The sequence below is a fragment of the Nostoc sp. genome (assembly GCF_036917435.1).
In the GTDB taxonomy this organism is placed as follows: Bacteria; Cyanobacteriota; Cyanobacteriia; order Cyanobacteriales; family Nostocaceae; genus Nostoc.
The window spans coordinates 57672-170507 of record NZ_JBALDM010000045.1 but is presented as its reverse complement, the minus strand read 5'-3'; the positions used below and the strand labels follow the sequence as shown (position 1 = coordinate 170507).

At 41.0% G+C, this 112836-nt stretch carries 125 protein-coding genes, 1 tRNA gene and 3 pseudogenes (1 of these 129 cut by a window edge); 58 read left to right on the top strand and 71 right to left on the bottom strand.

What is annotated here, in order from left to right:
- From V7K98_RS22510 to V7K98_RS28960, 5 genes are all read right to left on the bottom strand, one after another.
- Positions 1–188, bottom strand: the 5' portion of a protein-coding gene (locus V7K98_RS22510; RefSeq protein WP_335025844.1) for a hypothetical protein. It extends 289 nt beyond the left edge of the window; 188 of the gene's 477 nt are visible here — the first part of the coding sequence; its start codon is at positions 186–188; its stop codon lies off the left edge, out of view.
- Positions 189–437: 249 nt separating this feature from the next.
- A complete protein-coding gene (locus V7K98_RS22505) occupies positions 438–878 on the bottom strand; it encodes an HNH endonuclease (protein WP_335025843.1) in 441 nt (146 codons plus the stop codon).
- Between the two features lie 9 nt (positions 879–887).
- On the bottom strand, positions 888–1142 hold the full coding sequence (locus tag V7K98_RS22500) for a hypothetical protein (protein WP_335025841.1): 255 nt from the start codon (positions 1140–1142) through the stop codon (positions 888–890).
- Between the two features lie 140 nt (positions 1143–1282).
- Positions 1283–1528 (bottom strand): DUF6887 family protein, encoded by a 246-nt coding sequence (locus V7K98_RS22495; protein WP_335025839.1) that lies wholly within the window; start codon positions 1526–1528, stop codon positions 1283–1285.
- The gene (locus tag V7K98_RS28960; RefSeq protein ID WP_442940433.1) at positions 1512–1703 is read right to left on the bottom strand and encodes a DUF6888 family protein; all 192 of its coding nucleotides are present in this window, start codon (positions 1701–1703) and stop codon (positions 1512–1514) included. Before V7K98_RS28960 ends, V7K98_RS22495 begins: the two co-directional genes overlap by 17 nt.
- Positions 1704–1868: 165 nt before the next feature.
- Between V7K98_RS28960 and V7K98_RS22490 the strand changes: the two genes are divergently transcribed.
- Positions 1869–3575 (top strand): tetratricopeptide repeat protein, encoded by a 1707-nt coding sequence (locus tag V7K98_RS22490; RefSeq protein WP_335025837.1) that lies wholly within the window; start codon positions 1869–1871, stop codon positions 3573–3575.
- Positions 3576–3681: 106 nt separating this feature from the next.
- Here the strand turns inward: V7K98_RS22490 and V7K98_RS22485 are convergent, their stop codons facing one another.
- Positions 3682–4632 carry an NAD(P)-dependent alcohol dehydrogenase gene (locus V7K98_RS22485; RefSeq protein WP_335025835.1) on the bottom strand — a complete coding sequence of 317 codons (951 nt, stop codon included), beginning with the start codon at positions 4630–4632 and terminating at the stop codon, positions 3682–3684.
- 115 nt (positions 4633–4747) lie between these two features.
- On the opposite strand from V7K98_RS22485, the gene V7K98_RS22480 reads away from it, so the two are divergent.
- Positions 4748–5170, top strand: coding sequence for an element excision factor XisH family protein (locus tag V7K98_RS22480; protein WP_335025833.1), 423 nt, complete (start codon positions 4748–4750; stop codon positions 5168–5170).
- The gene (locus V7K98_RS22475) at positions 5152–5493 is read left to right on the top strand and encodes a XisI protein (protein ID WP_335025831.1); all 342 of its coding nucleotides are present in this window, start codon (positions 5152–5154) and stop codon (positions 5491–5493) included. The genes V7K98_RS22480 and V7K98_RS22475 overlap by 19 nt, the downstream gene beginning before the upstream one ends.
- Before the next feature lie 37 nt (positions 5494–5530).
- Here V7K98_RS22475 and V7K98_RS22470 read toward each other — a convergent pair whose 3' ends face one another.
- Complete coding sequence (locus tag V7K98_RS22470; protein WP_335025829.1) at positions 5531–6109, bottom strand: Uma2 family endonuclease; 579 nt, start codon at positions 6107–6109, stop codon at positions 5531–5533.
- A gap of 1052 nt (positions 6110–7161) precedes the next feature.
- On the opposite strand from V7K98_RS22470, the gene nifB reads away from it, so the two are divergent.
- From nifB to nifD, 8 genes are all read left to right on the top strand, one after another.
- Positions 7162–8613 (top strand): nitrogenase cofactor biosynthesis protein NifB, encoded by a 1452-nt coding sequence (nifB, locus tag V7K98_RS22465; protein ID WP_335026071.1) that lies wholly within the window; start codon positions 7162–7164, stop codon positions 8611–8613.
- Positions 8614–8658: 45 nt separating this feature from the next.
- Complete coding sequence (locus tag V7K98_RS22460) at positions 8659–8802, top strand: hypothetical protein (protein ID WP_335025827.1); 144 nt, start codon at positions 8659–8661, stop codon at positions 8800–8802.
- A complete protein-coding gene (locus tag V7K98_RS22455; RefSeq protein ID WP_335025825.1) occupies positions 8780–9136 on the top strand; it encodes an indolepyruvate ferredoxin oxidoreductase subunit alpha in 357 nt (118 codons plus the stop codon). The genes V7K98_RS22460 and V7K98_RS22455 overlap by 23 nt, the downstream gene beginning before the upstream one ends.
- A 30-nt stretch (positions 9137–9166) precedes the next feature.
- On the top strand, positions 9167–10375 hold the full coding sequence (nifS, locus tag V7K98_RS22450; RefSeq protein ID WP_335025823.1) for a cysteine desulfurase NifS: 1209 nt from the start codon (positions 9167–9169) through the stop codon (positions 10373–10375).
- Positions 10376–10466: 91 nt separating this feature from the next.
- Positions 10467–11366, top strand: coding sequence for a Fe-S cluster assembly protein NifU (gene nifU / locus V7K98_RS22445; RefSeq protein ID WP_335025821.1), 900 nt, complete (start codon positions 10467–10469; stop codon positions 11364–11366).
- 317 nt (positions 11367–11683) lie between these two features.
- Positions 11684–12040 carry a globin domain-containing protein gene (locus tag V7K98_RS22440; protein WP_335025819.1) on the top strand — a complete coding sequence of 119 codons (357 nt, stop codon included), beginning with the start codon at positions 11684–11686 and terminating at the stop codon, positions 12038–12040.
- Between the two features lie 340 nt (positions 12041–12380).
- On the top strand, positions 12381–13274 hold the full coding sequence (nifH, locus tag V7K98_RS22435) for a nitrogenase iron protein (protein ID WP_292824782.1): 894 nt from the start codon (positions 12381–12383) through the stop codon (positions 13272–13274).
- A gap of 150 nt (positions 13275–13424) precedes the next feature.
- Positions 13425–14885, top strand: a complete 1461-nt coding sequence (gene nifD / locus V7K98_RS22430) for a nitrogenase molybdenum-iron protein alpha chain (RefSeq protein ID WP_335025817.1) — start codon at positions 13425–13427, stop codon at positions 14883–14885.
- A 355-nt stretch (positions 14886–15240) separates the two neighbouring features.
- Here nifD and V7K98_RS22425 read toward each other — a convergent pair whose 3' ends face one another.
- The 12 genes from V7K98_RS22425 to V7K98_RS22370 form a co-directional block, all read right to left on the bottom strand.
- On the bottom strand, positions 15241–15660 hold the full coding sequence (locus V7K98_RS22425; protein WP_335025815.1) for a hypothetical protein: 420 nt from the start codon (positions 15658–15660) through the stop codon (positions 15241–15243).
- A 607-nt stretch (positions 15661–16267) separates the two neighbouring features.
- Complete coding sequence (locus tag V7K98_RS22420) at positions 16268–16468, bottom strand: hypothetical protein (protein WP_335025813.1); 201 nt, start codon at positions 16466–16468, stop codon at positions 16268–16270.
- The gene (locus tag V7K98_RS22415; protein ID WP_335025811.1) at positions 16455–16940 is read right to left on the bottom strand and encodes a type II toxin-antitoxin system VapC family toxin; all 486 of its coding nucleotides are present in this window, start codon (positions 16938–16940) and stop codon (positions 16455–16457) included. Before V7K98_RS22415 ends, V7K98_RS22420 begins: the two co-directional genes overlap by 14 nt.
- Before the next feature lie 279 nt (positions 16941–17219).
- A complete protein-coding gene (locus V7K98_RS22410; protein ID WP_335025809.1) occupies positions 17220–17453 on the bottom strand; it encodes a hypothetical protein in 234 nt (77 codons plus the stop codon).
- Positions 17453–17740, bottom strand: a complete 288-nt coding sequence (locus V7K98_RS22405) for a type II toxin-antitoxin system HigB family toxin (RefSeq protein WP_335025807.1) — start codon at positions 17738–17740, stop codon at positions 17453–17455. The genes V7K98_RS22410 and V7K98_RS22405 overlap by 1 nt, the downstream gene beginning before the upstream one ends.
- A 130-nt stretch (positions 17741–17870) precedes the next feature.
- On the bottom strand, positions 17871–18470 hold the full coding sequence (locus V7K98_RS22400) for a hypothetical protein (RefSeq protein ID WP_335025806.1): 600 nt from the start codon (positions 18468–18470) through the stop codon (positions 17871–17873).
- Positions 18471–18757: 287 nt separating this feature from the next.
- On the bottom strand, positions 18758–19057 hold the full coding sequence (locus V7K98_RS22395; RefSeq protein ID WP_335025804.1) for a hypothetical protein: 300 nt from the start codon (positions 19055–19057) through the stop codon (positions 18758–18760).
- Between the two features lie 98 nt (positions 19058–19155).
- Positions 19156–20109 carry a polyphosphate kinase 2 gene (gene ppk2, locus V7K98_RS22390; RefSeq protein WP_335025802.1) on the bottom strand — a complete coding sequence of 318 codons (954 nt, stop codon included), beginning with the start codon at positions 20107–20109 and terminating at the stop codon, positions 19156–19158.
- Between the two features lie 43 nt (positions 20110–20152).
- The gene (locus V7K98_RS22385) at positions 20153–24100 is read right to left on the bottom strand and encodes a DUF4011 domain-containing protein (RefSeq protein ID WP_335025800.1); all 3948 of its coding nucleotides are present in this window, start codon (positions 24098–24100) and stop codon (positions 20153–20155) included.
- A gap of 68 nt (positions 24101–24168) precedes the next feature.
- Entirely contained in the window at positions 24169–25695 is a 1527-nt protein-coding gene (locus V7K98_RS22380) for a slipin family protein (protein WP_335026069.1), read from the bottom strand.
- A gap of 654 nt (positions 25696–26349) precedes the next feature.
- Positions 26350–26424: transfer RNA gene (locus tag V7K98_RS22375), tRNA-Met, on the bottom strand.
- 356 nt (positions 26425–26780) lie between these two features.
- Positions 26781–27359 carry a hypothetical protein gene (locus V7K98_RS22370; protein ID WP_335025798.1) on the bottom strand — a complete coding sequence of 193 codons (579 nt, stop codon included), beginning with the start codon at positions 27357–27359 and terminating at the stop codon, positions 26781–26783.
- A 947-nt stretch (positions 27360–28306) separates the two neighbouring features.
- On the opposite strand from V7K98_RS22370, the gene V7K98_RS22365 reads away from it, so the two are divergent.
- From V7K98_RS22365 to V7K98_RS22355, 3 genes are all read left to right on the top strand, one after another.
- Entirely contained in the window at positions 28307–29266 is a 960-nt protein-coding gene (locus V7K98_RS22365) for an orange carotenoid protein N-terminal domain-containing protein (protein WP_335025796.1), read from the top strand.
- Positions 29267–29808: 542 nt separating this feature from the next.
- Positions 29809–30234: a hypothetical protein gene (locus tag V7K98_RS22360; protein ID WP_335025794.1), complete on the top strand. Its 426-nt coding sequence runs from the start codon at positions 29809–29811 to the stop codon at positions 30232–30234.
- Between the two features lie 495 nt (positions 30235–30729).
- On the top strand, positions 30730–31122 hold the full coding sequence (locus V7K98_RS22355) for a hypothetical protein (RefSeq protein ID WP_335025793.1): 393 nt from the start codon (positions 30730–30732) through the stop codon (positions 31120–31122).
- A gap of 131 nt (positions 31123–31253) precedes the next feature.
- Here V7K98_RS22355 and V7K98_RS22350 read toward each other — a convergent pair whose 3' ends face one another.
- Positions 31254–32051, bottom strand: coding sequence for a dienelactone hydrolase family protein (locus tag V7K98_RS22350; RefSeq protein ID WP_335025791.1), 798 nt, complete (start codon positions 32049–32051; stop codon positions 31254–31256).
- Between the two features lie 177 nt (positions 32052–32228).
- Positions 32229–32417, bottom strand: coding sequence for an element excision factor XisH family protein (locus V7K98_RS22345; RefSeq protein ID WP_335025789.1), 189 nt, complete (start codon positions 32415–32417; stop codon positions 32229–32231).
- A 46-nt stretch (positions 32418–32463) separates the two neighbouring features.
- Here V7K98_RS22345 and V7K98_RS22340 point away from each other — a divergent pair, with 46 nt between their 5' ends.
- Positions 32464–32586: a hypothetical protein gene (locus tag V7K98_RS22340; protein ID WP_335025787.1), complete on the top strand. Its 123-nt coding sequence runs from the start codon at positions 32464–32466 to the stop codon at positions 32584–32586.
- A gap of 122 nt (positions 32587–32708) precedes the next feature.
- Here V7K98_RS22340 and V7K98_RS22335 read toward each other — a convergent pair whose 3' ends face one another.
- The 5 genes and pseudogenes from V7K98_RS22335 to V7K98_RS22315 all read right to left on the bottom strand — a co-directional run.
- Positions 32709–33482: a hypothetical protein gene (locus tag V7K98_RS22335; protein WP_335025785.1), complete on the bottom strand. Its 774-nt coding sequence runs from the start codon at positions 33480–33482 to the stop codon at positions 32709–32711.
- Positions 33475–34608 (bottom strand): AAA family ATPase, encoded by a 1134-nt coding sequence (locus tag V7K98_RS22330; protein ID WP_335025783.1) that lies wholly within the window; start codon positions 34606–34608, stop codon positions 33475–33477. The genes V7K98_RS22335 and V7K98_RS22330 overlap by 8 nt, the downstream gene beginning before the upstream one ends.
- Before the next feature lie 39 nt (positions 34609–34647).
- The gene (locus V7K98_RS22325) at positions 34648–34785 is read right to left on the bottom strand and encodes a hypothetical protein (protein ID WP_335025781.1); all 138 of its coding nucleotides are present in this window, start codon (positions 34783–34785) and stop codon (positions 34648–34650) included.
- Positions 34786–34797: 12 nt separating this feature from the next.
- Positions 34798–34932: a DUF433 domain-containing protein gene (locus tag V7K98_RS22320; RefSeq protein ID WP_335025779.1), complete on the bottom strand. Its 135-nt coding sequence runs from the start codon at positions 34930–34932 to the stop codon at positions 34798–34800.
- 85 nt (positions 34933–35017) lie between these two features.
- Positions 35018–36361, bottom strand: a pseudogene (locus tag V7K98_RS22315) (site-specific integrase); the annotation flags it as partial.
- 178 nt (positions 36362–36539) lie between these two features.
- Between V7K98_RS22315 and V7K98_RS28955 the strand changes: the two are divergent.
- The 14 genes and pseudogenes from V7K98_RS28955 to V7K98_RS22250 form a co-directional block, all read left to right on the top strand.
- A pseudogene (locus V7K98_RS28955) lies at positions 36540–36707 on the top strand (nitrogenase molybdenum-iron protein alpha chain); the annotation flags it as partial.
- A 198-nt stretch (positions 36708–36905) separates the two neighbouring features.
- Positions 36906–38441, top strand: coding sequence for a nitrogenase molybdenum-iron protein subunit beta (gene nifK / locus V7K98_RS22310; RefSeq protein WP_335025777.1), 1536 nt, complete (start codon positions 36906–36908; stop codon positions 38439–38441).
- 159 nt (positions 38442–38600) lie between these two features.
- Complete coding sequence (locus tag V7K98_RS22305) at positions 38601–38948, top strand: Mo-dependent nitrogenase C-terminal domain-containing protein (protein ID WP_335025775.1); 348 nt, start codon at positions 38601–38603, stop codon at positions 38946–38948.
- Between the two features lie 134 nt (positions 38949–39082).
- Positions 39083–40465, top strand: coding sequence for a nitrogenase iron-molybdenum cofactor biosynthesis protein NifE (gene nifE, locus V7K98_RS22300; RefSeq protein ID WP_335025773.1), 1383 nt, complete (start codon positions 39083–39085; stop codon positions 40463–40465).
- Complete coding sequence (locus V7K98_RS22295; protein ID WP_335025771.1) at positions 40465–40635, top strand: hypothetical protein; 171 nt, start codon at positions 40465–40467, stop codon at positions 40633–40635. Before nifE ends, V7K98_RS22295 begins: the two co-directional genes overlap by 1 nt.
- A complete protein-coding gene (gene nifN, locus V7K98_RS22290; RefSeq protein WP_335025769.1) occupies positions 40635–41972 on the top strand; it encodes a nitrogenase iron-molybdenum cofactor biosynthesis protein NifN in 1338 nt (445 codons plus the stop codon). Before V7K98_RS22295 ends, nifN begins: the two co-directional genes overlap by 1 nt.
- A 304-nt stretch (positions 41973–42276) precedes the next feature.
- Positions 42277–42690: a nitrogen fixation protein NifX gene (gene nifX / locus V7K98_RS22285; RefSeq protein WP_335025767.1), complete on the top strand. Its 414-nt coding sequence runs from the start codon at positions 42277–42279 to the stop codon at positions 42688–42690.
- On the top strand, positions 42687–43163 hold the full coding sequence (locus V7K98_RS22280) for a NifX-associated nitrogen fixation protein (RefSeq protein WP_335025765.1): 477 nt from the start codon (positions 42687–42689) through the stop codon (positions 43161–43163). The genes nifX and V7K98_RS22280 overlap by 4 nt, the downstream gene beginning before the upstream one ends.
- A 77-nt stretch (positions 43164–43240) precedes the next feature.
- Positions 43241–43441 carry a CCE_0567 family metalloprotein gene (locus V7K98_RS22275; RefSeq protein WP_334849593.1) on the top strand — a complete coding sequence of 67 codons (201 nt, stop codon included), beginning with the start codon at positions 43241–43243 and terminating at the stop codon, positions 43439–43441.
- A complete protein-coding gene (gene nifW / locus V7K98_RS22270; RefSeq protein ID WP_335025763.1) occupies positions 43438–43755 on the top strand; it encodes a nitrogenase-stabilizing/protective protein NifW in 318 nt (105 codons plus the stop codon). The genes V7K98_RS22275 and nifW overlap by 4 nt, the downstream gene beginning before the upstream one ends.
- Positions 43756–43765: 10 nt before the next feature.
- Complete coding sequence (locus V7K98_RS22265; RefSeq protein WP_335025761.1) at positions 43766–44563, top strand: HesA/MoeB/ThiF family protein; 798 nt, start codon at positions 43766–43768, stop codon at positions 44561–44563.
- A gap of 108 nt (positions 44564–44671) precedes the next feature.
- Complete coding sequence (locus tag V7K98_RS22260) at positions 44672–45043, top strand: HesB/IscA family protein (protein ID WP_335026067.1); 372 nt, start codon at positions 44672–44674, stop codon at positions 45041–45043.
- Positions 45044–45249: 206 nt separating this feature from the next.
- A complete protein-coding gene (locus V7K98_RS22255; protein WP_094339973.1) occupies positions 45250–45549 on the top strand; it encodes a 2Fe-2S iron-sulfur cluster-binding protein in 300 nt (99 codons plus the stop codon).
- A gap of 104 nt (positions 45550–45653) precedes the next feature.
- Positions 45654–45905 (top strand): FeoA family protein, encoded by a 252-nt coding sequence (locus V7K98_RS22250; protein WP_335025758.1) that lies wholly within the window; start codon positions 45654–45656, stop codon positions 45903–45905.
- Positions 45906–46131: 226 nt separating this feature from the next.
- Here the strand turns inward: V7K98_RS22250 and V7K98_RS22245 are convergent, their stop codons facing one another.
- On the bottom strand, positions 46132–46341 hold the full coding sequence (locus V7K98_RS22245) for a TOBE domain-containing protein (RefSeq protein ID WP_335025756.1): 210 nt from the start codon (positions 46339–46341) through the stop codon (positions 46132–46134).
- A 753-nt stretch (positions 46342–47094) separates the two neighbouring features.
- Here V7K98_RS22245 and V7K98_RS22240 point away from each other — a divergent pair.
- Genes V7K98_RS22240 through V7K98_RS22230 form a run of 3 tightly spaced genes read left to right on the top strand, consistent with a single transcriptional unit; the run spans position 47095 to position 49225 of the window.
- Positions 47095–47571 carry an ankyrin repeat domain-containing protein gene (locus V7K98_RS22240; protein WP_335025754.1) on the top strand — a complete coding sequence of 159 codons (477 nt, stop codon included), beginning with the start codon at positions 47095–47097 and terminating at the stop codon, positions 47569–47571.
- A complete protein-coding gene (locus tag V7K98_RS22235) occupies positions 47546–48832 on the top strand; it encodes a SagB/ThcOx family dehydrogenase (protein WP_335025752.1) in 1287 nt (428 codons plus the stop codon). The genes V7K98_RS22240 and V7K98_RS22235 overlap by 26 nt, the downstream gene beginning before the upstream one ends.
- A gap of 18 nt (positions 48833–48850) precedes the next feature.
- Entirely contained in the window at positions 48851–49225 is a 375-nt protein-coding gene (locus V7K98_RS22230) for a hypothetical protein (RefSeq protein ID WP_335025750.1), read from the top strand.
- 19 nt (positions 49226–49244) lie between these two features.
- On the opposite strand, the gene V7K98_RS22225 is transcribed toward V7K98_RS22230, so the two are convergent.
- From V7K98_RS22225 to V7K98_RS22210, 4 genes and pseudogenes are all read right to left on the bottom strand, one after another.
- Positions 49245–49715, bottom strand: coding sequence for a hydrogenase maturation protease (locus V7K98_RS22225; protein WP_335025748.1), 471 nt, complete (start codon positions 49713–49715; stop codon positions 49245–49247).
- Between the two features lie 49 nt (positions 49716–49764).
- Positions 49765–50013, bottom strand: a pseudogene (locus V7K98_RS22220) (DUF5615 family PIN-like protein); the annotation flags it as partial.
- Between the two features lie 113 nt (positions 50014–50126).
- Positions 50127–50351, bottom strand: a complete 225-nt coding sequence (locus tag V7K98_RS22215) for a DUF433 domain-containing protein (protein ID WP_335025746.1) — start codon at positions 50349–50351, stop codon at positions 50127–50129.
- A 345-nt stretch (positions 50352–50696) separates the two neighbouring features.
- Positions 50697–51119 carry a hypothetical protein gene (locus V7K98_RS22210; protein WP_335025743.1) on the bottom strand — a complete coding sequence of 141 codons (423 nt, stop codon included), beginning with the start codon at positions 51117–51119 and terminating at the stop codon, positions 50697–50699.
- Between the two features lie 114 nt (positions 51120–51233).
- Between V7K98_RS22210 and V7K98_RS22205 the strand changes: the two genes are divergently transcribed.
- From V7K98_RS22205 to V7K98_RS22195, 3 genes are all read left to right on the top strand, one after another.
- Complete coding sequence (locus V7K98_RS22205; RefSeq protein ID WP_335025741.1) at positions 51234–51632, top strand: hypothetical protein; 399 nt, start codon at positions 51234–51236, stop codon at positions 51630–51632.
- An 18-nt stretch (positions 51633–51650) separates the two neighbouring features.
- The gene (locus V7K98_RS22200) at positions 51651–52301 is read left to right on the top strand and encodes a hypothetical protein (protein WP_335025739.1); all 651 of its coding nucleotides are present in this window, start codon (positions 51651–51653) and stop codon (positions 52299–52301) included.
- 97 nt (positions 52302–52398) lie between these two features.
- Positions 52399–52908 (top strand): hypothetical protein, encoded by a 510-nt coding sequence (locus V7K98_RS22195; RefSeq protein WP_335025737.1) that lies wholly within the window; start codon positions 52399–52401, stop codon positions 52906–52908.
- A gap of 51 nt (positions 52909–52959) precedes the next feature.
- Here V7K98_RS22195 and V7K98_RS22190 read toward each other — a convergent pair whose 3' ends face one another.
- From V7K98_RS22190 to V7K98_RS22175, 4 genes are all read right to left on the bottom strand, one after another.
- Positions 52960–54555, bottom strand: a complete 1596-nt coding sequence (locus V7K98_RS22190; RefSeq protein WP_335025735.1) for a nickel-dependent hydrogenase large subunit — start codon at positions 54553–54555, stop codon at positions 52960–52962.
- An 87-nt stretch (positions 54556–54642) separates the two neighbouring features.
- On the bottom strand, positions 54643–55605 hold the full coding sequence (locus tag V7K98_RS22185; RefSeq protein WP_335025733.1) for a hydrogenase small subunit: 963 nt from the start codon (positions 55603–55605) through the stop codon (positions 54643–54645).
- Positions 55606–56051: 446 nt separating this feature from the next.
- A complete protein-coding gene (locus V7K98_RS22180; RefSeq protein WP_335025730.1) occupies positions 56052–56285 on the bottom strand; it encodes a hypothetical protein in 234 nt (77 codons plus the stop codon).
- A 93-nt stretch (positions 56286–56378) separates the two neighbouring features.
- Entirely contained in the window at positions 56379–57266 is an 888-nt protein-coding gene (locus V7K98_RS22175; RefSeq protein WP_335025728.1) for an Rpn family recombination-promoting nuclease/putative transposase, read from the bottom strand.
- 422 nt (positions 57267–57688) lie between these two features.
- Here V7K98_RS22175 and V7K98_RS22170 point away from each other — a divergent pair, with 422 nt between their 5' ends.
- Genes V7K98_RS22170 through V7K98_RS22155 form a run of 4 tightly spaced genes read left to right on the top strand, consistent with a single transcriptional unit; the run spans position 57689 to position 60068 of the window.
- Entirely contained in the window at positions 57689–58660 is a 972-nt protein-coding gene (locus V7K98_RS22170; RefSeq protein WP_335026065.1) for a hypothetical protein, read from the top strand.
- A gap of 27 nt (positions 58661–58687) precedes the next feature.
- Entirely contained in the window at positions 58688–58954 is a 267-nt protein-coding gene (locus V7K98_RS22165) for a hypothetical protein (RefSeq protein ID WP_335025726.1), read from the top strand.
- 8 nt (positions 58955–58962) lie between these two features.
- Positions 58963–59187 carry a hypothetical protein gene (locus tag V7K98_RS22160; RefSeq protein WP_334854964.1) on the top strand — a complete coding sequence of 75 codons (225 nt, stop codon included), beginning with the start codon at positions 58963–58965 and terminating at the stop codon, positions 59185–59187.
- A 35-nt stretch (positions 59188–59222) separates the two neighbouring features.
- A complete protein-coding gene (locus tag V7K98_RS22155; protein ID WP_335025723.1) occupies positions 59223–60068 on the top strand; it encodes a NifU family protein in 846 nt (281 codons plus the stop codon).
- Positions 60069–60148: 80 nt separating this feature from the next.
- Here the strand turns inward: V7K98_RS22155 and V7K98_RS22150 are convergent, their stop codons facing one another.
- Together V7K98_RS22150 and V7K98_RS22145 are read right to left on the bottom strand one after the other, a co-directional pair.
- The gene (locus tag V7K98_RS22150) at positions 60149–60460 is read right to left on the bottom strand and encodes a helix-turn-helix domain-containing protein (RefSeq protein WP_265270184.1); all 312 of its coding nucleotides are present in this window, start codon (positions 60458–60460) and stop codon (positions 60149–60151) included.
- Complete coding sequence (locus V7K98_RS22145; RefSeq protein ID WP_335025720.1) at positions 60447–60845, bottom strand: type II toxin-antitoxin system RelE/ParE family toxin; 399 nt, start codon at positions 60843–60845, stop codon at positions 60447–60449. The genes V7K98_RS22150 and V7K98_RS22145 overlap by 14 nt, the downstream gene beginning before the upstream one ends.
- Before the next feature lie 432 nt (positions 60846–61277).
- Between V7K98_RS22145 and V7K98_RS22140 the strand changes: the two genes are divergently transcribed.
- From V7K98_RS22140 to V7K98_RS22095, 10 genes are all read left to right on the top strand, one after another.
- Positions 61278–62492: a hypothetical protein gene (locus V7K98_RS22140; RefSeq protein ID WP_335025718.1), complete on the top strand. Its 1215-nt coding sequence runs from the start codon at positions 61278–61280 to the stop codon at positions 62490–62492.
- A gap of 133 nt (positions 62493–62625) precedes the next feature.
- Positions 62626–65025 (top strand): carbamoyltransferase HypF, encoded by a 2400-nt coding sequence (hypF, locus tag V7K98_RS22135; protein WP_335025716.1) that lies wholly within the window; start codon positions 62626–62628, stop codon positions 65023–65025.
- A 77-nt stretch (positions 65026–65102) separates the two neighbouring features.
- Positions 65103–65363, top strand: a complete 261-nt coding sequence (locus V7K98_RS22130) for a HypC/HybG/HupF family hydrogenase formation chaperone (RefSeq protein ID WP_335025714.1) — start codon at positions 65103–65105, stop codon at positions 65361–65363.
- Between the two features lie 84 nt (positions 65364–65447).
- On the top strand, positions 65448–66626 hold the full coding sequence (gene hypD, locus V7K98_RS22125; protein ID WP_335025711.1) for a hydrogenase formation protein HypD: 1179 nt from the start codon (positions 65448–65450) through the stop codon (positions 66624–66626).
- A gap of 61 nt (positions 66627–66687) precedes the next feature.
- On the top strand, positions 66688–67791 hold the full coding sequence (gene hypE, locus V7K98_RS22120) for a hydrogenase expression/formation protein HypE (protein WP_335025709.1): 1104 nt from the start codon (positions 66688–66690) through the stop codon (positions 67789–67791).
- 113 nt (positions 67792–67904) lie between these two features.
- Entirely contained in the window at positions 67905–68246 is a 342-nt protein-coding gene (gene hypA, locus V7K98_RS22115) for a hydrogenase maturation nickel metallochaperone HypA (protein ID WP_335025707.1), read from the top strand.
- Positions 68237–69052 carry a hydrogenase nickel incorporation protein HypB gene (gene hypB / locus V7K98_RS22110; RefSeq protein ID WP_335025705.1) on the top strand — a complete coding sequence of 272 codons (816 nt, stop codon included), beginning with the start codon at positions 68237–68239 and terminating at the stop codon, positions 69050–69052. The genes hypA and hypB overlap by 10 nt, the downstream gene beginning before the upstream one ends.
- A gap of 371 nt (positions 69053–69423) precedes the next feature.
- Positions 69424–70992 carry an alpha-amylase family glycosyl hydrolase gene (locus V7K98_RS22105; RefSeq protein ID WP_335025703.1) on the top strand — a complete coding sequence of 523 codons (1569 nt, stop codon included), beginning with the start codon at positions 69424–69426 and terminating at the stop codon, positions 70990–70992.
- 387 nt (positions 70993–71379) lie between these two features.
- A complete protein-coding gene (locus V7K98_RS22100) occupies positions 71380–71646 on the top strand; it encodes a prevent-host-death family protein (RefSeq protein ID WP_335025701.1) in 267 nt (88 codons plus the stop codon).
- The gene (locus V7K98_RS22095; protein WP_335025699.1) at positions 71643–71960 is read left to right on the top strand and encodes a type II toxin-antitoxin system RelE/ParE family toxin; all 318 of its coding nucleotides are present in this window, start codon (positions 71643–71645) and stop codon (positions 71958–71960) included. Before V7K98_RS22100 ends, V7K98_RS22095 begins: the two co-directional genes overlap by 4 nt.
- Positions 71961–72319: 359 nt before the next feature.
- Here V7K98_RS22095 and V7K98_RS22090 read toward each other — a convergent pair whose 3' ends face one another.
- The 6 genes from V7K98_RS22090 to V7K98_RS22065 all read right to left on the bottom strand — a co-directional run bounded on the left by V7K98_RS22090 (position 72320) and on the right by V7K98_RS22065 (position 75528).
- Entirely contained in the window at positions 72320–72694 is a 375-nt protein-coding gene (locus tag V7K98_RS22090; protein WP_335025697.1) for a hypothetical protein, read from the bottom strand.
- On the bottom strand, positions 72684–73691 hold the full coding sequence (locus tag V7K98_RS22085; protein WP_335025694.1) for an LLM class flavin-dependent oxidoreductase: 1008 nt from the start codon (positions 73689–73691) through the stop codon (positions 72684–72686). Before V7K98_RS22085 ends, V7K98_RS22090 begins: the two co-directional genes overlap by 11 nt.
- A gap of 125 nt (positions 73692–73816) precedes the next feature.
- The gene (locus tag V7K98_RS22080) at positions 73817–74152 is read right to left on the bottom strand and encodes a hypothetical protein (protein WP_335026063.1); all 336 of its coding nucleotides are present in this window, start codon (positions 74150–74152) and stop codon (positions 73817–73819) included.
- Positions 74153–74470: 318 nt separating this feature from the next.
- Positions 74471–74782, bottom strand: a complete 312-nt coding sequence (locus V7K98_RS22075; protein WP_335025692.1) for a hypothetical protein — start codon at positions 74780–74782, stop codon at positions 74471–74473.
- A 2-nt stretch (positions 74783–74784) separates the two neighbouring features.
- Positions 74785–75066, bottom strand: a complete 282-nt coding sequence (locus tag V7K98_RS22070) for a hypothetical protein (RefSeq protein WP_335025690.1) — start codon at positions 75064–75066, stop codon at positions 74785–74787.
- Positions 75067–75105: 39 nt separating this feature from the next.
- Positions 75106–75528, bottom strand: coding sequence for a hypothetical protein (locus tag V7K98_RS22065; RefSeq protein WP_335025688.1), 423 nt, complete (start codon positions 75526–75528; stop codon positions 75106–75108).
- A gap of 1123 nt (positions 75529–76651) precedes the next feature.
- Between V7K98_RS22065 and cysK the strand changes: the two genes are divergently transcribed.
- The 3 genes from cysK (at position 76652) to V7K98_RS22050 (ending at position 80565) form a co-directional block, all read left to right on the top strand.
- Positions 76652–77611: a cysteine synthase A gene (gene cysK, locus V7K98_RS22060; protein WP_335025686.1), complete on the top strand. Its 960-nt coding sequence runs from the start codon at positions 76652–76654 to the stop codon at positions 77609–77611.
- A gap of 614 nt (positions 77612–78225) precedes the next feature.
- Positions 78226–79449, top strand: coding sequence for a vanadium-dependent haloperoxidase (locus V7K98_RS22055; RefSeq protein WP_335025684.1), 1224 nt, complete (start codon positions 78226–78228; stop codon positions 79447–79449).
- Positions 79450–79671: 222 nt separating this feature from the next.
- On the top strand, positions 79672–80565 hold the full coding sequence (locus tag V7K98_RS22050) for a hypothetical protein (RefSeq protein ID WP_335025682.1): 894 nt from the start codon (positions 79672–79674) through the stop codon (positions 80563–80565).
- Between the two features lie 67 nt (positions 80566–80632).
- Here V7K98_RS22050 and V7K98_RS22045 read toward each other — a convergent pair whose 3' ends face one another.
- The 9 genes from V7K98_RS22045 to fdxB form a co-directional block, all read right to left on the bottom strand.
- Positions 80633–81103 (bottom strand): ArsC/Spx/MgsR family protein, encoded by a 471-nt coding sequence (locus tag V7K98_RS22045; protein ID WP_335025680.1) that lies wholly within the window; start codon positions 81101–81103, stop codon positions 80633–80635.
- A gap of 56 nt (positions 81104–81159) precedes the next feature.
- Positions 81160–81771 carry a cupin gene (locus tag V7K98_RS22040; protein WP_335025678.1) on the bottom strand — a complete coding sequence of 204 codons (612 nt, stop codon included), beginning with the start codon at positions 81769–81771 and terminating at the stop codon, positions 81160–81162.
- Positions 81772–81915: 144 nt separating this feature from the next.
- Positions 81916–82098, bottom strand: a complete 183-nt coding sequence (locus V7K98_RS22035) for a histidine kinase (protein WP_335025676.1) — start codon at positions 82096–82098, stop codon at positions 81916–81918.
- A complete protein-coding gene (locus V7K98_RS22030) occupies positions 82088–82573 on the bottom strand; it encodes a hypothetical protein (protein WP_335025674.1) in 486 nt (161 codons plus the stop codon). Before V7K98_RS22030 ends, V7K98_RS22035 begins: the two co-directional genes overlap by 11 nt.
- Before the next feature lie 111 nt (positions 82574–82684).
- On the bottom strand, positions 82685–83284 hold the full coding sequence (locus V7K98_RS22025) for a cytochrome c oxidase subunit 3 (protein WP_335025672.1): 600 nt from the start codon (positions 83282–83284) through the stop codon (positions 82685–82687).
- A 134-nt stretch (positions 83285–83418) separates the two neighbouring features.
- The gene (ctaD, locus tag V7K98_RS22020; RefSeq protein ID WP_335025670.1) at positions 83419–85095 is read right to left on the bottom strand and encodes a cytochrome c oxidase subunit I; all 1677 of its coding nucleotides are present in this window, start codon (positions 85093–85095) and stop codon (positions 83419–83421) included.
- 126 nt (positions 85096–85221) lie between these two features.
- A complete protein-coding gene (locus tag V7K98_RS22015; protein ID WP_335025668.1) occupies positions 85222–86211 on the bottom strand; it encodes a cytochrome c oxidase subunit II in 990 nt (329 codons plus the stop codon).
- Positions 86212–86216: 5 nt separating this feature from the next.
- A complete protein-coding gene (locus tag V7K98_RS22010; RefSeq protein ID WP_335025666.1) occupies positions 86217–86384 on the bottom strand; it encodes an alpha/beta hydrolase in 168 nt (55 codons plus the stop codon).
- 389 nt (positions 86385–86773) lie between these two features.
- Positions 86774–87067: a ferredoxin III, nif-specific gene (gene fdxB / locus V7K98_RS22005; RefSeq protein ID WP_335025664.1), complete on the bottom strand. Its 294-nt coding sequence runs from the start codon at positions 87065–87067 to the stop codon at positions 86774–86776.
- 1166 nt (positions 87068–88233) lie between these two features.
- Between fdxB and V7K98_RS22000 the strand changes: the two genes are divergently transcribed.
- Positions 88234–89829: a helix-turn-helix domain-containing protein gene (locus tag V7K98_RS22000; protein ID WP_335025662.1), complete on the top strand. Its 1596-nt coding sequence runs from the start codon at positions 88234–88236 to the stop codon at positions 89827–89829.
- Positions 89830–90254: 425 nt separating this feature from the next.
- Here V7K98_RS22000 and V7K98_RS21995 read toward each other — a convergent pair whose 3' ends face one another.
- Positions 90255–90923: a cadmium resistance transporter gene (locus V7K98_RS21995; RefSeq protein ID WP_335025660.1), complete on the bottom strand. Its 669-nt coding sequence runs from the start codon at positions 90921–90923 to the stop codon at positions 90255–90257.
- 61 nt (positions 90924–90984) lie between these two features.
- Positions 90985–91143, bottom strand: a complete 159-nt coding sequence (locus tag V7K98_RS21990; RefSeq protein ID WP_335025658.1) for a hypothetical protein — start codon at positions 91141–91143, stop codon at positions 90985–90987.
- 179 nt (positions 91144–91322) lie between these two features.
- Here V7K98_RS21990 and V7K98_RS21985 point away from each other — a divergent pair, with 179 nt between their 5' ends.
- Positions 91323–92564 (top strand): aliphatic sulfonate ABC transporter substrate-binding protein, encoded by a 1242-nt coding sequence (locus V7K98_RS21985; protein ID WP_335025656.1) that lies wholly within the window; start codon positions 91323–91325, stop codon positions 92562–92564.
- 58 nt (positions 92565–92622) lie between these two features.
- On the opposite strand, the gene V7K98_RS21980 is transcribed toward V7K98_RS21985, so the two are convergent.
- Complete coding sequence (locus V7K98_RS21980; protein ID WP_335025653.1) at positions 92623–93600, bottom strand: sucrase ferredoxin; 978 nt, start codon at positions 93598–93600, stop codon at positions 92623–92625.
- 1130 nt (positions 93601–94730) lie between these two features.
- Here V7K98_RS21980 and V7K98_RS21975 point away from each other — a divergent pair.
- Positions 94731–95696: an ROK family protein gene (locus V7K98_RS21975; protein ID WP_335025651.1), complete on the top strand. Its 966-nt coding sequence runs from the start codon at positions 94731–94733 to the stop codon at positions 95694–95696.
- 171 nt (positions 95697–95867) lie between these two features.
- Here V7K98_RS21975 and V7K98_RS21970 read toward each other — a convergent pair whose 3' ends face one another.
- From V7K98_RS21970 to V7K98_RS21960, 3 genes are all read right to left on the bottom strand, one after another.
- A complete protein-coding gene (locus V7K98_RS21970; RefSeq protein ID WP_335025649.1) occupies positions 95868–96452 on the bottom strand; it encodes a Uma2 family endonuclease in 585 nt (194 codons plus the stop codon).
- A gap of 52 nt (positions 96453–96504) precedes the next feature.
- Positions 96505–97614 (bottom strand): glutamate 5-kinase, encoded by a 1110-nt coding sequence (gene proB / locus V7K98_RS21965; protein ID WP_335025647.1) that lies wholly within the window; start codon positions 97612–97614, stop codon positions 96505–96507.
- Between the two features lie 257 nt (positions 97615–97871).
- Positions 97872–98411, bottom strand: a complete 540-nt coding sequence (locus V7K98_RS21960) for a YqeG family HAD IIIA-type phosphatase (protein ID WP_292700133.1) — start codon at positions 98409–98411, stop codon at positions 97872–97874.
- Positions 98412–98648: 237 nt separating this feature from the next.
- Here V7K98_RS21960 and V7K98_RS21955 point away from each other — a divergent pair, with 237 nt between their 5' ends.
- Positions 98649–99449: an RMD1 family protein gene (locus V7K98_RS21955; protein WP_335025644.1), complete on the top strand. Its 801-nt coding sequence runs from the start codon at positions 98649–98651 to the stop codon at positions 99447–99449.
- 238 nt (positions 99450–99687) lie between these two features.
- Here the strand turns inward: V7K98_RS21955 and V7K98_RS21950 are convergent, their stop codons facing one another.
- The 7 genes from V7K98_RS21950 to V7K98_RS21920 all read right to left on the bottom strand — a co-directional run bounded on the left by V7K98_RS21950 (position 99688) and on the right by V7K98_RS21920 (position 105963).
- On the bottom strand, positions 99688–100260 hold the full coding sequence (locus V7K98_RS21950; protein ID WP_335025642.1) for a DUF3727 domain-containing protein: 573 nt from the start codon (positions 100258–100260) through the stop codon (positions 99688–99690).
- A 149-nt stretch (positions 100261–100409) separates the two neighbouring features.
- Positions 100410–100886 carry a Holliday junction resolvase RuvX gene (gene ruvX, locus V7K98_RS21945; protein WP_335025640.1) on the bottom strand — a complete coding sequence of 159 codons (477 nt, stop codon included), beginning with the start codon at positions 100884–100886 and terminating at the stop codon, positions 100410–100412.
- The gene (locus V7K98_RS21940) at positions 100886–102124 is read right to left on the bottom strand and encodes a GNAT family N-acetyltransferase (protein WP_335025638.1); all 1239 of its coding nucleotides are present in this window, start codon (positions 102122–102124) and stop codon (positions 100886–100888) included. Before V7K98_RS21940 ends, ruvX begins: the two co-directional genes overlap by 1 nt.
- Before the next feature lie 224 nt (positions 102125–102348).
- Positions 102349–102555, bottom strand: coding sequence for a hypothetical protein (locus V7K98_RS21935; RefSeq protein ID WP_012407131.1), 207 nt, complete (start codon positions 102553–102555; stop codon positions 102349–102351).
- 133 nt (positions 102556–102688) lie between these two features.
- Positions 102689–103180, bottom strand: a complete 492-nt coding sequence (locus tag V7K98_RS21930) for a hypothetical protein (protein ID WP_335026060.1) — start codon at positions 103178–103180, stop codon at positions 102689–102691.
- 99 nt (positions 103181–103279) lie between these two features.
- The gene (locus tag V7K98_RS21925; RefSeq protein WP_335025636.1) at positions 103280–105436 is read right to left on the bottom strand and encodes a pentapeptide repeat-containing protein; all 2157 of its coding nucleotides are present in this window, start codon (positions 105434–105436) and stop codon (positions 103280–103282) included.
- A gap of 182 nt (positions 105437–105618) precedes the next feature.
- Positions 105619–105963 (bottom strand): hypothetical protein, encoded by a 345-nt coding sequence (locus V7K98_RS21920; RefSeq protein ID WP_335025634.1) that lies wholly within the window; start codon positions 105961–105963, stop codon positions 105619–105621.
- 553 nt (positions 105964–106516) lie between these two features.
- Between V7K98_RS21920 and V7K98_RS21915 the strand changes: the two genes are divergently transcribed.
- Entirely contained in the window at positions 106517–106948 is a 432-nt protein-coding gene (locus V7K98_RS21915) for a hypothetical protein (RefSeq protein WP_335025632.1), read from the top strand.
- A gap of 49 nt (positions 106949–106997) precedes the next feature.
- On the opposite strand, the gene V7K98_RS21910 is transcribed toward V7K98_RS21915, so the two are convergent.
- From V7K98_RS21910 to V7K98_RS21895, 4 genes are all read right to left on the bottom strand, one after another.
- Positions 106998–107369 carry a hypothetical protein gene (locus V7K98_RS21910; RefSeq protein ID WP_335025630.1) on the bottom strand — a complete coding sequence of 124 codons (372 nt, stop codon included), beginning with the start codon at positions 107367–107369 and terminating at the stop codon, positions 106998–107000.
- 65 nt (positions 107370–107434) lie between these two features.
- Positions 107435–108616, bottom strand: a complete 1182-nt coding sequence (locus V7K98_RS21905) for a glycosyltransferase family 4 protein (protein ID WP_335025628.1) — start codon at positions 108614–108616, stop codon at positions 107435–107437.
- 178 nt (positions 108617–108794) lie between these two features.
- A complete protein-coding gene (locus V7K98_RS21900) occupies positions 108795–109784 on the bottom strand; it encodes a GDP-mannose 4,6-dehydratase (protein ID WP_335025625.1) in 990 nt (329 codons plus the stop codon).
- A gap of 339 nt (positions 109785–110123) precedes the next feature.
- Positions 110124–110567, bottom strand: coding sequence for an ATP-binding protein (locus V7K98_RS21895; RefSeq protein ID WP_335025623.1), 444 nt, complete (start codon positions 110565–110567; stop codon positions 110124–110126).
- 262 nt (positions 110568–110829) lie between these two features.
- Between V7K98_RS21895 and V7K98_RS21890 the strand changes: the two genes are divergently transcribed.
- Positions 110830–111027 (top strand): hypothetical protein, encoded by a 198-nt coding sequence (locus V7K98_RS21890; protein ID WP_335025621.1) that lies wholly within the window; start codon positions 110830–110832, stop codon positions 111025–111027.
- A gap of 231 nt (positions 111028–111258) precedes the next feature.
- On the opposite strand, the gene petD is transcribed toward V7K98_RS21890, so the two are convergent.
- Positions 111259–111741, bottom strand: a complete 483-nt coding sequence (gene petD, locus V7K98_RS21885) for a cytochrome b6-f complex subunit IV (RefSeq protein WP_335025619.1) — start codon at positions 111739–111741, stop codon at positions 111259–111261.
- A gap of 252 nt (positions 111742–111993) precedes the next feature.
- Positions 111994–112641: a cytochrome b6 gene (petB, locus tag V7K98_RS21880; RefSeq protein WP_094332660.1), complete on the bottom strand. Its 648-nt coding sequence runs from the start codon at positions 112639–112641 to the stop codon at positions 111994–111996.
- Positions 112642–112836 lie beyond the last annotated feature (195 nt).

Here is a 112836-nt window from a genome sequence, read left to right as displayed (position 1 = left end):
GACTGAGCAGCAGTGACGCTATTGTTTACAAAAGCTAGACTTTTATCGCCCATTTTTAGCAACTTTCGCCGTTCTTCAGTGCTGAGAGTAATCAGAAAGGGCATCTTTTTTTGAACTGTCTGTAACGCAGCTTTAATTTCTTGGATATCTTGTGCAGAAAGGGACGCTGTAATATTTTGATAGGCCATCGTATATTTACCTTGGGATTTCTAGTAGTAAAGTAGCAACTGCTGCTAAGTATATAATTCCCATTGGTGGATGCGATCGCACATCATAACCTATTTATTTATCTGTTTTAAAAAATTTGTAGAAAATTTGTAGGTTGGGTTGAACGAAGTGAAACCCAACAAAACCCGAAAATGTTGGGTTTCGTTCCTCAACCCAACCTACACCGAAGCGATTTTTTAGGCAAAACCTACGCAGCATTACATCATAACCTATTTATTTATCTGTTTTAGCGCCGATGCTAATGGATACTGACCAGATGCAATCAAAGCTTGTCGTTCTACAATGCGATCGTCGCTGTTCAAATCTAGAATGCGTGCTGTGACTTCTCCAATCTCCGTTTGATGTTGAATTACAGCCTCATCTAGTCGAAAATGTTCACCCCAAAAGTCTCTGCGTGGGTTAAAAAATCGCACAAGTTCGCCAGTTTGCCAATTAATTGACCCTAAATCCGTCCCTTTTTGCAGGTTACAGAAAATACAGGCATAGCAGAGATTATTTGCTGTTGTAGCGCCGCCGTGTTTGATGCTGATTATATGGTCAACTTGAAAGCTTAAGCCGTCTCCTTCTGGATATAAACAATACTCGCATAGAACTGCGGCGCGATCGCTAACTAAACGCCGCAGTTCTGCATTAATATATAGACGAGACATTTTGAATACTTACTTAGGGTTAACGTACTGATTAGCTCTTGCTTTTGCTAACCTCATAATATGCTCTAGCGTGAGGAAATGATCTAACTCTCGCTGGTCACTTTCAGTAAGACTTTCAGTTTTTGCTCGATAAACCAGATCCTCTAAACGGTCTTTGGCTGCATCTGAGAGTTGAAAATCGATAACACTTTGGGGAGTGGTGCCAGCAGCAATAAACTCTATAATTTCGTCATAGACTTTGGTAGTATTTACAGATGTAGTCATGAAATTACCTCTTTTTATCTAATTTTACTGATTTACAACGCTACTTTTAACGACTTTCCTAGTCTTAAGTAGGGTGCGTTAGGCGCTTTGATCCACGGTGTCCAGATCCCCGACTTCTCAAAGAAGTCGGGGATCTAACCTTAACTTTGAAAATCTTCCTTTATTTTATTTGTCTGCTCAATACGCTGCCTAATTGCTTCTTCTGCAATGCGAATATTTTCTTCTATTGGCGTACCGTCTTCAGTTACCATTGGCCCGTACCATATTGCTTCCGAGTCAGGAGTGCGGCGGCCATACAAAACACGCAAAGGCTCTACATCTTCCCGGTGTGCAAGTGCGTAAGCTATTAGTTCTTTGTTAGTCATTGCTTCAAAATTCGGTCGCATTTAAAAACCTCCAGTTTCCATTAGCGGGTACAATGATTTGGAGTTCTTCATTGACAAAAATAAATACAACTCCTGTTTGGTCATCAAAGCGAAATAGCTCAATACTCCGATAAGTGTTTGACAACATCTGACAGACACGTAGAGAGGCTATAGCTTGTGCGTATGTTGGGTAAATCGTCTGTTCCTCAATTGTGACATGGATAATATAAACCTAGATGGCGACTGCTTTACAACCTACTTGCTGCGAATAACTCAATTTATCTACTATTTTGCGATTTCTGAGATGAATAGCTTATAGTGAAGCGATAATAATTACATTTTGCCAATAAAAGCACAGTTTATGACCTGCTGCCTGAATCCAGCTTGCCACAATCCGCCCAATAGCGATCGCACAATGTTTTGCTTCAACTGCGGTGTAGGACTGGTAGTGTTGAGAAACCGCTATCGCCCGATTAAAACATTAGGTGGTGGGGGATTTGGTAAAACTTATTTAGCAGAAGATATAGACAAACTCAATGAGCCTTGTCTCATCAAACAATTTGCACCCCAAGTACAGGGAACAGCATCACTCAACAAAGCTACAGAACTATTTGATCAAGAAGCAAGGCGACTGCAACAGTTAGGCAAACATCCCCAAATTCCCACACTGTTGGCGTATTTTAATGAAGATAATCGCCTGTATTTAGTGCAGGAGTTTATCGACGGGCAGAATTTATTAGCTGAATTACAACAGCAGGGAATTTTCAACGAGCAAAAAGTCAGAGAATTATTGCTTGATTTATTAGATATTCTCAAAATAGTTCATCAACAGAAAGTCATTCACCGCGATATTAAACCAGAGAATATTATTCGTCGTGGTGATGGGAAGTTGGTACTAATTGACTTTGGGGCATCCAAGCAACTGACAGCAACGGTGATCACGCAAGTAGGAACAGCGATCGGTTCTTTTGGTTATGCGCCACTAGAACAGATGCAGGGGGGTGAAGCTTACCCAGCCAGTGATTTATATAGTATCGGTGTAACTTGCTTTCACCTGTTGAGTGGAATTAACCCTTGGGAACTGTGGAAACGACAAGGTTATGGTTGGGTTAGTAGTTGGAGAAAGCATTTACAGCAACCAGTGAGTAAAGAATTTGGGCGAATGCAGGATAAGTTGCTGCAAGAAGAACACCAACAGCGTTATCAATCGGCTGAGGAAGTTTTAAAAGCGTTAAATTCACAGTCTGTTTATTTGCTAGGACAGAGAAATCCAGTAAAACTAAAACAGAAAAGTGTTGATACTTACTATAAAGAAGGATTAGAAAAATACAACAACAAAGATTTTCGCGGTGCAATTGAAGATTACACACAAGCCATAAAAATTAATCCCAACTATGTAGACGCTTACAAAAACCGAGGTAATGCCTGCTTTGCTTTAGGAGATAAGCAAGCAGCAATTGAAGATTACACTCAAGCCATAAAAATTAATCCCAACTATGCAGATGCCTACAGCAACCGGGGTAATACTCGCTTTGCTTTAGGAGAGAAGCAAGCAGCAATTGAAGATTTCACTCAAGCCATAAAAATTAATCCCAACTATGCAAATGGTTATATGGGTCGGGGTTTAGCTCACTATGAATTAGGAGATAAGGAAGCAGCAATTCAAGATTACAACCAAGCCATCAACATTAATCCCAACTATCCATCATATGCTTATATCTGCCGAGGTGCAGCTCACTATGAATTAGGAGATAAGCAAGCAGCAATTGCAGATTACACCCAAGCTATCAATATTAATCCCAATGATGCACTAGCTTACAAAAACCGGGGTAATGCTCGCTCTGGTTTAGGAGATAAGCGAGCAGCAATTGAAGATTACACTCAAGCCATCAATATTAATCCCAACTATGCAGATGCTTACATCAGCCGGGGTAATGCTCACTCTGCTTTAGGACATAAGCAAGCTGCAATTGAAGATTTTCGTAAAGCTGCCGATTTGTATAAGCAACAAGGAAGAGAAAGCAACTATCAAGATGCTCTAAACCGCATTAAACAGCTTGAGAAATAACCAGATCGCCAAGTTGTTCAAAAAGTCAGTAATATTATTCACAAAATGGAAAAATTATGACGATCATAGATTAATCAAGATTATCTGGATCTATGCCGAGCGATGTCTAACGATTGGCAGTTACGGCGATCGCAATTTTACCCACAGCCCGCCCAGTTTCGCTATAATTATGAGCCGCCGCTAGTTCTTGTAAGGGATATGTGCGATCAATCACCACGCGAATTTTACCCCCTTCAATCAATTCTTTGAGAAAAAGCAAGTCTTTGGTGTTAGGTTTTTCAAAGAGAAATTTAGCTTTTTGACCAGGAAGAAACGCTGTTAAGACGCTCTCTAAGAATACTTCGGGGCTGGGTACTGTTGTGATATAAATTCCGTTGGGTTTGAGGACTCTTTTGGTTTGTGAGAGCGATCGCTTACCCACTGCATCAAAGATAATGTCATACTGCACTGTATCTTCGACAAAATCTTGCTGCGTATAATCAATCACGCGGTCTGCTCCCAAAGATTTCACCAAATCCAAGTTTTTGGTACTGCAAACTCCCGTCACCACTGCCCCTAAAGCCTTAGCAATTTGCACCGCAAAAATCCCTACACCACCCGCAGCGCCATTAATTAAGACAGTTTGCCCTGTTTGAATATTTCCCTGATCTCGCAGTGCTTGCAAAGCCGTAAGTGCTGCTAAAGGCACAGCCGCAGCTTCTTCATAAGATAGATTCGTTGGTTTGAGCGCCGCCAAGTTTTCTGGGATGGCTGCAAATTCCGCGTAACCTCCTCCAGGGAAGTTAGTACTGCCATAAATACTATCTCCTGGTTTAAAGCGCGTGACTTGGGAGCCAACCTCTACAACTTCTCCCGCCACATCAAATCCCAGAATCTTCGGGAATTTGCTGCCAGTAATCAAACTCAACATCCCTTGGCGAATTTTCCAATCAATAGGATTAACGCTACTAGCACGAACTTTCACAAGTAACTGTGTTGACTCAATTTTTGGCTGTTCCACATCTTCATACTGCAACACCTCAGCCGCGCCATACCGACGGATAACCATTGCTTTCATCGAATTTCTCCTGCTACCCTGTTTTTGTGAATGAACTTAGAGAGCCTGTTTTTTCTGATAAATCTAGTGTAGCGATTTCCTAAAATAGAAATAATCAGTCTAAAACTACACCTGTATGCCAGCTAGAGACTTATATCACGATAATGTTAAAAATGCTTTAATTAAAGACAAATGGATAATTACTCATGACCCACTGACACTAAAATTTGGTAAAAAAGATTTGTATATTGATTTAGGTGCTAAACAGATGTTGGCGGCGCAAAAAGCAGAATCTAAAATTGCAGTTGAAATTAAAAGTTTTACTGGAAGATCGGATGTTGATGATTTAGAAAAAGCATTGGGTCAGTATATTTTATATCAAGATGTATTAACTGAATTAGAGCCAGAACGGGTGTTATATCTTGCAGTACCTAACAGTGTTTTTAATGATTTATTTGAAGAACCTATCGGCAAACTATTACTAAAAAATCATCGTTTTAAGCTGATTACCTTTGATCCAAAACAGGAGGTCATTAAACAATGGATTATACCAAATTAGACCACTATCGCCAGGTGATTGAAACTATCCTCAGTGAATATGCTTCACTACCCTATTCTTATGCCAACATTCAATCAGAAGTGGTGTTTGATCAAAGCCGCGATCGCTATTTGTGGATGGATATAGGTTGGGATGGCGATCGCCGCATTCATGGCTGTCTGGTTCATATTGACCTGATAGATGGCAAAATCTGGATTCAACGGGATGGTACAGAAGAAGGCATCGCCGCCGATTTAGAACGGGCTGGAATTCCTAAAGAACATATAGTACTTGGCTTTCGTTCACCGGAGTTAAGACCCTATACAGGTTATGCAGTTGCTTAAGGTGCGACACCGAACAGCCCGTCGTAGACATCGCTTTTCATTCTTCAGTGCTAAATACAACACCTTCATACAGCAGTTCAATCGAGCATTCAAATTCAATGCTCGATAAAGTGACGATATCTCCAGCCGTGTAGGGATAGTAAAGCCACATTCTACCCTCTCCCCGACAGTAACGCTCAACGGAGATTTTTTCCGAGTCAATCAAGATATACTCTTGCAAACTGGGGATTTTGAGATAATAAGTAAATTTTTCACCCCGATCTTTCGCGCTTGTACCTGGCGAAAGAACTTCAGCAATCAGCTTGGGATGTTGAATAAATTTCCGGGCATTGAGGTCTTGAGGGTCGCAACTGACAATAACATCAGGATAATAGTAGCGACTCTGGGGAGTCAGTTGCACTTTCACCCCTGACACATTCGCTCGACAACCTTTAGAACGCAGATGAGGATGTAAGGCAGTGTACAAGTTAAGCGCAATGTCGTTATGGGGAATTGTACTGCCTGTCATGGCAAATACTTCGCCATTGGCATATTCATAGCGAACGTCTTGCTGAGGTTCCCATTCCAGATATTTCTCAACGGTCATTTTTGGCGGCTGCTGGAGGATGGTTATCATAAACTCAGATTTTTTCACGTTTGGCTTGATTGTAGCTGCTTAGGGGGTGGGGTTTTTTGCTAAGGTTTGTATTGAGCAATTCAGAAAATTCATTGCGATCGCACAATCATGTTAGATTATAGTTTGTTGTTTCTCTTAAACACAAAATCCGAGAGTTTTCTACCCATCTCCTGATTGTGGGAATGAAAAAAAAGGAGTTAAAAGTTAAGTTTTTTGAAAATTATGTGCAGTAACACATCTATTTCCATTACCTCACATCGCTTATCAGACAAGACTTAGAACCACAATTGAATATCATTGTCAAAGCAAAAATTAAATAAATATGAATTGCATTTTTACCCTCAAAAAAATGATATGTTAGATACAGAATTGAATTTCGCACGTTTCTGGAGTAGAACGATATAGACTACTCCAGTTTTTCACCCTCAAACCCTTGGCATTTATTGCTTCTGACGGAAATTGAGGGCAACATGAGTACACATTTAAATAACCCAAACCCAGTTACAAGTAGATTAAATTCCTTGCGGGGATTGGGTTTTGGCTGAGTACAAAGAAATCCTGAACCCCTATCTATAAACACTAGAACCCCAACCAAAAAATACTAGAACCCCTACCCGAAAAAAACTTTTTTAATTCTTGTAATGCTTGAAGAATTAGGGTCTTTAGTATTTGAGTACAAAAGTAATAAATCCAATAAATTCTATCCTAGATAAACATATCGCCTAGCTTCAAGACGGCTGATATAAATCTTTTATCGCCAATCACTTAACGCTCTGAAACAAAACAAAGCGAAAAGTGAGTGGAGGGATGACATAGCACCATGCCTGAAGAGAAGTCGCGGCTGTAAGCACCAATTCTACCCAAGAACCGAACGTTGACACACACCAGCCGAACATCAGATATCTATTGCCTGCCTGACTTGAAAACAAGTCGCCCTCACCCAAGGGTTTGCAGGCAGTGTGAAAGACGCGACTTCAATTCTGGGCATGAAAGAGTGGCAACAGCATCTCCCACAGTGGCAGCCGAGTCCACCGACCTTTTTGCTAAATTCAATGACATCATCGTCTACACGACTCCTCAACTCTAACGCTACGGAATCGCCAACCCAAGCAAAATCCGGTGATTGCGGCTGCGACAGCAACAGCAGCGCCACCGTGGAAAGAGACGAAAAGCTCCAAGAACGCATTGCTAAACATCCCTGCTACAGCGAAGACGCTCATCACCACTACGCCCGGATGCACGTTGCAGTTGCACCAGCTTGCAACATTCAATGCAACTATTGCAACCGCAAATATGATTGCGCTAACGAAAGCCGTCCTGGAGTAGTTAGCGAATTGCTAACACCAGAAGAAGCAGCACACAAAGCTTTAGTCATTGGTGGTAAGATTCCTCAAATGACAGTTGTGGGAATTGCTGGTCCTGGCGACCCTTTAGCGAACCCAGAAAAAACCTTCCGCACATTTGAGTTGATTGCAGCCCAAGCACCAGACATCAAGCTGTGTTTATCAACCAATGGTTTAATGCTGCCCGATTACATCGATCGCATTAAACAATTAAATATAGATCACGTGACGATCACCATTAACATGGTAGATCCAGAGATCGGTGCATTGATTTATCCTTGGGTTCACTACAGACGCAAGCGTTATAGAGGTATTGAAGGCGCAAGAATCCTCCACGAAAGACAGATGGAAGGATTGCAAGCCCTGAAAGATGCTGACATCTTGTGCAAAGTTAACTCCGTGATGATTCCCGGAATTAATGACCATCACTTAGTTGAAGTGAATCGAGTCATTCGTGAGAAAGGTGCATTCTTGCACAACATCATGCCGTTGATTTCTGCACCAGAACATGGCACACACTTCGGTTTAATCGGTCAACGCGGCCCCACACCTAAAGAACTTAAAGAAGTTCAAGACAACTGCTCTGGTAACATGAAAATGATGCGTCACTGTCGCCAGTGCCGTGCCGATGCAGTCGGATTACTGGGAGAAGACCGCAGTCAGGAGTTTTCCAAAGAGAAATTCTTGGAAATGGCTCCCGAATATGACATGGAACAACGCGCTACTGTTCACGAAGGAATTGAGAAGTTTAAAGAAGAACTTAAAGTAGCGAAAGATAAGGCGCTAGCTGGCAAGAAAATTGCCAATAGTCCGAAAGTTTTAGTTGCAGTAGCAACCAAAGGCGGCGGATTAGTTAACCAACACTTCGGTCATGCGAAAGAATTCCAAATTTACGAAGTGGGTGGGAATGAAGTTCGCTTTATCGGTCATCGCAAAATTGACCAATACTGCCAAGGTGGATACGGCGAAGAAGCTTCTTTTGAGCATATTATGAAAGCGATCGCAGATTGCAAAGCAGTTTTAGTTTCCAAGATTGGTAACTGTCCTCAAGAAAAATTGCAAGAAGCTGGAATCAAGACTGTTGAAGCTTACGACGTAATTGAAAAGGTTGCTTTAGAGTTCTACGAGCAATACGTTAAGGAATTAGGGAATAACGAATAGGGCATGGGGCATAGGGCATGGGGCATGGGATAAGAATTATCCTCAATGCCCTCGCCTAAACCCAATCCTCAATGCCCAATGCCCAATGACGGCAGTTACTCCACTTGGGGAGACCCCAAGACCGTACTGCCTCCCCAATGCCCCATTCCCAAAAGGAGAATAAATCATGGCTTACAAAATTCTTACTAGCCAGTGTATTTCCTGCAATCTCTGTCTAACGATATGTCCCACAAATGCAGTAAAAGTGGTTGACGGACAGCACTGGATTGACCCCGAACTTTGTACAAATTGTATTGGTAGTATTCATACCATGCCTCAGTGTAAAGCTGGTTGTCCCACCTGCGACGCTTGCGTTAAGCAGCCTAGCGATTATTGGGAAGGCTGGTTTGCCAATTACAACCGCGTAGTTGCTAAATTAACAAATAAACAAGATTACTGGGAACGTTGGTTTGAAAGCTATTCCCAGAAATACTCGGAACAGTTGCAAAAGCGCCAATCCCAAACAATGGCAGCAGAAGCTTAAATAATTCGTAATTCTTAATTGAAGACAACAATGCAAAATAACTGCATCTATCTCGATAATAATGCAACCACTAAGGTAGACTCAGAAGTTATAGAGGTAATGCTACCTTACCTAACAGATTATTACGGCAACCCCTCCAGTATGCATACCTTTGGTGGGCAAGTCGGTAAAGCAGTGAGAACAGCAAGAGAACAACTTGCAGCCATCCTGGGAGCCGATGAGTCTGAAATTGTCTACACAAGTTGCGGTACTGAGGGAGATAACGCGGCGATTCGAGCCGCACTGTTAGCGCAACCAGAAAAGCGACACATCGTCACCACCCAAGTTGAACATCCAGCAGTACTCAATGTCTGCAAACAATTAGAAACCCAAGGTTATAGTGTTACCTATCTATCAGTAAATCATCAAGGGCAGCTGGATTTAGATGAACTAGAAGCTTCCTTGACGGGTAACACCGCCTTGGTGACAATTATGTATGCTAATAATGAAACCGGCACGATTTTCCCGATTGAACAAATTGGGTTGCGTGTAAAAGCTTCTGGCGCTATCTTCCATGTAGATGCGGTGCAAGTAGTGGGAAAAATCCCCCTCAATATGAAGACTAGCACCATCGATATGTTAACCCTGTCTGGTCACAAGCTGCACGGGCCGAAAGGAATTGGTGCTTTATATATCCGGCGCGGGGTTCGGTTCCGTCCTTTCATGATTGGGGGACACCAAGAACGCGGACGTAGGGCGGGAACTGAGAATGTACCAGCAATTATTGCCTTGGGCAAAGCTGCGGAACTGGAACTGTTACACTTAGAAGAAGCCACCAAAAGAGAAAGAAGACTGCGCGATCGCCTAGAACAAACTTTACTAGCTACAATTCCCGATTGTGTAGTCAATGGTGATGTTACGCAGAGATTGCCCAACACGACGAATATCGGCTTCAAGTATATTGAAGGTGAAGCTATCTTACTATCCTTGAATAAATACGGTATCTGTGCATCATCCGGTTCTGCTTGTACCTCCGGTTCACTGGAACCTTCCCACGTCCTGCGGGCAATGGGTTTACCCTATACAACTTTGCACGGTTCCATTCGCTTCAGTCTTTGTCGCTACACCACAGAAGCCGAAATCGATCGAGTCATAGAGGTAATGCCCAGTATTGTAGAACGTTTACGCGCCCTCTCACCCTTCAAAAATGATGATGCAGGTTGGCTGCAAGAACAAGAACAAGCACTAGCGCACCGTTAATTAGGGAATAGGGAATAGGGAATAGGGAATGAAGAATTTACCACTCCCCACTCATTACTCATTACTCAGCACTCATTACTCATAACTTAATATGTGGGACTACACCGATAAAGTATTAGAACTGTTTTACGATCCCAAAAATCAGGGAGCAATTGAAGAAACGAGCGAACCTGGGGTTAAGGTTGCAATGGGCGAAATCGGTAGCATTGCTTGCGGCGATGCTCTGAGATTGCACCTGAAAGTGGAAGTAGAATCTGATAAGATTCTAGATGCTCGCTTTCAAACCTTTGGCTGTACTAGTGCGATCGCATCTTCTAGTGCATTAACCGAAATGATCAAGGGTTTAACCTTAGATGAAGCTTTGAAAGTGTCCAACAGAGACATTGCAGATTACCTTGGTGGTTTACCAGAAGCAAAGATGCATTGCTCTGTAATGGGACAAGAAGCCCTAGAAGCCGCTATCTACAATTATCGTGGCATTCCTCTAGCTACCCACGATGATGATGATGAAGGTGCATTAATTTGCAGTTGCTTTGGCATCAGCGAATCCAAAATTCGTCGCGTGATTCTAGAAAATCATCTCACGGATGCTGAACAAGTAACAAATTATGTAAAAGCTGGTGGCGGATGCGGTTCCTGTTTGGCGAACATTGATGATATTATTAGATCAGTTCAACAGGAATACGCCTCACCTGCTCTCAACGATTACGGCGTAAAAGTTGCCACAGAAATTGTTACGTCAAAGCAGCGATCGCTAACTAACGTCCAAAAGATTGCTCTAATTCAAAAAGTTCTCGATGAAGAAGTCAGACCCGTACTGATTGCAGACGGGGGAGATGTAGAACTCTATGATGTAGAAGGCGATCGCGTTAAAGTTGTCCTGCAAGGTGCTTGCGGTTCCTGTTCAAGTAGTACAGCAACTCTCAAAATTGCGATCGAAGCCAGATTACAAGATCGTGTCAGCAAGAGCCTTGTAGTCGAAGCAGTTTAAGAATTGCTGTAGGACTTAACGGACTCTACAAATACGCCCTAATATGCATTCAGCCAAGAACAGAAAATAGGATTTGAACCGAATCATTGTCTCCACTCAATGCTTCATGCCAATTCGTCAAAAGAAAGTCACAGATTCAAACTTAACTTTCTTAATTAAAAATTACGTAGACATCCAAAGGATTGCTCTCCTAAAGGTATTACGAATTACGAATTGGTATCAATCCTACCACTATGACGGCTAACAGCATATAGGCTTCATAGATTAAGCGCCTACTTGCGAATTTCATCATCTAACTCGCTTCAAAGGAACAGAATATGAGTACATTGTACGACAACATTGGCGGACAACCAGCTATTGAGAAAACAGTAGATGAACTCCACAAACGCATTGCCGCAGACAGCACCCTCAACACATTTTTTGCTGGTAAAGATATGGTCAAGCAACGTAATCATCTAGTTGCTTTCTTATCTCAGATATTTGAGGGGCCAAAGCAATACGCCGGTCGTCCAATGGACAAAACCCACACTGGAATGAATTTACAGCAACAACACTTCGATGCGATCGCTAAACATCTCGGCGAAGCAATGGCTGTGGGTGGGGTATCAGCAGAAAACAGCAAAGCTGCACTAGAGCGTGTCACAAACATGAAGGGCGCTATTTTAAACAAGTAATAGGATTTACACATTGATTGTTGACAAATAGCAAAGTCAAGTCCTATTGAGTCTTGCAAGCTAAAGCACATTATGACGTATTTGTAAATCGCGTAACTTTCTTTGTTCTTTGTCAGAACAAATGACAAAGGGCAAAGAACAAAAAGAAAAAAATTTAACCACGAAATATATGTACCTACTTTCGATCATTTTAGCTGTGGAGCGATCGCCCCCAGCAGGCATTTATGCCAACTGTACCAACGATGCTCTACACGCGCTCACTACTGTCGCTCAACTGGCGTGAACGCAACTGACAAACGCGCATACCCACCAACCAACCAATTGCAGGGAAACACGAATCATGACAGAAGAAAAGATCAGACAGATAGCTTTCTACGGTAAGGGCGGTATTGGTAAATCTACCACTTCCCAAAACACCTTAGCAGCTATGGCAGAAATGGGTCAACGCATCCTCATCGTCGGTTGCGACCCTAAAGCTGACTCCACCCGTTTGATGCTGCACAGCAAAGCTCAAACAACCGTTCTTCACCTCGCCGCAGAACGTGGTGCAGTAGAAGATATCGAACTCGAAGAAGTAATGCTAACCGGTTTCCGTGACGTTCGTTGCGTAGAATCTGGTGGGCCAGAACCCGGTGTAGGTTGCGCCGGTCGTGGTATCATTACCGCCATCAACTTCTTAGAAGAAAATGGTGCTTACCAAAACCTAGACTTCGTATCTTACGACGTATTAGGTGACGTTGTATGCGGTGGTTTCGCAATGCCAATCCGCGAAGGCAAGGCACAAGAAATCTACATCGTGACATCAGGTGAAATGATGGCGATGTATGCTGCTAACAACATCGCTCGTGGTGTTCTTAAGTATGCTCACACAGGTGGCGTGCGTTTGGGTGGTTTGATTTGTAACAGCCGTAACACAGACCGAGAAATCGACTTGATCGAAACCTTGGCAAAACGGTTGAACACCCAAATGATTCACTACGTACCCCGTGACAACATCGTTCAACACGCAGAATTGCGCCGGATGACTGTTAACGAGTACGCACCAGAAAGCAACCAAGCTAACGAATACCGCACATTGGCTCAGAAAATTATCGACAACAAGAATCTATCTATTCCTACACCCATCGAAATGGAAGAACTAGAAGAATTGTTGATTGAATTCGGTATCCTCGAAAGCGACGAAAATACCGCAATGCTAGTTGGCAAAAGTGCTGCTGAAGCTCCTGTAGTATAAATCGCTGCTAAGAAATAACGCTTTAGCACAAGGAAAAAGGAAAGATATCAATCTTCCCTTTGACCTTTCATCCTCTCGCTTCTCCCCCCTAATCTTAGAGGGGACTCCTAGTCCCCCTATCCCGATCCTTACGAGTCACAGAGGCTAAGTATGACACCTCCAGAAAATCAAAACATCATCGAAGAAAGAAAAGAACTAATTAAAGAAGTTCTCAGTGCTTACCCAGAAAAAGCTGCTAAAAAGCGCGAAAAGCATTTAAACGTATACGAAGAAGGTAAGTCCGATTGCGGCGTTAAGTCTAACGTTAAATCCCTTCCTGGGGTAATGACCGCTCGTGGTTGTGCTTACGCCGGTTCTAAAGGTGTGGTTTGGGGCCCTATTAAGGACATGATCCACATCAGCCACGGGCCTGTAGGTTGCGGTTACTGGTCTTGGTCTGGTCGTCGTAACTACTACATCGGCACCACAGGTATTGATACCTTTGGTACCATGCACTTCACCTCCGACTTCCAAGAAAGAGATATCGTTTTCGGTGGTGACAAGAAACTTACCAAGCTCATCCAAGAACTTGATGTACTTTTCCCCCTCAACCGTGGTGTTTCCATTCAATCTGAATGTCCCATCGGTCTAATCGGGGATGACATCGAAGCTGTTGCTCGGAAGACATCCAAAGAAATTGGTAAGCCAGTAGTACCCGTTCGTTGCGAAGGCTTCCGGGGTGTTTCTCAATCTTTAGGACACCACATTGCTAACGACATGGTTCGTGACTGGGTTTTCACCAGAGCAGACCAAGCTAAGAAAGACGGTACACTCAAGTTTGAAGGTACCCCTTATGATGTAGCCGTCATTGGTGACTACAACATCGGTGGTGATGCTTGGGCTAGCCGCATCCTGTTAGAAGAAATCGGCTTGCGCGTAGTCGCTCAGTGGTCTGGTGATGGCACCATCAACGAAATGTTGATGACCCCCAATGTGAAGATGAACCTCATTCACTGTTACCGCTCGATGAACTACATCAGCCGTCACATGGAAGAAGCTTATGGTATACCCTGGTTAGAATACAACTTCTTCGGCCCCACCAAGATTGCTGAATCTTTACGGGAAATTGCTTCTAAGTTTGACGAGACAATCCAAGCAAACGCTGAGAAAGTTATCGCCAAGTATCAGCCAACAATGGATGCGGTAGTCGGTAAGTACCGCCCCCGCTTAGAAGGTAAGACTGTTGCCATCATGGTTGGTGGTCTACGTCCTCGCCACGTTGTCCCAGCCTTCCTAGACTTGGGCATGAAGATGATAGGTACTGGTTATGAGTTCGCTCATAACGATGACTACAAACGTACTGCTGGCTACATCGAGAACGGCACCATCGTTTATGACGACGTTACCGCTTACGAATTCGAGGAATTTATCAAAGCGCTGAAGCCTGACCTAGTTGCTTCTGGTGTGAAAGAGAAGTATGTCTTCCAAAAGATGGGTCTTCCTTTCCGTCAAATGCACTCTTGGGATTACTCCGAACCTAGCGATGCCTCCGGCGGGCTACGCGCCAACGCTCTTACAATTGATATAATGCAAGGTTTTTTAGCGGCCGGAGAAAAAAGAGCCTATTTCTAGCCTAAATGCAAGTTACAGTGTTATGTACTAACAATTTATTTTGATGCTTTAGAAAGTATAACTCTTATGGAGTAAGATTTTTAGGATTTGCTTGCATTTTGCTCAAAGAAAAACTGTAAAATGAAAGACTATTTTAAATGACGATTTTTTAGATTAAATGGTGCGATCGCTTTGAAGGGGAGACAAGGTAGGCGATCGTGAATAGGGCGATGGGGGAGATGCGATAACCTCGCTTTGCGGGAGCAATAGCACTAACTACCTAACTTGTGGCAAGTAACTTCTTGCATCATTAGAATTAATCACCTGTCTGGTGTAGTATGTATTATGAAGTGAAAAACAGATTCAAGGTCAAAATTTAGTAACGTGGATCGTAATCATCTCTCCAATCCCCACCCAGATATAGACCGCCATACTCTAATGAGTCGCCATAATTCGTTACTGAAGACATTTCATTAGAAAATGTAAATCCAAGCTTCTCTCGCCATTCTTCAAGCACTGTATATTCCATCTTTCCATCAAAGTACAATACCTTAGCTGCTTCAAGAAAAGAATCTATAAGTTGCTTATTAGTTGCTAACGATATTTCTTCTGGGCGGTTCAATAAGTGAAGTATAGTGTCTGGAACTTGTATCAGTTTGTTAAACTGTGGCTGATTTAGCCTAAATACTTGACTGTTTATTTTTAATTCATATTCATTATTTAAAATAGTAATTAACTCTCCTATCACCCCTGTATTTGGAGATGCAAAAAAGTTGCCAATTTTAACCGAATTCATAAGATTTGCTTGACCACTGAGAGTTATGAAGATACTAGGGCTAAAAAAAGTGGCATTTATATAAAAGCTGCGTCAAATATGAAATTTAGTTGCTTTTGAAGTTCTATCACTTTTTGGTATTTCAGTATCGTTTAGCAAATGTATCCTTATAAAGAGAATACCCAAAACCACTACTTTTAAATCACCTAATTATACTGAATTTTCCTAGATAGATAACAGTATTAGCAACTAGGTTAAATTAAGGCTTTTGGGCTTTTTGATGATACCAGTAATTTTTTATATTACCAATATCTTGCTATTTACAAAATTTTGGACAATAAGTAGACCGTTTTAGCGATGTCTACGACGGGCTACGCCTAAGCATTCACTCGACAACCAGGTTGCGATCGCTTGATGAGAGGATGCGATGTCTATGACGGACTACATCTACGCATTAAACCGTCCAATCCTCAATTAACAATCTGGGTACTTTGCCCAAATCTCGATGATTGCGCGTTAATAAAACTAATTTACGAGATAGTGCGATGCCAAATAGCCCATTGAAGACATCGCAGTAACATTCCCTATCATCCTACGCAGATAACTTTGCAGACTTAATTGATCGCTTCTATGCTTCGGCTTCAATACCTTGTTGTGATGCGGATTCTAAAACTTTTGTATGCTGCTCTTTGTACTGAATAAGGTGGGGATATTGCTTCTGAAGTTCAATGTAGTAATTCACAAACTTATCAGGGTTATGTCCATTTTCCTGAGATATTATGTGGCGAATTTTACGTATTTGGTTGATTGCTTCATCATTCTTCGTCATTTTGCGCTCCTATTAACTCTAATGGCGTAACTAGCGTTGGAACGTATAACCCCAGCATAACGTTCAGCCGTCGAATATGCCCAAACTTGTTGGCATTTGCCAAGTGACGACAATTCCAAGTCAATAGAAAATCACATTTATGATATGAAGCCAGGGCAAGATGTAGTGCATCTCCAAGCGGATCGCTGGGCATCAGGTGTTGCTGGATATACACTTCGACGATTTCCGCGATCGCAGATTCAATTGGGATAAACAACAAGCTACTAATAAGTTCTATTGCCTCGCTTTTTCCAGGAAAGTTACCTCGATTAAGTTCATCCAGCACCGCAAGACTAGTTACAAGCACATAGTTGTCACTTGCATAACTCCACCATTCCCGTGTCCAGTCCCGTCGCGCCACCATATCAGGTTCAGTACGTGCTTCGTAATAAAAACTGGGAATAGAGGTTTCAATGTAAACTTTTGGCTTCATTGCGGTAAGGAGCTACATAAATAAACAGCTTGACTATCTTTGGTAATGCCTGATACTCCAATATTACCGTCTTTAATTTAGCACCTAAGCGACACCAAATAGCCCCTCGTAGACATCGCCTTCACTCGACAACATTTAGAGATTATCTGTGGATTCATAAGAATTAGACTGTTGGTGCGATCGCCTTTAAAGATTATCCGTGAGATGCATAAGAAGTAGACTGTTGGTGCGATCGCGCCAATTCGACAACACGCCACTGCATATTCATACTGGGTGAAGTTAAGCGATCGCCTCTAACTCAGGAATATGTTCAGTTTCGTAGTTTTCAATTAAAACACCGATAACTTCCATTAGAGACGCAAGCGGATGGATTTCGTCTTCACCAACTTGATCGATGAGACAATCGAGGATCTCAACCAAGCGTTCATATTCCTCTTCAGTGTGTGGAACAAAGACGTTTTCGCCAATGGATGACCAAGCAGTGATGGTTTGATCTAGGTTAAAGCTTTGCATTATTCCTTCCACTTTCCTTCATCATATTGTGAATGCGTTAATACAGCGCGAATGTAGACTTTTTGGCGGTTGTAATGAATTGCGGCAATGAGTCGAACTTTATTACCACCAATATTAAACACTGTCAATTTACCGACTTGATCTGCTGATGGAAACATTTCACGGAGTTCCACAAATGAGGCAAACTCTTTTCCCTTAACCAATTGATACCACTGAGCCAAGGCGTTATTTGTATCTGGATGAAGTTTAGCAAATTCATTCAGGCGTTTACGAGTAATAACGTGCATCTCAAAACCCTAATGTCTTAATAACTCTGTCATCCATATAGCTCACCTGCGATCGCTAATCTTATATTCTAATCATCGCTCCAACTCAAAAGTAGATTCATCCACTTATGAGAACAAAATATTACACAAATCAACTACTGAATTGCTGAACAATTGTCTGTACAATTGCCAAAATTGCACCTACGTTATCCAGGTAATATCTTTGCCGATCAAGCAAAGCCACTTTTTGTGAAAGTAGAATAAATTGCCATACTTCTCCTGTTGTCACGCATCCATACACGGGTATTTCTGCTTGTCCAGATGAACGATTGAATAAATCCGCCGCCACCATTTGCGCGATGCATTGTCCTAACCCAGCTTCAACATCATTTTTCTTCGCTTCTACAACAGTGATAATTGGGCTACGCAACGGTGGTAAAGGTGGAGCCATTGCTAAAATAAAATCACATTCCCCAATCAAGCCCTGTGCAGGATCAACATCAAGTCTTTGTCCAGAGAAAATAGCCAAACTATCTTGGCTCAGATCCCGACAGGCTAGTAAAATTGGTACAATAATAAATTCGCTTCGAGCCTTTTCACTAATCAGAGCTAATTGGGTTCGCTTTCCCAAAGTTTCATTCAACCACGAAGGAATAGAAAGAGCTACAAGCTTGGGAAACAGATCGGCTTCTTGGGTGGTGATTCCCAAAACAGCCGAAACTTTTTCTAAAGTAAAGTCACTGTACGCCATAGTTTTGCACTGCTTTGAGTATATGACGTTTTCAATAAAAGGGAATTGCTTCTATTTTACCCTGTTGTAGAGTTGTCTAAGGATTCTGTGTGAAATGCTCCCGAAGTAGCCCGTCGTAGACATTGCTTTGAGGCTTGGAAAATAAATCAAACGAAAAATGCTGATTTTTCGTTGGTTCTTAACCTTGGTTGTGATCAAGAGTAATTTGATGCGTTTGCCCTGTAAATTATCATAGGTATATTCTGTACAAGTACCAAAGATATCAATCTTCGCTTTAATGCGATTGGCTAGGGGATATTCGATCTGATACTTGAAAAGTCAACATTTTGGACAAGGAAATTCCGAACATTGGAAATGAAATCATCAAAGTAATTGTATTCTTCCCCTCTATACACAATCACAGTATAACTAGCTTTTATTTCATCAAAAAAAGCTGTCACTTTTTTATAATTTTCAAGCCCTAAAACACACCAATTTATTTTAGGCAGTAGAATATGAGCCTCATCACGTTCCCGCAATTTAGATATAGATAGACTAGATGTATTATCATAATCATGCACAAGAAATTGACTAATTTTCGATAGCATTACTCAGAAATCTAAATTGCTTTGGAGAGAAGCTATAGGCGATCGCAACACCTATAGATAAAGTTTGCCATATTCAATCATTAGCGATAACTTGCAGTTCAATACACTTGAGGCACAAAAAACTGCTCGTTGCGGGGAGCGCGAATATAATCCTCAGCCACAGGTCTAGATGGAAGCTCTAAGGGAGGAGGTGTCATGTCTTCGTAAGGAACTTTGCTCAATAAATGATGAATGCAGTTGAGCCGCGCCCGTCTTTTATCATCTGCTTCAATGGTAAACCAGGGAGCTTCTGGAATATTCGTGTACGCAAACATAGTATCTTTGGCTTTGGAATATTCTACCCAGCGATCGCGTGATTCCAAGTCCATTGGGCTGAGTTTCCAGCGCCTTGCTGGATCGTGACTGCGAGAGAGAAAGCGTTTTTCTTGTTCATCATCGCTCACCGAGAACCAATACTTAATTAAAACAATGCCCGATCGCACCAGCATTCGTTCAAATTCCGGGCAAGATTGCATGAATTCTTGATATTCTGCTTCAGTGCAAAAGTCCATCACCCGTTCAACTCCGGCTCGGTTGTACCAACTGCGATCGAAGAGGACAATTTCGCCGGCTGTCGGAAGATGTTGCACGTAACGTTGAAAATACCACTGAGTTTTCTCGCGATCGGAAGGGGTTCCCAGAGCCACTACACGACAGCCACGAGGGTTGAGTGGATCGGCAATACGTTTAATTACTCCTCCTTTGCCGGCTGCATCGCGCCCTTCAAATATGACAACAACCCGATAGCCAACGTGCTTAATCCAGTATTGCATTTTGACTAGCTCAATCTGGAGTTGCTCTAGTTCTGTTTCAAAAGTCTTTTTGGGAATTTTCTTCGCAAAAGCTTCTGTGCTACCATCAAAAATTCGTTTGGATTTTTGAGATTTTTTCTTGTCTTTTGCCTTTTCTAGGTTTTTTATTAAGTCTGTAGCGGGTTGAGCTAGATCGTTATTTTGGTGGTTTTCAACTTCATCAATTGACATCGCAGTGACTCCATGCCATTGAATCGGCATAATTAGAGTTTATCTATCAAGTATATATTTTACAGAGACTATCTCACCTTTGCTTATTTTGTTGCAGGTGTTCGATCCTTTCTATCAACAGACTAACTTGAGCAGGTTTGTTACGAAACCAGTCTGTTGACCAAATTCGGTGAATTTTCCAACCAAGTTTTTCAAGCACTTCTTGTCTCAAGCGATCGCGATCTCTGGCAGTAGGTGAACTATGGTAAGATGCACCATCACACTCAATCCCCAGTAAAAACTCACCAGGGCGATCGCTATTGACTACACCAAGATCAATCCGATATCCTGAGCATCCAACTTGGGTGCGGATAGTGTATCCCTGCTGGACTAGGGTATGGTAAACATCTTCTTCAAATGGCGAGTCAAAGCGGAGCGTATTTGTATAAGAGTTCCCTTGTAGTATTTCTCCACCACTGGCTGCATATTCTAAGTAATTACGCAGTGCTTCTGCACCTTTGCTTTTGGCGCGTGTTAAATCGATGTCACTAGCCACAATGGAAGAAACAAGTGTAATTTTACTTTTTGCCCGCGTGACAGCTACATTCAGTCGTCGTTCTCCACCTTTCCGATTCAGGGGGCCAAAGTTGAGAAAAAGTTTACCTTGAGAATTACGAGCATACCCAACGCTGAGTATGATTGCATCTCGCTCATCACCTTGAACGTTTTCTAGGGCTTTGAGAAAAAATTCAGGTGAGTTATCACTGCAAAATTTCTCCAGATTGGGGTGATTTTTCCCCAAAATCTCAATTTGCTCCCGAATCGCATCGGCTTGGGCTTCGCTAAAGGCAATAATACCAAGGGATTGTTCAGTGGAAAACCGTTGAAAATGCTCCAATGCTAACTGAGCAACAACTTGAGCCTCACGTCGATTAGTACTACTTCCACCGCTATCGTAAACGCCATCAGGAACGTGTCGGAACGATACTCCCAAATCTGGATTTTGAACTGGGTTTGGAAACGTAACTAATTTAGACTCGTAAAAATGACGGTTGGAGAAAGCAATCAAACGCTCATCCTGACTGCGGTAGTGCCATTTCAGCATGTGTCCAAACATAAATTTTGAACATTCATCTAAAACGCTTTCATAGCTTTCATCATCTTCATTATCGATATCTTCTTGACTGTCTCCAGTTGAAAAGAATGATGTGGGAGGAAGCTGCTTATTATCCCCAATCACAATTACTTGATTAGAACGGATAATTGAAGGAACTACATCTTCAGTCCGAAGTTGAGATGCTTCATCAAAGATGAGAACATCAAAATGATGTATATCTGCCTTGATATATTGACTAACAGAAAGTGGACTCATCATCCAGCAAGGCTTTAAGACCTTGACAAGATTTGGTATTCCCTTTTTTGTGTCGTTGAGGAGTTTACGAATGGGCAAATGTCGCCTTATCTTATTCGCTTCCCTTTTCCAATTTGGTATCTCAGCTAGAGCAGCTGAAGTCTTTTCCAAGTTTTGCCAGCGTTGCACATGAAGCTGTCTTAGACGTTCTTTAGCAGTATTTAGTTGCTTAGAATCGAGTTCAGAAAACTCTTTTATTTGCCGTTCGTGTACTTCAAAATTAAAATTCTTCAATTCAGGTTTTTTGGCAAGAATAGCATCAAGACATATTTGATAAATTCGCTTTTTTAAAACTGGAAACCATTGTTCCGGTTGAGTTTGATTATCACGTAAAGCATCTAAAAACTTATTATTACCCAGATTTACAAGTTTCTGGTAAACTTCTTTATAAGTCAGCCATTCTTGAAAATAAGGCAGTTCAGATTGAGCCAAGTTTAAGAAGCTTTCTAGTTCTACAAAAGTAATTTGGTTACGAGGTAAGTAAGAATCTGTGATGTCGCTTTCATCAAAGTGCGATAATAGAAAATCTAATCCTTTCCTAACACTGTGATGGGATGACTCATATTCCTTAACTAATTCAGCTAGTTCGCGTCGTTTAGAAGGATAATTTATCACGCGCTGGACGGAATCAGCAGAAAGGGAATACTGTTGTAAGCCAATCAACCAATTTAAAGCTTGTTCAATTTCTTTTAACTCTGCTTCACCAGAAACTTCCGGGTTAAATAAAGATCCAAAAACCTGACGAGCGGGGTAATCAATTTGACGCAGCTTATTTTGCAAAGACTCAATAGAATTAGGTTTACTCCTACGAAAAATGTTAAATAATTCTAAAAGCTTGCTTAGTAGGTTTTGGGTTTCTTGTAATCGCTTATTTTTTTCAATTTCTAGAACATCTTTTTTCAGACTAGTAAAAACATCTTGAGCAAGTGCAATATCTACTCCTACCCAATTTTCTGGTAAATTTAATGGAGCTTTTAGTATATGCAGCAGGGCTGGATAGCATTTATCCAGAGAGTCTAAACTCAACAAAGGTTGAACTTGTAGCATCGCCTGTAATTCTTGATTAATCTTTTGGGCTGACAAAATTGCTTCCTGAAATTCCTCTAATTGCTCTGTAATTTGCAATTCCACCTCATAAGAATAAGAATTTAGAGAACTTTTTGCCCAAATAGTTGTTCTCTCTCCTTTAAAGAAAGGTAAAAATTGTGCTAATTGATTTAATAAATCTTGTGCTTTTTGTAATCTACTAGGATTCCATTGGCTGAAATTAGAAAATATGACATTGATGTTGGGAACTACTTCGCGTTCTTTTCTCAAAAGCTCGCCAATTATCTCAAATGGTGATTTATTTAAAGGTTTTTCCTTCGCGTGTAAACTTGTCAAATATGAATTTATCGATTGACGAGTAGAAACCAGCCGATTAAAGAAAAGTTGATGATTTTCTGAACCATAAACTTGTTGAATATATTCAATAGTTTTCGATAAATTATTTACAAGCTCTCGCTTATCTGTTGTACCACTGTGATGGAGATTAAGACACACATGAGCTAAACCACATTCAGCCATGCGCTTATAAACTACACTTAGTGCTGTTGCTTTTTCTGCAACTAATAAAACTGATTTACCGTCGCCAATCAGTTCTGCAATTATATTTACAATAGTTTGACTTTTGCCCGTTCCTGGCGGCCCTTGAACAACAAAGCTAGAACCAGCTTTTGCTGCTTCAATCACGACTTGCTGGCTAGAGTCAGCATCAAGAATTTGAAATATTCGTTCAGGTTTAACTTTTGAATCTAGATCGAATGCAGGTAATGGTTCTTTATAGTTAGACTGATAACTAGTTAAATCGCCACTAATAGCTTGCAAAATTGGGTGGTCAAAAATTAGAGCTTTATTTTCGATAATGTCCCGAACCATTGCAGCTTTTGCATAAGAAAATAGTGAGAGAAACACATTCTCTTTAATTTGCCAATTTTGTTGTGCTAACAGTTGGCGAATCTCGATAATTAATTCGTTATAAGTTTTTTCTTGTATAGCTTCTCCCTCTGGAAGCTCAATCCCAAAAGTTTGCTTTAACTTTTGTACCAGCGTTGGATTTAATACAATATCTTCCTCTAAAACAGATATCTTATAAACATCTCGTCTAGGTTCTTTAATTAACTCTACAGGTACTAAAATTAGTGGCGATAACAGAGGATCATCTGGCTTATCTTTGTCATACCAGGTCAACGTTCCAAACGACAGAAATAGACTATTTACTCCTCGTTCTTCAAATGAGCGTCGTGCATCAAGACGCAATTTATTTAGCCGTTTTAGCTGCTCATCTCCTCTTTGACGCATAATTAATTTGAGAGGATTTTTTTCTGCTGGTAATGTTTTAGTTGTTTTAACCTGGGTAATATCTTGATCTTCACTATCAATTATTAAAAAATGAAGCGGTTTTTTCTTTTTCTCTTCTGTTAGCTTTGTGAAGATAACATCTGGTTCTTCTGTAAGAATTTCTAAAGTTCGAGGACTATCTTGCCGAAACTTGATGAGAGGATTTCGTTTTCCTAAGTCAGCCAGCCCAGCTTTCCACTTTGCAATTTTTTGAACAAGGTTTTGTTGAGAGTCTGAAGCTGACTGATGCATACTCACCTTTATTGTAGATAGAACTACTGTTATTATACTGGCCTTTTCCTATGTGACTATTTGCCTGATTACTGTCGATTAATACTAATCAAGTCTGTTAAAATACTATCCAAACTACCGTTAACTTGAATGCGATCAATCTTCTCTGCAATTCGCTCTAATACTTCCAGTTCCTTCAAACGCAATGCAACGGGGTTATCCTCCATCACCTTGGCAGTATTTAACATACTGCGGGTAGCAGCTGTTTCTTCTCTACGTCTGACTACGTTTGCTTGAGCGGTTTTTTCTGCTTCGACTACCTTGCTCAAAATAGCCTTAATCTCACCAGGTAAAATAATATCTTTGACACCTACAGAATCTACTTCAATTCCATAGTCTGCGGCTTTCTGGCGAATGTATTCAGATATACTTCTATCAATTGCACCTTTATCTTCTAATAAAGTATCTAAGTTGCGTTCGCCGATCGCACCACGCAAAGCAAACTGTAATTCTTTGTATAAGAAGCCGGAAATATCTGACAAGGTGCTTTTTGCTCTCAATGGATCTTGGATACGGAAGCCAGCCGTCAAATTTAACCGCAGAGGTACTTTATCTTTAGAGAGGATATCTTGACCGGATACTTCCATATTTTGTAGTCGTAGGTCAATGACTTCAGTGAGAAAGGAGCGGCCAAATAACCACCAAGCATGTACTCCTGGCGATCGCAATCCTTGAAACTCTTGATTAATGTATACTAGTCCAACGTGCTGGGCGGGAACTTGGCAAATATGCAAACAGTTGCGACTAAGCAATTTCACTTCTGCTGAACCCTCAACCAACTCAGCCACTAAGCTAGGCTGTAACTGAGCATCAGCGCTGATGTCGAGAATTTCCACTGCAACACCCTGCCAAAATAACTTGCGGGTGGTAGGTGGCAAAATAGAAATCACCTTACCCCGATATCGCACAATTGCAACTTGTGAAGTCTGTAATTGCACTGGCTCACAATAGGCAGCAATAAAGTCGGGATGTTTTTCAATGAGTACATCTTCGAGGGGAAAATCTGGGTTAGGGATAATTCGGCTGAGAGTCCTGACTGTAACATCTCTATCTACCGACCAAAAAGCATACTCTCCTGCTTCTAGAGGTCGCACAAAATTGTTTTGCAGATATAGTAAACCAATCTCAGACTCGGAGATTTGGAACTTCTTCAATCCATTCAACGTAACTGAGCGCAATTGCTGCACAAAGGAACTAGGCAATTCTAAGCTTTCTTCCAAGTTGAATATATGAGACTCTACTTCAATAAAACCACGCCAAAAAGCAATCAATTTATTTGGTGCAACACTTACCCAATTCTGACCGTAGCGGACTAACGCAACTTGATTGAATGCGGTTCTGATAATCAATAAATGTTCTTGTAGTTCGGCTTCGTGATTTCGCAATAGCAGTTCTAGGTTTTCAATTTGAGCTAGTGGCTGATTGAGGTCATGAATTTTTACTTGCCAATGCCGACCAAAATATGTGTGTGTACCGGGTTGCAAAATTTTCTTAAAGTCACTGCGGTGATATAAGATGCCGATTTCGTTAGGTTTGATATAAAATGTTTGCCACATAGTAATTTGCATAAATAATTTGTGTGATAATTTAAGTAAGCTAGGCAATACCTGGGTTAGCGTAGCGATGTCTACGACGGGCTACGCGATCGCAACCAGCTAAGAAGATTTGAACAACACATTTATAACCTTGCTTGAACTTAAATACCACCTGCGATGCAAATCGCTGTCTTACAGCTTAAGTACTAAAGTTTTTTGAGTTTGCAACCTCGTGAAAAAAGGCTAAAAGATTAGCTTTATCTTTTTGTACTACTATATACTACAAAATATTTTTTAAATCTGCAAGTGCAAGTGTTTACAGTTTAGGTGCGGGCAAAAGCTTCTCCAAAGCTGGATTAAGATTGCTGTTATTTTTCCAAACTGCTCAATGGCAATCTAGAAAAAAGAACCGCGCTCAAATATGCCGTTCGGTTGCTAATCTAGAATCCCCGAAGGAAAACTAGATGTAAAAAACAAAGGGACATACTCAAGTTAGGGAGAGATGCAGTTGCGCTTGCTCCTTAACTGTGGCTACCGAACATCACCCTTACGAGCAATGACCGATAGCAAAACACTTACACCGCAGAGTTGAGAAAATGAGGGGTCTCGAATCCGTTAAGATCCGTACCATATTGGCTACCTTGGAAGGGTATTGTCTTTTAACCCGGACAGGGTTGGGTGAAAGTATAGGAATTGAACCTACAACACATCGATTATGAGTCGATTGCTCTACCAGTGAGCTAACTTCCTGGGGCTTGATACAGGACTCGAACCTGTGACGCATCGATTAATAGTCGATCGCTCTACCAACTGAGCTAATCAAAAGATATAGTTTAAAGTACTCTGCGGTATACGCTTGTATCAGAGAATGGCGCACCAGTTAGGCATATAGAACCTAAACCATAGCTTTGTAACTTTATTACTATACCGTTTTAAATTTAGCACATGGAAATGTGTAGATGTAGATTGTAATAGCGATAATTTACAGCAGAATTCAAGTTTTTGAACCACATCCACCGTAGGGGCACAGCAATGCTGTGCCCTTCCCGCGTGGTCTATTTACCTGAAAATAGCTGTAATAGATGCTCACGATGCCTTTTTGTGGCTCAGTCTGGAAAAGCTAGTCCAGTCATCGGGTCACGAATATATAATCCTAATGTGAGACTACGCATCGCTTCATCCCAAACGGGTATTAATTGTTCTGCTTGATCTACCCAGTAATCGAATGTAATCAAGCACTGAACATTTGACCCCAAACCAATGCAAGTCCGCGAAAATGCTTCCCGTGGTTCTTCTTGAACATCAATGAACTTCATCTCTGTCCAGACAATTCTGGCGGTTTGGCGCTTGATAGTAATAATTTCTCCCTTGGCAATGACGTTGCGACTGTCGTCTTCCAGCACTTTCTTCAATGTAGATTTTAGCGGAAACTGACTCCAGTCGTTGGGTGGCAGACGATTGAATGATACTTCTAGACAGCAATCATCGTTAGGCGGTTTTTTATCGAGGAACTTGAAAGATTTTTCTTGTGGCTCAAGAATCCAATCATGGGGAACATTGAAGCGAACAGCGCCTCGATCTGCTACAAATATTTTGTAGCCTGATGGAGATTCCCAACGGTGGTCAGGTTTTAATTCAAGCGTTTCTTTGATCCACTGGAGATTGCTTTTTTTACGCTTTGCCATAGTATTTTTGCATTTTATGCTGAAGAGGGCGACGCGAAATAGCCTATCGCGTAGACATTGCCCTTTTTGTTAATGTTATCAAATTGCTAGGATTTTGAATAACTATTATATTAAACTTATCAAATTTTAGGGATTTTATATCAAGGAACCCAACGTAACTGTAGCATTGTGATTAAAGTTTCAGCTTTTAGGATTAAAGTCTTAGCCGCAGTGTTCATAGTTATAGATCATGTATGCTATTTGCTAATGCCAGAGTTAGTAATCTTGCACTTAAGAACGTGGATTAAATAAAATGTAAAACTTTATCCTGTCTCTAGCTTCCCTCTCCTTGTAAAAGAGAGGGATTGAGGGTGAGGTAAGCCAGAGAAATAAACTGGATGTTATTTAATTCTTATTCCTTAGTTGGGCGATTCAGCTTTCTTTTGTTTGCATGACTTCTGACTGAAAGCAAAACCTCAGCTAAGGTTAGGTTATAGACCAATATACTTGGGTTAGCGCCAAGGAAGAAGCAAGCGGCGTTTTAGGAAAAAAACCCAACATTTCTGGGGTTTTTTGGAGTTGTGCTTGGCTACCAGAGTGGCGTACAGAACAAAGACAAAATAAAGAGGGATTTTTGTCAATGATTTAGGATTGTTATAGATGCTATAGCAATCCTAAATCATTAATATCTTTCTTTCGAGAGAGATATTTTCCTCAAAAAAAATTAAGAACCTATAAAATTAAAAAATAATAATATATACATTTAATTCAATGATATTCATTAGATAAATCTTAGTCTTTTGTTAACGTTTACCAGCTATGATACCAGAGTAGTGAATGATAATGATTTGGATTTAGTTATCTAGGGATAATTGTGTCATTCAAAAAAAATCCCTAGATATATCTTCCAAGCTACAAAATGTAGCCGAAGTTAACTATTCAACAGGTAAATCTTTAAGGTAACAAGCATGAACTATACTATCGAGTCTGCACGCAATATTTTCTCTAGTACTCAAGTGGCAGATGCGGTTCCAGCCACTACAACAATGTTTGCTGAACTCAATATTGATGATCAATTGGCATTTCTTTGGTATGCCTACGCTGAACTAGGTCGTACAATTACTCCAGCTGCTCCTGGAAAAGCAAATCTCCAATTAATGGAAGGTATATTCAACGAAATTAAGCAGATGTCTCATGAAGAACAAACACAATTAATGAGAGATTTAGCGAGTAATGCTGACACTCCTATTAGCCGTTCTTATGCATATTTTGGTGTCAACGCCAAGCTGGGATTCTGGTGGCAGTTAGGAGAGTGGATGAAACAGGGTATTGTAGCTCCAATGCCAGTTGGCTATCAAATGTCAACTCAAGTTAAAGCAGTGCTAGAAGCTGTTCAGAAAATCGATCAGAGTCAGCAAATTACTGTACTACGCAATACTGTAGTAAATATGGGGTTTGATCCGTCTCTAGTTGAGAGAAAACAAGCAGAAGTCATAAACTTTAAGTTCCCACGTACATCCTTAAGTCCCCAATCTACTATTGAGGGAGTTACAGAACCAACAGTGCTGAAATACATTGAAGCTATGAATGCAGATAACTTTGAAGCTGCTGTTGCTTTATTTGCTAACAACGGGGCACTGCAACCACCTTTTCAAAAACCAATTGTTGGCCGAGAAGCTATCACTTCTTACCTAAGAGATGAGGGACAAGGATTAGTGATGAAGCCAACTAAAGGCGTTTCAGAAACTATCGAAGATGGTTATACACAGCATAAAATTACTGGTACAGTTGAAACTCCTTGGTTTGGAGGTAATGTTGGGATGAACATTGCTTGGCGATTTTTACTTGATCCTCAAGGTCAAATTTATTTTGTGGCTATTGATTTACTTGCTTCTCCTAAAGAACTGCTTAACCTAACTCGCAAGTAAAATTCCTTTGCCTGAATACAAGATCATCAAATAAAATTGCAATCCAAGCTCGGTTTTAAGTGAACCGAGCTTTAGTCATATTTTAGCAATTTCTTGCAGTTGTTTCGATTGCTCCCTTTAGGCAGTATGTTTTGCGATCGCAGTGCCATTACAGCGCATAAATATAGATAAAGTCAAATTTAGTTAGCAAAACAAGCTTTTATTTACTCAAAAGTAGCTTTGACTTTCTCATTTTGGTGTTTTCCGCAAGTAAAACAAGCTTTTACTTACTCAAAAGCAGCTTTGACTTTCTCATTTCAGTATTTCGCGCAAGCAAAACAAGCTTTTACTTATTCATTTTGGTGTTTTCTGCAAGTAAAACAAGCTTTTACTTACTCAAAAGCAGCTTTGACTTTCTCATTTAGGTATTTCACGCATTTATGACAGCGATCGCGTTTGTAGCAAAAACTATTGCAGATTTACCGAAATTCTCTCAGCCTAATCTATACGTAAATACTTTAAAGTAAAGAATATCAACCGTACTGTATTACAAGGTGTAGCTCATGGCTCGGAGAAAAAGAACTTCCGTAGTGTTAGAAAAAGCAGTGCGTCGTGCGGCTGGTATAAACTCAATTGCTCCGAATTTAGATTTAGGCAATGGACTAAGCTTACCTACTTTCTCAACTCTGATTGAAACGATGCGAACCAGAGAAAATGCATATAATAGTGCCCTTTCCAGCTTGGATAAATTGTATCGGGAAATGCTAGATACAGAAGACCAGTTAGGAGATATGACAGAACACATGCTAATGGCAGTTGGCACTCGATATGGTAAAAGCAGTGTCGAGTATGGTATGGCGGGAGGAGTTCCTAAAAACCAGCGTCGTAAGGGACTGCGAGGCGATTCGCAAACTCCTACTACTGAGGAACCGTCATTCATTGCCAGTGTGGAGAGCAAAAATGGAAAGAAACTAGCAGCCACAAGTTAGGATATGTGCAATTCAAACCAAAGAAAGAAAAGTAAAATAATATACAAATGTTGAGGTTTTGATATTTGGCAAATAATCTTGAAATCTGATGAATAATAGATGTAAATAGAGCGGTGTAAACAATTCAATGTTTGTAGTAAAGACTTTAGTCCTAAGAAAAGGGCTAAAGCCCTCACTACGAGTTGAAGAAGAATTCAGAAGTCAGAATGGGCTAAACGCCCCGCTATCGCTAACAGGAGTCAGAATCAATCAGTCGGGGATTCAGACCCGCCACTGATTGAAGACCACCAAATTTAAAATTTGGTGGGAGTCTTAAACCCAGTTATTCATCCGCCACTCGTACAGAATTCATTCTGTTAGCGATAGCGGGGCGTTTAGCCCATTCTGACTCCTGACTCCTGAATTCTGTTTGATAAATTTATCTACCTTTATATTACTTAAGATAGTTTGATTTATTCTCACCGACTTACTTACCTTTATCTGTTTGTATTATTTATGGGAATAGTCTTTGTCATTGTCTTAAGCGTTTGGGCAATCGTAAATTTTACAGGCTTATGCTCAGTTGCGCTCTCATTTATTCGTTGTCGTACTGTACCAGGATATCGAAATATTGCGATTATAGGATCGGTTTTCATACCAGCTATCCTTCTGCTTTTAACCTTTTTGGATGTCTCAAACAATAAACCCGCTCCTAGCCCAACTGCTGATATTCAGTTAATGGCAACTATCGTATGGTCTAGAACTTTTTTAATTTGCTTTTTGGGTGCTTGTGTAACTGCGGCAATTAGCTTCTTTAAACCCAATGCTATTCGCCGTTACTCAGGGCTTGCCTGGGGTTTCCTGATTTCATCCTTTTCCGCTTGTGCATTTCTCTTTATAAAATTTTGATGGCGATATCTTGCAGTTGGGGTGACGTGATGACTAATGGCAGAGCCGCTCAATTGTTTGCCTACAAAGGCAGTATTTATTGTCGCTCGTGCAATCTACCTTGAACGAGCGATGCGATTGCGTTTGCTTTATCACAAATTATTTTGAAACAGTTCTAGAACATGTTGCCAAGCATCAGGAGCAGCTTCAGGATTATAACTTGGGTGTTGTTCCATAAATGGGTACTTGTCTTTAAAGAATCCGGCGAAGAATCCGTGTCCTGCATCGTATCGGAATACACGATGATTTATGTTTTGTTTCTTTAGTTCTGCCTCAATTTGCTCATTATCTTCCTGGGAAATTAACGAATCTCTTGTACCAAAAAACGCATAAATAGTACCTTTAATTTCCGAGGTGCGATTAATAGTTGGAGTCTCTTCACCATAACTAGAAGTGGTAATCCCACCACCATAGAACGAAGCTGTTGCTTTGATATCGGGTAATGTTGCAGCCATGTAAGCAACATGACCACCGAAACAGAAACCAATGACACCGATCGCATTATCTTTGACATTGGGTAAAGTTTTCAGGAAAATAATGGCAGCTTGAATATCGCTGAATATCTCTTGATACTTAACTTGTTGATAATATTCCAAGCCAAGGCGATATGCTTCTGGGCTAAAGCCAACATGTTCCGGGCTAAAGTCAGCCTCAAAACCGGGAGCAATACGTTGATACATCGCTGGAGCTATAGCTACGTATCCTTGTTTAGCGATTAATTCCGTAATATCTCGAATATTGTTATTGATTCCAAAAATTTCTGGAAAAACTATAACCGCTCCAAAGGTTCCTTTTTGTGCTGGTTGAGCTAAGTAAGCATCGATTTCTAAGCCATTGTTAGGTACTTTGACATGGCAAGTATTAATTTCGATGTTTGTTGTTTCTAGCATCTTTGTTTCGGCTGCTTTTATACCAACGGACTTATTTATTGTGACTGTTTTTCGACACTAATGGGCTTTAGGAGCAAGCTTAAATTAGAGGTATAGAAAAAGTCAAGCCTGTTTGCGAGTAATGATCGCAAACAGGCTTTCCATATAATAGATTTGAGATGAATTTATACTTCAAAGTTACCCTACAGCAAACTCTGTAGCAATCTTTTCCTCATCCTTTGTCGCTGCTAGCAACAGTTCCGCACCTAAATCGATATAAAAATCAACAAATCCTAAATCAATGTGGTACGGATCGTGAGTAATTACCCACCCTTGCTTCTCAAGAGCAGTTCTGACCAATTCATGAAACCTATCTCTTGCAGACATGGTAGACAGCTAACCAGAAAGATAAAGTCTTTGGCTAAATTCTATCGTGTATCCTGCTCAAGCAGCATTAGGTGTAGGCACATTGCCTTTGCAGAACCTGAAGGCGATCGCGCAGCATCTCGTAGAAAAGAGAGGATATCCCCTCACAACCAAATTTGTGACAAAATAGTTTGAGCTAATTCTTTAGATTCAGTTGCGATCGCATTATCGATGGCAGAAATTTATAGCGGCGTTGTTTTTTGAGTAAATCAGCTTTGTGACGATGTATGCTTTGGGAGGGGTGCGAATTTTTTACTCAGACAAAATAATTTGAGTCAAGTGTTGCTCAATTTCTTGAATGTAGGCTGTTAAACCTGTATGAACACCTCTTTCACGTAGAAGATTCAAACTTGTATCTTCCCAACACTTTTGCTCGCGTTCCATATCTTTGCCTGTTAGCTGCTCAACTACTACTTTTGGATTTCTAATTCGATCGGGTTCTTGATGTGAGATAGAGCGTAGTCTGTGTGATTCTATGCAAGGGTCGAAATTCAATCGAGCCTTGATTTGTTCTAGAATTCGTTCTTCTTGATTAGACGGAATAAACCCATTGAGAACCCATGCTTCACGCTTTGGGTTAGCTGCACCAATAACAATTTTTAGTTGGGGCTGTCGATTAATATGTTCTGAGCGTGCTTGCTCAAGCCCTTCTCTACGCTCTGGTTGATTGTCTAAATCACGGATAAAGATAATAGCTTTAATCTGTCGCGTTCTTTGAAGAAAACGTACTAAATTAAGAACCTTGATAGATGCTGCTCCATCGGCTTTTAACGATAGATTCTTACTATCATGACCGAGAAATCTTGGAGGTTTATATCTTAGTTGGTCTTTTGCATCATCAATGATTTTTGTAACGTCGCTCCAGCAGGAATGTTCTGTTCCTGCCTGTAAGCCACTCCAGTTAAATATATGTTTTATTATTTCAGGTTCTAACCAATCGATTTGCTCCATCAAAATGCGCTCGGCTAATTTAGTAGCTGTTCTTGCATCTGCACCACTTTCCACTATTACAATGAACTCAAACACTGACTTCTCCTGCAACAACCCACTCTTCACCCTCAGCATCCCAAAACTCACCAGTTGTCAAAGTTTGTTTTGCCCATTCCACATCAGGATGTTCATCCAATCGCTTGGAGATTGTGAAGCCAGAATTACTGTTATTTAATATATGTACCTGAGAAGGAACAAGCTCATCAATAATATAAGGAGAGTGAGTAGAAAAAATAATTTGCAAATTTGTATTGTATTGAATTATTTCCTTAAAAACAGTCATTAATTCACGTTGTGCTTTTGGATGAAGTCCCTGTTCTACATCATCTAAAAAAACTAAATTAGGTTGAGTAGGATTCATCAAAACAGTTAGCAAACCTAATGTTAGCATTGTTCCTTCGCTAATTGCATGGGCTGGAATCCGATTACCAGTATTCATATCTAATATCACTTCTTGCCCTGTCATTTCCTGACTTTCTTCATAAGAAATAGACTTACCATCAACTTCGATTAAACGTTTGCGAATAACTGGAACCTTTGCTCGCTTTATACCAATTTTGCGAACATTTGGTACAATCCGACTCAACATTCCCTCTATTAATTCAAATTTGTCTGGAGCCTCATTACGCAAAAAATCTAAAGTGGGTGCTAATCCAGAACCGTCGAATTCAACCCTCGGCATAATTTCTTCACTGTAAGCTGCTTTAGCAAGATTACTTGCAACTAACTTCAGGTAAACAGCATATTTCAGAGATTGAGGAATTGGATATGGAGATTCGCTTAAAGAACTTGACCATCCTTCTAATTCTCCTGGCTTTCCATTTATGTTCCATGATGCTGTGGGATACCAAGAATCATTGTTTTGCTGCTTCCAACTATACGAAGCTTGCCAATTCTGCCGAGTGGTAGATCCCCAAAAACCACTTGCAGTAACAGAAATATATTTTTCCCCAATTGTTGTAATGAATTGAGGTGATCTCTCATACTGAAAAATACTTTTAAATGGTGAAGCAGCAAGCCTACTGAGATTATGTAACGCTTGTAGTACTGTTGTTTTACCAGCGCTGTTTTTTCCCACGAGTGCATGTAATCTAGAACTATCAAAACTAAGTTCTGTAGATTTATGACTTTTGAAGTTATGAAGTATTACGTTTTCTAGCATTCGATTGCCAACATCCTTATACAAATAATTTAATTGGACTCATATTGCTTGTCCCATTTCTATCGCTAATCGCTGGTAATCTGCTTTTTCAGCAGCAATATACGCCTCACTTTCTTCTCGATTAGCGTGATAATAAGTTAGAGCAGCATAAGCCTGTACAAGATTTACATTTCCCATCCGTTCAGCAATTTATTCTGCATTCAGCCCAAGTTTGTACCAAGCTGTGATGCGTTGAACAGAAACTCTAGTACCAGCAATGCGGGGACGACCCCCTAAAGTTTCAGGTGACTTAAAAATTAGTGTTCCAATGTCAGTAGCCGACATAAATATCTTAATGGGTTTATTTTGATGATCTTTTACCCATAAATTATACCAAACTTTATAAAGACAGTACTATTTATTAGAGAATTCAACTAAGCTTATAAACTAACTCCATCCTCAACTTTTCAATCTCCAATCTCAACTTGTCATTCTCCATCTTCAACTTAGCATTCTCCTCCTTAATCAACTCAACTTCATTCCTCTTACTCAAAGCCTGATTAATTGCCAACTTCCGCATATCTAGCGAGAACCAACGCTGATAAGTTTGCGTATGAACTTGCACACTATGCCCTAAATTATCCGCCGCCGCTTTAATTGGTATCCCCAAAATATGCGCCCGAATTGCCCAAGCATGACGTAAATCATAAGGTTTAAAATCTAATCCTATTTTACGAAACCACCAGCTAACTCGTTGTGTTAACGCCGTTATATCTGCATGATTGGTGTTATCTTTTTTAGCGATCGCACTCCTCAACATCTCTAAATATTTCGGATTTCTCAAATCAAACTCATCAATCCATTGCCGATGTAATGGCAATGCTTGTCTCTCACCAGTCTTAGAATCCTTATGAACTTTCCATGTCAAGTCTATATTCTCTTGATTCAACCACCAATCAATATCAGGATTAATAAAAAGTTCCCGTGGACGTAAACCAAAAACTGCTAACATTCCATACGTCCAGCGCCAAAGTTGCCAGCTATCTTGAACATTTTGATTAACTTGATTACCTCTGTTATGTTGGTAGTTTTCAAACTTGATAATTCCCTCAGATATTTCCGCATCTGTAGGGATATTGCGGGAATTATTCTCCGGCATTTTGGAATATTTAGATAAATCGATTTCGATTTTAAATGTCATGCAAAATGCAGATATAGCTCTAGCTGCATTATATTTAGCCCATTCCTTATCGATTTGCTCAATGGAACTTATCAGATTCTCCGCGATCGCTAAATCTTTGAGATTCGTAAATCGTTTAGTTCGAGAAAAGTAGTAAAAAAAAGTATGCTCGCTTTTGGTAGTTCGTTTATGAGTCTTAAAATACTCTTCTTCAAATTGTTCGAGTAATTCTCCTATAGTCTTAAATTCTTTTTTAATCGCCTCATTACCTAAATATTTATCATTCCATTCAAAAGTTTTACGAGCAATTAACTTACCTAATTCATAAGCTTCTTCCTCAGCCGTCTTGAGTCCATCTAAGTTAGAGGGAATATTCAAACTGATATTGTATTGTTTTCTCCCAGTACCATTGCTATCTTTGTCTCCCGGCTTAATTGGTAACGTTGCCCGTAATTGCAGACTTCCATTCGATTCTCTAATTGTCACCTTAGCCTTTGCAGACTTCAAACGCAGATTAACTTTCTCTAATTCTAATAGTACTTTCGTTCTCATGTGTTCTTTTTGCTGCTGTGCTTGCAGAGATGAGCAAAAAAACGGGCGATTTTTTAACCGCCTTGGCTCAGGACAACATTTAGATGATGCGTGAGTCCTAAACCTAATTATGCTGTGTTTTTAGCCTATATTTAGTCTAAAAATAAATGTGCTATCAGCGAACAATGTTTATCGCTGACACTGTTTACTGCAAACATTAAGCTGCGGAAAATAATTAAACCACCAAAAGGATTACTCCGGCCCTTATCACGGTTATGACGGCTTTGCCATCTTCGCACGTGACATGGACTTGGCACTCAACAGCCCAACCTGGGCATTAATTGGCGCTCCTTGGAATGAAAAGGCTCAGGCTAAGAAGGCTGAAGCTAAGGCTAAGGCTGCCGTTTAGGGAAATGGGAGAGAGAGATAAGTAAGGATAACCTGGGGCTAAAACCCCAGGTGGGAGTCGGGAATCCAAAATTCAAAATTAAAAGATTAAAAATTCGTTTTGATTTTTGCATTTTGAATTTTGAATCATATTCCCACTCCCGCCTTAAATCTTCATTCCTCGATTAGTAAAGAATTCAGTAAGCTTGGAGATCCAAAAATGCCTCAGAATCCTGAAAAAATTCAAGATCACGTCGAGTTATTCCACCAACCAGAGTACCAACAGCTATTTGAAAACAAAAAGCAGTTTGAAAATGGTCACGATCCCGAAGAAGTAAAACGGGTTTCGGAGTGGACAAAAGGTTGGGATTATCGTGAAAAGAACTTCGCTCGTGAAGCTTTAACCGTTAACCCTGCTAAAGGTTGTCAACCATTGGGAGCAATATTTGCTGCTGTTGGTTTTGAAGGTACTCTACCTTTCGTTCAAGGTTCTCAAGGTTGCGTTGCTTATTTCCGCACCCACTTAACCCGTCACTACAAAGAGCCATTCTCTGGTGTATCTTCTTCAATGACTGAAGATGCAGCCGTGTTTGGTGGTCTGCAAAACATGATTGACGGGTTGGCGAACTCTTACCAACTCTACAAGCCCAAGATGATTGCTGTCTGCACCACCTGTATGGCAGAAGTAATTGGTGATGACTTACAGTCTTTCATCAACAACTCCAAAGAAGCTGGTTCAGTTCCTCAAGATTTCCCAGTACCTTACGCTCACACCCCTAGCTTTGTCGGTTCCCACATCACTGGTTACGACAACATGATGAAGGGAATTCTTTCTAACTTGACCGCAGGTCATAAGAAAGAAACCAGCAATGGTAAAATCAACTTCATCCCAGGTTTTGACACCTATGTAGGCAACAACCGCGAAATCAAGCGGATTGCTTCTTTGTTCGGCTTTGACTACACAATTCTAGCCGACAACAGCGACTACCTAGATTCACCTAACACAGGTGAGTTTGATATGTATCCAGGTGGTACAAAGCTAGAAGATGCAGCAGATTCAATCAATGCTAAAGCTACGATCGCTCTGCAAGCACATTCTACTCTCAAAACCCGCGAGTACATTGAAAAAGAATGGAAGCAACCAACCTCTGTTTCCCGTCCTTGGGGCATTAAGGGTACTGATGAATTCTTGATGAAACTCAGCGAATTGAGCGGTATCCCCATTCCTCAAGAATTGGAAATCGAACGCGGTCGTGCAGTTGATGCCATGACTGACTCTCACTCATGGATTCATGGCAAGCGCTTCGCTATCTACGGCGAACCAGATTTAGTATACAGCGTAGTTGGCTTTATGCTAGAAATGGGTGCTGAACCTGTGCATATCTTGGTTCACAACAGTAACGACGTATTTGAAGCAGAAATGAAAGAATTGCTTGCTTCTAGTCCCTTCGGTAAGAATGCAACTGTTTGGCCTGGTAAAGACTTGTGGCACATGCGTTCTCTAATGTTCACCGAACCTGTAGACCTCTTGATCGGTAATACTTATGGTAAGTACCTGTGGCGTGACACCAAGACTCCTTTAGTGAGAATTGGCTACCCCATCATGGATCGTCACCACTTACACCGCTATTCCACCATTGGTTATCAAGGCATAATCAACCTGCTCAACTGGGTTGTTAATACTCTGTTTGAAGAAATCGATCGCAACACCAACATTCCTTCTAAGACAGATATTTCCTACGACTTGATTCGTTAGAAATTGCGTAGAAACACAACGTGTTAATTAAAGGGTAAAGAAGGGGAATAGGGAATAGGGAATAGGGAATGGGGAAATATTTAAACCCAATGCCCAATCCCCAATGCCCAATCCCCAACTCCCCTTTTTCTTGATAGCATTTACCCAAGGGATTTATACATGGAAACTATCAATCACACTCACGAACATAGTCACGAACATCCTCATCCTAATTACCATCCACCTAATCAGAAAAAACCAGGATGGTTCAACAATCTTCTTAATCCGTTGCGCCGTGTGGTGGATGAAATTCAGGTTAAAAATAATCGCATCGCTCATCTAATTTGCCAAACAATTCCTTGTTGTTGTCCCTTTGAGCGACAAATTAAATTATTTGGGAAGTGTATTGATATCCCACCACTATGTAAACTCAATCCTTTATATGACGAATTTGTAGGATTGCGTTTTCGCGCTCTATCTTACCTCGCAGATGTATGTGGAGAGGATGTCACAAAATACATTTGTTAATTATTGGGCATTGGGCATGGGGCATTGGGCATGGGGCATTGGGCATTAGTCATTAGTCATTGGTCATTAGTTGTTAGTTATTCAAAGGACAAATGACAAATGACAAAGGACAATTAACAATTAAGAGAAGAGAGATGAAAATCACCCAAGGTAAAATCAACGAGCTGCTGACTGAGACAGGATGCGAGCATAATCAGCACAAACAAGCAGAAAAGAAAAACAAGTCTTGCACCCAACAGGCACAACCTGGCGCGGCTCAAGGGGGCTGCGCTTTTGATGGTGCAATGATTTCTCTAGTACCGATCGCAGATGCAGCGCATCTAGTCCACGGGCCGATCGCTTGTGCTGGTAATTCCTGGGGCAGTCGTGGTAGTCTGTCGTCTGGCCCTCAACTCTACAAAATGGGCTTTACGACTGACTTGGGTGAAAATGATGTCATCTTTGGTGGCGAAAAGAAACTCTACAAAGCAATTCTGGAACTAAAAGAGCGCTACCAACCCGCAGCAATATTTGTCTACGCCACTTGCGTTACAGCTTTAATTGGTGATGATATCGATGCTGTCTGCAAAGCTGCTGCTGAAAAAATTGGTACTCCTGTTATTCCCGTCATTGCTCCAGGATTCATTGGCAGTAAAAATCTCGGCAACCGTTTCGGTGGTGAAGCTTTGTTAGAATATGTTGTCGGAACAGCAGAACCGGAACATACAACGCCCTATGATATTAACTTAATCGGCGAATACAATATCGCCGGGGAAATGTGGGGAGTAACACCACTGTTAGAAAAATTAGGCATCCGCATTTTATCCAAAATTACGGGCGATGCTCGCTACGATGAAATTCGCTACGCCCACCGCGCCAAGCTCAACGTCATGATCTGCTCACGAGCGTTGCTGAATATGGCCAGAAAGATGGAGGAGCGTTACAACATCCCTTACATTGAAGAGTCTTTCTACGGCATTGATGATATGAATCGCTGTCTGCGAAATATCGCTGCTAAATTAGGCGACGCTGATTTACAGGAGCGGACAGAAAAGCTAATTGCAGAAGAGACGGCTGCTTTAGATTTGGCACTGGCTCCTTATCGCGCTCGACTCAAAGGTAAGCGGGTTGTTTTGTATACAGGTGGTGTTAAGAGTTGGTCGATTATCTCGGCTGCTAGAGACTTAGGCATTGAAGTTGTTGCTACCAGTACTCGGAAAAGTACTGAGGAAGATAAGGCCAAAATCAAGAAGTTGATCGGCAACGATGGCATCATGCTGGAGAAAGGCAACGCTCAGGAATTGCTACAACTGGTTAAGGACACTCGCGCAGATATGCTGATTGCTGGCGGACGTAACCAATACACCGCTTTGAAAGCTCGAATTCCTTTCCTTGATATCAACCAAGAACGTCACCATCCTTATGCAGGTTATGTGGGAATGATTGAGATGGCGCGGGAATTGTACGAAGCTCTGTATAGCCCAATTTGGGAACAAATACGCAAACCCGCTCCTTGGGAAGAAGAGGAGGAAGTTTAATGGCGAATTCTCATCTTTTTCTCTCTGTGCCGCGCCAGTTGCTACAACTGGGGGAACCCCCGCAACGCACTGGCTTCTCTGCGTCCTCTGTGGTTCAAAAAAATCATTTTTCAACCGCAGAGGCGCAGAGAACGCAGAGTAAAGAGCTTCCAAATGAGGAGGTAGTTTAATGGCGATCGTTACCGTTTCTAACAAAGCACTGACAGTTAATCCCCTCAAGCAAAGTCAAGCTTTGGGCGCAACTTTAGCCTTTTTGGGATTGAAAGGGACGATGCCCTTATTCCACGGTTCTCAAGGTTGTACTGCTTTCGCCAAAGTTGTTTTAGTGCGGCATTTCCGGGAAGCGATTCCCCTAGCGACTACGGCGATGACGGAAGTCACTACTATTTTGGGTGGTGAAGAGAATGTGGAAGAAGCAATTCTGACTCTGGTGGAAAAGGCTAATCCAGAAATTATTGGTTTATGTACCACTGGGTTAACGGAAACTAGAGGCGATGATATTGAAGGTTTTCTTAAGGAAATCCGCGATCGCCATCCCGAATTAAATGATTTAGCGATCGTTTTTGCCCCTACCCCAGATTTTAAAGGTGCGTTGCAAGATGGCTTTGCTGTCGCTGTCGAAAGCATAGTTAAAGAAATTCCTCGCGCGGGTGGACTCAGAACTGAACAAGTCACAATTTTGGCGGGTTCTGCCTTCACACCTGGGGATGTCCAGGAAATCAAGGAGATGGTAACGTCCTTTGGATTAGTGCCGATCTTTGTACCTGATCTTGGTGCTTCTCTAGATGGACACTTAGAGGATACTTATAGTGCAGTTACAGTTAGTGGGACTACCTTAAAACAGCTACGAGAAGTCGGTAGTTCTGCCTTTACCCTGGCATTGGGTGAAAGTATGCGGGGGGCTGCCAAAATACTGGAAGAACGGTTTGGCACACCTTATGAGGTGTTTGGTGAACTGACTGGATTAGAACCAGTAGATGAATTTATACATGCATTGGCGATTCTGAGCGGTAACAGCGTACCGGAAAAATACCGCCGTCAGCGTCGTCAATTGCAAGATGCGATGCTGGACACCCATTTTTACTTCAGTGGAAAACGAGTTTCCCTAGCGTTGGAACCAGATTTGCTCTGGTCAACAGTGCATTTTCTGCAATCGATGGGTAGTCAAATTCATGGTGTGGTGACAACCACGCGATCGCACCTTTTAGAAAAACTCCCGGTTAAAAGCATTACCATTGGCGACTTGGAAGACTTTGAGTCTTTAGCAGACGGTTCTGATTTGCTGATTGGTAACTCAAATGTGAGTGCGATCGCAAAACGCCTCTCGATTCCTCTTTATCGTCTAGGATTGCCCATTTATGACCGCTTAGGTAATGGTCAATTTACCAAAGTTGGCTATCGAGGCACAATGGAGCTTTTATTTGGCATCGGCAACCTGTTTTTAGAGGCAGAAGAAGCGAGAGTTAAGCAATTCCAAGAGTTCGGAATTGTGAGCGCAGAGTTTTGAATTCACACTTGAAATTCAAAACAGTTCAGTTAAAAATTGATCCTCCCTAACCCTCGTTAAGGCGTGTATACACAAGTCGAATTACCCCCCTTAATCCCCCCTTATAAAGGGGGGAAACAATAAATCAAATCTAGTTCCCTCCCCTTTATAAGGGGAGGGTTAGGGTGGGGTAAAACCTTGGGTTTTTCAGCTATTTCAGACTTGTGTATACACCGTAGCTTTTTAAGGGGGATCTTCCGAGGCTAAATATCACTAACTGAACCGTATTGCTTCAAAATTCAAAACTTTAGAGAGGAGAATTACGATGAAAATAGCCTTCACGACGAGTGACCGAGTTCATATTAACGCCCACTTCGGATGGGCAAAAATGATTGATGTTTACGAAATTTCCGATGAGGGATATCACTTCGTAGAAACCCTCACCTTTGAAGGCGAACTCAAGGAAGACGGCAACGAAGACAAAATCACCCCAAAACTGGATGCGATCGTTGACTGCACAATTGTTTATGTAACAGCAATTGGTGGTAGCGCCGCCGCTCGGTTAATCAAGAAAGGTGTTACTCCAGTGAAGGCGCGATCGGAAGAAGAAGAAATTAATGAAGTGCTAAATAAGCTAGTTAAAACCCTCAAAGGTAATCCTCCACCTTGGTTGCGTAAAGCTTTACAGCCAAAAACAAAAAACTTTGCTGATGAAATTGAAGACGAAGCAACAGTATGACCACAAATAATAGTGTTAACGGAACTGCTACAACAGATGTCTTGAACTCACCTTTCTTGAAGGTATTAATTAAACAAATCCGTGGTCAAGACAGTTATGGAGTTTATCGTAGTTGGTCGGATGAGTTGATTCTAAAACCCTTTATTGTCACCAAACAAAAGAAACGGGAAATTTCCGTTGAGGGTGAAGTTGATCCAATTACTCAAGCTCGAATTATGGCATTTTTTCGCGCTGTAGCGGCTGGGATTGAACAAGAAACAGGTTTGATATCTCAGGTTGTGATTGATTTGAGTCATGAAGGATTTGGCTGGGCGCTAGTTTTTTCTGGTCGTCTCTTGTTAGCTGTGAAAACCTTACGGGATGCTCAACGCTTTGGCTTTGACTCAGTAGAGAAATTAGCAGAAGAGGGAGAAAGCTACGTCAAAAAAGGTCTTGATTTGGCGAAACGGTTCCCTGAAGTTGGCAAACTTTAATTAGTCATTAGTCATTGGTCATTGGTCATTAGTAAAAGACAAATGACTAATGACAAAAGACAAAGGACGAAGAACAAATGACAATTGAAGAAATACAAGGACAAATCAGACGGCTGAACAGTAAAGCAGGTCAAATGAAGATGGATCTGCATGATTTAGCTGAAGGTCTGCCAACAGATTACAAACAGCTTATGGATGTTGCCGCCGCGACTTATGAAATCTATCGCCAGTTAGATGAACTTAAGCAACATCTTAAACAATTGGAGAATGCGAAATGACTGGAACAATTGATGAATTCAAGAAGCTCGTAGATGCAGAAGAATTTTTTCAATTCTTTAATATGCCCTACGACTTAGAAGTTGTGAATGTGCATCGTCTACATATTCTGAAAAAGTTTTCTCAACATATACAGGAAATTGATGATAATTCTCCTGACTTGAGTCAAGAAGAGAAATTAAATCAATATTCTTTGGCTTTGCAAAAAGCTTATCAGTTATTTACCGAATCGACAGCTTACGAACAAAAGCTGTTCAAAGTATTTAACGACAAGCCAAAAAATGTAGTCACACTGACAGAAATCACTTCTGATTAGGAGGTATAAATTGGTTAACCTAACGCCTACCGAATTAGAACGCTATCGTCGCCAAATGATGCTTCCGAATTTTGGCGAAGCAGCACAGAAACGCTTGAAGTCAGCGACAGTTTTGGTTACAGGTGTGGGAGGATTAGGCGGTACGGCGGCGCTTTATTTAGCAGTAGCGGGCGTTGGGCGGCTAATCTTAGTTCGGGGTGGTGACTTGCGGCTAGATGATATGAATCGTCAGGTTCTCATGACTGATGATTGGGTAGGTAAGCCAAGGGTATTTAAAGCTAAAGAAACTCTGGATGCGATTAATCCTGATGTCCAAGTGGAAGCTATTCATGATTACATCACCCCGGAAAATGTAGATTCCTTAGTGCAATCTGCTGATATGGCTCTCGATTGCGCCCACAATTTTACAGAGCGCAATTTGTTAAATGAAGCCTGTGTGCGATCGCGTAAGCCAATGGTGGAAGCCGCAATGAATGGGATGGAGGCTTACCTGACGACGATTATTCCTGGTGTAACTCCTTGTTTATCTTGTCTGTTTCCAGAAAAGCCCGACTGGGATCAGCGCGGCTTTTCCGTTCTAGGCGCTGTTTCTGGGACACTAGCTTGTCTCACGGCGTTGGAAGCGATCAAGTTGATCACCGGGTTTAGTCAGCCTCTACTGTCGCAATTGCTAACCATCGATCTGAATCGGATGGAATTTGCTAAACGTCGTTCTCACCGCGATCGCTCTTGTCCAGTATGCGGCAATAGTGCGCCTTGGAGACACGCGCAACCCAATTCGATGGAACCCACAGTCAATAGTCATTAGTCATTAGTCATTGGTCATTGGTCATTAGTGAATAACAAAGGACAACTGACAAATGACAACCCTACACCTGAAATCAGAACAACCAATCGCTACAAATCAGGAGAACTGATGGCCGTAATTTTATCAGAAAAAGCAGAATTCCATCTGCGAGCATTCCTCAAAGGTTCAGCACCCAACGCTGATGGCGCAACTAAAGGTGTCCGCATCTCGGTAAAAGATGGTGGTTGCAGTGGCTATGAATATGCAATCGATATCACCAGCAAGCCCCAACCAGATGATTTGGTAAGTCACCAAGGCAAAGTTGTAGTTTACGTTGATGCCAAAAGTGCGCCTTTATTAGACGGAGTTATCGTTGACTTCGTTGAGGGAGTGATGGAAAGCGGTTTTAAATTCATCAACCCCAACGCAACTGATACCTGCGGTTGTGGAAAGTCCTTCAAAACAGACGACGGTACGCCTACTGGTGTACCTTGCAGCTAGCATCATTCCGTTAGCGCCAAGTCTGATTGTAGATGCGATCGCCTTGCCTTGAGGTAGCTTCTAGTTCACTTTGCATTCCTTACCTCTATAGAGAAGCCAACTAAACTTTGCATCTCCGTAAGAAAGAGGAGAGCAAAAAGTAGGATAGGTTGCTCAAAAACTTCGGAAATTAAACCAACTGTATAACGTTTGAGGAGAATCGAAAAATGGCTTCCTACCAAGTTAGATTAATCAACAAAAAAGAAGACATCGATACAACAATTGAAGTTGATGAAGAGACTACCATTTTAGAAGCAGCAGAAGAAAATGGTATTGAATTACCCTTTTCTTGTCATGCAGGTTCTTGCTCTAGCTGTGTAGGCAAGGTTGTCGAAGGTGAAGTTAATCAAGAAGATCAAAACTTCCTGGATGACGATCAGGTTTCTAAAGGATACGCTCTACTTTGTGTAACTTATCCTCGTTCTAATTGCACAATTAAGACACATCAAGAAGCTTATCTCGTATAAAGTATTACTTTGGTTGCTGTCTTTTGCAACTAAATAAAACACGAAGGATGAAGGATGAAAATATACTTCATTCTTCCCTTCACAATTTCTAATTTACAATTCAAATGTTTACCCACTTTAGTGTGACTGGCTGTTCATTAGAATTATTGAGAATAGGAGAGCGAGGAATCGTCACCTTCTGTAAAAGTCAAGACAAAACCATCTTAAATAAACTGATATCAATGGGTGTAACACTAGGAACTATTATCACTTTAGAACAACATTTTCCCTCATTGCTTATTAAAATAGAAAATACATCTTTAACACTAGATATAGAAAGTATCCGCGCTATTTATGTCCGTATTATTGATAACTAAATTAATTAACATTTATAATAATATTCTCTTGTCCAAATAATTTTTACTTCGTAATTAAGAGTTTACAAAGCAATAATTCATTAATTACAACTACGAATTACAAAATGTAGGGGCAATTCATGAATTGCCCCTACATTGCCTTTTCGCGTAAGTCCTTTTATAGACATGAATGCAATTTGGTATTAAAGATAGAGCCGCTTGCATGAAAAGGCAACTTACCTATTTTCTACTCAACAGCAACTATCACATCTGATGACTTAATCACGGCATAAGCCTGCTTACCTTCTACAAGTCCCAGCTTTTCTGCTGATGATTTTGTGATTATTGACACTAATTCTACTCCTGGTGCAACTTCTAAAGTTACCTCAGTATTAACTGTACCAGGTACAACTTTCTTTACAGTACCTTTGATAGAATTACGAGCGCTAATTTCCATGTTTCGTGTGTGTTTTACTTATTTATACTTAAACAAGCTAGCAAATTTGGCTTGAAAAAGGAAATTATTTGAGATTTCTTAATAACTCTCAGGGTATAAAGTAAATCTCAGCCTAATATTTCTATTTTATTAAACGCAAGATTCAATGGAAACATGACATCAAATTTGAGCAAGACAATGGCTTGAATAAATTGTTAAAACTAGGCAAATTTCAATAGCAGCTTAATAGTAACCAACTATAACAATCCTATTTAATTCGCAAACATCGAGATGCTCAGATCCCCGACTTCTTGAAGAAGTCGGGGATCTTTTTGTTCGTAACTCATTCAGGGCTGCTATATTTACGCAAAAAGTCTATCTGCTATTAATCTCAATTTTGAAACAACATTGTAATAAATACTGCATTTTAATTGTATTTCAATATTTCTCTTAGATGTATTTGGGGATCTTTATAAATGATTCATAATTCAAACTTATCAGAGTGATAATATATAACTAAGCTAAATTGTTGCTAGTTAACTTAGTATTCGACCAATGTAAAATTGTTAGGTAAGGACGGGGATTAGGAAGTGGGGAAATATTTTTTCGTTTTACCAAACTTTTGAATACTTAGCAAAGTTGCTTTGGTAAACTACTAGACTTTAGCTACTCGTATAGCATTTTAAAATAATGGTGGGTAATGCCCACCATTAAGTTTTCCAAGCATAATTTTACTTGGAAAATACTTAATCGTGTGACGTTTAAAGAACAATTATGAGTCAATTAAACAGACAAGAGTTGAGTGAAGCAACAAACCAATGGCTAATAGCAAATGGCTATAGTTCTGGGGATTTAAATCAGCCGGGTGAAAATGGCGATACAGCTTTGATGAAGGCTACAAGACAGGGAGTTTATGCAGTCGTTAAAGAATTGATTGACGCAGGCGTGGATATCAATGCCCGAAATAGCGATCGCAACAATGCTTTGTGGTTTGCTTGTTTTGGTAATCACTACGATTTAATTAATTTACTACTGGCTGTCAATATTAACATTGATAACCAAAATGATAATGGTGCAACTGTTTTAATGTACGCAGCGTCAGCCGGAAAGACAGAAGTCGTCAAGTTGCTTTTACAGCATCATCCTAACTTATATTTGAAAAATTTAGACGACTATAAAGCGATAGATTTTGCTAGCAATGTAGAAGTTTTAAGGATACTTAAAGATGCCATCAAGTCAGATATCGGGTAAAGCTTATCATGACGCAACGAAGCATTCTTACTTATCGGTACAACTCGATCCAAATTATGTAGATGCTTCAACACAGCCATCTGCATTTAAAGTTTATCCAAAGTTTTATCGGAGAGTGAAATTAAATCTCAATAATCCTGTTCATTCTTTTATTTCGTTAACCAGTGCGATAACACTAGAAAAAGTATATAAAGATGGCCCTTATAAACTGCGGGTGAATCCGTCAGCAGGCGCTTTGTACCCGACGGAAGTTTACGTACAGGTTCGCAGTGTTGAGGGAATGCTAGATGGTATATATCATCTAGAAGTTGAGAATAATTGTCTAACTCTGATCTATGAATTAATTGATGATGGGTTAGAGAATTATATTATACCGGGTAAAAGTATCAACGGATTCATCTTTTTTATTAGTTGTGTTTATTATAGGTCTAGCTGGAAATATCAAAATAGAAGCATCAGATATTGCTTTTTAGATAGCGGACATCATTTAGGTGCAGTTGCAGCTTCAGCTTTTCTCCACAACCGAGATATACAACTAATTTTTGATTTTGATAAACTCACTCTCAATTCAGATTTGGGATTTGAGAATAAAGAGTTTATTACTGCTTGTGCGGTGTCGGGAGAAATACAAGACAAGAAAATTAGAAGCTTAAGGCTGAAAGTTCCTTTTGTTTCCGGTACTGATTATTTTGAATCCAATCAATTTATTGAAGATGCCTATCAAGCAACTACTTTACAAAAGAGTCGCCAGCAGAAATTACAGTATCCTCAATTTGACTTTGACAAGGATAAATTTTATCAAACTATTTGGGATAGACGTTCTATTAGACGTTTCCGGAAAGAGTTTATTTCTCAAGAAGATTATTTATATGTAGTGCAACAACTTCAGCAGTCAATACCGACAGAAAACTATGAGGAAATAGAAATTTACTCAGTGGTGCATCGAGTAGAGGGAATGACACCTGGGTTATATAAAGGTACGTATCTGGTTAAGGCAGGTAATTTTAGTGAAAAGACGGGTTACTTATGTATTAATCAGGCTATTGCTAAAGATAGCGCTGTAACTTTATTTTTTGTGTCAGATTATTTAAACTATCAAACTGCTATGCAAATAGCTGGTTTTCTCGGACAAAGACTTTATTTAGCTAGTAATTATTTGGGGATTCAGTGTAGTGGGATAGGTGCTTATTATGATGATGAAACCAAGAAATTATTAGAGACAAATAAAGATGTACTTTATGGAATGGTGATTGGAATATAAGCAGGAAGCTAAAGAGAGATGGCTAGAAATATGTATTACTTTAATAGTGATGACTCACATCCTAAGCAGCCGACATCGGCAGATATTATACTGCGGCAGCAATTAGAGGATTCTATTAGTAGATACTTTTATGAAGCTTGCGATCGCACCATTCAAAATCTTCTGTCTGATTGTCGGTGGTATGTTACAACCCATGCTAATGCTTTAACATTGGTAATTGAATGTCCCGATCAAGTTACTAATTGGCGGATTCTGCAAAAAATCGTGCCAATGGGGACATTATTGTATGGAATTGTTAGCAGTGCTAAAATCCGTGTTTGTCCACCAGAGAGTCAAGGCGTACCTTTTGAAATGAGGGTAGATGAACTTTCTGTTTATCGGGATTGGGCGTGATTCGATTTTGGATTTTGGATTAGTTAATATTCTGTTTAATAAGTGCAGCTACTTCTTCAAAAACTAAATCAGCAGAATGTTGGATAGCAGGACTTAACTCTAGTCCCAAAGCAAGATTTGCAGCTTCAATTAAATAAACTGTCACATCTTCGGGAAAGTCATTGTGAAAGATTTTCCGTCCGGCGGCTAAAGCATTATCCCAGCGAAAATCGTGCAAATTATAACTTGGTTCGGGTATTGCTTCTAGTTCTTTTCCTGGAACTTTAAACACAGCACCCGGCTCAGAATTAGTTGAACTTGCATCAATAATTACTAATTGTTTACTACCTCTAGCTTGAAACATTACTTCCATCCCTGCGGTGCCACAGTCATAAACTCGCACATTGGGAGAAGGGTTTTCAGCTAGATATTTTTGTAAGCGTTGGGCAATAATTACACCTACTGCGTCGTCACTGCGATTGAGATTTCCGCAACCAATAATAGTGAGCATGGGATGAGATTTAATTATTTAAGGTAACTTGTTAGACCACTTTTAACTTTTACAAAGATACTTTTCTAAACCTATGCCCATCTGGTTCTACAACTACAAATGCGCCTACCAATTCGACTTCTGAGTAAGTTTCTATAACTCGTACCAATTCGTTATGAACGTTATTCACAGTTGTAGGTAAGATTCGGAGATATATGACTCCAGATCCCATTGCTCTAACAAAAACAAGATTTCCATAGTCTCTATCTCGCGTGATGAGAATACGGTTCTGTTCCTGTGCTGTTCTAAGTATTTCTTCATCGCTTGCTTGCTAAAGACCAATCTGAGCAACAAGAACCACATCATGTCCAGTATCAACTAGAAATCTTGCTGTTATAGCATACACATCTTGATCTAGTAATAATCTCATGCTCAAATAGATACTAGGCGAATGTCTTCAGCCGCCACTAAAGCGATCGCATATCCTAAGCAGGCACGAATATCCTCAATTTGTAAGTCTGGATAGTAATCTCGGATAATTTCTTCAAATGCAAGTCCGTCATTGAGCAGTTCAAGAATGCTTTGTACAGTGATGCGTGTGCCTGCAATACAAGGTTTTCCAAAATGAATGTGAGAGTTAACTACAATTCTGTCCATATAACTATAAAATAATAATATGTTTCCTAAATTATAAAATAAAAAGTCACACTGTATCTATAAATTCAGTGAAAGATACTTTAAAGCTTAAGGTCATAGTAAAGGTATAATATTAAGAATAACTCATTATAGCGGTTATCAGTTGAGTGAGGTACAAGAACCCCACCCCCAACCCCCTCCCCGCAAGCGAGGAGGGGGCTATGACGTACTTAATGTGATTAGGAAACGCTATATCAAGCTTCTGCTGATTGTGATTATTTCGAGTTATTGCCATAATGTGCAAAATAGGAGGCTCTGACTTATGAAACAGACAAAGCCTCTGAAAAATAATTTATCAGCAGGAAACTATAACTCTACACCATGTTTCTTAGCGATTTCATTCAGTTTATCATACTGATCTTGTGACACTTTAGTTAATATCTCTTCAGCCTGTTCTTTAGTACTTCCTTCTTTAGGAATTAAGTACTTGATATAAAGAGACACAAAATCTGCTGCGATCGCTAAACCAGATAAAGCATGTTTGTCTGCTTCTTTACCAGCGATCGCAGCTACCAAACCGGCTTTAATTGGGTCTGGTTTAACTTTCATGAACTGCTCGACAAGTTTAGCAGCGTAGTCTTCTGGTGGCAAATTATCTAACTTACTTCTATCAGGAGTAAAGTTACATTCTGCGGCTTTTGCCTGTTCTAAAACACACCATTCTATGTATTCTTGCAATGCTGCATCGGGAACGCGAGGGAGATAATTATGTAGCGCTAAATCAGACACAAGCTTACCGTGTAAATTGCTGTTTTATGCAAGTGCATTAAGGCAAGCCTAACGCACTGTTTATGGAAGTTTTAGTATGTTACGCTACGACTGTTGAATCAGCTGATTGTGTAAATGATTAATCCTGAGTCTGAACCATGTTTGCGCCTTTATCAGCCATTGCCTATAATTACGCAACGGGAAGAGACAGAAGCAATTTTGAGTCATGGATCGTTTGATGAGTTGATGGTGTTACCTCTGGCATTGGGCGAACATTATCCCGACTGGAAATATGCTCAAGATGTGTGCCTTAAACTTGCCAACCATGCCGACGATCGCATTCGTGCAAATGCTTGCCTAGGGCTGGCCTACGTGGCGCGTACCCAAGGTAAGTTAGAAAAGCACTTAGTTAAACCAGTGATATTGCGGGAATTACGAAGTCAAACTGAATGGCGGTGGCGGATTGAAGATGCGATCGCCGATATTAATAACTATCTCGGTTGGCGTTTACCCCAAGCTAGGCTGGGAAAATAGTTTTTTATTCTCAACATCATGCCTCGCATTCAGCTAGCATATCCTAAAATTCCCGGTAGCAAAAACTACCCATCCAGTCGCTGTATTGCTTTTGATAAATACGACGGTACGAATCTGCATTGGGTTTGGGAAGTCGAACTAGGGTGGTATGGGTTTGGGACTCGGCGCGATCGCTTTGATTTGGATGACAGGGGTATTGCTGAGTTCAACGCCGCCCATCCGGGGCTAGAAGAGGCTTCTAACCTGTTTCAAAAGCTTTTCGCCACCCCCCTAGACAAACTGTTTCGAGTAAACCCCGCTTACAATAGCCCAGAAATCACCGTTTTTACTGAGTTTTTCGGTGCTAGTTCCTTTGCGGGGATGCATAAACCCGACGAACCAAAACAACTGATTCTCTTTGATGTAGAAACTAATCGCGGTATAGTTCCGCCTGAACAGTTTCTACAGGATTTTAGTGATTTAGCGATCGCCCGCGTTGTCTATCGTGGCAAACTCACCGGACAATTTGTAGAAGATGTCCGCGCTGGGAAGTATGGCGTAGCTGAGGGTGTAGTCTGCAAAGGTGGTAGCAATCCTGCTGATTTGTGGATGGTAAAAATCAAAACTAAGGCCTATATGAAAAAGCTACAGCAAGCCTTCCAAGATGACTGGGAAAACTATTGGGAGTGATAGCGAGAACAATATGGTTTTGAATGTTACAGAGATTTTTAATGCACTATGTTAGCTGTGCCACGTCGCTACTAAGCCCTGCATCTTACTACCAGAAATGCCTACTTTTGATCGCCTTGAAATACGCATTAATCCATCTATTTCTAGCAATTGGATACAGAGTAGAGGAATTTGTGTTGCTGAAATTTATATCAACAATGAACCGTTAATAGAGTTAGTACGTCAAATCGAAGAACCATTTGTCCGAGCAGAGATTGAGGAACGTCGTGCTGAAGGTGAAAAAATCCGTGAGATTGATTTCCTCGCAGGAGATTATCTCTATTTACTACCCTCAATGGTTGTGTTACCTTCGCGTAATCTTCTCAATGAACCTTGGAATCACAACTTTAGCCTAGAAGCAGGCGATCCAAGAATTGGTAAGGCAACTGTTTTGGGTTGTACATGCGGGGTGATTCAGTGTTGGTTTATGCTAGTTCGCATCACCCTTAATGAGTCAACTGTACAGTGGTCAGAATTTAGTCAGTTTCATCGTGATTGGCAACTTGATTTAGGTCAATTCAGATTTGACCGAGAGCAGTATGAGTTTGAACTTTCTAAACCAGGCTAACTACAGAAATTTTGGTGCGTTACCCTACGACTAACGCACCTGACAACTAAATTAAGCAGTCCGAAACCGCGCTAACTCTTCACCAGTCTTAGCATCATGGGCGTGAACTGTACACACCAAACATGAATCAAACGATCGCGCCACATGACCAACTTCCACCGGATCGCTAGAATCGTAAATGGGTGTACCAATTAACGCTTCTTCAATCGGCCCACGAATTCCTTCACCATCACGAGGGCCAATATTCCATGTACCAGGGGCAATCACTTGGTAATTTTTAATCTTACCGCCTTCTATTTCTACCCAGTGAGATAAGGAACCCCGCGCTGCTTCCGTTGCACCCCAACCCTTGCCATCTTTTTCTGTGGGTTTGATATACCAAGGGTCGTTTAATTTGAATTCGCGTAAACAGTGTTCAGCTTGACGATATAACTTGACAAGTTCGTGAACTCGTGCTAGCTGACGCACATGAATACTAGCCCCACCCATGTTTTTGAAGACATCGAGGATGAAGGGGTCGTAATGTTGCCAAGATTCGCCATGTTTGCCACCAGCTACTAATTGACGCGCTAAGGGGCCAGTTTCCAAGCGTCCGAAATCTTTGTGAAGGACTGCACTCGACCAAGAGTAGGCGTTATCGAAGTCTTTGGTATTGATTGCAGTGGGTTTAGTGGTGCGATCGCTAGGGTGAATATCTTCTGTCCCTTCATCGTACCAAGAGTGAGTTGTATTCTCGCGGGTAAATGACTGATCCATTAAAACGTGAGTGTCTGCAAAGCTGTCGTACACTCCACTTTTCATAATCATCGCCGCATTTCGTCCTTCAATAGTCGGCTTTTGGTATTTATCTTCATGGGCTAAATATCCCCAAGTGACATATTTACCAACACCAGCGCCATATCTATCTAAACCGATATCTAAACCCATGCGCCAATAAAAACCTAAGTCGGAATCTCGATGATTTCGGTCTTCATCCAACCAATTTCTAAAGTCATCATAACTTTGGATTTGTTCGTAGCGTTCTAAAGAACAACCCAACCACACTGGTTCTAACCAATTGGTACGGAAATATTCGAGAAGCGCCCAAGCGCGGGTAATGTCTGTAAGGGTTGGGGCGCACATCACGCCACCAGGCACCATATAACTGCTGTGGGGCCATTGTCCCCCTAATAGTGCATAAATTTCTACGGGTTTCGCGGAAATTGTGATGCCTAGTTCATAAGATTTGCCAGTAAAAGCAGCAAAGCGTCTCACAGCTTCGTCATAAAAGCGACTATGCCGGTATTTTTTATTAGTTAAGTCAATGGCAAATAGTCCATAAAAGTAGCGGGGGATGCTTTGAATTGTCTCAACAATTTGACCGAGATTTCTCGCCAAAATTGCATTGCGAGGAACTTCTGTTTCCCAAGCTGTATCTAATGCCCAAGATGCACAAGTCAGGTGAGAACCGCCGCAAATTCCGCAAATGCGAGGCGTGACAATTAAGCCGGCTTGGGGGTCTTTACCGCGCAGGATAACTTCAAATCCGCGAAAAAGTTCGGCGTGTGTCCAGGCGTTAACTACCCGCCCATTTTCGATATCGACTCGGACATCTAAATCGCCTTCAACTCTACCGACGGGCGAAATATCTAATGATTGAATTCCCATTTTTTCATCCTTTAATTGTTAAGGGGATTAGGGAGTAGGGAATGAGGAGGATGAGGAAGAAATAACCAATGCCCCATGCCCAATTCCCTAAACTGTAAAAAAGTCTTCTTCTGCCCAAGGTGGTGCTGCGTCTTTGGCGACCATTGTGAGTAAAGCGTAGTCTTTTTTGTTCACCCCTGGCGGTAATTCTTTGGGAACTCCCATTACTGTTTGGGTTTTGAATACAGTTCCTGGTTTGAGGTCAAAGAAGGGAAATTCTGGTTCTGTGCAACCTAAACAAGGCATTCCCGCGCGAGTTTTGGATGAAACGCGGTTCCATAATATGCGGTTGCAGGAAGAATGAGTCATGGGGCCGCGACAACCCAAGTCATAAAATAAGCAGCCTTTACGCTGACCAAATTCGGCAGTTGATGCTTTGTAGGCAAAGTGGACGTTGCGGGTACAACCTGTTTGGGTATAGGTGTTGAAGAAAGTTTGGGGACGATTTAGTTCATCGAAAGCAATGTCTGCTATGCGTCCAGTAGCGATCGCAACTAATATCTGCGTAATCCAATCGGGATGGGCGGGACATCCGGGTATATTAATTACAGGTAATCCGGCTTGAGATACGAAATCTTTCCCTAAAAAACCGCCTTCTTGACGCTTGAGAAATTGCAAACCCTCTGATTCGCTGGGGTTGGGTGACATAGCGGGGATTCCTCCCCAGGTGGCACAGTCTCCCACTGCGACGATAAATTTAGCAACTTTGGCAAGGTCTGCTAACCAATCTTTCATGGCGCGATCGGCAAACCGATTCCATTCGCCAGTGCCGTTGGGGGCGTTAACAACACTGCCTTCAAATACCAAGATATCTAAGGGAATTGTGCCAGAAATGCAATCCCGCAGCAGTGTTTGTAAGTTGTTGCCTAGTTCCACTCCCAAGGAAGGATGCCAAAGTAAATTGATACCAAAGTCGGCAATTAAATCGCAGACTGTCGGTTCTTCAGCGTTGAGGAATGACATGGTGTTGCCTGAACAAGCACCACCTTGTAGCCATAGTACGTTAGTCATCGGCTAGGTGTTTTTGTATTGTTTCCCATGCATGATATAGGTGATAATGCTTGCAAAGTTTCACCTGTTTATCAATATTTGTTTTTCAATAGTAAGATATTTTTTTCTTTAATTCACTTTCATTAAAAAAGAATTAATCATTAACAATAAATTAAATACTCTCAAGATTATTTTAAAGAACTATGTCTGTTATATATGTGACACATTCAATAAATACAAAATAGTAAAAATAAACACTGCCTCTTGTTTTTAAATGTTGACGTTAAACAAACTCAATATGCTTAATTAATCGTTGTCAAAAAAAACTATGTAATTATTAATAATTAATGTCAACTGTTAATTTGCATAAGGTGATGAGTATTTTAAGTCATCAGATTTTCATGTAATAACTGAGCAAAATATAGGGGCACAAAGTTTTGTGCCCCATCAGCTATATATCAGTTGTTTTAGGATTTTGGTTGTGCAGCTTGTCTAACAACTTGTTCGTCGAAGCCTAACGCTTGAGCTATCTGCTCAATACTGAAACCAAACGCTAATAAGTGCGGTATGACTTCTAACTTAGCTTCTTGCTTCCCTTCTTTTTTAGCTTCTTCAAAAACTTCTTGCTTACCTTGTTTTTTACCTTCTTCAAAAACATCTTGGAAAAATCTAGTTTGCCTCAAGTCATTTAATTCAAACATTTTTCCTATCTCCTCCTGGCTCAATCGCGGCAACTTGTAGATTAATATCGTCTCTATTAAACGCACAGTTAATCCTTCGCGCACCCTATTGTTTTAGGATTTTGGTTGTATCGCTTGCCTAACAGCTTGTTCGTCTAAACCTAATGCTTGAGCTATCTGCTCAATACTTAAACCCAATCCTAATAATCGAGGTATAGTTTGTAACTTAGTTTCTTGTATACCTTCTTGTTTCCCTTCTTGCCTACCTTCTTGTTTTCCTTCTTGCCTACCTTCTTGTTTCCCTTCTTGCCTACCTTCTTGTATACCTTCTTGTTTCCCTTCTTCTTTACCTTCTGCAAAAACATCTTGGTAAAATCTAGTTTGCTTTAACTCGTTTGATCCAAACATTTTTCCTATCTCCTCCTGGCTCAATCGTGGCAACTTGTAGATTAATATCGTCTCTATTAATTGTATAATTTCCCTAATAGTAGTGACATCTGAAATTTGCTCTCTGGCACTGTTGACTATTTCTAGAGCTTTTGCTGTCGCAGTTGATTCGGGTTCAACGATGAGTTTAACTGTCTCGATGCCAATTGATGATGCTTCAATTGAGCTTAATTCGTCGAGATAGACGCGAGTTACTCGTTGTGAGTTGAGTAATTCTGTATATCTTTCGGTATCTCCAGTATCAACGCTGCGGTTGGGGAAGATGACAACACCCCGCCAATTGTTGGTTAATTCGGTTTTGTCGAGATAGTTAAAAATTTCGGTAAATAAACGCGAGTAGAATTTTTTATCTGGCTGAAATTGCACTTCGGCAAAATAAATCGGCAAGTCTGACGTATTTGGGAGAAAGACACCATCGATTCTAAATGCCAGTTGTTTAACTTCTACTGAAGAAAATTGGTAAGCACTAGCTAGTTCGAGCGGTTGATTAATCAGCTCAAAGAAAGTGCTAGGGATACTCTGAAAGATCCGATAGAAGATGCTGTCTGTTTTCAAAGGAGCTTATTTTACAGTTGACGAATATATTTTACACAACGACTAACCTGTGGCGACTATTTTGAGTATACTAAATATTATGTATGTCAGCAATTCAATAAAAAATATTTAAATTGTATACGACGATGATACAAAAAGTATTTAAAAAATATTAGGTGTTTAAAGCTGACATTAATATTAGCAATTTCCCCCTAGAGTTTTAGAAGTAGGGTGTTTTATAGTATTTTATTGAGTATAGGGCATTGAGCATTGGGGATGAAGTTTCTTTCCTATTCCCTAGTTCTTAATCTTTAGCCCTAGTCTCAGACAAAAGGGGAATTCCGCCTAAAGGACTCGAAGCCTGCGTAAATCAGTATAGCCCGTGATGAAATGCGTCATGGGTGTTGGACTCAATTCCCAATTGGCTAGAGTACGGCAGAGTTATGAACCCCAGCATTACAGATTCAGCAGTGAAGGCTGCCGTAGCAGCTGTTGCTTCAGAGTCAGCTTCAGCAGAAGAAAAAATCCAAATGCTGATTGAGATAGCACAGGGTTTTCAAAAAAAGCCCAAAGCTGCACAAGACTTGCGGAATGCAGTTGGTTTATATTACCGGGCTTATGAAATGTGTGGTGAGGAGTATCCCCTACTAAAAGCCAGGGCTAAAGTGGGCATGGCGGGGACATTACAGGCAATACCGGATGCTGATTACCAACTGTTGATGCAAGCGAAAGTCGGTTATGAAGAGGCGTTACCGATTCTACAACAATTAGCTGCGCCAGAGGAAGTGGCGGAGACACAGATGAATTTTGGGCTGGTGTTGCAGTCGCTAGTGCCGTTCAATTTGGCGCGGATAACCGACAGCATCCAGGCTTATCATGAGGCTTTGCGGGTGTTTACTTGGGAGGATTATCCCCAAGAATACGCTATTTTGTATAACAATATTGCGATCGCATATCTTTCCATGCCCCTAGCATCAGAACGGGAATATTTGCGTCAAGGGTTGGCTGTGCAATCATTTGAGGTAGCACTAAAGCATATTACTCTGATCGATCATCCTAGAGAATATGCGATGTTGCAAAACAACTTAGGTAATGCTTTGCAATACCTAGTGAGTTCCCATCCTGTGGAGAATAACTTACGTGCGATCGCAGCTTATGACGAAGCGTTAAAAGTGCGTAATCCTAAAGATACACCTTTAGAGTACGCTAACACAATTTCAAACAAAGCCAACGCTCTATTTAACTTACCAGACGACCACGAAAAACCAGAATCTGGTAATCCCCAAAATCTTTTGCAAGCGCGTATCTACTATCAAGATGCTTTAGAAATATTTACGGAACACCAACAAATTGCACAAGCAGAGGTAGTAGTCCAAGCATTACAAGATGTAGAAATAGAGTTAAACAATTCATAGTTCATAATTTGTAGCGGACAAAACAGCATGAGAGATATTTCTACTTACCCAAATGTGATAAATTTTCTCACTAGTTTAGCAGATGGCGATCTTAATATAGCAACAGAATTCGTCTGGTTAATCATAGCAACAGCCTTGTCTATGGTCGGCGGTGCAATTGGTGGAATGCTGTTAGCTGGTAAAGATATAGGCTATCAGCTTTCAGCAATGCTTGGTGCATTATTTGCCCCTGCGGGTGTAATTCCTGCCATCCTTTTAGGGCTGGCTGCCTTAAGTTTCTTAACAAATTATTAGGAGAAAATATGTTAGAGATAGGATGGTTTTCTGCTAAGTTATTTTTCAAAGGAAAGCTACTACGCGACCCAGTGTATTTTGTCAAGCAAACTACTATTGGTATTGCTGTAGGTTTTTTACTGCTAGTGTTACTCGCACAAGCACCAATTCCCTTCTACCTACCAATAATATTATCTAGCTTCGTGACAGGCATGATTATGCCGTTCCTCTTCAAGGATTTTAAAACGAAGTAATTTTTTATTTGTAAATAATCAATGCCCAATGCCCAATGCCGAACCTTGAAGAATTAGTTCAGGAAATTAATCGTTTTGAGGCAATTATATCCGAGTGGGATGAAAGCCAACGGTGTGTAGCAGTTGGTTTAAAAAGAGCAATTGAAGCTTTGCATAAAGCTGCATTGACTAACTTGATTAAAAGCCTGAAAGAAGAATCAATGCCAGCTTTGCGCCATGCTGTTGCAGATGAAGTAGTGTATGCAGTGCTACTGTATCACGAACTAGTCAAACCACCAAAAGCACCATTAGCACAACGCATTCAGACAGCCCTTGAAGAAGTTCGCCCAGGTTTAAAAAGCCATAATGGTGATGTAGAATTAGTGGCAATTAAGCCACCAGATACAGTAGAAGTTAGATTAATTGGAACTTGCAGCAGTTGTCCGACTTCTACTTTAACTTTATCTGAGGGAGTAGAACAAGCAATAAAAAACCATTGCCCCGAAATTACTAAAGTAGTGGCAGTCAATAACAGTTCTACTGTGAACAAAGCTAATTCTAGTTTAATCAGTCCATTCTCTGCAAAAATAACTTGTACTTGGATGAAAGTAGCAACCCTCGATGAAGTTCCTGAATTTAGTGTAGTGGCAGTACAACTTGCTGGTACTTCACTAATTTTACATCGTCAAGGTACTACAGTAAAATGCTACCGTAATGGTTGCGCTCATTTAGGATCTCCCTTAGAAAATGGTAAGGTTGAAAATGGTATTATTACCTGTCCTTCCCACGCATTTCAGTACAAATTAGAGACAGGTGAATGTTTAACTGCGCCTGATATTTCGCTTCAGTCGTATCCAGTCCAGATTAAAGACGATAAGGTTTTTGTGAAACTGCAAAAATGATGATGCGAAGGGAACATTTCAGCAAATATACTTGGCGATTAGTCAATCACGACTAATTTGCTTTCGGCTGCTGAAACACCCTATGCGCTTTGCTCATGTTCCATCGGAGCTAGTTGAATCACTACCCGTTGATTGAGAGCGTGAGCGATTTTTTGTAGCATTGAAAGGGAGTGTCCCTCATAGTCGGCATCTTCAAGCCGTGCAATCACAGGTTGTTTTGTGCCAACAAGTTCAGCAAGCTGTTTCTGTGTTAACCCCGCTTTTGTTCTAGCTTCATAAATCAACTGTGCCACTTCTGCATTGATTGAGGCTAACTCCACCAATGCCTCAAGCTCATGGTCGCTGCTAGTCATTTTGTCAATGATTTTTATCGCATCGCTAGTCTTGGGCATTCTCTTGTTCCTCTAGGTAGGTGTGAACTTCTGGGTTTTCTTCAAATAAAAGCTTTCGTGCGATCGCTCGTTGAATATCAATTTGTGGTACAACTGACCCTTCTTTTGTAATGGCGTGAGCGAGAATCGCTACGTTTTGCCCATGAAAGAAGTACAAAATTCGGTACTGGACATGAATATGCTTTGCCCGAAGCTCATATATCCCGTCGCGCAAGTAATCAGCCGCCGGACGACGGAGTTCGTATCCTGATACCGCAAGTTGTTTGATTCGAGCAACACAGTTTGCATAACCTTTGCGGTCTTCTTTCAAAAGTCGCGTCAGCCATTCAAGGACGGGAACTTCCCTGTCTTCTTCCTGGTAGAAAACAACACGGGTTTCAGGCACAGCATACCCTCTAAATATATCAATATTGTTATATTACGGCAACAGAGGAAACGAGACGCACGTTACTGGTTGACGTTTCTCCTTAAATTGAAAAATCTAACTTTGTTACAAAAATGCCAACTATTAGAGTTACAGATGACGAAATTTTAGTTGCAGTTTACACTAAATATATTCGACTATGGGACTATTATTTGATTTTTGAAATCTTACGTAGGGTGCGTTACGACGTTCCGTCTAACACACCCTACAAATACTTATATTTTTTCAAAAATCAAATATGATTCCTATAGGTTTTTTTAAAATTGATTAATATCGAAGTTGATTAAAGATTTTAACTTAATCTGAAAAAAATATAATGCAAAACCGTTACTGTTGTTACACGCTAATCAACATTAATGTTTTTAAATAATTATCAGCGTCTATTTGCGGTTCATGGATATCCCAATCATAATTAATCCCATATCACAATTACCGCTAGAAGCAACAGAAATTTCTCAAGATTTACCTTTATCACCTCAAGGTGCAGAGGTAATTTTAGGTAACATTATTGAACCAGAACAATTAGTCATACCAGTAGTACCGAATGCTACAAATATGTTTGGGCCTCGTGGTGCTTGTTTATTATCAGAAACTGGCCCATTATGGGTATCAGATACCGGACATCATCGATTATTAGGATGGCAGAATTTACCCACAAGAGATAGTCAACCGGCTGATTGGGTAATTGGACAACCTGATTTTTATCATGAAGGACAAAATGCTAAAAATACACCGGGAAGCGCAACCTTAAGTGTCCCAACAGGGATTTGTGCTTGCGGCGAAGGGTTAGCTGTAGCAGATGCTTGGAATCATCGGGTTTTGATTTGGAAAAACTTACCAGAAGATAACAATGTTCCAGCAGATTTTGTATTAGGGCAAGTTAATTTTACCGATAATGAACCAAATCGAGGAAATCAACAAGCATCTGCTAATACAATGCACTGGCCTTATGGTGTTTACTATCATCAAGGAAGGCTATTTATTGCTGACACTGGTAATCGAAGACTATTAATTTGGCATCAATTACCAACAGAAAATGGTCAACCTGCTGATTTAGTTTTGGGACAACCAGATATGATATCTCGCAACGAAAATGGTGGTGGTTCTGCAACCGCAGCCAGTATGCGATGGTGTCATGACATCACCTTTTGGGGAGAAGATTTGGTTGTCAGCGATGCAGGTAATCACCGGATAATGATTTGGCAGGGAATACCAACAGAAAATAATACCCCTTGTGCGGTGGTTTTAGGACAAAAAAGCTTTGATTTTGTGGAAATGAATCAAGGAGTTTATTATCCTAGCGCTAGTAGTTTGAGTATGCCTTATGGTGTAGCGGTGGCTGGAGATTGGTTAGTAGTTGCAGATACTGCTAATTCTCGTTTATTAGGATGGAGAAAGCCAGAATCAATTTTATCACTACAAGGTGTAATGGCAGATGGGTTGGCAGGACAAATAAATTTTCAAAGTAAAGGTGAAAATAGGAATTTCGGACTGCCTAAACGAGATAGTTTAAATTGGTGTTACGGGATAAAAATTTGTGGCAATACGGCGATAATAGCTGATTCTGGAAATAACCGAATATTGCTGTGGCAGTTTGATAATTTGTAATACCAAATTTTATGAAAAACGAACCGCAAAGAACGCAAAGGACACGAAGTAAAGAAAAAAGCCAAGGAAATTTGGCGCAGCCTCACAAAGAAATTATATAAGGTAATTTGTAATTTTTGAAAGTCAAATTTATATGGCGACTGAAGAAATTAGAGTTCGCGGTACTGTTCAGGGGGTAGGATTTCGCCCTACTGTATATCGTCTGGCTAAAGCCTGTGGTTTGCATGGAGATGTTTGTAATGATGGTGAAGGTGTATTAATTCGGGTATCTGGTAATGAGGAAGCATTAACAGAATTTGTTGCAAGATTGCAAACAGAATGTCCGCCATTGGCAAAAATTAATCAACTAACTAGAACACCTTACAAAGGTAAATTTAACTTTAATAATTTTGTGATTTCTAGTAGCGTCAATAGTGCAATTAAAACAGAAATTACCCCTGATTCAGCCACTTGTCCGCAATGTCAACAAGAAATATTTGACCCCTTTAGCCGCTTTTTTCGCTACCCCTTTACTAACTGCACTCATTGCGGCCCTCGCCTGAGTATTATTCGTACCATTCCTTATGACAGATGCAATACCAGTATGTCTGCGTTTGCTATATGTCCCGAATGTGCAAAGGAATACAAGGATGTTGAAAATCGTCGTTTTCACGCCCAACCTGTAGCTTGCCATGTTTGCGGCCCCACAGCTTGGTTAGAACGCGCTGATGGTAAATCGGTTACTGCTTCCATGTTTTCCATGCTGGATGATGTGGATGCCGTTTGTACTCTGTTGCAAAAAGGTGAGATTGTCGCAATTAAAGGGTTAGGTGGTATTCATCTGGCTTGCGATGCAACTCAAGAAACTGCTGTACAAAAACTGCGTCAGCGTAAAAAGCGCTATCACAAACCATTTGCTTTAATGGCGCGAGATATTGAGATAATTGAACAGTATTGTACTGTCAACGCCAAAGAAAAAGAATTATTGGTAAGTTCTGCTGCACCAATTGTTTTACTACAGATAAAAGGGAGAGAGAAAGATGGGGAAAATATATTTCCAGACACGATTAATCGCGTCTCTAGTCTTCATATTGCACCATCAGTAACATCGGGGCAAAATACTCTTGGCTTCATGCTACCTTATACGCCCTTACATCATTTAATTCTGCGGCGGATGAATCGCCCAATTGTTTTAACAAGTGGTAATCTTGCTGATGAAGCACAATGTATTGATAATGACGAAGGAAGAGAAAAGTTAGGGACAATCGCTGATTATTTTCTCTTTCACAATCGAGAGATTATTAATCGGGTAGATGATTCAGTGGTGAGAGTTATCGGGGATAAAATCCAAACAATTCGCCGTGCCAGAGGATATGCACCAGCACCGATTATTTTACCACCAGGATTTGACAATGTACCGCAAATTTTAGCAATGGGTAGTGAGTTAAAAAATACCTTTTGCTTATTGCGTGAAGGAGAAGCAATTCTTTCTCAACATCTGGGGGATTTAGAAAATGCTGCGGCTTTCAATGCTTATCAAAACACTTTAAATTTATACTTGAATTTATTTGAACATAAACCAGAAATAATCGCCATTGATAAACATCCTGAATATCTCTCAAGCAAACTTGGTAAAAAAATAGCGGATACAAATCAAATTCCAATTCATCAAATCCAACATCATCATGCCCATATTGCTGCTTGTATGGCAGAAAATGGGATTCCTTTAGATTCACCTCCAGTATTAGGTATTGCTTTAGATGGTTTAGGTTACGGTAATGATGGTATACTCTGGGGCGGGGAGTTTATTTTAGCAGATTATCGGAAATTTCAGCGACTAGCAACATTTAAACCAGTACCAATGATTGGTGGTGAACAAGCAATTTATCAGCCTTGGCGTAATACCTATGCCCAGTTAATAGCCGCTAATCTTTGGGATGATTGCCAAGAACAGTTTGCTGATTTAGAAATCGTAAAATTTCTGAATAAAAAACCACTAAAATTACTCAATCAACTTATGGAGAAAAAAATTAACTCTCCTCCAGCTTCTTCAGTGGGGCGGTTGTTCGATGCAGTGGCGGCGGCTATCGGTATTTATAGAGAAGAATGTAGCTATGAAGGACAAGCTGCGATCGCACTTGAAGCTATAGTAGATGTTAGCAGCTTAAATAATGATAAAGAAACGCTAATATATCCTTTTAGTTTTAGCTTTTCAGATAGTATTTATTGTATAGACCCGCGCCCAATGTGGCAAGCCTTGCTCAATGACCTAAAGCAGCAGATTCCCCAACCAGTTATAGCTGCCAAATTTCACAAAGGTTTAGCTAACGCGATTGTAGAAATGGTTAAATATCTTTGTCAAGAAAATCTGATTAATCAGGTAGCCCTAACAGGAGGAGTCTTTCAAAATTGTATATTGTTGCAGCAAGTTGCCAAACGATTACAACCATTAGGAATAAAAGTACTCACTCATAGCTTAGTTCCAGCTAATGACGGCGGGTTATCTTTAGGACAAGCAGTTATTGCAGCCGCACAATTAATAAAAGAGTGTTGATATTTGACAACCTTCCTCTCATAAATAATTCTCTCTGCGTTCTCTGCGCCTCTGCGGTTCGTTTATCTTAAAAAAAAATGTGTTTAGGAATCCCCGGACAAATTATCGAAATTACCAACGTTAACCATAAATTAGCCCTAGTTAACATTGGTGGTGTTAAGCGCGAAGTAAATATTGCTTGCATCGTTGATGAACAACATCCCCCCGAAGCTTGTATTGGCGATTGGGTATTAGTCCATGTTGGCTTTGCCATGAATCGAATTAACGAACAAGAAGCGGCGGAAACGTTACAACTTTTTGAAGAATTAGCAGCAGCACAAGCAGGGATTAGTACTTAACTTAACGAACCGCAGAGGCGCAGAGGGCACAGAGAGAAGAAAGAAATACCGTATTGACATAAAATTAACTATTCCCCAATCCTTATGAAATATGTTGACGAATTCCGCGAACCAGAAAAAGCTGAAGCCATCCGCCGCGAAATCGCCAAATTATGCAGCCAGCTAGAAAAACCCATCAAAATAATGGAAGTATGCGGCGGACATACCCATTCTATTTTTAAATATGGTATAGAAGAAATTCTACCCCAAACCATCGAACTGATTCATGGGCCTGGTTGTCCAGTATGTGTTATGCCAAAAGGGAGATTAGATGATGCGATCGCAATCTCTCAAAATTATAACGTCATTTTTACCACCTTTGGCGACGCAATGCGAGTTCCCGGTTCCAAAACCAATTTACTGCAAGCTAGGGCACAAGGTGCAGACATCCGTATGGTGTACTCTCCCCTAGATAGTCTGCAAATTGCCAAAGATAACCCCGACAAACAAGTAGTTTTCTTCGCATTAGGCTTTGAAACCACAGCCCCCAGCACCGCCTTCACCATTCTGCAAGCAGCAGCCGAAGGAATTCATAACTTTAGTATGTTTTCCAATCACGTCCTTGTGATTCCCGCCCTCAAAGCACTATTAGATAATCCCGATTTACAACTCGACGGATTTGTTGGGCCTGGCCATGTCAGCATGGTAATTGGCACTGACCCATACCAATTTATTTCCCAACAATATAATAAGCCGATAGTCGTCTCAGGATTTGAACCCTTAGATATTCTGCAATCCATTTGGATGCTATTGCAACAGTTAGTAGAAAATCGTTGCGAAGTTGAAAATCAATATAACCGAATTGTTGAAAAATCTGGAAATACAGTAGCCCTACAAGCCATCAATAAAGTTTTCGCCGTGCGAGATAGTTTTGATTGGCGTGGCTTAGGTGACATCCCCTATTCAGGATTAAAAATTAAACCTGAATATGCCCAATTTGATGCCGAACTTAAATTTACCATTCCTAATCTCAAAGTAGCCGACCATAAAGCTTGTAAATGTGGAGAAATTCTCAAAGGAGTCTTAAAACCTTGGGAGTGCAAAGTATTCGGTACAGCTTGCACACCAGAAACACCAATCGGTACTTGCATGGTATCTTCCGAAGGTGCTTGTGCAGCCTATTACAAATACGGACGACTCTCCACAATTGCCAAAAGAACAACCGCCCAAAAACCAAAAATAACTCAAGAACCTCTCCCCGCCTGCGGCTTCTCCTCAGACTAAGAATACTCCGCGTACCTCTGCGCTTCCCTCTGCGTTCCTTTGCGTTTAAAAAAATTTTAATATGAATATTCCCCCCCAAAACTCAATAAAAAATCCCCTATTTCAAAACATAGAAAAAGCCCGCCGTCGCCAAACTAAAGTGCAAGACACTCATATAACTCTCGCACATGGTAGCGGTGGTATAGCCATGCGCGATTTAATAGATGATATCTTTATCAGCAATTTTGATAACCCGATTCTCTCCCAATTAGAAGACCAAGCCAGCTTAAATTTAGCTAGTCTCATGCAACAAGGAGACAGACTCGCATTTACAACAGATTCTTATGTTGTAGACCCGTTATTTTTTCCTGGAAGTGACATAGGAGAATTAGCGATAAACGGTACAGTTAATGATTTAGCTGTCAGTGGTGCTAAACCTTTATATTTAACTTGTAGCGTAATTTTAGAAGAAGGATTACCTGTAGAAACCTTACGCCGTGTCGCAACCAGTATGAAAGCAGCCGCAGAAAAAGCTGGTATTCAAATTGTCACTGGTGACACAAAAGTTGTACATCGTGGTGCTGCCGATAAACTCTTTATTAATACTGCTGGTATTGGTATCATCCCACGAGGAGTTAATATTTCCGCTCACAATATAAAACCCGGAGATGCAATAATAATTAATGGTGAAATAGGTAATCATGGGACAGCAATTTTAATCGCCCGTGGCGAACTAGCCTTAGAAACTAATATCGAAAGTGACTGTCAGCCGTTGCATAGTTTAGTAGAAACTATTCTCCATGTATGTCCCCAAGTTCATGCTATGCGAGATGCCACACGTGGGGGTTTAGCTACAGTCTTAAATGAATTTGCCCTCAGTTCTAATGTGGGAATTCGTCTTTATGAAGAATCTATCCCAGTGCGCGAAGAAGTCAACGGAGTTTGCGAAATTCTCGGTTTAGACCCATTGTATTTAGCTAATGAAGGTAAGTTAGTTGTAGTGGTTCCAAAAGAGAATGCTGATAATGTTTTATCGGCTATGAAATCTCACTCAGCAGGCAAAGATGCTTGTATTATTGGCGAAGTCATTTCTTCACCTCCAGGTATTGTATTGTTAAAAACAGTTTTTGGTGCTGAAAGGATTGTGGATATGTTGGTAGGCGACCAATTGCCACGAATTTGTTAATAAGTTGTCGTGCATTTAATTTGCACAATTAGGGCGGGCAAGATGCCCACCCCACAAGAGATTTATTTTTTTAAGGATGCAAATTAAAAGATTTTTAGCTTAGTTTTATTTGTATGCACGAACTTGGAATTACTCAAAATATTGTCGCAATTGTAATTGAACACGCCAAAGATGCAAAAGTGCAGCGAGTTTTATTAGAAATTGGCAAACTTTCAGCCATTATGCCCGATGCTATCCGATTTTGTTTTGATATTTGCACTCAAGATACAGTTTTAGAAGGGGCGATATTAGAAATTTTAGAAATTCCTGGATTAGGGCGATGTCGCCAATGCGGTGCAGAAATTTATTTAGATAAACTATTTGGTATTTGTAGCTGTGGTAGCGTGCAATTAGATTTGATTACTGGTGAAGAACTGAAAATTAAAGAAATAGAAATAGAGGAATTATGTGTGTAACCTGCGGTTGTTCTGATGATGGTGAAGCCAAAATTACTAATCTAGAAATAGATGAAGCGGAACATCATCATACTCACACTTTACCAGATGGAACTATCATCACTCATTCCCACAGTCATGATACTCATAGAGAAGCACCTCAAATTCATTCCAAAATACACAACACGACGATATCTTTAGAACAGGATATCTTAGCAAAAAATAACTTACTAGCTGCCCAAAATCGGGGATGGTTTAAAGGTAGAAATATTCTCGCTTTAAATTTAATGAGTTCTCCCGGTTCAGGGAAAACAACTCTGTTGACGCGAACCATCAATGATTTAAAGCATCAATTATCTATTAGTGTCATTGAAGGCGACCAAGAAACTGCTAATGATGCCAAAAAAATTAAAGAAACTGGTTCTAAAGTCATCCAAATCAACACTGGAACAGGCTGTCATTTAGACGCATCAATGATAGACAGGGGTTTACAACAACTCAATCCGCCTCTCAACTCAGTTGTGATGATTGAAAATGTGGGAAATTTGGTTTGTCCAGCCTTATTTGACTTGGGAGAAAATGCAAAAGTCGTGATTCTCTCTGTTACAGAAGGAGAAGATAAGCCGATAAAATACCCGCATATATTCCGTGCTAGTGATGTAATGATTCTCACGAAAATTGATTTGCTTCCTTATGTAGATTTTGATGTTCAAAAGTGCATAAATTATGCTATTGAAGTAAATCCCCAAATTAAGATTTTTGAGGTTTCTGCAACTAGTGGTGCTGGATTAGAGAATTGGTACACGTGGCTAAGGAATAAGAATTAAATAACATATCATTTATGTCGCTGGCTTACCTCACCCTCAATCCCTCTCCTAATAAAGGAGGGGGAAGCTAGAGACAGGATGAAGTTTTGCATTTTATTTAATATCGTTGTAACAAAAACTCCGCGTCACTCTGCGCTTCCCTTTGCGTTTAATGCCGCTTGTTGGTCAATTCCGACGCTCGCAGACTTCGCTATCATTGCCCAGAATTCATCCCACGCTCCCCTGAGTACAGGCTGAGACGTGGGGCTTCTTCTGCTTTAAACTAAAAACCTATCATCACAAAATCCCTCTGCGGGTTAATGAAAATTATCAGTATTTTTTCTAGCATAGAAAATGCATACTGCCATTTTCCTCTCAGTGCGTAAATCCTCATGGCTAAAGTTGAAGAATTGACACCCCAGCAACTCTCCGAAACAGACCTGAAACCACGAGGGAGAGTTTATCCGAGTCCTATCAGTTGGCGCGACCAGTTTTTGTACCAATTGATATTAGATAGATTCAGTGATGATAATGAAAATCAAAGGGAGCTTTTTGACCACACTAACCCGGCAAAATTCCAGGTTACAGATAAAGCCGACTGGATGGCAGCAGGGACAACGTTTGTAGGTGGTACTCTGAAAGGAATTAAGAGTAAATTAGACTACTTGCAGCGATTGGGAATAACAACGCTGTGGATTAATCCACCTTGGCGACAACATTCTGAATTAGAAGCTTACCATAGCGATCGCACTCAAGAATTTTTAGATGTTGACCCCCACTTTGGCACTCGTCAAGATTTAAGAGATTTAATTGATGCTGCCCACGATCGCAGGATGTATGTAATCCTAGATGTAATATACGACCAGAATTCTGATAACTGGTTCAACAGAAACGATGTAATTGCAGCCTTAGCCAGAGTTTACCAATATTGGATTGCTCTTTCTGACTGCGATGGCTTGCGAATAGATAGCCTCAAACACGTTTCTCCAGAAGATTCCCGCAAATTCTGCACAGCTATCCGTGAATATGCCGAATCTATCGGTAAAGACAACTTTTTACTGACTGGAGAAATAACCTCTGGTAGTATGGCTGGTGCTTACATAGACATTATTGCTCGTAACCTTAGTGCTGTATTAGACAACGTACAAACCCCGAATGAATTGGCTGCATTCGCAAAAGGGTTAGTACATCCCAAGCAGTTTTTCGATTTGTATAGCGAAAACCATCTCGCTGGAGAATACCGCCAAATTGGGACATATCATGTCTCCATCTTGGATAACGATAATAATAAGCAAAGATTTGCCGCATACAGTAATGTGCCTCATCTTTATGAGCAAGTTGCTCATGCTGTTGGCGTACAATTAACTATGCCAGGAATCCCTGCTATTTATTATGGGACAGAACAGGCTTTTGATGGGAATGAAGGTTATCACGATTACAGCATAGAAGGTGGAAGGTTTGCCGAAGATAGATATACCAAAGAAGCTATGTTTGGCGGTGCTTTTGGCGCATTTCAAACAGCCGACTGTCATTTCTTCGATATCGACCATCCTACCTATTTGCGGATAGCTGCGATCGCGCGAATTCGCAACAGTCACGATAAAATTGGCAAAGCATTGCGCTGTGGACATCACTACCTGCGCGAAACATCCTTTTATAACTACCCCTTCTCGATTCCTGGACAAGGTGAATTAGTTGCTTGGTCACAAGTACTATTTGACACAGAAGTGTTAATGGTATTGAATACCAACGGCTTAGAAAATCGCGGTGCAGAAGTGACAGTAGATACTTACATGCATCCTCAAGACTCGGAAATGACTTTTTTATACAAAAGTGATTGGAGAGATGCCGATTTACGCGATTCACGGCAGAATCAAACTGTAACTGTGCAACATCATAACGACCGTCGTGCAACTGTGCGAATTGATTTGCCTCCTTCAGGAATGGCAATTTTGGCGTAGCTATATCTAATATGATGTCTGCTTTAGTACCCATAACTTCAACCTTGCAAAAGTGTAGATTTTGCAAGGTTGAAGGTGGGGTGCTTTTCGATACTACTCAGTTAGAGTACTTACGCACTGTACAAAGGACTCATGCTGTGAATTAACGTAAATACGTCGTTTCAGGTTTTTCTTAATCATTTATTGATGGCAGATAGACCCGCGTGGTAGGGACAATTCATGAATTGCCCCTAGTATGGATCTAGTTTTTGCAATCATCTATACTTGGTCTTTCCTGTCAATGCGTAAGTTCTAAGTTAAGAAGATTAGACGATGTGAGAATAGCGGTGTCTGCTCTGGGGGTAACTATCGCTATACTGGAAACATAAATCTTATCTATTAGCTGTAATGACGATCAAAGAATTGCTATTACAAGAAATTGACAACATTCCAAACGAACTGCTAGAGGATTTACTTGGCTTTTTGAAATCACTCAAAACAGCCCCAAAACAGCCACTAGCCACATACAGAGAACTTTTGGAACGTATTGATTACTTAGAAACAATAGTAGGTATTCGTCAAGGACTAGATGAGTTTGAACAGGGTGAAGGAATTCCTGCGGAGCAAGCATTGATAACCCTACAACACAAACTTGGCATTCCCCCTCGCCCATGAGTTACCAGGTTGTTCTTCTTCCTACTGCCTTTCAAGAAATCGAAACATCCTATCGTTGGATTTGCGACAATCTGAGTGCTGAAGTAGCCAACAACTGGTATTACCAACTTCAAGACGCTATCGCTTCGCTTCAAAAATTTCCTCATCGCTGTAGCATAGCACCAGAAGCACCAGTGATTGGTCGCAAAATTCGGCAACTTTGGGTTGGAAAACGAATAAAATATCGAGTTTTGTTTGTCGTTGAAGAAGATGTTGTAGCAATTCTTCATGTTCGCCACAGTCGTCAATCTTATCTAGGTGAAGAGTCTGAGTGATTTTTGTAAGCGTTAAAGTAATTTAACGGTAATCTTCTAACCTACTTCTGAATGACACCAAAATCCTCTCTAATTCATTCTGACTCTGTGTTGCGCCAGGTGCTACAACGGGGAGAACCCCCGCAACGCACTGGCTTCTCTGCGTTTCTGTGGTTCGTTTATTTGGATAATTTATTTCTTGGAAATCCCTAAATTATCTATAGGTTGCCAGTGCATACACTTTGAGTTATCTAAGATAACAAGAAAACACAGACAATATTGTAACTCTGATAAAATTGCAACACCCTGCACTTTAGAAGTACAGGGTGTAATAAGGATGAGTAAGCTATATTTTGTGTGATTCCCAGTTTCTATTTACCTCAAAGCCAATCTCGATAAGCAGATATTTCATTTACGCTGATTTCAAACGGCATCCCTTTCCCAAATGGCGGATAAACGCGAATTTTGCCATTGCTAGCAAACCGCTCTAACCTATTACCCAATTGGGCAATATTGCTGACTATATGCCAGTAAGATACTAAGTCAGGGCAATCAATAATTAATGTTAGGATGCTAGCATTTGTTGTGAGATACCACTGACAATTAGACAACAAAACTCGCGTAATGCGATCGCAAGCTAGAAAAAAGCATCTGCCAGTAGACTGTTCTAGCTCCATTTGCAGCATTCCATCCTGTTTAGTTACCTCAGTTGGAGGTAAATCATCGGGAGGAAGCAAGTAAAGTTTAGAAGACATAATTTCGCACCTCTTGGTTGTAGCGCGTCAAACTCTCCAGGTTTTTTTGCAAATCCGCAGACGAGGGTTTGAGGGCTAGGGTAGCTAAATTTAATTCGTCTTGAAATTTCTTGATTTTGTCTCGACAAGTCTCCACATCACCGATAATTGAGTTTTCAATCAAATAATCTTCGTCGAAACAAATGTTGGTGCGATCGAATGGTTTTTGGTTAGGATTCGCACTATTCTGCAATACTTGAGCCGTATTAGCCTTCATTTTCTGACTAAATTGGCGGATGAAAGGCAATGCCTCACTCACTGCTTCATCAAATGTTTTGCCAACATAAAAAAAGCGTGCCAGCACGAAGTTTTCTGCACCACTAGAATTTAAGGCTCGATATTTAGCAACAGTATCCTTCAATCTGTGTAGGGAGAATGGCGGCCCACCCATCAAGCTGAAGGAGTGTTTAGCGGCAATTTCGATACCGTCATCGCCGCCAGTGGCAACATACACCGGTATTTGACTCTGCAATGGTTTCGGGTAAATTGTCAGGCGATCGCACTGATAATACTTGCCATTAAATGATACATCAGTTTCATATAACAGCTTTTGAATTAGTGCGATCGCCTCAAGCATCTTAGGACGGGCTTCACTGGGGAGTGTCGCAAAATGCTTATTTTGTTGAGGAAAGGGGCCGCCTTTAGCAACTCCAAATAATAATCGTCCATTGCACAAGTTATCCAGAGTGGCGATATCTTCCGCCACCCGAATCGGGTTATGGAATGGCAGTAACACCGCCGCAGTGCCCAATTGGATAGTTGAAGTCAATCCCGCCAAGTGTGCCATTAACAGCAACATAGACGGGCTGAGATTGGATTCACTAAAATGATGTTCACTCACCCAGGCTGACTCAAAACCTAAACTTTCCGCCTGTTTTACCAGCGCGACTTGCTCAAACATGGCACGACGAGCATCTTGGTGATAATTATCGTAATTGCAGAAAATTCCAGTTTTCATTACTTGCGTTGATACTTTGTGCTGGCTATTCTAGTGGTCGATAGGTTCGTAGTAAGCACTTTAGTGCTTAAATATTTGAAGACTTTAGTCCTCAACTTTCCCCTCTCAAATAATGCGATAAATGACTAGTTTGCAACCCACTGCAACTCTAACCATAGGCGTGGATTATTGTGTTTGACCGTTGACATCGGATCGCGCAATAATCGCTTGGCATTAATGCAGACTACCTGCACTAGACCCATGTTGCCTGCTACTTCTCTGAGAATTTCTTTGTGGGCTTGCACATAGGAAATCATTTCGGCAGAGCAATAAATTCCTATATACTGCAAGCGTCTAGCAGGTCGTCCCCAAAAACAGGTGATGACTTTCACATGACACCCATCTAATAATTCCCCAACTTTTGGATAGTAGTGGTTGAGGACTCTTGTGAATTCTTTGGCTAAGATATCTTCAGCAATCATTGGAACTGATATTTCTGTAGCGTCTATCACGCTATTTAATATAACATAATTTTATCAATTAAAGATGACAAAAATACCTTACAATGGTTAAATAAAATATTAAATATTACAGAAAAAAGAGGTGTACCTTATTTGGTATCACCTCCGATTTGCGTAAAGCATTTTTATATTGAATCAAATATCAAAGTATTGGTTTTAATACCCATTGCAAAGGTGACATATTCCCAAATACTCTGATATCAAAAATCATGAATTCAAATAAAATGTATTTAATCAGCACATTTCAATGTTGAATTCTAAATATTGAATTTTTAATTATTATCGCGCATTGCGTTCACAAACTAATACCTCTGCTATGATATCGGGTACATTTCCAAAATCTGTAAATCCTTCAGAACCACGAATTGGCGATATAAATGTATAGTTTGGATCGCACGCTCCAGTGTCATATACTTGAATAAACCATCTATCGGGAAATCCTTCTACACCTAATTCCACAGTGTACCAACTCTCGCCAATCAGACGAGAGTTAAAGATTGTGAACCACTCCCGATTCTCTTCTGAAATATTCCAATCTACCATGAGTAGCTCTAAAGCTATTTGTCCCGCATCCGTTGAAGTCAAAAGCATTTTTACTCCTTATTTGCGACTTCAGGATTTGCAACTTCAGTATTGGGAACTTCCGGGTATAAACCTAATTCTTTAGCTAGCTCACGCGCTACAAAAAATAAAAATTTTGCACCATCTTGATTGCCTTCATGGGCAAACATAGTCGCTACTTGTAACATTGTTTCTACGAAACCAGAATCAATCAATTCTGGCTTAGATTCCAAAATTTCTGGTTCTTGACCATTAGGGCATTTGAGTAATTCATCAATCAGGTTGAAATACAATTGCTGGCGTTGTTCTGACATGGTATTTTTGTTGATTGTAGTGAGTAAATTGTGAATTGATTACTGTTCGATACTTTGATGCCACAGTCTCTCTAACATTTCAACTTGTTCTTTTAAAACAGCCGCACGATGCACAAGATATCTGTCATAAAAGAGAATTCCTAACCCAACGCAAATAGGGGTTAACAAGAAGAACCATTGCAAGATAGCGGCAAATTTATATTGTTCAGCAACAGTCAGCATTTGATGAATCACATTACGGTCAGAGGATTGGATGCTAGTCTGAGGGGAATGTGTAACCTCTGTCTGGGGAGCCAAGTTAGGAGCATCTTTAGTAGTCTTGTTAACTTCGTAGGCTAAGTTCTGGGATTTTACTAAATCTAGATGTCGCTCCCAAACTATGCCAAATACTACTAGCTCTGGAGAAAGCACTGCTAAAGTAACTACGAAAACTGTAAGAACATTTAAAAGTTTTGCTTTCATCTTGGCTCTCCCTTGCTAGGTAGTATGCACCCAGTAAGAAAATATCTTTTGCTGTCTATATCAAACAGTTTTGATATTAAAATATGTGTAAACGGTAATTTTCACAATAGTTTAGTTGTCAGTTCTTTTTGTAATTACCACTGACTACTGACCACTGAAAATTTACCAACCTTTTCGCAAAACGTAGGATTATTCAATCAGAAAGAACGCACTTAGATTCTGGAATCTAGTTTCATCTTGCTCTCAAAAGGGAGATTAAGAAGTCCCCCCTAGTTCACTCAGCTTTCGCTCAGGAATGTTGGGGGGTAGAGGGGAATCTCTGCGTAAATCCTATACGATTTATATCAGCCGCCTTCCACAAAACAGTTTACCCCAGCCCTGTTAAGATTATTAAATTCATTAGAATAGTACTCAACGTCTGTAATCATTGCCTGATAAGTCTTATAAAAATTTATTGGGGTATGGGTGCTAGTGTTTTTGAGAGGGGGTTCTAGTGTTTTTGATGTGGGGTTCTGGTGTTTTTGTACTCAACCTAAAAGCAATGTAGGCAATGCTTTAGAACGGTTTTTGATGTAAGTTTTAGTAGATAAAATCTGCACTCAAAAGAAAATATTAATGTCTTTTGATAAAGATAAACTAATAAATTAAGAAAATCAATTAAATATTTTGAAAGTAAGTCCTATTTCCATAACAAACAGAAGATTATGATAAAAATTATTCATATATACAGAATTATAGAAATTTATCTTAGCCTAATGAATAAGAATTAAATAACATACAGTTTATGTCCGGGCCTTACCTCACCCTCAATCCCTCTCCTTATAAAGGAGAGGGAAGCTAGAGACAACATGAAGTTTTACATTTTATTTAATCCACGTTCCTAAGAGACAATAGTCAGCAATTCCAAATGGTAAAATACAAAGATGGCAAGCTAGACATCTTCTAAAGTGAGAATCAATGAGAGCATCTGATAAAAGTTCTTCCTAAACTTTCATATTTTGTGGTTTAGTTAAAATAGATAGTATATGCACTCATTGTCACTAAACTGCAAATTAAATACACAAAAGCTTATTGTTATAAGTAAATACTCTTTACTAAGATTTAGGATTTTAGGAGTTAAATAATGCGGATTGCTCAAGATATCACAGAACTAATCGGACGAACTCCTTTAGTTCAACTAAACAAGATTCCTCAAGCTGAGGGAGTAGTAGCAAGGATAGTTGTCAAATTAGAAGGGATGAACCCAGCAGCTTCGGTGAAAGACCGCATTGGGTTGAGTATGGTACTTTCAGCAGAAGCGGCTGGCTCAATTTCCCCTGGAAAAACTATTTTAGTTGAGCCAACCTCCGGTAATACAGGAATTGCTCTAGCGATGGTAGCAGCAGCGCGTGGCTACCGTTTGATTTTGACCATGCCTGAGACGATGAGTCAAGAAAGACGGGCTATGCTGAGAGCTTATGGTGCAGCTTTGGAGTTGACACCAGGCGCGGAAGGAATGCGGGGAGCGATTCGCAAAGCTGAAGAGATTGTGGCTAATACTCCCAATGCTTTTATGCTGCAACAGTTCCGCAACCCTGCTAATCCTAAAGTTCACAAGGAAACCACCGCCGAAGAAATTTGGACGGATACAGACGGAGAAGTGGATATCGTCATTGCTGGGGTAGGGACTGGTGGGACGATTACTGGGATTGCAGAGGTACTTAAACAGCGTAAGAAGACTTTTAAAGCGATCGCAGTTGAACCCAGTAACAGCCCTGTTCTCTCCGGTGGTGAAGCCGGGCCACATAAGATTCAAGGCATTGGCGCAGGCTTTATCCCCGACGTTCTGCGTCTAGAATTAGTTGATGAAGTAATTAGAGTCAGCGATGAACAAGCGATCGCTTATGGGCGACGTTTGGCAAAAGAAGAAGGCTTATTATCTGGGATATCCTCTGGTGCAGCTTTGTGTGCTGCAATCCAAGTAGGTAAACGTCCAGAAAATGCCGGACGTTTAATTGTGATGATTCAGCCTTCCTTTGGCGAACGTTATCTCAGCACACCCATGTTTCAGGATTTGTCTTTAGAAACTTCTGGCGTGCGTTAAGCAGAGCGATAAAAGTTAGGAGCCAAAAGTCACGAGTCTTCTGGTTTCTAAACAGTATTTATATATACTTTCTACTATTTAACTCTGTAGTTCAGTTAGCCGTACACCTTAACGCTGTTTTTGTGCGATCGCTAGTTTAACCCCAGGATTATCACACAAAAATTATATCTTTCTCTATCTTAAGATAGATTTTCAAAAGGACTGGAAACAAATATGCTGTTACAAACAACATTTTATGTTCCTGATAGATCATTTATAAAGTAAGTTTTAAAAGCCTAACTGACATATATTGTCGGTTATGTTCAGGTTAGCCTATCCAGCAAAGTTAAATAGATATTATATCTTACCTTGTGATAATCGGGGTTAGTTTCTTGTGGAAACTTATCTACTGCACTGGCTCTCTAACCTACACAGCCTTAATCCCTACTTTACAAATAATTTTTGATAACGGCGATTATTTAGATTATCGAAACAGAATTCAGGAGTCAGTCGTCAGAATTGAGAATTAATTCTGACCGCATCTCACGGAAATGTCTCCAGTTCCCCTTCTGAATTCTTCTTCAATCTCCAGTCTTTTGTCCGACACCTTTGGTATTTACTACCCACTGGCAATAATGAAAAATTTGTTTTTTATTAAGAGCATATCTGCTGCATCTGTGCTTTTTTTGGCGGCCATCCCAGCTTATGCTCAGGTTCCCAATCAGCCTGATAGTGTACGCTTTAACCCTAAAGATACTTTTACGAATCCGCAGTTTCCAACAATCTTAGACGATTCGCAGATTGTTACTCCTACTGCTCCCAACTGGGTGATTCCCCAGAATCCGGTGAGAAAATTTGACCAGTTCATCCTTCCCCCACCGCCCTCTAATACATCTGCCCAAACCGCAGATGAACTAAGGGAATTGAACCAATTGGCAGCTACTCGTAACAATCCCGATGTGATCAACACTATCACTCGTTGGAACTTTGACCCACCTGCTTCAAATTACAACTACTATTTTGACCATTTAGTTCAACGTTATAAATACAGTCCACCCTTGGCAGCGCGTTGTAGCGCCATGCTGAACGAAGGTATCTATGCTGGCCTTCTATCTGCGTGGTACAACAAATTTATGTACCTGCGTCCCCGCCCCGATCAAGTGACTGGTTATGCTTTTCGAGCTGATAATCCCAAGCTACCTACACCTTACCACCCGTCTTATCCCTCTGGTCACTCCACCTCGGCTGGTGTATTTATGGCTGTAGGCCCCGCATGTTTTCCTGAAGAACCAGTGGAGAACTTTGTTGCTTTGGGTAGAGAATCTTCCCTTGCTCGCAGACAAGGAGGTGTACATTACTACTCTGACTCAGTAGCTGGTGAAGCCTTGGGGTATACCATTGGTAGTGCAGTAGTGAGAGGTTATAGAGACGATGCTTCCCCACTTGGTGGCAATACTGCTGCTTCTGTGTATAGTCGTCCACCGTCGTTTAATTCTTTTGGTACGCCGACTACTACCCTCGCCCAGAAGAAAGCCACCATTACTGTAGGGCCACAACTGAGTTCAGACCCAAGTAATCCTGGTAAGCTGAGGATCATCTTGGTGCCCATAAGGCCGAACGGTCAGTTTACAACTGCTCCTGTCGTGAAAAATCCACCCGATCCACTGATCAATATCCCAGCAGCTAGTACAACAATACTTGGCCCCGTTACACCAACAACTGTCAATCCTAATCCAACAGACAGGAACGCTCCAGCTACTTTCTCTGATCCAAAACCAGCTCCAGGTACAGGTAATGTAAATAACTCTGCCCCAATCGCTCCGTTAAATCAGGTAGATTCTGCTCCCTCAAGCAAATAAACCTTCCAAAGCATTGGTTTAGAAGTTCTACAAAATCAGCTGTTGTGTATATAACTTAGATGCACAACAGCTTAAGGTTGCTTGATTTATTTATTTGGATTTGATTTATTTGGGGTGATTGGACTTTGAGTCAGCGCCCTTTATTAATTACCAATATAGCGGTGTTTATCCCGATAAACTACAGCTTTATCAATGTCTATCTGTGGTTAATTAATTACTATCATGCAATTACAAGAGATCATCCCAGTAAAACTGTGCCTTCATTGGTGCATTGTGGCCTTCAGTCTCACAACTACCGGCACACACCTAATGGCTCAAACTGCCATCCCCAGACAGAATCAAGTTCACACTGAGTCCCAAGGCGATCGCAAACCGTCCTTTTTGCCGAAAATCCTTAGTGATATTAAAATTGAGCGTCAACCGCTTAAATCTAGTCTGTTATACGAAGGTATGACTAAAGCTGAAGTGGAAAAGGTGATGGGAAAACCAACTGATATCAAGGTGTTTTCCAATTCAGATATGCAACTTGAAATTCTGAATTATCGCCAAGAGCCAGTTATCACTAAAATCTCAATGATTGATGGTTATCTGTCGGGGATTGCTTGCGAAGTCAAAACCATAACTAGTAATAATATTCCTCCTTTTGCTCAGGGCGTTAAAATTGGGATGAGCCGTCAAGAGGTGCTGAAATTAATGGGGGAGCCTTTCTCTCAGCAACGCAATGATATTTCTAATTACAAACTTGAGCGACTCGCATATATAAAAGATGGGCAGCTACCAGTAAATATAATTCTCACAGATGGTCGAGTGGAAGGTATGAATGTAGGATTGGAAACTCCAGACAAAATTCTGCAAGTTATCTTACCAGCAGAACCAGTAATGCCAAAAAGTGGGACTGCTTACCAACGTATCCGAATTGGGATGAACCCACAGCAGGCGATATCGCTCTATGGTCAGCCTACTTTTGTACAACCTTCAGTGTTTAAGCAGCAAAAGGTTGTAGACTTTGTGTACGCTACGCTTAATACAGATGCTTCCACTAGATTTACATTTATCAACAACGTGCTGACACGTTTCTCTTTTGTTCCTCAAGCAAATTTATATCATTCTAAGTAGTTATGCGGAACCTTTGTAGAGAGACGTAGCACTGCTACGTCTCTCTACATTCTTTTTCACCAGATGTCTAATGCTTACAGCCACCTTCCTTATGGTGTTGATGGCTATGATCTTTACCGTGGGAACAGCCTTGCAAATTCTCCTTCATGAGATTGTCGCTGATTCCTTGCAAGGATTCATCTACAGCTTGTAAGCCAATCCAAGCATCAATCTTTTGGACATCAAATCCTACTTCGCGGCGATCGCCTACTTCTAATAAAGGACGGCGAATTAACAGTGGTTCTTTCAACATTAACGCCAAGGCGGTTTGTTCATCCACCTTTTCGGGAACCACCTCACCAGATTTTACCTTGGGGGCGGAAAGATTAAACCATTCGGTTACGGGGCGATCGCCAAAAAATGAACGCAACCGTTCAACTGTCCAAGGTTCTGTGAGCATATTTTGTGGTATCACCTCATGACCGGCAACTGTTAGCAAAACTTTTTGCTTAACACCACCTTTACAGCCTGGTTTGCTATAGAAAATTACTCTTGCCATTCCATTATCTCCTAATTACTCTTTAGCGCTAAAGCGCCAACTACGAACTGATGAAATTAAAAATTCCTCGCTTTATGGCTAACTGAGTCAAACTCAAATCTCTCATTTGGATCAGTTTCGCCATAAATATTAAAAGTCACAGTTGGTTCATCACCCACTGCCTCTACACTGTGAATTGCATCGGGAGTAAAGCTAATAATGTCTCCTGGGAAGAGAGTTATCTCTCCCGTTGCTTCGATTTTGTCCTGAAATTCTGGGCTATTGGTGCGTCGCCAAAAAGTATTTTTTTCCTGGCCTTTTAGCACCGCCACGATTCCCCATGTCCCATGATTATGAATGTTTGAACGGGTTCCTGGTGCAAATGTTACTGTTTGCACAGTCAACGGAAAACCCAATTCATCATATAGGAGTAAAACAGAGCTTCCCGTTTTGGGTGAAGCTTCTAAATGTTGACTTTGCACCCAGTAGGAATTTACCATCAAGCGCCTTACAAGCATCCGAATTTCTGGCAGACAATTGATTTCATTGTCACTGCCATTGAGAACGTCTTCCACCTCAGTTAAAAACCGATAAAGGCGGTAATTTTCTCTCAATAAATCCCAGGCTCTTACAGATTTACAGGCTTGATGTTGACCGTCCCCTGTTAGCAGCCAATCCCTACCTTTCATAGCTTTTAAATTGATAGCGGAGAAGATTTGATCACAATGATCGGTGACACATTAGGAATGTTACCTACAGGAAGTTTAGTAGGTATGGTAATTACAGGAAAGATAGAGTTACTATCAGTCGCTGATCCTAATAGAGAATATGATTTAGTAGATAACCAATTGTTCATGATTTTTCACACAAAAGGGCATTGGGAATTGGGCATTGAGAATTGGGCATTGGGAATTGGGCATTGGGAATTGGGCATTGAGAATTGGGCATTGAGAATTGGGCATTGAGAATTGGGCATTGTCTCCCTCATCTCCCTCATCTCCCTCATTAATCATCATCTTCTGGTGGACGTGTCAAAATATCCAGCAGAATCCCAGAACCAAAATCATTCTTTTCATCTATCTGTTTGACTCTGGTGCTGATTTCTTTGGCTTGCTCAATTTCTCCTAACTTTGCTAGTACTAATCCAGAAGCAGCATAAGCATTTAAGTACAATCGAATTTGTGGGTCTTCTTTGCGATTGACTAATATCGGCTGAAGTTGCTCCCAGTCATCAGGGAATTTTTCTAGTTCTTTAATTTTAACTAATAATTTGATTGTTGTTTGTAATGCAAGAGAATAATTGTTTTTATAATAGAAAAATCTATATGCTGCTACCAAGACATCTGTATTATCACTAGTCTGGTCTAAAGCTTGTTGAATATATTTTTCTGATTCTGATGTATTTTCCCAGTTTTGTGCAGCTAAAATTAATAGGTTTTTGATATCATCTGGAACCTGGAACCATGAGAATTTATTTGTATTAGCTTTCATACTTAAGGGGGGATGAGGGGGATGAGGGCGATTAGGGCGATTAGGGGGATGAGGGAGACAATAAGAATAACTTAATTCCCAATGCCCAATGCCCAATCCCCTATGCCCAATTTAAAACAAAGTAAGAACGTACACCAAAGTGAATAAAACAATCCAAATAATGTCTACGAAGTGCCAGTAAATCTCTGTCATTTCGATGAAAGTATGATTGCTTGCAGAATATTCACCGGGGAGACGCGATCGCCACAATGCACGTAATATCAATAACAGTCCTATAAAAACGTGCAAACCGTGGAACCCTGTCATGATATAAAAGCAGTTGGCGAAGACGTTGGTAGTCAAACCATACCCTAAAGTTGAGTACTCATAAACTTGACCACCTAAGAAAATTGCACCCATGATTGCAGTAATGGCATACCACAGTTGCATTCCCTTGACGTTATTCTTTTTAATCGCCGTATCACCAAAGTGAATGACGAAACTACTAGACACCAAAATAATGGTGTTAATCGTCGGTACAAGTAGTTCTACTTCACTCCCTTCTGGAGGCCAAACGGGTGTAATACTTCTAAAAAACAAGTAAGTGGCAAAAAATCCCCCAAACATTAGGGATTCAGAGGCGAGAAACGTCAACAATCCCCAAACTCTTAAATCTGGATGTTCTTCGTGTCCTGCACTGTGGTCTTCGTTCGTGGTTGTAGCTATAGTCATATTGTTTACCCTCAAAGATGAAGCGTCGGGCAATTTAATTCTTCACAGTTCTGATTCTCTTGTGGGATGGGTGTCTCACCCGTCCTAATATCTGGGGCGGGCAAGATGCCCACCCCACAAGAGTGATTTCTTAACTAAGCACTAGCTTCCGACGTTGCTGATGGCTGTACTTCTGTACTATGACCATGACCGTAGTCATAAGGGCCATGAGTCACAACCGGCAACACTTCCCAGTTTTCAATTGCAGGTGGTGAGCTAGTTGTCCATTCTAAAGTCAAAGCTTGCCAAGGATTATCACCAGCCAAAGGCCCTTTCGACCAACTGTAGATCATGTTGATGGCGAAAGGAATTACCGATATCCCCAAAACAATTGAACCGAAGGTACAAATTTGATTGAGGTCGATAAATTGGGGGTCATACATTGCCACTCGTCGGGGCATTCCTTTTAAACCCAATTCGTGCATGGGTAAAAAGGTGAGATTTGTGCCGATGAAGGTAAGGGCGAAATGAATCCGTCCCCAGGTTTCATTCAACATTCTTCCGGTCATTTTGGGGAACCAGTGATAAATGCCGGCGTAAATGCCAAAAACGGAACCGCCAAACAGAACGTAATGAAAATGTCCGACAACATAATATGTGTCATGGACGTGAACATCAAAGGGGGCTGTTCCCATCGTCACACCACTTAAGCCACCCATGACAAACATGGATAACAAACCAATGGCGAAAAGCATCGCACCTGTGAAGCGAATTTTACCACCCCAAAGGGTAGCAACCCAGGCAAAAATCTTCACGCCAGTGGGAACTGCAACTATGAGGGTGGAGATGGTGAAGAACATCCGCATCCAACCGGGTGTACCACTGGTGAACATATGGTGTACCCAAACGAACAAACCCACAACGCAGATTGCTACACTCGAATAAGCGATCGCTTTATAACCAAAGATTGGCTTGCGGGCATGAACTGGAATTACCTCCGACATGATGCCGAAGATGGGCAGAATCATTAAATATACTGCCGGATGCGAATAAAACCAGAATAAGTGTTGATAAATTACAACGTTACCGCCCGCATCTGGTTTAAAGAAGGATGTACCAAAGTTGAGGTCAAATAACAGCAGAACTAAACCGGCTGCTAATACTGGTGTGGAAAGCAACGCTAGAATGGAGGTTGCCAAAATTGCCCAGCAGAATAGGGGTACTTGATCCCATTTCATGCTAGGAACCTTCATCATCAAAATGGTGATTACGAAGTTCAGCGAACCCAAAATCGAGGAAGTTCCTACCAAAACGATCGCAAGTATCCACATAGTTTGAGCGATTGGCGCTGTCACCAAACTCAAGGGTGGGTAAGCTGTCCAACCAGATTGCGAACCGCCAAAAATGAAACTACCTAATATGAGTAATCCGGCTGGTGGGTTTAACCAAAAGGCGATCGCGTTCAGCTTCGGGAAAGCCATATCCCTAGCACCAACCATCAACGGCACCAAGTAGTTACCAAATCCCCCAATAGCGCTAGGCACAATCCACAGGAAGATCATAATCGTCCCGTGATTGGTCATGAAAGCGTTATACAGATTAGGGTCGAGTACGTCTGATTCTGGTGTTGCTAATTCCACCCGCAGCGCGATCGCCATCAGTCCGCCGATGAGATAGAAAACAAACGCCGTCACCAGGTATTGAATACCAATAACCTTGTGGTCAACATTAAATGTAAAATAATCTTGCCATTTCCACGCCTTCGGATGCAAAGTGTGGCCAGCCACCATTTCCGGTTTCTTTCCTTCTGGTGGAAATTCTACCTGCGTCATATTTTTGTCCTTTGTCGTTTGTCATTTGTCATTTGCCTTTTATCGTTTGTCCTTTATCATTTGTCCGTTGTCATTTGTCAGTTACCAATAACTAATGACCAATGACTAATGACCAATGACTAATGACTAATGACCAATAACTACTGACTCTAGAGTTGCTGCACTAATTCCCATATCATGGGTGTGGGGCGCGAGAAACTCTGATGTTGATAAGTCGGCGGGATTAACTGCAACAACTTGATTGAGGTTTTGCTGTTGAGCAATCTGGTTTTCTGTGCGCCAGCTATTATATTCTTCTAGTGTGTGGACAATTACCTCTGTCCGCATTGAACCATGATAACCACCGCACAATTCAGCACAAACTACGGGATATGTACCTGGTTTGGTGGCAACAAATCGTAGTTCGGTAGGGATACCGGGAAGTGCATCTTGCTTCAAGCGGAAGTTTGGAACCCAAAAGGAATGAATTACATCTTGTGCTGAAAGGTTGAGTTGGACATCAGCACCGACGGGTATGTGCAATTCCCCAGAGGTAATGCCACTATCAGGGTAGTTGAATATCCAGGCGTATTGTATGCCTTTGACATCAACAACTAAATCGGCTGGTTTCCCTAGAGTTTGAGGAGACGCGCCAATACCAATTGTTGGGGCGATTGTTGGGGTAACTGTTGCTTCAGAAGTATCGCTGAGTGTAGCTGCAATTGCACTCCCCGGCATACTAGCAACATGAGTCGCTGAATGAGGATGACCCGCAGGTTCAAAACCGCCCATCTGGTTAAAAACATCTACACTGTAGATGCCCAAACAGAGGACAATCACCGTTGGAATTGCCGTCCAGAAGATTTCTAAGGGGACGTTACCTTCCACTCGCACGCCATCGGTATCATCACCCTTGCGGCGACGAAACTGAATCAAAAAAAGTACAATAGTTCCTTCTACCACCAAGAAGAGTGCGATCGCAATGGTAAACATGACGTTGAAAAAACCGTCTACCAAAGGCGCTTGTAGTGAAGCCTGCACCGGCATGAGAGTGTGGTTTTGACCGATCCAAATACTGATTGCTGTAACTACTACCCCAGCAACCAGAGTCCATAGTGAAACAGGAATTTGTTGCATACATGCTACCTGCTTTGTAAACCGTCTTTAAAGGTACTGGTAATTGGTAATTGGTAATTGGTAATTGGTAATTGGTAATTGGTAATTGGTAATTGGGCATTGTTATTTATTCCCCATTCCCCATTCCCCATTCCCCATTCCCTATTCCCCATTCCCCATTCCCCATTCCCCATTCCCCATTACCATTTTCTTTTCACTTATTAAATTTCTAACGTGCAGCCATAAAAAAAGGGGGAAACTTCCAGATTCTTTCCATATCTTTCCCCCCAAAAAATATAAATTATATTTCAACTCATACCACAAAGTTAGCCCCCTGCTTTCATAAAAGCTAGTTGTTCTAAGGGGGCACTGTTGACCTAATATTGATTAGGCTATATTAGCAGCAAGTTTAAATTTGTTAATAGCTAACTTTTTGCGACTTACGGATTTGTTCACTGTGAACCTTTTGTCGGTTACAGTAAATATTTAATATTCCCCTCAAGTTACCTTGCCTAGCGCATTTACGCTGATTACAAACAGTGCCTCCTTGAATGAACAACAATTTTGACTAACTCCAAAAACCTTAATTGTTTAATTCAACATGGGTGTAGCATTTTTTGGGACAAATCCGTGAACATGCTTCACAACCAATACAGTTTTCTGGAGAAGTAACTGCCATTACTTTGCGTTCAATTTCTTCATCGTCTTCATCTTCTACAAATTCGCCTTCTTCGTTGAGCGCCTTCAAACCTAGCACATTGTATCCGCAGACTTTAACGCATCTGCCACAGCCGATACATTTATCCTTGTCAATTTCTTGAGCGAACTTTGGTGTCCAAGCTTTACCGCCAAATGTCAAACCTGTTAGTTGCGCCATGAATAAGTCCTCGGCAATTTTGCCTATCAATCTGTTTGTGCATTAATCATCATATTATCCTAATCTTTTATTATTTTGTATTCAAAACTCACTTTTGCTTCATAAAAAATCGATAACTTTGAACACAATGAAAAATCATTTTTTAAATTAAAAGTAAATGCAAATCATTGCCAATAATAATTATTAATGCTTCAAATTTCCTCGTTATTACGATCCGTATAAGAACGCATTTATTGAGTCTCCAATTTAATCTCTGACTGGATACAGCAGCCGCTAAGGGACTTCCAACAAATAAATTACCCAATCTTGTGGGGTGGGCAACATGAGCGCCTTTGTATGTGGGCGGGCAAGATGCCAGCCCCACAAGAAGTACTTGAGTATTTTTTATTTAGAAGTCCCTAATCAGCTATTCTCATGCAAATCATAGAAAGGAGAGATGCATAAATTACAGGTTTTAAACCTACCCTCATTGATAAAGCCTCATGTAAACGCAAGTATGATGATAGTATTTTTCAAATACTTTTAGCTTTAGACAAATAAATCTAGATAAACAGTATAGATATATACAAAAATAAATGTTCATTAATTACATTTTGATATATGCAATATGTATGTTGCGAAGCAACAATTTACAATTTGATTTGATTCAACTATTTATATAAATGATGACAAAATAAATACTGTTTTTCCATTTAAATAAATATAATGAATTTATGAAGGAAACATAATTGATTTATAAAGTAACTGTGATTTTTATGGCAGAATCCGATCGTACCTTAAATATTAAAATTATTAATAAATCAGATGAAACCCAATCGTATCAGGCTTAAATATGTTCTCAAAATACTTTATGGTTAAAGGTCAAATATTCATTCAATACGTAATTAAATGAATATTAAGATATCTTTCTAAGCTCGGTACGAACAAATTAATCATTTTTTTCATGAAATGTATAGTTAATAAATAAGTTTTGTCCGGCTCGGTTTAAAAGCCTTAAATAGCTTCCGATTGGATGCAAAGTCAAAATATGGATGTGGAGAGTGAATGGGTGAGAAAAGATTATTCTCGCCAGAAAGATGATGTGGTAGCGAGTCATGAATAGACAGGACTCATCCAGGGGAGAACTGAGACAGACATCTCAACGATTAGAGTGGGAAAAGAGCCTTATGCCTTATACAATTCCTAACAACAGTTGCGTTGGATGTGACAACTGCCGCCCCCAATGTCCTACGGGTGCAATCAGAATAGAGGACAATGAATATTGGATTGATCCTGGTCTTTGTAATAATTGTGAGGGCTATTATTCTAAACCACAATGTGTAATAGCTTGTCCAACTAAGTCTCCCATTCTTTGGCAGGCGAAAAAGGGGAGATGCAAGGTTGAACCGAGAGATGCTAGCAGCTTAGACTTGTTTTCTAACGGCAAGAATAATCCATTTGCTTCTGCGATCGCAATTTGGGAAGCTTGTAATGTACTAGCACAACGCACATCACTACATTGGGAAACCGACGAAGAAGGCTACATCAGTTACAGCAGACAAGTTAATCAAGGTAAGGGTGCGATCGCATTTCACATCCAAGATCCATTAAAAGTTAACGACAAAGCCACAGATATAGCAGCAATTGAGGGGCTTGACATCAGAGCCGCCTGCATACATCTAATTTTTGCAGCTTACGCCACAGCTTTAGAGCAACCTTGGGAACAAGAATTTGCGATCGATGAGCGCCAAATCGAGAAATATCTAGGGATGGAGAAACGCAAAGACTTAAGCAAAGCTGCCAAGCTAGCTTTAATGAAAAATCTTGTTCAGCAAGCTTGCTCCCTAATTATCTCCATTGACTGGCCGCAACAAGGTCGAATTAACGGATTCTCTATTACAAACAGCCGCCTATGGCACTTAGTAGATATTCAGCATCACTTTCAAGAAGACAATCTTGGATGCAAATATCTGATTGGGCTAACTTTTAAAATCAGAGCAGGTGCATGGGCGCAATATTTCTTAAATAAACAAGCGTGTAAAGAGCGAACCGCATTCTATCAATACGGTAGTCTCCCCAAAACGCTACTCACCACAGTTATGAGCATTTGGCAGCAACATGAAGGCGCAGTTCGGTTAATGCTGTGGTTGCTGTTTAAAACCAAAATGGGCAAGGAACAACGCATCACTATTCCTACCTTGCTGCGGATTGCTTACGGCGAAGAAAAAGTCGCCCTTGCATCGAGACAACGAGAAGAACGCAAACGTTTGCTGCGAACCTTTGAAAGCGATTTAGAAATTCTCAATCACTATGGAATGAAGCCACTTTTCGATCCAATTACATACCCACCAGAAATTCAACCATTGTGGGCGAAATTAGTTGATCTTCCCGAAGATCCAGATGAAGCATTAGAATTTTGGACAAACGACGGTGGTGCTGAAACTCGCCTCACAGACACAGGCCCCCGTGGTAAGTGGAATTTGTTAATGAATGCGCGGATTTTAGCTTTTGAACTCCCACCAGAATGGGAACAGCAAATTTCAGAATCAGAAAAAAAGCAACGGCGAACTGCTAAAGCCAAAAGAAAACCCAAAGCTACAAACGATTTACTGGGCGAACAGATTTTGCAGGCGCGAAAAAATTTGAATCTTTCCCAAAGAGAACTGGCAAAGCTCACAGGTAAAAGTCAAAGCTGGATTCGAGATATTGAAAATGGTCGTTTAAAAGCCAAATTAGAAGACCAAGTTTTGTTAAGGAAAGTCTTAAATATGGCTTCATCTTGATTTTGGATCTAGAATTTTGCTTCTAAGCTGAAAATACTTTAATTTGCATCCTCAAAAAAATAAATCTCTTGTGGGGTGGGCATCTTGCCCGCCCTAGCTGTGCAAATTAAATGCACGACAGCTTAATACCGTTTCTTTGTGAAGCTGCGCCAAATTTCCTTTGCTTTTTTTTTCTTCCTCTCTTTCTTTGTGTCCTTTGCGTTCTTTGCGGTTCGTTCCTCATATAGTTTGGCGCACCTTCATGCAGAACTAGTATAGGGACTTCCAACAAATAAATTACTCAATCTTGTGGGGTGGGCAACATGAGCGCTCATATACAAAGGCGGGCAAGATGCCCACCCCACAAGAAGTACTTGAGTATTTTTTAATTTGGAAGTCCCATAAGTGAGGAGTTAGAAATTATTTCTCCCCAGTCTCCTTTACCGTCAACTCTTCGGTAAAAAAAGACGATAGGATTCACTATCCATCAAAATTCTATAGCCTAGCCACATTAGTACAAAGGGAAATATCTTACTAGCATAGCGGCTGAGGACTAAAGCAATACCAGGTAGGCGAGTCAGGTTATAGGACATCAATAGCCAGCAGAAAACAATGACATAGCAAACTGGTATTATTACGGACAGATTTTGAATTGAGCTAGTGGCAAATAGGGGAATATAGATCCCCAAATTGTTACCACCATTGGCAAGCGTGACGGCAGAGACACGATAGGTTTGTGGATCGCGGATTACATCCCAGAGCGATCGCTTTCTGGAATCAAATCCTCGATATTTAGAGTTTATTTTCTGATTGGCTGACTTATCTTCATTTGAGTCATCCTTATTAAGGTTGCGTAAATTGTTCAAACCAATTAGTATCGGCAGAACCCCTAGTAGACCAATCCAAGTTGACGGAATTACTAGACCCAATAAGAAACCAAGCAAACTTACTATCACTAATGCTGTGAACCCTAGAAGCTCACCAACTACAACGTGCTGAGGCCGAAAAGTCCGATTAACTGAGCTAAAAAAAGCAGTCAGATAAATATTGTCGTCAAAGGTTGTTGCTACAGCAGCAGCTAGCCCGATCTTAATTGTTGCAATTAACCAATCCATCACCATCACTCGCTCAACACCTGTTTGATGACCGAAATTACCAATCGCTGAACCTGAGCAATCAGCCCCGCAATATCGAGAAATAGGGTTTGTTTGTCTTAGATTTCCATAAGTGACACTCCACCGGAGGCGATCGCCAACAGAGGTAATTAATCTTGGATGTTGGTTCCACTGCCATCATCCAAAAACCTAAGTTATTTACCAATTTCTCTAACTTCAAAAAAAATGGGGTAAGCCTCAGTAATAATATATAAACGGCCCAAAAAAGTATAACACTATAGCTGCATTCTCGTATGTAATGCTCCATTCATTCCCAGCATCAATTACTAGAGGGGTTTCAGCCCAAATCCTTCACAATCAGCCGCCTAACCAAATAGATATTTCAGCCAAGGACTCATAATGATTAGCCGTTTCATTAACCTTTTACCTAGAGGCACAGGTCAAAACATCTTACAGTCGCTCAAAGCAGCCATTCGGAGATCGGCTGCCTACAGGTTTGCAGTCTTATTTTGCATCGGTTTTGCTGCGAGTTTGGTCTTGATGGCTTTTGACGGTCTTGCTGTTGCTGCTGAATCTGCCAATACACCCAAAGATTCGACAACTCGGTTACTAGAAACCGTAGGGCTATTTGTGGGGGGCATAATTTTTTGTATAGTTTTGGATCGCTGGTTTTCTAGCCGTTCTGCTCGATCTAGCAACACGCCCTTAGCTGAACAAGCGCGGCGGCTCAAGCAACTCAAAATAGGGTATCCAGAGGGGATGACAAATCTGGAAGTTCTTCGGACTCAAGGCTTGCTCGAAACGCGTTTGCAACCTTATGGGCTGAGTGTCACCTGGACAAGCTTTTTATCAGCCTCTTCTTTGATAGAAGCACTCAGTAATGGGACAATTGACTTCTGCGGCGGTGGCGGTACGGCAAGCATCTTCTCACAAGCAGCAGATCATATATTTGTGCGGGTAGCAAAAGAAAAATATACTGCTCCCAAAGGTCAAGCGATTTTGGTACCGGAAGATTCGCCGATTCAGACACTACCAGACTTGAAGGGTAAAAAGATAGCTTTTGACAAAGGTTCAAGCGCCCATTACGTACTTGTGCGATCGCTGGCGAAAGTAGGTCTAGATTTTAATGACATTGAGCCAGTTTATCTCACACAGCCGGAGGCGCTACCCCTATTCCGTCGTGGTGAAGTCGATGCTTGGGTGATTTGGGTTCCCTACACGGCAACTCAGACCCGAAGCGCTTACCCAGGGCGATCGATTGCCGATCTGGAGAGCATATTTGGTGACAAAGCTTCTATAGAAGTTCCGACTTATTACTACGCGATTCCAGAGATAGTACGCGACTATCCCGACCTGCTCAAGGTGATTTTAGAAGAGGTAAATGAAGCTGGAGCTTGGGCTAAGAGGCAGGAATTGGAAGCGGTTCAACGAATGGCACAAAATCATGAAATCGATCCATCCATTCTAGAAACTTTACAGCAACGTAGTGCCGAACGTGCCATCATTCCTATTGACGATCAATCACTCACTGCTCTACAGCATCAGGCAAATGTATTTAGGGATCTAAATCTAATTCCTGAGCGAGTGAATGTGCAAGATGGAACCTATAGCTTGCAGACTAAGCAAAACTGGACTTATTAATTCTACGAGAGCCTTATTACGCAAATTACGAATTTAGGTAGATGCATACCCCAGTCTTTTATACGCTATAACTTATCACCTTATTAGAGGTAAGCCAAAGACTATCTACAGCATATTTAGTAACTACCAACTCTTTTGTTGCATTACATGAACTCTTGAGTTGTTGAGTCCTTGTTTCATCTTTCACAAGTTTAGCCTGGTAAGTGTAGAGAGAACCAGAAGGTTGTTCAAAACTTAGTTCAGCTAGGATAGTATTGTTGTCTAAACTTTGCTCTAAAATTTTACCTGCAACTTTGTAGTTAAACCAATCCCATCCGTTACAAAAGATTAGCTCTCTTTCCAAAATCTGAAGTGCAGCAGGTAGAATTCCCCAGCCTCTATAGACTTTTTGTAAAGCTTGAATATCACCAGTCCGAGTCAAAATCGATCTGAATGAATCTTGATCTAGACGACCATAGTATCTTCCTTCTGGCAAATCGATGATTGTTGGTGCAAACCGATGTCCCCCAAAGTGCGATGATTTCCAAATTCGCACATTATCTAAGCACAAATCAGCATTACTAGCGGTAACATGGAAATAAAAAGGAGCGCCATATCTAGCACAGCACTTATCATGGCTACCGTGAGTACAAATTAAAATATCTCTAGTTGTACTAGTTTCTATCTCAGAATTAGAGTTGATACCCCATAACCATTTTTGGACAACTGCTGCTACTTGCTCAATATTTTCTAGCTTAAACTCTTGTTTATAGTATCCATTACTTAATCCCTCTTGTTTTTGATAAATCAACAGCGTAGTGTGATTTACTTTGTGTGAGATATCATTAGCAATTAAAAGAAATCTAATCGGTAGTTTCGCACGCTTTACTTCATCCACCAAAATCCTCAAATTCTGAGGAACCCATTTAGAATTAAATGCTTCTGATGTCCACGGTAAAGGACACTCAACTAAAATATAAGTTTGATAATTGGTGGCGCTACCAATAACATCTTCTCCTACTTGCTGTGACTCATCAGAACAAAAAAAAGTATTCATCTCGCTGTACTCATTAGCGTATTTTATGGACAAAAGGTATTAGAAAATACAATTGTGTTCTTAGCTACAATATCCTTGGCTAAAGGAGATAGAAAGGAACAATATTCATTTCCCTATTAAAACTAGGTAGCCACTTTATAACATCATTATTGATCGAGGTCTTTCCGGTTAATAAATTCTCCACAATAAAGATAAATAGTGTCAAGATAGATTTTTCCGTATGAGCGGCGTTAATTTTGTATCTAGTTTTATTGTTATTTGGTATTTTATAAATTTTCACTTGCTGAAACTCGACTTTTATGAGCTTGCTTTCTTTCGCAAAATCAAATAAATGAAACCTTGTACATACATACAAAGCCACTTGGAGAGTTACTAAGGATTAACTTCCTGATAATATCAATGTAGCTGATACTACAATCAGAAATATTGTTCGCAGTAAGATATTTGTTTAAAGTTTTGCTGAAGTTATTTATATAGCTAGTTACAAATCCTGTTTTTACATCTAAAAATATAATTTTTTGTTTTTCTTGTGAAGAATATATTCCTAAAGAACGATGTGAAATCAGCCAATATGAGTTACAAAATCTTTCTCCACTATCTACTTTCAATATAATATCCATCGATTTATACATATTGCGAATAATTCTCAATTATAATCGAAAAATAAAAACAACAAAATTAGGGGTAAATACTTTAATACCTCGTAGTTAATACATGATACGTTAATGTTGAAAGCTAGTGACTAATTATCAACAGCATCACTGGTATCAACATTAACAAACTTGTTATTTACTCTTTTACCTAATCTAACTTTCTGAAGCTTATGTCAGGGTTTGATGATGGGTATCTGCCTTGACTGTAACTGAACTCAAAAATAAATGCAAGTATTTGAGAATCTTTATAATTTTTTATCTCTATCAGGTTGCTTAAATCAAGCTAAATAGTCATTCTATAGTGGAGATAGGTCACTTGAAGAAGCATTGATTGTTTCAATACAATAGATAAAGTTTTGCAACTGTGACAAATTCTTGCCAGTAGGGTAATCCAAATATCTGTGGCTATGGCGATCGCATTTATTGGAAAGGTTCGCATGATGAGCGATTACAACAGTTTATTAATGAAGTAAGTAAATGACATTAATTTTAGCTCTAGATTTTGGCGGAACTAAATTAGCGGCAGGATTGGTAAACATCGGTTCGAGAAAGTGGTTGCGTTATGAACGTCGTCTCTCGCCAGTAGGTGCAGATGCTAGCACTGACTTGGAAATTATGCGATCGCTCATTTACTCGCTGCTAGAAGACGCAAAACCTGCTGCGATCGGTGTCAGCTTTGGCGGCCCGGTTGATGCTTCCACGGGGACGGTGCGACTATCTCATCATGTGGCTGGATGGGAAAATATACCTCTCAAAGCTTTGTTGGAGGATGAGTTTGGTGTGAGTGTTGGTGTAGATAATGATGCCAATGTTGCTGCTTTGGGTGAACACCGTTTTGGTGCGGGACAGGGATACGATAGTTTGTTTTACATTACTGTCAGCACTGGCGTGGGTGGTGGTTGGATACTCAATGGGCAGCCTTGGCGGGGGGCTGGTGGGATGGCTGGGGAAATCGGACATATTGTTGTAGATCCTGCTGGGCCAGTTTGTTTGTGTGGGAAGCGGGGATGTGTGGAACGTTTGGCTTCGGGGCCTTATATGGCGCAAAATATTAGGGAAATTTTGGAGAACGAACCGCCAAGTCGCCAAGTACGCCAAGGGGGAGAGGTTTTGAGGGGTTTGGTGGGGGATGATTTAAGGTTGCTGACGGGGCAGTTGGTAAGTGAAGCGGCGGCGGCTGGGGATGATTTGGCTAAGGAAGTTTTGGATAAGGCTGCTTGGGCGCTAGGTGTGGGTATTGGTAATGTGGCGAATTTGATGAATCCGCAGCGCTTTGTGTTGGGAGGTGGGGTGACGAAAGCGGGTGAGGATTTTTGGCGGATGGTGCGTCAGGTGGCGCGGGAGACGGCTTTACCGGAGGTTGATTTTGAAATTGTGCCGGCGGTGTTGGGTGATGATGCGCCATTGTGGGGTGGTGTGGCGATCGCTTCTATGTTAGTTTGATATTTGCTGTAAGATATTCAATCCAGCTACAGTTGTAAAATCTTCTCTTTCTATACTTCGCGCCCTTTGCGTTCTTTGCGGTAATGCCTCCGGCACGCTGCGCGAACCTTAAACAAAATAATTTTGTCATTCTGAACGCAGCCAACCAGAGTGAATCGTCTCAGTCTACATTTATTGAATTCCCTGGCGAAACTCTCTAATCGCTTCCAAGGGAGATGACAACAAAAGACAACGATTGAGCAGGGATAAATCTAACTCTAGAAACAACTCACTTTTAACAACTTTCTCATATTCTTGTTCTCGTAAGCAGTAAACCTCAATTGTGCCATCTTCCCAAAACCAAACTTCTGAGACTCCCATTAATTTATACTTCTGTAACTTTATGGGACTACCGCTAGTAATCACCACTTCAATACACAAGTCTGGTACAGGTTTGTCGGTTCCAAAGCAATAAGATAAATCTGCTTGATATTCTACCATCTCAGGAATAATCTGGCTAAAACTCCCACTAGGGAAAAATTCAATGCCCTGTTCCACAAAATACTGCCCCAGCAGCAGACCCATTAAACACCTAATAGCCTCATGAGACTTACCAATTGTCACTATTTCTAATACTCCATCACAATAGAACAGTCGCACCCCTGGTACATTTTCAAAACTGGCTTGAATCGTTTTAAACTTTTCCCAAGTTAATCCATGCCGGAAAAAGCGTTGTTCTTCTGGTAAGTTAATAGCATTTTCTAACGTTTGAGTCATAAGATTTTTTACTCTCCCAGTTAGTAGTCATAGAATTTATCTTATTTACATTTTAAGTCAAAACTAAATTATCCCGGTGAATTACTGTTTCCACACCGGCATAGCCTAAAATTGTGGGAATTTCTCGTGAATGACAACCGCGAATCTTTTGCAGATCGTTGCTGTTGTAATTCACAAGTCCTCTAGCAATTTCGTTACCGTTACTGTCACACAATTGCACCGCATCCTGTGCGTCAAACTCTCCTTCTACTGCCTTAATTCCAGCAGCTAATAACGATTTTCCCCCTAGAGAGATTGCCGCGATCGCACCTTCATCTAAATACAATTTACCCGCAGGTAAAAGTCCGTAAGCTATCCAACGTTTACGCGCCGAAGTTGGTTCAGGTTGCGGTTCAAAATGCGTCCCAATCAGTTCACCTTGAATAATTTTTTCGATATTCCGGGGAAATCGCCCTTGGGTAATTACAGTCCGCACTCCCGCCGCGATCGCAATTCTTGCCGCCGAAATTTTTGTCAGCATCCCGCCAGTCCCCCACTGAGAACCTTGGGAACCTGTTTGTATTTGTAATTCGGCTAATTCTTTAATGCTACTAACTAAAGCGATCGGTCGAGCATCTGGCACTGAACGGGGATCGGCTGAGTAGAGGCGATCGACATCGGTAAGCAAAAATAACCAATCTGCTTCTACTAAACTAGCAACCAATGCCGAAAGGGTATCATTATCACCAAATTTTAGTTCGTCTATCGCTACAGTATCATTTTCATTGACGATGGGGATCACTCCCAGTCCTAGCAATTCCTGGAAAGTATTGTAAGCATTGAGATAGCGGCTGCGCTGTACTAAGTCGCTACGTGTCAATAATACTTGAGCGATCGCTTGTTGCAGAGTAGTAAATAAATCATCATATATACGGATTAATCTACCTTGTCCAACTGCTGCTACAGCTTGTTTGAGTGCGATCGCTTTCGGACGTTCAGTTAAGCCCAACCGCGCACAACCCACGCCCACAGCACCAGAAGAAACCAAAATTACCCGATGTCCTTGGCTTCTCAAATGGCAGAGTGTTTCTGCCAAAGTAGCGATCGTAGAAAGTGCTAATTGTCCCGTTTCTGGTTGAGTAAGGCTAGAAGTACCGATTTTGACAACAATTGTTAGTGACATCTAAAAAGTGAGGAGTTAGGAGTGAGGAGTTAGGAGTTGAATTTAATTCATAACTCATAACTTCTAACTCCTAACTCAATTTGTAAAGCGCCAATCCCTCTATAGTGAAGGTTGACGCTTTACGGAAGTATATTTACTTAGTATGAGTTAGGGTCTTTTTTGGCTGACCCCATGTTATTAATACTTATGATCCCCGATTTTTAGCTTCCAGTAAGATTCCTTAAGCATTTCTTTAGATTTACTTTCCTGACGATTTTTCAAGTTTTGTGAATCTTGCTTTTCTTTGGGGTAATAGAGGCTCCTAAGATTTCAGATACCCATACTTCAAAGTTGCGGATGGGATGAGAACGCAAAGCTGCGTCGGCATGGACAATGGGTTCAACTAAAATGGTAAACATCCCCAGACGATTACCAGCTATGACATCGGTAAATAAGCGATCGCCTACCATCCCCACTTGATGCACTGGTAGATCCATTGTCCTGACTGCTGCCCTAATTTTGCGTCGAGAGGGCTTGGCTGCACCTAAATAGTAGGGTAGGTTGAGCGATCGCGCAATTCCCCCAATTCGCGCTTCACTCAGGTTGTTACTCACCAAACACAATGCAGTACAGGTGCGAATTTGCTCCACCCATTCTCGTAGTTCTGGTGAAGCCATCCCGACTGTAAAGGGTACTAAGGTTTCGTCTACATCCAACACCAGCCCTTTAAGTCCGTATTTTTGGATAATATCTGGTGTTAGGTTCAACACTGAACCCTCTAAAATCAAGTCAGGTTGCAAAAGATTGTTCCAGGCCATAGTCACCAGTCAAATTTAAATAGCTCAGACAAATGAGCATAACCCAATATAGTTTAGTTAGTCGAACTCCATCCTAGAATATCTCCTTGAACATTTTGAGATAAAATCCCTAAAATCTTATCTATCTCTTTGATGTAATATTTATTCAAATCAATAAATATATTGTTTTGTTGTAACTTCAAAAACTTCCAAACATCCCCCATTATTACAACAGGCAGAAAAGCAAGTAGGGCAACAATGCAAAAACTCCTTTTTAATGACAGAGATAAATTTAGAGCGCAGGCCCTATTCCTTGGTGAGGATATTCACTTACAGACGTTGGATAATTACGTTTGTTTGGCGACTATGCCACTAATGGTTACAGTCGGTGAACACGGATGTGTGGTACTGCTAGACTATGGTGCAGTTGTCTTGTTTAATCTTGAGCCTGTAGAAAAGGTAGCTTTCTTGACCAAACTATCCTCTCAAGTTAGTGACTCTTTTGCCGATCCAGAAACAGAAGAAGTGGAAGTTCATCTCAACATTGCGGAGAGTGAGAGAGTTAAGGAAGGAAAGATTTTGCTGCATGAATTTAGTGTAGAACGCTTGCAAATAGTAGCTGATATCCTTGCAAAGAGTGTTGTGCTGTCTCATTATGAAACTAGCCTAGCGACTGTATTTGATCAAATTAAACCATTTGCAGCTAGTCTCCAACGCGAAAACAGAGGAAGAAAGCAGAGTAGGGAATTACTCCGTCAACTTGGGACTGCGCTGTTAGTTCAACATAAGATTGTAGGTCGAGTAGAGATTATTGATAAGCCGGAGTTGCTCTGGGAAGCCCCACAGTTAGAAAACTTATATCTCCGCTTAGAAGATGAATACGAAATCCGGGAGCGTCACAATGCTTTGGAACGCAAGCTAGAACTAATTACCCAAACCGCCCAAACAGTGCTAGAGTTCATGCAGCATAGCAGTAGCCAGCGAGTAGAGTGGTATGTGGTGATTCTGATTGTGGTGGAGATTCTGCTGTCACTGTACGACATCATTTTCAAAGGCTAACGCTCAATTTGGAGATCGTAACAATTGCTGCTTTTGAGCAGTAGCCTTAAGTCGGACAATTGCAGCCAACACTGTAAAATTCTATGCTTTTTTAGAATTTTCAACAACACAAAATGTCCCAATTTAGTGTCAATGTTTCACTGCTTCCACATTTAATTGGATATGGTAAAAAGTTTAAGTAAATTTTGATGGAAATTCAAAATTCAAAATGAAAATGTAACATTTTGAATTTTGAATTTTATTCTACTTCATTAAAAAGATGTTCCTCTAACAGAGGTTGCACTTGGCGAAACTCCTCTGGAGAGAGCAATTCTGGTTCACCTGTTTTCGCTATCCGTGCAAAAAATAACAAGGGATCGAGTGGTGTATAAATTGCATACTCCTGATCTTCCTCATAGAAGCTAGCGAGTAGCTGTAATTGCTCTGGATCTAAATCTGCTTCTTCGTCTTCGATTTCTAAGGTAAAGAGTTCTGATTCTTCAACTGGCGGCAAATCACCTGCAACTGTCAAAGCATAAGCTGTGTTCTTCAATATCAGATTTTGCTCAGATAGTACAGCTTGAGCATTAGCAAAAATTTGCTCAATGATGTTGTCGTCTTCTACCAGAACCGCTTCTTCTTCCTCATCATCACCTTCCCAAGAAAAAATCTCTACGGGTGAGTCTACAGGCAGAAGTAAAACGTATTCTTGTCCATCTACCTCAAGGGAATGCTCTACATAACATTCGAGCGATCGCCCTTTTTCATCGGTTAAAGTGATGGAACTGGTATGAGCGTTATCATTTTCTTCAGGAAATGGAGGGGAAAACATAGCCGAAATGTAAAAATTTAATAAATACCAGCAACTGTGGAAATCGCTTAACTATATTAATGACATATTATATCAAGCAAATAGCTTTATACGTAGATACAAGTGCTGGCTAATCGTTTTCAGAATATCACGTTAAAAGGTATCAATATTCAATATTCAATAGCCCCAACTGAACTGCGGGAATTAGCACGCTTAACATCCAGCCATTGTTGTAAGATTAAAGCGGCAGCTTTACGGTCAATCAGACCTTTATGGCGTGACGGGGAGCGATTCTCAGCGATCAGCAGTTGCTCTGCTTGAAATGAGGTTAATCGCTCATCCATATATTCCACAGGCAGTTTTAGGGCTCTAGTAAGTCTTGTAGTAAATTTTTGAACTTGACGCGCCTGAAATCCTATTGAGCCATCCATTGAATAAGGCAAGCCCATAACTAGGATTTGCACCTCGCGTTCATTAACTATTTGCCGAATTTGCTCCACATCCTGCTCAAAAGATGTGCGCTCAATTGTGGTAATTCCAGTAGCAATTAAACCAGTGCGATCGCACCCAGCCACACCAATGCGCTTGCGACCAAAATCTAGTCCCAAGGCTGAAATAAACGGTTTTGGTTGGTCTTGGGATATCACTAATTCTCCTGCTCTACATCTACTGATTCAGGAATCGGCGATGCTTCTATGCTTGGGTTTTTTATCGGAAAGTTAATCGGTTCTGACTTGATTGGCAGTGGTTTATCTGAAGATGGCAGCTTTCCTGGTTGTATCCATGACATTCCACCTGGTATAGGTTTACGTGCTGGTTGTAAACCTTGCAGCATATCAGTCCACTGAATACCTTCTAGAGAGACGAATTTAGACTCTCGTAGTTTGTGCCATACAGAGCGAGACATAACTAATGTATGCTCTATCCGCTTTGCCCCAATTCGTTCCAAATACTCTTCTCGCTCTGCCTGATAGTCAGAGGAAGCTAATTGTAACCCTTGTTGGGGGAAATCTTGGGCAATCCGAGCTAGTTGAGATAACAATTCTGGATACAGCCAAGTGTAAGCAGGATGAACCGTCAACGTTGCCACGTGGGGAACTTCACCCTTTCGGTCAAGTTGTACCTGAAAATAGCCGATCGCAGCTTTGCGTTGGGGTTCAAATACATAACCACTGACTACTTCTGTTTTGGTCAGCCATTGCTTCACAGCATCACTTAAAGCACCAAACAAACTGGTTTTAAAGTCGCGGGTATTTCGATCAAAAACCTGACGTACTAGAGGTGGCATAGATGCCGTATCTAGTTGATATAGCAACTGAGCATCAGCATTACTCACTGGCAACAGGTTAGGTAAATCTGGCTCTGCTTGTGCCAATTCAGCTAGTAATTCTGGCTCAATTTCCCAATACGTCATTTCTGCCAGACGCTGGAATCCATTTTGTCGATATAGTGCTAGCGCCTCAATATCGTTGATGTTAACTTCCAGTAGCCAAGTGCGAGCTTCCAACATCGATTCAAAGCAATGACGCAAAAGTTGCGAGCCAATTCCTTGTTTATCGACACCGCGCTCTAACAACACTTGATCAATACGCCAAGTGCTGCGTGTTCGGTTAAAGGGTGATACTTGAATCATCCCTAAAAGCATCCGCCCTTGCTCTGCAACGTAAGCACAGAGGCGATACTGGAGTGGATTAGGAAACCAACTCAAAAACTTGAGTAATCCATACCAGCGACGTAGTATGAGCATCTGGCTGATGGCAAAACCTGCTCCCTGGGGAGTGAGGGCTGCGAATGACTCTTGATTTATGCGCTCAATTCCGTCCAGATCACGGTATTGGACTGGTCGGATAACAACGCTGAGGTTTCTGGGAAGTAATGAAGTCATTTTTATTCGAGCCGCTATTTAGCCTTAACTAACTGCTCTTCAAAGGAACTACTGCAATTATACTAACTGCTTTTTGTTCCTTACTGTTGTGCCAAAAGGGTGATTATTAGTCACTCAATACTTAAAAAAAGCAGAAAAAGCAGACATTGTGAGCATACCATTGGCATTACCCCAACAACATCTGCCTTTATTTTATTGGAATTTTGATTAAAGTTTGTATATATTTACAGCCCTTGTCGAGAAACTAGCTTTTCAAAGTGGGCTTGGGTTTGATGGAGTAATTGCTGGCGGCTATCTACCAGTGTTTGTTTCAGGGATGGAACAAGATTGCGAGCTTGCAGAGTCATGTGAAGTTGCAGGTTGGCGACATACTCACTGAAATCTTGATTCACTTCATCTGCGCCCGCATCTGTTAATAAATTTGATTCCATTGCCACTGTGTTCTCCTGTGCTATTTCTCTTCATGACAAAAAATTATCATGTTGTTTGGACTAACTTCTTAATTTGCAATGAAGTTTAACGCTTCTTAGGGATAGCGATCGCACCAGGGTTTTCATTTACCCATTAAAACCTCAAACCAACACCACCTTGTACAGAAATAGCTGTACCACTACTATCACGGTAGGCATCAAAAGCGATGATGGCATTGCCAAAAAGGACAGTATTGCTATTTGGGATCATATAATCGATGCCCGGTTGTAAAGCAAAACTGATTTTGTCACCCACAGGAGAAGAACCACCACCACCAGCCAACACTAACCCAGCACCCAGGTACACATCAGCTTGCCAGTTAAGAGGGAAATCGTAAGAAACCGTTGGCACAACTGCCGTATTATTGCCAATTAACACTTGGGCACGCAGTGAAAGCGGTGCTTCCAAAAGCTTGTAGCGCCCAGCTATCACTCCCCCGAATTGGATACCATCAGTAAAACCAACAGTGGGGCCTATACCTACATAACTGCCATAAGCTACTTGAGCTTGTGCTGGTTTAGTAGTCGCCAGACTCAAGACCAAACCAGCCCCCAAAACTGAAACCAAATATGGAATATATTTCATAACTGACTCCTCACACCATTTTGTTATTGGGAATTGGGCATTGGGCATTGGGCATTGGGAATTGCAATTATTTCCATGCCCCATGCCCCATTCTCCATTCTACGGGCAACGAGGATGAATGCCCCCTTGAGTACAAATGTATGCTAATTGCTTGGCATCTAAATTTTTGGCTTTAGAAAAATCAACCCCTTGGACTACGGCAGATACTGAGCCTAAATCTGGGGTTTTGACAAATTGATCTGCTGGATCTTCTTTACTAGGGGCGAGAATTGCTCCCTTAAAATCTGCCCCTGCCACGTTTGCTCCCCGTAAATCTGCAAGACTCAAGTCAGCATTTTGTAAATTAACGTTTTCCATCTGGGCAGAACGCAAAACAGCACCAGCGAGACGAGTGGCGCTCAGGTTAGCATTGCTGAGATTAGCACGATCCAAATAGGCTCCTGATAAATCTGCTCCTTGCCAATCAGTGTTAGTTAAGTTGGCAAAGGATAATTGTGTTCCTATAGCAGTGACGCGACCTAAACGGGCCGCATACAGATTGGCTTCGTTCAATTTAGCGTCACCTAAATCAGCCCCAGTCAAGCTGGCTCTTTCCAAAACTGCGTTTCGCAGATCGGCTCCTACTAGTTGGGTACTGTTGAGTTTTGCGTCATATAAACGCGCGTTGGATAAGTTGGCTCTGTTGAGAGTGGCGCGGCTCAAATCTATCCGGTTCATCAAGACGCGACTCAGGTTAGCATCAGTCAGATTTGCTTGCTGTAACTGAGCTTGACTTAAATCAGCTATTACATCATCGTAGGTATCCCAACGTCCATCTTCACCTGCACCCCGAAAACGGCTACCCTTAAAGCTGGCTTGGTTAAGATTTGCAGATTTAAACTTAACTCCTGATAAATCAAGGTTGTCTAGTACCAAGTTGAAGAATGAACTTCCTGGACTACCACTTTGACCCAATTGGGTGCTACTAAGGTCAACGCCCTCCATTTTTCCGCTATACACAGAGAGAATTTTGTTGATTGTTCTCTGGTTTCTTTGTAGCCGCCCTTGCCGCAAATCCCGTTCTTGGGTTGCAGTGCTGCCCACAGATTCCAGTTCGCTAACCAAAAACTGATTCTTATTTTTTAATTCGGGGATGGCTTGGGGCCCGACAGTTGTCAAAGCTTGTTGAATCGTATCGAGGAGGCTGGGGTTGGTTTCGCTAACCAATAAATCCGCCAGATATTTAATAGACTGTGGATCGTTAAGACCGCCCATCGCCAAAATTGCACTTTGGCGTTGCTCATTAGTCACCCCAGAGTTGGGAGTCAATTGTTTGACAAGTTCGAGGAACTGTTGGCTATTAATTTGCTTAGTTGCTCGTTGGGATTGTTGAATTTGGATATAAACTTGAGTGCCGATTAAAGTTGCTAACACAGCCGTCATACTCGTAAGCCCTACCCCAAACAATGTTAGGTTAGGATTTTGCTGTATTCGCCGCCACAGGTTGGGTGAATGGTTGGTTTCATCTGCCGCAAATTCTTCTCCCTCTTGCGCTTCTGTTTCATCATTCCCGTCAGCAGATTGAGTTTGTCTGTTGTTACTTAAGAGTGAGGATGGTAAGGGGCGAGTTGCATCTATTGTATAAGTGCCTGCAAGTTGATCGTGCAGGGCGCGACGACCCCGACGTGACGGTAAGCCGATCCCTTCACCCACAATCATTAATAAAGACAAAAATGTGAATAATCCCAAATTTGGGAAAGCAAAACTGTAGCGCCACAACAGATAGGCGATGGAAATGGGTACAGTCCAACGTCCAACTCCTTCTCTAATGACAACTGCCCCCAATCCGGGCGGCTTCCCTTGCTCGTTGACAACCCGCACTTTGAACCAACGTTTCGGAATTGTTCTACCAGTTTTAGCCAGTAGATACAATTGCCACCAGGAAAGGGTTACAGGGGCTAATAGGGCGATTGTCCACAAAATATTAGTCGGCCATGCCACATTACGGATGCCATAGCTTACAGGTAGAGCTAGGGGTCTTGCGATCGCTCTTTCTGTAACTACTAGCACGGGGTTAAGCGGTACTCGGTTCAGATCGCTTCTAGTATTGGCATATACACCAATGCCGAAGGGAATCAACCCACTGGCAACCACTAGTGTGATTTCAGCCGCCCAAGCAGCAAAACGCCTACTTGCTAGCAACATCGAACTGGCTCTTTCCGGTTCTTTTGACTGACCAGATTGATTACTACTTCTCCTGACAATTGGTGAGGTCATCGAATAATTCCCTTTGATATTATTTTTACGCCGCGATCGGCACTATTAAAATAGACTCAGCTAATCAGCAAAAAGAAAAGCATATTGAAATAGAATTTAAGAGTTATGAGTCAAGAACCTTTTGTATTATGGCTCCTGGCTCTCATAACTCCGGGCAGATTGCCAAGTAATTGCATATCAACTTATTGCTTACGTTGAAAGCTACCAGACACAAAAAATTTGTATCCAACATACACTAACGCTGCCAAAAGTGCCAGAGTGATTACAGATGCAACTAGTTTAAACACTGCTTGCAGCATCGCCAAGGCTACTAGCACCGTCACACCCGAAACTACCAGCTTTTTCGTCCCAGATAAGCCTTTGAACCAAATCTGAAATCGCTCTAGTTGCAAGTTCAAGTTAGCAAAAACAGACTGAGGCATCTGTTTTTGTCCTTGTGGTTGAGAAACAACCCCAGGTGGTGAATTAATCTCCGCCTCTAGCTTATCGAGGCGACGCTGTAAGTCTTCTTCTGGTTGAAGATTCATAAATCTTTATCTACCTCAGCTAGGTAACTTATTTAGATAACAAACCAACTAGATTCTATTCTTGCTGGTTGTCTTAGTGATTTTAGCTAATGTCTGTGTGTGCAATACCTTTCTGACAGGTAAAAATTATGTTTTTTTGTTGTGATATTTTTTATGCAGTATTTTAACTAGTAAAAACCGTAAAAAATACTACTTCGTGTATGGCTGTTTATTGAAGATAAAGTATATAAAAGCACTAGAAACTATAAAAAAAGCACATATACAACTAGGATAAATAGTGTTATTTACGCAAGTAAATCCCCTGTTAAAGTGATGTTTATAATACTTCTTAAACATTTTGTCAGACAAGCGATCGCTAGCCATCATATATGAGTTAATTTGCATGACAAATGTAGAGCTTTTACTTGGCAATATCTCTACATCCCATCTTCACAAACAATTTTTAATGGTATTAGGTGACACAGCAGCTTTTGGAACCAAGATGGATTGATATCGTCGATTAAATTAGACCGTATAACAACATTGCTCTAAAAAATCTGGAGCATTAATTAAAATGAAAACGCTTCGGCTACTTGCAATTGTTCCCACAGCTTTAGTGATGAGCTTGTTTTTTGCTGAGGCTAATTTGGCAGAGACACCAAAAGTCCAAATAAATCGGACTTTCCAACCAGATCCACTAGTTTTGAACGGAAAGTCTGGGGGAACTGTCAAAAGTAATTGTGGCAATATTACCACTGAACCTAGTCAAGTTATCCAAGTTACAGAGTCACTACCTTATTTACGATTAACAGTAGAAAGTCAAGGGAAGCCAACGCTGTTGATCGACGGGCCAGGAGGGCGTTTTTGTGTAATGGCCGATAGTTCCTCTGGAGGCAAGGCAGAGCTTCCTGGTTACTGGCAAGCAGGAAGATACACGGTGCATGTGGGCGAACTATCCCAGCAGCAGTTTAACTACACCCTCTCAATCTCGCAACAAAATAAATAATCATTAGTCATTTGTCTTTTACTAATGACTAATGACTAATGACTAATGACTAATCTTCCAGTGATTTAGCTTGAACTTCGACAGCAGTGACATCAATTGTGCCTTCTGGTGTGAAGCGCTGAAAATGACTATCTTGTACTAACAGCGACTCACCACAGTTAGGACACTGTAACTGACTGTTATTTAACCCCGTAAATTCATATCTACAGACGGGACACTGATCGGCAACCAAGTTGCGTTGCAGCCACCAACGAAAGCCAAAAAAAGCTACGACGGGTGCCAAAAACACCAACCCAACAATAATTAGCAACGAATTAACCAACCAACCTAAGCCCAGTGATGCCAGCAACCAAAAAACTGCTAGCAGGGTGAGCCAAGGCCGGAGATTTAAAAGATTCAATTGAAATGACTTAAAGCTCATTTTTTAAATGTCGTCCTGCTCTCCTTCTAGGATAGCGATTTTAGTCATTAGTCATTAGTCATTTGTCATTTTGACTTGATGACTGAGGATAGAAGCATTTTTTGCAAGTGCTGTTGGAAGGCGTTTATGCCAAACAGAGCGATCGCTTGTTCTCGCAGCCACTGTCTATCACATCGTTGGTCATCCCCTTGAAGCATTTCTATGCAAGCTGCTGCTACAGCATCAGGACTGCGGTGTGGTACTCGCCATCCTAGTTTACCATCCTGTAAGGGGTCGGCAGAGCCATCGTCATCACCGGATAACACCGGTACTCCACAAGCCATTGCTTCTAGATAGACAATGCCAAAACCTTCTTGTGAAGGCATGATATAGGCATCAGCAAGGCGGTAATGTTCCATTAATTCTTCTGTGGCAACGAAACCAGCAAAGACGACGCGATCGCTCACACCTAAATCATTTGCTAACTGTGCCAATCGCGGTTGGTCATCACCACGACCAATTACTAAATATTTCACTTTTGGGAAAACTTGAGCAATTTGTGGTAATGCCCGAATCGTGACATCTACACCCTTGTAAATATCCCCTGACCATAAGCGTGCTACTGTCATTAACACCTTAGAATCGGTGAAACCATATTTCTGAACTAATTCTGGCTGCTTGGAACCAGGAGTAAATTTATCCCCATCAATTGCACAAGGCATCATCTCTACCATTTTGGGGTTTAAACCATTGGCAAGACAAGCGCGATCGCGGCTGTAACGGCTAATTGTCCAGATTCTATCTGCTGATGTCAGGGCGCGACGTTCTTGATTTTTCAAAGGTTCCCACACTTCTTTGCCGTAAGTTAGCACGGTGTAAGGAATTCCCAAGGGCTGACAAAGAGTTTGGATTAATACTGCTAAGTTAATATGACCGCAGAAAACTTGCTGCGGACGGTTTTGCAACAGACATTTAAGTAAAGCTGCTGCCATTTGTAGCCTCCCTAAATGAGGGGACTGATTTTTAAAGTAATGAAATTTTAAGTTTTCGGCTTCAAACGGATTTAACCTATCGGGGCTATCTCTCAGCAAAAAAACTTCCGCTTTGTAAACTTGACTCAATCCCTGATAGGCACGGAAAATATCTTTTATATATGATTGGATACCACCTTCGTGAGCAAAAATTTCTAAAAATACGAAGACATGGTTAGTTTTTTTGTCAACTTTATCACCTAACTTGAGGTTTTCCGTCACTGTACTGGTGTGCATATTAGGTTATGGGAAAAGGCAGGAGGCAAAGGGAAAGAAGTATGAATGAAACCCAGTTCACAAAAAGATACTGTTACAAGACATGCCATAACATGATGCAAAGTGTTCACATTTTAACTCCCACTTAGATTTTTAAGCGTGAGTAATTCCTCTTGCCTTTTACCTACTATCTCCCTAATTACACTTGCGATAAGGGCGCGATCGCACCGTTTTGTAACCGCTCTAAATCTGTTTTTACCATTTTTTCTAAAAGTTCCTCAAAGCTCACTTGGGGTTCCCAGCCAAGGTTCCTTTTAGCTTTACTAGGGTTAGCTACTAGTTCAAAATGCTCATCTTGTCGCAATAAACTGGTATTTAAAACTATATGATGCGTCCAATCCAATCCGACAGACTCAAAGGCTGTAGCAACTAAGTCTCTAACACTGTGCAGTTTACCAGTACCAATAACATATTCTTCTGGCTCGTCTACTTGCAACATCAACCACATAGCTTCTACGTAATCTCCAGCGAATCCCCAATCGCGTTTAGCATCTAGATTACCTATTTCTAAGGTGTCAGTTAAACCCAATTTAATCGATGCGGCTGCTAAAGAAACTTTTCGGGTGACAAACTGAGGTGCGCGTAGCGGAGACTCATGGTTATATAAAATTCCACTACAGGCAAATAATCCATAGCGCTGTCTGTGATGCACCATTGTCCAGTGGGCGTGCATCTTCGCGGCAGCATAGGGATTTTTAGGGCGAAAAGACGTTTCTTCGTCTTGAGGCGAACTAAATACATCGCCAAACATTTCCGAACTGCTGGCTTGATAAAATCTGGTAGACAAACCAACCTGTCGTACTGCTTCCAAAAGTCTGGTAGCTGTACCAGTAATCAAATCTAGGGTTCCCAATGGATCGTTCCAAGAGTCGGGTACAAAACTCGGAGCCGCCAAATTGTAAATTTCTTGGGGACGCAGTTGTTCAACTGCGGTTAATAGCGCTGCATTATCCCTCAAGTCAACCGTAAAAATCTCTACCTGATTGGCCAGTGTTCCCAGCTTTGTTAAATTAGGTTGTCGATGTGGGGGTACTAATCCGACAACTCTGTAACCACGGTTGAGAAGCAAATGGCTGAGATAGTAGCCATCTTGACCAGTTATTCCTGTAATTAGGGCTGTTTTAATCATAGTCTGTCCCCTATTATCTCTATCTCTTTAAGGACTAAATGGCATTTGTTGGGAAACAAACATTCCGGTTCTCAACACTGCTGACAAATATTAACAAGGGAGCTAGTGTAACTCGAATGTTATCTTTACTGTATTCACTAAATTTTTTTTATACAAAAATATTCTTTGAGATTTTACAAAAAAATTATAATAACTAAGCAATTTTACGCAAAAAATATATTACCCTAATTCAAAAACTATTGAGAAGGAGTATACTTTTATCAATCAAATAACTATATCTTGAAGTATAATCCCTTCTGCTTATGCTTTTGTTTTAAAGTTAGTGGCTCAACTTTACTTTTACATTTGTGCTTCTACTGAGTATTTAACAATGAGAAGGCAATTTCTACCATCTGCACCGCGTTCGTATACAACACGATCTGCCAACCGCCGCAGCAGAAACCATCCATACCCACCTACTTGTAGAGTACCTGGGGCTGGCTCTGCGATCGCATCGGGATTGAAAGGTTTTCCATAATCCCAAATTCTAATCTCTAGTCGATCGATCCACAGATCGACATTAATCTCAATGGTTGTTTCTGGGGGTAAAGCATGATGAGCGTGACGAACAGCGTTGGTAAAGCCTTCTGCTAATGCTAAATTGAGGCGATCGAGTTGGGTTTTTGACCAACCAAGTTGAGACAAATGTTGCAGACAAAATTGCTCAAACCATTCTTGCACCTGGTTTAGGAGAGTAAGTTCGCTCTTAACCTTCAGATGGTCTTGCTGCACTATAGTAAACATTAACTGTGACTTAAATATAAATAAACCTAAGTTGCTAGTTATTAAATTTTGCACTATTTGCCAAATTTTTTTGATATAGAAAAATCTAAATTGAGATATTTTGTGTACCAAAATACAAAACACTAACGATTTTGGCATTTCAAGGGTCGTAACTAGCAACTTATGTTAATTAAGTAAAAAATGTTTATATTTGATGAATTTAGCGCAAGTCTTAGGCATTCTCAGATGGAGACTGAGAAATCGTATTGGAGAGACTGAGCTAATGAATTTGTCAATACGATGGGGCTTAATACTTAGTCCTTTCAAGGTGACTTGTAAAATCTCTTTTTTCTCTCTGCGTCCTCCGCGTTCTCTGCGGTTAAAAAGTCTTTTATTTAACCATAGTGGCACAGATAAACCAGTGCGTTGGGCGGGTTCCCCGACTTGTAGCAATTGGCGCGACACAGAGTTAAGAGGTTAAAGACGAGTCTATTCAACAAAATTTTACCCACCTTGAAAGGCTAGTCTTAATGCTCTATTGATTGAAGACTATTAATCCCCACACTACTACGAGTTGTTTGCGTAGCGTCTCGTAGATAGGGTGAGGACTTCCGCAATCCTGTTAAAATTAACGCCTGTAGATTTCTTTCAAAAGCACATCTGTATACACTTTTGAAACTCACAGGCGTTAAAGCACTTTGAGGAGACTAATTTAGAATAGTCCCAAGGTCAAAGATTTATCCAATGGCAAGGCAGCACCAATACCCAGCCACAGGGTGACAAGAGTACCAAAGAGGAAGACTGTGGTTGCAACTGGACGGCGGAAAGGGTTTTGGAACTTGTTGACGTTCTCAATAAAAGGAACGAGAATTAGCCCAACTGGTACAGAACCCATTGCTAACACTCCTAAAAGTTTGTTAGGAAGCGATCGCAAAATTTGGAAGACTGGATATAAATACCACTCTGGCAAAATTTCCAATGGTGTGGCGAAAGGATTTGCTGGTTCACCGGTCATTGCAGGATCTAGCACGGCTAGAGCTACAATTGCAGCGAAGGAACCCATGATCACGATGGGAAATACATAAAGTAAGTCATTAGGCCAAGCGGGTTCACCATAGTAATTGTGACCCATGCCTTTAGCGAGTTTAGCTCTTAACAGAGGATCGCTCAGGTCAGGTTTTTTTTGTGTTGACATTTTGAAATGTGTCTCCTGCTTAAGTTAAATTAAAGCATTTGTGAAGGCTATCAGGTACTAGGGATCCCTAGCAGACGGGAATCAGCGTTTTTGTCTCCAGTCAGTCGCCTGGAAGGAGTTTAGAGCTTTAGGCTTCAGATAGAAGTGTTTGTTTGTTGGAACTTATGTGCAATTATTATTGTGTTTCATAAATTTAAAACAAACAACTTCATCTGAAAACTGACAAATCTTGCCTTTCGCTAATAACTGAGATTACAAAGGCCCGGAAATGCCTTGCTTGCGAATCATCAAGAAGTGAAACAGCATGAAGACTGCAATCAACCAAGGTAGTACAAAGGTGTGGGCGCTGTAGTAACGAGTTAGTGTTGCTTGACCAACACTTGAACCGCCGCGCAGCAGGTCGGAGATCAAAACGCCAACTACGGGAATTGCTTCTGGTACACCGCTAACGATTTTTACAGCCCAGTAGCCAACTTGATCCCAAGGTAGGGAATAGCCGGTGACTCCAAAGGAAACTGTAATTACAGCCAGGATCACACCACTTATCCAGGTCAATTCGCGGGGCTTTTTGAAACCACCAGTCAGATAAACCCGGAAGGTGTGCAAAATCATCATCAATACCATCATGCTGGCAGACCAGCGATGGATGGAGCGAATTAGCCAACCGAAGTTGACTTCATTCATGATGTACTCCACTGAAGAGAAAGCTTCAGTGACTGTTGGCCTGTAGTAGAACGTCATCGCAAATCCAGTGGCAAACTGGATAAGAAAGCAAACTAGGGTAATACCACCCAGGCAGTAGAAGATGTTGACATGGGGAGGGACGTACTTACTAGTAACGTCTTCAGCGAGTGCCTGAATCTCCAGGCGTTCCTCAAACCAGTCGGAAACGTTGGCCATACAATCTCAAGTTCCTAAAAGTCGGTTGCGGTTGATAAATCCCGAAGTTCTAAATCGGCGACTAAAATTCTGATGGTTCCCAGCCTCGGCATCCTGCGGGTTCGCCCAAGGGGTTGCCATAGGCTAAGGTCATAACAGAATTGTCTAAGGACTTCTCATAAGCCGCCTCTTGTGACTTCTCTCCCAATTAGCAAG

Coding starts and splice junctions, on each gene's coding strand:
- V7K98_RS22505 (WP_335025843.1), bottom strand. CDS start 878: ATGTCTCGTCTATATATTAATGCAGAACTGCGGCGTTTAGTTAGCGAT.
- V7K98_RS22500 (WP_335025841.1), bottom strand. CDS start 1,142: ATGACTACATCTGTAAATACTACCAAAGTCTATGACGAAATTATAGAG.
- V7K98_RS22495 (WP_335025839.1), bottom strand. CDS start 1,528: ATGCGACCGAATTTTGAAGCAATGACTAACAAAGAACTAATAGCTTAC.
- V7K98_RS22490 (WP_335025837.1), top strand. CDS start 1,869: ATGACCTGCTGCCTGAATCCAGCTTGCCACAATCCGCCCAATAGCGAT.
- V7K98_RS22485 (WP_335025835.1), bottom strand. CDS start 4,632: ATGAAAGCAATGGTTATCCGTCGGTATGGCGCGGCTGAGGTGTTGCAG.
- V7K98_RS22480 (WP_335025833.1), top strand. CDS start 4,748: ATGCCAGCTAGAGACTTATATCACGATAATGTTAAAAATGCTTTAATT.
- V7K98_RS22475 (WP_335025831.1), top strand. CDS start 5,152: ATGGATTATACCAAATTAGACCACTATCGCCAGGTGATTGAAACTATC.
- V7K98_RS22470 (WP_335025829.1), bottom strand. CDS start 6,109: ATGATAACCATCCTCCAGCAGCCGCCAAAAATGACCGTTGAGAAATAT.
- nifB (WP_335026071.1), top strand. CDS start 7,162: ATGACATCATCGTCTACACGACTCCTCAACTCTAACGCTACGGAATCG.
- V7K98_RS22460 (WP_335025827.1), top strand. CDS start 8,659: ATGCCCTCGCCTAAACCCAATCCTCAATGCCCAATGCCCAATGACGGC.
- V7K98_RS22455 (WP_335025825.1), top strand. CDS start 8,780: ATGGCTTACAAAATTCTTACTAGCCAGTGTATTTCCTGCAATCTCTGT.
- nifS (WP_335025823.1), top strand. CDS start 9,167: ATGCAAAATAACTGCATCTATCTCGATAATAATGCAACCACTAAGGTA.
- nifU (WP_335025821.1), top strand. CDS start 10,467: ATGTGGGACTACACCGATAAAGTATTAGAACTGTTTTACGATCCCAAA.
- V7K98_RS22440 (WP_335025819.1), top strand. CDS start 11,684: ATGAGTACATTGTACGACAACATTGGCGGACAACCAGCTATTGAGAAA.
- nifH (WP_292824782.1), top strand. CDS start 12,381: ATGACAGAAGAAAAGATCAGACAGATAGCTTTCTACGGTAAGGGCGGT.
- nifD (WP_335025817.1), top strand. CDS start 13,425: ATGACACCTCCAGAAAATCAAAACATCATCGAAGAAAGAAAAGAACTA.
- V7K98_RS22425 (WP_335025815.1), bottom strand. CDS start 15,660: ATGAATTCGGTTAAAATTGGCAACTTTTTTGCATCTCCAAATACAGGG.
- V7K98_RS22420 (WP_335025813.1), bottom strand. CDS start 16,468: ATGACGAAGAATGATGAAGCAATCAACCAAATACGTAAAATTCGCCAC.
- V7K98_RS22415 (WP_335025811.1), bottom strand. CDS start 16,940: ATGAAGCCAAAAGTTTACATTGAAACCTCTATTCCCAGTTTTTATTAC.
- V7K98_RS22410 (WP_335025809.1), bottom strand. CDS start 17,453: ATGCAAAGCTTTAACCTAGATCAAACCATCACTGCTTGGTCATCCATT.
- V7K98_RS22405 (WP_335025807.1), bottom strand. CDS start 17,740: ATGCACGTTATTACTCGTAAACGCCTGAATGAATTTGCTAAACTTCAT.
- V7K98_RS22400 (WP_335025806.1), bottom strand. CDS start 18,470: ATGGCGTACAGTGACTTTACTTTAGAAAAAGTTTCGGCTGTTTTGGGA.
- V7K98_RS22395 (WP_335025804.1), bottom strand. CDS start 19,057: ATGCTATCGAAAATTAGTCAATTTCTTGTGCATGATTATGATAATACA.
- ppk2 (WP_335025802.1), bottom strand. CDS start 20,109: ATGCCGATTCAATGGCATGGAGTCACTGCGATGTCAATTGATGAAGTT.
- V7K98_RS22385 (WP_335025800.1), bottom strand. CDS start 24,100: ATGCATCAGTCAGCTTCAGACTCTCAACAAAACCTTGTTCAAAAAATT.
- V7K98_RS22380 (WP_335026069.1), bottom strand. CDS start 25,695: ATGTGGCAAACATTTTATATCAAACCTAACGAAATCGGCATCTTATAT.
- V7K98_RS22370 (WP_335025798.1), bottom strand. CDS start 27,359: ATGGCAAAGCGTAAAAAAAGCAATCTCCAGTGGATCAAAGAAACGCTT.
- V7K98_RS22365 (WP_335025796.1), top strand. CDS start 28,307: ATGAACTATACTATCGAGTCTGCACGCAATATTTTCTCTAGTACTCAA.
- V7K98_RS22360 (WP_335025794.1), top strand. CDS start 29,809: ATGGCTCGGAGAAAAAGAACTTCCGTAGTGTTAGAAAAAGCAGTGCGT.
- V7K98_RS22355 (WP_335025793.1), top strand. CDS start 30,730: ATGGGAATAGTCTTTGTCATTGTCTTAAGCGTTTGGGCAATCGTAAAT.
- V7K98_RS22350 (WP_335025791.1), bottom strand. CDS start 32,051: ATGCTAGAAACAACAAACATCGAAATTAATACTTGCCATGTCAAAGTA.
- V7K98_RS22345 (WP_335025789.1), bottom strand. CDS start 32,417: ATGTCTGCAAGAGATAGGTTTCATGAATTGGTCAGAACTGCTCTTGAG.
- V7K98_RS22330 (WP_335025783.1), bottom strand. CDS start 34,608: ATGCTAGAAAACGTAATACTTCATAACTTCAAAAGTCATAAATCTACA.
- V7K98_RS22325 (WP_335025781.1), bottom strand. CDS start 34,785: ATGGGAAATGTAAATCTTGTACAGGCTTATGCTGCTCTAACTTATTAT.
- V7K98_RS22320 (WP_335025779.1), bottom strand. CDS start 34,932: ATGTCGGCTACTGACATTGGAACACTAATTTTTAAGTCACCTGAAACT.
- nifK (WP_335025777.1), top strand. CDS start 36,906: ATGCCTCAGAATCCTGAAAAAATTCAAGATCACGTCGAGTTATTCCAC.
- V7K98_RS22305 (WP_335025775.1), top strand. CDS start 38,601: ATGGAAACTATCAATCACACTCACGAACATAGTCACGAACATCCTCAT.
- nifE (WP_335025773.1), top strand. CDS start 39,083: ATGAAAATCACCCAAGGTAAAATCAACGAGCTGCTGACTGAGACAGGA.
- V7K98_RS22295 (WP_335025771.1), top strand. CDS start 40,465: ATGGCGAATTCTCATCTTTTTCTCTCTGTGCCGCGCCAGTTGCTACAA.
- nifN (WP_335025769.1), top strand. CDS start 40,635: ATGGCGATCGTTACCGTTTCTAACAAAGCACTGACAGTTAATCCCCTC.
- nifX (WP_335025767.1), top strand. CDS start 42,277: ATGAAAATAGCCTTCACGACGAGTGACCGAGTTCATATTAACGCCCAC.
- V7K98_RS22280 (WP_335025765.1), top strand. CDS start 42,687: ATGACCACAAATAATAGTGTTAACGGAACTGCTACAACAGATGTCTTG.
- V7K98_RS22275 (WP_334849593.1), top strand. CDS start 43,241: ATGACAATTGAAGAAATACAAGGACAAATCAGACGGCTGAACAGTAAA.
- nifW (WP_335025763.1), top strand. CDS start 43,438: ATGACTGGAACAATTGATGAATTCAAGAAGCTCGTAGATGCAGAAGAA.
- V7K98_RS22260 (WP_335026067.1), top strand. CDS start 44,672: ATGGCCGTAATTTTATCAGAAAAAGCAGAATTCCATCTGCGAGCATTC.
- V7K98_RS22255 (WP_094339973.1), top strand. CDS start 45,250: ATGGCTTCCTACCAAGTTAGATTAATCAACAAAAAAGAAGACATCGAT.
- V7K98_RS22250 (WP_335025758.1), top strand. CDS start 45,654: ATGTTTACCCACTTTAGTGTGACTGGCTGTTCATTAGAATTATTGAGA.
- V7K98_RS22245 (WP_335025756.1), bottom strand. CDS start 46,341: ATGGAAATTAGCGCTCGTAATTCTATCAAAGGTACTGTAAAGAAAGTT.
- V7K98_RS22240 (WP_335025754.1), top strand. CDS start 47,095: ATGAGTCAATTAAACAGACAAGAGTTGAGTGAAGCAACAAACCAATGG.
- V7K98_RS22235 (WP_335025752.1), top strand. CDS start 47,546: ATGCCATCAAGTCAGATATCGGGTAAAGCTTATCATGACGCAACGAAG.
- V7K98_RS22230 (WP_335025750.1), top strand. CDS start 48,851: ATGGCTAGAAATATGTATTACTTTAATAGTGATGACTCACATCCTAAG.
- V7K98_RS22225 (WP_335025748.1), bottom strand. CDS start 49,715: ATGCTCACTATTATTGGTTGCGGAAATCTCAATCGCAGTGACGACGCA.
- V7K98_RS22215 (WP_335025746.1), bottom strand. CDS start 50,351: ATGGACAGAATTGTAGTTAACTCTCACATTCATTTTGGAAAACCTTGT.
- V7K98_RS22205 (WP_335025741.1), top strand. CDS start 51,234: ATGATTAATCCTGAGTCTGAACCATGTTTGCGCCTTTATCAGCCATTG.
- V7K98_RS22200 (WP_335025739.1), top strand. CDS start 51,651: ATGCCTCGCATTCAGCTAGCATATCCTAAAATTCCCGGTAGCAAAAAC.
- V7K98_RS22195 (WP_335025737.1), top strand. CDS start 52,399: ATGCCTACTTTTGATCGCCTTGAAATACGCATTAATCCATCTATTTCT.
- V7K98_RS22190 (WP_335025735.1), bottom strand. CDS start 54,555: ATGGGAATTCAATCATTAGATATTTCGCCCGTCGGTAGAGTTGAAGGC.
- V7K98_RS22185 (WP_335025733.1), bottom strand. CDS start 55,605: ATGACTAACGTACTATGGCTACAAGGTGGTGCTTGTTCAGGCAACACC.
- V7K98_RS22180 (WP_335025730.1), bottom strand. CDS start 56,285: ATGTTTGAATTAAATGACTTGAGGCAAACTAGATTTTTCCAAGATGTT.
- V7K98_RS22170 (WP_335026065.1), top strand. CDS start 57,689: ATGAACCCCAGCATTACAGATTCAGCAGTGAAGGCTGCCGTAGCAGCT.
- V7K98_RS22165 (WP_335025726.1), top strand. CDS start 58,688: ATGAGAGATATTTCTACTTACCCAAATGTGATAAATTTTCTCACTAGT.
- V7K98_RS22160 (WP_334854964.1), top strand. CDS start 58,963: ATGTTAGAGATAGGATGGTTTTCTGCTAAGTTATTTTTCAAAGGAAAG.
- V7K98_RS22155 (WP_335025723.1), top strand. CDS start 59,223: ATGCCGAACCTTGAAGAATTAGTTCAGGAAATTAATCGTTTTGAGGCA.
- V7K98_RS22150 (WP_265270184.1), bottom strand. CDS start 60,460: ATGCCCAAGACTAGCGATGCGATAAAAATCATTGACAAAATGACTAGC.
- V7K98_RS22140 (WP_335025718.1), top strand. CDS start 61,278: ATGGATATCCCAATCATAATTAATCCCATATCACAATTACCGCTAGAA.
- hypF (WP_335025716.1), top strand. CDS start 62,626: ATGGCGACTGAAGAAATTAGAGTTCGCGGTACTGTTCAGGGGGTAGGA.
- V7K98_RS22130 (WP_335025714.1), top strand. CDS start 65,103: ATGTGTTTAGGAATCCCCGGACAAATTATCGAAATTACCAACGTTAAC.
- hypD (WP_335025711.1), top strand. CDS start 65,448: ATGAAATATGTTGACGAATTCCGCGAACCAGAAAAAGCTGAAGCCATC.
- hypE (WP_335025709.1), top strand. CDS start 66,688: ATGAATATTCCCCCCCAAAACTCAATAAAAAATCCCCTATTTCAAAAC.
- hypA (WP_335025707.1), top strand. CDS start 67,905: ATGCACGAACTTGGAATTACTCAAAATATTGTCGCAATTGTAATTGAA.
- hypB (WP_335025705.1), top strand. CDS start 68,237: ATGTGTGTAACCTGCGGTTGTTCTGATGATGGTGAAGCCAAAATTACT.
- V7K98_RS22105 (WP_335025703.1), top strand. CDS start 69,424: ATGGCTAAAGTTGAAGAATTGACACCCCAGCAACTCTCCGAAACAGAC.
- V7K98_RS22100 (WP_335025701.1), top strand. CDS start 71,380: ATGACGATCAAAGAATTGCTATTACAAGAAATTGACAACATTCCAAAC.
- V7K98_RS22095 (WP_335025699.1), top strand. CDS start 71,643: ATGAGTTACCAGGTTGTTCTTCTTCCTACTGCCTTTCAAGAAATCGAA.
- V7K98_RS22090 (WP_335025697.1), bottom strand. CDS start 72,694: ATGTCTTCTAAACTTTACTTGCTTCCTCCCGATGATTTACCTCCAACT.
- V7K98_RS22085 (WP_335025694.1), bottom strand. CDS start 73,691: ATGAAAACTGGAATTTTCTGCAATTACGATAATTATCACCAAGATGCT.
- V7K98_RS22080 (WP_335026063.1), bottom strand. CDS start 74,152: ATGATTGCTGAAGATATCTTAGCCAAAGAATTCACAAGAGTCCTCAAC.
- V7K98_RS22075 (WP_335025692.1), bottom strand. CDS start 74,782: ATGCTTTTGACTTCAACGGATGCGGGACAAATAGCTTTAGAGCTACTC.
- V7K98_RS22070 (WP_335025690.1), bottom strand. CDS start 75,066: ATGTCAGAACAACGCCAGCAATTGTATTTCAACCTGATTGATGAATTA.
- V7K98_RS22065 (WP_335025688.1), bottom strand. CDS start 75,528: ATGAAAGCAAAACTTTTAAATGTTCTTACAGTTTTCGTAGTTACTTTA.
- cysK (WP_335025686.1), top strand. CDS start 76,652: ATGCGGATTGCTCAAGATATCACAGAACTAATCGGACGAACTCCTTTA.
- V7K98_RS22055 (WP_335025684.1), top strand. CDS start 78,226: ATGAAAAATTTGTTTTTTATTAAGAGCATATCTGCTGCATCTGTGCTT.
- V7K98_RS22050 (WP_335025682.1), top strand. CDS start 79,672: ATGCAATTACAAGAGATCATCCCAGTAAAACTGTGCCTTCATTGGTGC.
- V7K98_RS22045 (WP_335025680.1), bottom strand. CDS start 81,103: ATGGCAAGAGTAATTTTCTATAGCAAACCAGGCTGTAAAGGTGGTGTT.
- V7K98_RS22040 (WP_335025678.1), bottom strand. CDS start 81,771: ATGAAAGGTAGGGATTGGCTGCTAACAGGGGACGGTCAACATCAAGCC.
- V7K98_RS22035 (WP_335025676.1), bottom strand. CDS start 82,098: ATGATGATTAATGAGGGAGATGAGGGAGATGAGGGAGACAATGCCCAA.
- V7K98_RS22030 (WP_335025674.1), bottom strand. CDS start 82,573: ATGAAAGCTAATACAAATAAATTCTCATGGTTCCAGGTTCCAGATGAT.
- V7K98_RS22025 (WP_335025672.1), bottom strand. CDS start 83,284: ATGACTATAGCTACAACCACGAACGAAGACCACAGTGCAGGACACGAA.
- ctaD (WP_335025670.1), bottom strand. CDS start 85,095: ATGACGCAGGTAGAATTTCCACCAGAAGGAAAGAAACCGGAAATGGTG.
- V7K98_RS22015 (WP_335025668.1), bottom strand. CDS start 86,211: ATGCAACAAATTCCTGTTTCACTATGGACTCTGGTTGCTGGGGTAGTA.
- V7K98_RS22010 (WP_335025666.1), bottom strand. CDS start 86,384: ATGGGGAATGGGGAATGGGGAATGGGGAATAGGGAATGGGGAATGGGG.
- fdxB (WP_335025664.1), bottom strand. CDS start 87,067: ATGGCGCAACTAACAGGTTTGACATTTGGCGGTAAAGCTTGGACACCA.
- V7K98_RS22000 (WP_335025662.1), top strand. CDS start 88,234: ATGCCTTATACAATTCCTAACAACAGTTGCGTTGGATGTGACAACTGC.
- V7K98_RS21995 (WP_335025660.1), bottom strand. CDS start 90,923: ATGGATTGGTTAATTGCAACAATTAAGATCGGGCTAGCTGCTGCTGTA.
- V7K98_RS21985 (WP_335025656.1), top strand. CDS start 91,323: ATGATTAGCCGTTTCATTAACCTTTTACCTAGAGGCACAGGTCAAAAC.
- V7K98_RS21980 (WP_335025653.1), bottom strand. CDS start 93,600: ATGAATACTTTTTTTTGTTCTGATGAGTCACAGCAAGTAGGAGAAGAT.
- V7K98_RS21975 (WP_335025651.1), top strand. CDS start 94,731: ATGACATTAATTTTAGCTCTAGATTTTGGCGGAACTAAATTAGCGGCA.
- V7K98_RS21970 (WP_335025649.1), bottom strand. CDS start 96,452: ATGACTCAAACGTTAGAAAATGCTATTAACTTACCAGAAGAACAACGC.
- proB (WP_335025647.1), bottom strand. CDS start 97,614: ATGTCACTAACAATTGTTGTCAAAATCGGTACTTCTAGCCTTACTCAA.
- V7K98_RS21960 (WP_292700133.1), bottom strand. CDS start 98,411: ATGGCCTGGAACAATCTTTTGCAACCTGACTTGATTTTAGAGGGTTCA.
- V7K98_RS21955 (WP_335025644.1), top strand. CDS start 98,649: ATGCAAAAACTCCTTTTTAATGACAGAGATAAATTTAGAGCGCAGGCC.
- V7K98_RS21950 (WP_335025642.1), bottom strand. CDS start 100,260: ATGTTTTCCCCTCCATTTCCTGAAGAAAATGATAACGCTCATACCAGT.
- V7K98_RS21940 (WP_335025638.1), bottom strand. CDS start 102,124: ATGACTTCATTACTTCCCAGAAACCTCAGCGTTGTTATCCGACCAGTC.
- V7K98_RS21935 (WP_012407131.1), bottom strand. CDS start 102,555: ATGGAATCAAATTTATTAACAGATGCGGGCGCAGATGAAGTGAATCAA.
- V7K98_RS21930 (WP_335026060.1), bottom strand. CDS start 103,180: ATGAAATATATTCCATATTTGGTTTCAGTTTTGGGGGCTGGTTTGGTC.
- V7K98_RS21925 (WP_335025636.1), bottom strand. CDS start 105,436: ATGACCTCACCAATTGTCAGGAGAAGTAGTAATCAATCTGGTCAGTCA.
- V7K98_RS21920 (WP_335025634.1), bottom strand. CDS start 105,963: ATGAATCTTCAACCAGAAGAAGACTTACAGCGTCGCCTCGATAAGCTA.
- V7K98_RS21915 (WP_335025632.1), top strand. CDS start 106,517: ATGAAAACGCTTCGGCTACTTGCAATTGTTCCCACAGCTTTAGTGATG.
- V7K98_RS21910 (WP_335025630.1), bottom strand. CDS start 107,369: ATGAGCTTTAAGTCATTTCAATTGAATCTTTTAAATCTCCGGCCTTGG.
- V7K98_RS21905 (WP_335025628.1), bottom strand. CDS start 108,616: ATGCACACCAGTACAGTGACGGAAAACCTCAAGTTAGGTGATAAAGTT.
- V7K98_RS21900 (WP_335025625.1), bottom strand. CDS start 109,784: ATGATTAAAACAGCCCTAATTACAGGAATAACTGGTCAAGATGGCTAC.
- V7K98_RS21895 (WP_335025623.1), bottom strand. CDS start 110,567: ATGTTTACTATAGTGCAGCAAGACCATCTGAAGGTTAAGAGCGAACTT.
- V7K98_RS21890 (WP_335025621.1), top strand. CDS start 110,830: ATGAATTTGTCAATACGATGGGGCTTAATACTTAGTCCTTTCAAGGTG.
- petD (WP_335025619.1), bottom strand. CDS start 111,741: ATGTCAACACAAAAAAAACCTGACCTGAGCGATCCTCTGTTAAGAGCT.
- petB (WP_094332660.1), bottom strand. CDS start 112,641: ATGGCCAACGTTTCCGACTGGTTTGAGGAACGCCTGGAGATTCAGGCA.